The sequence below is a fragment of the Hydrogenophaga sp. genome, from assembly GCF_025699295.1.
GTDB lineage: Bacteria > Pseudomonadota > Gammaproteobacteria > Burkholderiales > Burkholderiaceae_C > Hydrogenophaga.
This window is the reverse complement of the sequence record NZ_JAILWB010000003.1, coordinates 56,598-168,714: the sequence shown is the minus strand read 5'-3', so window position 1 is coordinate 168,714 and position 112,117 is coordinate 56,598. Positions and strand designations below refer to the sequence as shown.

Genomic DNA, 112,117 nt, shown 5'->3' with positions numbered 1-112,117 from the left:
TCGGAGGACGGCTTGAGAACGGCGTTGACCATGGAGAGACCTTTTGACAGCGCTCGCATTCTGCCCGATATCGACGGAGTCGTCGATATCCCCACTGATAAGTATTGTTACAGACTAATCAGTCTACACAATTACCAATTGGTCTAGCATCCATTCCGAGGCTGCTCTTCGCGGACCCGCCTCACGACCCCTCCCCACCCCCTGACCGAAGGAACCTCCATGAAAAAGACCCTGATCGCCTCGCTCTTCGCCTTGAGCGCCCTGAGCTCCGCCCACGCCGCCGACATCGTGGACACGGCCGTCGCCGCCGGCTCGTTCAAGACCCTCGTGACCGCCGTGCAGGCAGCGGGGCTGGTCGATACGCTCAAGGGCCCGGGCCCGTTCACCGTGTTCGCGCCGACCGACGAAGCCTTCGCCAAGGTGCCCAAGGCCACACTGGACGCGCTCCTCAAGGACAAGGCCGCCCTGACCAAGGTACTGACCTACCACGTGGTCCCGGGCAAGGTGATGGCCAAGGACGTGAAGCCCGGCATGGTCAAAACCGTGCAGGGCAGCATGGTCACCCTTTCCACCGCTGGTGGCGTGAAGGTTGACGCTGCCAACGTGGTCAAGACCGACATCGCTGCGGACAACGGCGTGATCCACGTGATCGACACGGTGATCATGCCCAAGTAAGTCCCAGCCCCTCTTGCGCAAGCCCCGCCCTGGCGGGGCTTTTTTCGTTGTCACGCGGTGGCTTTTCCCACGGGCAGCAGGTTGTGCGCCGCAGCCGTGCGAAGGGCGCTGCTCAGGGCGTCCAGCACTTCGGAGTTGAGGTTCCAGCAGTGCCAGTGCAAGGCCACGCCCAGGCGGTGGCGCGGCGCCAGATTGACCAGATCACCGCTGGCCAGCAGATCGCGCACACGCAGTTCGGGCACCACGCTCACGCCCCATCCCGCGAGCACCGCGCGCACCTGGCCTTCGCTGGACGGCACGAACAGCTGCTTGAGCAGCACACGCTGCAAGCCAAACGCCTGGGCCACGAAGCCGTGCTGCAGGTTGTCCTTGCGGTTGAAAGCCACGAATGGAACCTTGTGGAAGTTGTGCGCGTTCAAGCCCTTCGGGAGATGCTCGGCGGCGTACGCCGCCTGCGCCACCACCACGTAGTCCATGGTGCCCAGCGCCTCCATCTTGCAGCCGCGCAAGGCCTGGCCCAGCGAAGTCACGCAGCCCAGCACCTGCCCCTCGCGCAACCACTCGTGGGTGAATTCCTGGTCGTCGGTGATGATCTCGATCGGCAGGCCGCCCTGCGCCAGCACGTCCAGCGCGGGCAGCGCCCAGGTGGCAATGCTGTCGGCGTTGATCGCCACCGAGATGCGCTCTTCGTCCCGGCCATGGCCGGTGGAGCTGGGCGCGAGCTCCTTGAGGTCCTTTTCCAGGTCGGCGCGCAGCAGCCGCATCATCTTCGCGTGCTTGAGCATGAGCTGGCCGGCAGCGGTGGGCTTGAGCGGGCGGCTGCGCACGATCAGCACCGTGCCCACCTGCGCCTCCAGCGCGCGCAGGCGCTGCGACACCGCCGACTGCGTGATGGACAGGCGCTGCGCGGCGCGCTCGAACCCACCCTCCTCGATGATGGCGGCCAGGCATTCCAGGGCGTCGGGATCAAAGGTGCTCACGGGAAACCTCCGGCAAGGCGCGCTGCGATGGCAGCCGGCCTCTACATTAGTCGTTCTGATAAAGCGAATTTTAGTTTAATTTCACTTCACTTGAACCCCGATCTTTCCCATACTGCGGCGCATCCACACACCCATTTTTTCTGGAGCGGGTCATGCAAGTCACGGTATTGGGCGCGGGCATCATCGGGGTCAGCACGGCGTGGCACTTGCTGCAACGCGGGCACGAGGTCACGCTGGTCGACCGCCAGCCCGACGCCGCGCTGGAAACCAGCTTCGCCAACGCCGCGCAGATTTCGGTGAGCTACTGCGAACCCTGGGCCAACAGGGACGCGCCACTGAAGACCCTGAAGTGGATGTTCTCCGACGAATCCCCACTGCTGTTCCGCCCGCAGCTCGACTGGGCCCAGTGGCGCTGGGGCCTGCAGTTCCTGGGGCAGTGCAACGACGCGGCCTTCGTGCGCAACGTGGCCCAACTCGTCGCGCTCGGCGCGTACAGCCACGCGGCGTTGAAGGACGTGGTGGCCGAGACCGGCATGGACTACCACCGCCTCGAACGCGGCATCGCGCACTACTACACCGACCAGAAGGCCTTCGACGGCGCAGCCGACGCCGCGGCCGTCATGCAGCGCTTCGGCGTGCAGCGCAGCGTGGTCTCGCGCGAGGAGCTGCTGAAGATCGAGCCAGCCCTGGGCGGCTTTGCCGAGCGCATCGTGGGAGGCACCTACACGCGCAGCGACGAATCGGGTGACGCGCGCGTGTTCACCCAGAAGCTGGCGGCCCTGTGCGCGCAGCGCGGCGCGCAACTGCTGTTCGGCCACGACATCGAACGGCTGGTGCGCGATGGCAACGAGGTGCGCGAGGTGCGCGTGCGCCACCGCGACACCGGCCTCACCCGCACACTCAAGGCCGACGCCTTTGTCGTGGCCTGCGGGTCCTACACCACGCCGCTGCTGAAATCGGTGGGCGTGCAAGTGCCGATCTACCCCGGCAAGGGCTACAGCGCCACGCTGCCGCTGTTGCAGCCTGACCGCGCACCGTCGGTGAGCATGATCGACGACCAGATGAAGTGCGCCATCTCGCGCCTGGGCAACCAGTTGCGCGTGGCAGGCACCATCGAACTCGGCGGCTTCGACCTGTCCCTGGACACACCGCTGGCGCGCAAGCGCTGCGAGATACTGGTGCGCCGCATCGAGCAGGTCTTCCCCGGCGTGGCCGACACGCGCACGCCCGAAGAAGGCGGTGACCCGCGCTTCTGGTGCGGCCTGCGTCCCGCGACCCCGACCAACATCCCGCTGATCGGCCGCACGAAGCTGCGCAGGCTCTGGATCAACGCCGGCCACGGCACGCTGGGCTGGACCCATGGCGCGGGCTCGGGCAAGGCGCTGGCCGAACTCATCCACGGCGAGCAGCCGGCCCTGGCCTTCGGCTTCCAGGGAGGACCGAGCCGCTATCCGACCACTACCGTCCGGACGGCGCCGCCATTGCGCACCACCACGCGCGCGACCAGCCAGGGCTGAAGCAGCGGCTTAGCCCCGCGCCTGCGCGAGCACTTCCTCGAACATCGCCTGGGCCGCGATCGAAAGCGCCCGGCCCTTGCGCCGGGCCAGCACGATCGGCCGGCGCAATGCCGTGTCGCGGATCGCCACGGCGCGCAATCGCTCGCGGCGGAAATGGAACAGCGTGAGTTCGGGCACGACGCTCACGCCCAGGCCCTGCGCGACCAGGGCCGAGAGCGTGGCGAGGTGCTCGACCTCGAGTCCCTCCGGATGGGTGCCCAGCAGCGCGGGCTGGGCTTGCAGGTGCTGGCGCACGCTGCTGCTGCGCGCCAGGTGCATCATGTCCGGCCCTGCAGCCTGTGCCAGGCTCACGGACTGTCGGCTCGCCAGCGGGTGATCGTCGCGACACACCAGGAAGTACCGTTCCCGGCGCAGCACCCGGCAATCGAACTCCTGCAGGTCTTCACCCGCGATGATGGCCATGTCCACCCGGCCATCGCGCAGCATGGACATGCCGGCGCTGGCCAGTGCATCGAACAGTTCCACCTTGATGCGCGGGTTGGCCGCGCGGTAGCGCGCGATGACCTGGGGCATCCACTCGGCCGCTACCGACGGCAGTGCGGCCACCGCCACCCGCCCCACACGCCGCTGGGCCAGATCCCGCAGGCCGGCGAAGGCCTGGTGCATGTCCGCCTGGATGCGCCGCATCTCTTCGGCGAACACCTCGCCCTCGGGGGTCAGTGTCACGTGGCGAGTGGAGCGCTCGAACAGCTTCACGCCCGCGCTGACCTCGATGCGGCCGATCTTCTGGCTGAACGCGCTTTGCGAGAGGTGGCAGCGTTCGGCCGCGCGTGTGAAGTGCTGGGTGTGCGCGAGCGCGAGGAAGGCTTCGACATCGCGCGTGGAGATATTCATTGATGACATCGATGAATCTAGCGTTATTTTCCATTTTACTTGTGAGTTTGGGACTTCGATCATGCGCCCCATGGTCAACCCACACACCACCACCTCCTCCTCCTCCGACGTGCTGCGCATTGGCTGCGGCGCCGGCTTCTCCGGGGACCGCTGGGACGCTGCGATCCCGGTGGTCGGTACGCTGGTCGCGCAAGGCGGTCCCAGCGCACTCATCTTCGAGACGCTCGCCGAGCGCACGCTCGCGCTAGCACAGCTGCAGCGGCGCAACGACCCGGCCACCGGCTTCGAACCCATGCTGGAACGCTTTGTAGCCCCCATCCTCGGCGACTGCGTGCGACACGGCATCCCGGTCATTGGCAACTTCGGCGCGGCCAACCCGCGCGGGGCGGCGGAGTGCCTGCAGCGGCTTGCATCGCGCCTGGGCCTGCCCGCCCCGCGCATCGCGGTGGTCGAGGGAGACGACCTGTTGAGCGGGCTGGACAACGCGCGACTGCGCGGCCTGCTGCCCACCCACCTGGCAGGCAAGGCACTTGTCAGCGCCAATGCCTACCTCGGAGCGGTCGAGATCGCTCAGGCCCTCAAGGCCGGCGCGCAGATCGTCGTCACCGGTCGGGTGGCCGACCCGTCGCTGGCGCTCGGGCCCATGCTGGCCCACTTCGGCTGGGCCGAAGACGACTGGGACCGACTGGCCTGCGGGACCATCGCAGGGCATCTTCTTGAGTGCGGCGCGCAGGTGTGCGGTGGCTATTTCGCAGACCCAGGCGTCAAGGACGTTCCGCAGCTGGAGCGCGTTGGCTTTCCCATCGTCGAGATGCGAGCAGACGGGCGGTTCACCGTCACCAAGGCGCGGGGCACGGGCGGTTGTGTGGACACCCGTACCGTGAAGGAGCAACTGCTCTACGAGATTCACGACCCTGCGCAATACGTCACCCCCGACGTGATCGCCGACATCTCCGAGGTTGAGGTGCGCAGGCTGCGCGCGGATCGTGTGGAAGTCGTCGGTGTGCGCGGCCATCCCCTGCCGCAGACGCTCAAGGCCACGGTCTGCTTCGACGCCGGATGGCTGGCGGAGGGCGAGATTTCGTATGCCGGCGCCAATGCGGCTGGCCGGGGCCGCCTGGCCGGCGGCATCGTGCGCGACCGCCTGCGACAGGTGGGCCTGCGTCATCTGCCAGTGCGGATCGACCTGATTGGGCAATCCAGCGTCTTCGCCGACGACGCCGGTCTCTGGCCGGCTCCATTCACGGACGATGTCCTGGCGGTTCACGACATCCGTTTGCGCGTGGCCGCCAGCACCAGCAGCCGCACCGACGCCGAGGCTGTCACCCGCGAGGTGATGGCGCTGTACACCTGCGGCCCGGCAGGCGGCGGTGGTGTGCGTACCCAGGTCACCAGTCGCCTGTCCAGCGACTCCTGCCATGTGCCCCGTGACTGGATCAGGACGGGCTGGAGTTTCGTGCCATGACCCCCTCTTCACTCATCACCATTTCGCTGCGCGCTCTGGCGCATTGCCGCAGCGGCGACAAGGGCAACCGCTCCAACATCAGCGTGATCGCCTATGACGAGAAGGCATGGGACATGCTGCTCGAACAAGTGACCGAGGAGCGGGTACGCACCTTGTTCGCGGCGCGACGGCCATCGCGGGTCACGCGCCACGTCCTGCCCAGGCTGCACGCCATGAACTTCGTCCTCGACGACATCCTGGATGGCGGCGTCAACGGTTCGCTCAACCTCGACGCCCACGGCAAGACGCTGTCGTCGCTGATGCTCACCCTCCCCCTGCAGATCGACGTCGCGAGAGCGCGCGAATTGCAGATTCACCTCTGACCTAACCACAGAAGGACTGCCATGAAACCGAACCGTCGCGCTGCGCTCACGCGCCTTTCCCTCCTTGCATGCGCCAGCGCAGCACTGCTTTCGCCAACCGTGGCGATGGCACAGGACTATCCCAAACGACCGATCACCGCAGTGGTTCCCGTGGCCGCGGGCGGGGCATTCGACGCACTGGCACGCACCTGGGCGGACTATCTCAGCAAATCGATGGGCTCACCCGTCGTGGTCGACAACAAGACCGGCGCCAATGGCAGCGTGGCGGCAGCCTACGTCGCCAAGCAGCCCGCCGACGGCTACACGCTGCTATTCGGCAGCACGTCCAACATGTCACTCAATCCGTTCTCGTACAAGTCGCTGCCCTACAACCCGACGCGCGACTTCGACCCGGTGCTGATGCTCGCGAACTCCAGCCAGGTCCTGGTGGCCAACCCCGACTCCGGCATCAAGTCGCTGGACGACCTCGTGCGCCTGGCCAAGGCCAAGCCGGGTACCATCAACTTCGGATCGGCAGGCAAGGGCAATTCCACGCATCTTTATGTCGAATACGTTGCGCAGCACTTCGGTCTGGACCTTGTCCACGTGCCCTACCGCGGCGCGGCACCTTCGCTGCAGGGGGTGATGGCCGGTGACACGCAGTTCATGTCGGACGCCATCGTCACTGCGGCGGCCCAGTCCAAGGCGGGCAAGGTGGTACCGATCGCGGTCTTCGGTGCCAAGCGCTCGCCGGCACTGCCCCAGGTGCCCACCATCCTGGAGCTCGGCGTGAAGGACTTTCCCATCGGTGGCTGGTACGGCGTGATGGCGCCCAAGGGAACGCCCAGGGCGGTGATCGATCGCCTCAACGCCGAGACCCGCAAGTTCTGGGCAGACCCCGCCGTCAAGGCGCGCATGGATTCGCTGTACATGGAGCCGCTGGAGGATTCCGGGCCTGAGGCCGTCGCGCGCATGATGAAGCGCGAAGGCGAAGTGTGGGGCCCCATCATCACCAGACTGGGCATCCAGAACGAGTGACCCCGGACATGGACGCACCATCCAAGCTCCCGCTCGCCGCCGGCACCGCACTGCCCCGGCAGCACCTGCCCGACGGCGACGACTTCCTGATGTGGCCGCCTTGCCTTCAGGCGTACGGATACCGCATCGTGGACCGCCTGTTTGCCACGCGCACCATCGCCCATGGCGCTCCCCGGGCCTTGCCGCGGGGCCCGGAGATCGACGTCCGGGTGCCCGCCAACGGCCGCGCGCTGACGCTGGCACAGTTCATGGACAGCAACAACGTGGCGGGCCTGCTCGTCATGCGTGACGACACCGTGGTGCTGGAGCGCTATGGCCTGGGGCTGCAGGAAGGCGAGCGCTGGAGCACGATGTCGACCGTGAAGTCCATGACGTCGATGCTGGTGGGCGCAGCGGTCGGCGAAGGCGCGATCACCAGCATCGATGATCCTGTGGCGCGCTACCTGCCCGCGTTGAAGGGCTCGGCCTACGAACAGGTGACCGTGCGGCACCTCATGACCATGTCGTCCGGTCTGAACTGGTCCGAGGACTATGGGGACCGGGATTCGCACGTGAACCGGTACAGCCGCTCTCTCGTGGCAAGGACCCGGGGCGGCGTGCTCCAGCTCATGCACGGGCTGGAGCGCGCGGAGCCCCCCGGCACCACGTGGCGCTACAACACCGGGGACACCTACCTGCTCGGTGCCCTCGTCTGCGCGGCCACCGGGCAGACACTCGCGAACTACATGTCGGAGCGCATCTGGCAGCCCTGCGGCATGGAATTCGACGGCTACTACACGCTGGAATGCGAGGACGGCACCGAGATCGGTGGCAGCCGTGCCGGCATGGCATTGCGCGACATCGGGCGCTTCGCGCGTCTGGTCATGAACGATGGCATCACCGAGCAGGGCCGGGCGGTTCTGCCGCCCGGCTGGGTCGAGGCGGCCGCCTCGCGCGCCTTTGCCCTGCCCGACGACCCCAGCCTCAGCCGGCACCGGGGGGCGCTGGGCCTCGTGGCTTATGGCTACAGCTGGTGGCTCGACGCCGATGGTGGCATGTGGGCACTGGGCCATTGTGGACAGCGCATCTACGTTCACCGCCGGGATCGGCTGGCCGTCGTGCAGCTGGCGGTCTATCCCGAGCCGCAGCACGCCAGTCCGCGCGAACCCGACCGCGACGCCCAGCTCGCCAGCCTGGTCCGCGCCTTGCGCCGCGGCGGCTGAGGAAGCAGGCGCGTTGCTCACAGCTTGCCGGGCTGTTTGCCGGGCAGGGTCACCACCTTGCCCTGACCCGTCTTCTGCGGCGAGAGCGGCAGCGGCTTGAAGCCCCAGTCGCCATAGATCGACAGCTGGTTCTGGTAATGCGGGCTGCGCGGATCGGCCGATTCGCCCGGCGGATTCGCGTCCATGCTCTGCACCTGTTTGCCGTCGCTCACGGCCAGACGCTGCATGGCGCCCCGGTTGGCCGAGAGCTTGAGCGCGGGCGGCGCGGTCTGGGCCGCCGTGGGAACCGCCTCGAAATTCTCCGGGAAGAAGGTCTGCCTCACCATCGGTAGACGCCAGGTGTCCACCGCACCAGGCGTTGCCTTCTTGAGCCTGGCCACCGCCGTCTGCAGGGCCTGGAGCATCAGCTTGCGTGGCTCCTCGCCATGCAGCACGTCGAACGGGGGCACATCGTCAGGACGCAGACCGAGGCGGGCCTGCAGCCCACGCAAGGCAATCTTGGTGCCCATCGACAGGTTCACACTGTTCTTCATGTAGTTGAACTGCAGGGTGCCGGTGTACATCGGCATGCCACCGAACTCCTCGCGGCTCAGCAAGGTACCCACGGTCATGCCGACAAAGGCGTCCAGCCAGTTCTGGAAGATCGGCAACGCTGCCCCCGCATAAAAATCGCCGCTGGCATCCGGCACTCGGGAGCCGTCCCACTGGCGCAGCAAGGCCAGCGCGCGTTGCGTGTCCGCGTCCACGGTGTTTACCAGGCTGGCGTCGATGCGGCGCAACAGTGGGCCGAAGTGATGGAAGTTGACGTCGACCTGGGTGGCATGCCGGTAGATGCGCTGGACGTCGTCCGGCGTGATCGGCTCTGGCTGCTGCGCGCGCTGCTGCATCAGCTCGGCGAGGATGTTGGCCCGGTCGCCCTGAGACCAGCGCGGCGTATGCAGATCGCGGTTGGCGTAGGTCTTGACCGGCTTGTTGTTCCAGTTCACCAGATAGCCTGAGGGCGGGTTGTACAGAAAGATCTCGTTGGCGTAGCTGCGTCCGGTCATGTCGCCCTTGTCGCCCGGCAGGGGCAGGCGTGGATCGCCGCTGTGCCCCGCCAGATCGGTCGGGAAAAACCCGCCGAACAGCCAGCCGATGTTGCCCGCCTTGTCGGAGTAGTACCAGTTGTAGCCCATGGCCATGTGCTGGCCTTCGGCGTGGAATGTGTCCCAGTCCCTGGCCTGGGTCGCCCGCTGCCAGGCCATGACGGAGGTGAGTTCGTGTCCCTTCCAGAGGTTCTGCTTGCTGTAGACCACGGGCGCGTCCAGCGGCGTGGTGAAGGGTCCCCGGTGCGTTCGCAGGATCGTCGTCTTCACCGGTTCGGCGCCCTTGACCTGGATCACTACAGGCTCGGCGCGCACGTCCAGAAACTTGTCCTGGAACGCGTACTGGCGTTTGTCGCTGCTCAGCCGCTCCGCGTAGATCACGGTGTGGTCGCCTCCTGCGGACGTGCTGCCCCATGCGATGTGTCCGTTGTCGCCGGTGGTGATCGCCAGCAGGCCGCCGGGTGCATGGCCCACCACGTCGTAGCCCGGCGCGTGCAGGCCGACGGTGTAGAAGTACGAGGGCAGCGACCAGCCGGGCTGGGGGCCATTGAGCTGTATGGACGGACCACCGGTCTTGCCCCGCCCCACCAGCAGCGCCATGCTGGTGGTGGCGGCCTCGGGCAACCCGGCCCGATCACCCAAAGGCGGCACCACATTGACCGGCGTCTCGGCGGGGAGCGAGGCGATGCGGATGCCGGCGTCGAGCGGCTGCGACCGTGCCGCCTGGATCACCGGGTTGTCCTGCGCCGTCGTGGGTGCGTAGGGGTCGTTGGTCCAGAGCATCGTGTCAAACCGCTTCTGGAAATCGGTCGGGTACTTCTTCTTCAGAGCCGCCAGCAGCGCCGCGTTCTGCTGGGCGGTGGTGAAGGAGGAAAATGATGTGAGGGCATTGGTCGCCGTGGCCAGCATGTCGTCCAGCGTCCAGGGACGCAGCGCCTTGAGCGCCACGCCATTACCCCATACCTCACCGAACTGCGGCGGCAACAGCTTGCCGTTGTCGGCCAGCACCTCGTTGATGCGCCGGTTCACGCCCGCCAGGTAACCATCGATCAGCGCTCTCTCGACCTCGGCCAGGCCCTCGTACTGCCGTCGAAGACTGGCCGGGTCGTACTCCGCGCGCGCCTGGCGATCCAGATCGACCAGCTTCACCGCACCCCCGGTGGCCGTGGATTTGCCAGTGGCCCCCAGCACGGCCGCGAGCTGGCCAGTGGCCTGGCGGCGGCGCATTTCCAGTTGAAACAGGCGGTCCTCGGCCACGGCGTAGCCGTATCCGAAGAACGCATCGGGCACGTCGACACCGTACACGTGGGGAACGCCGTACTTGTCGCGCACGATCTCGGCGGCATCGGTGGGTTGGGCCAGGGCAATGGCCAGCACAAGGCCTGTCAGGCCAGCGGATTTCAGGAACATGGAGGACTCCTTTCAACAGGACGTCCAGTTTTGCGGCGAACCCGATCGTGAGGAATACGCCCGTCACACGATGCCGCGATGGCGCGGTGCGCCGAAGGTTCAGCCCCGTCCAGGCCGCAACCGCTCGCCCATCCAGCGCTGCAGGTCGAGCCACATCTGGCGCATTTCGGCGTCCAGCGGTGTGCGAAAGGCGTTGGGCAGCTCGATCGTCACCACCGGCATGCCCTGGTGCACGCCACCGTAGTGGCCCAAGCTGCCCGGAAAGATGCCGACCTGGTCCAGGTAGAGGCGCCCGAGTTGCGGTGGCGGCACGCCCGGGCCGTCGAAATCCAGCACGCCGTAGGGTGCGTGGATGCTCACGATCAGGTGCGGCTGGAAGCGCGCCATCTCCTCGTGCAGGTAACGCGACTCGGGCTCCGACAGCGGCGTCGGGCCGGGCCAGCGGCGCGGGTCCTTGCGCGTGCGCTGCTCCCAGTACACCCTGGCGTCGCGCTCCCAGTTGGGCGTGGGGAAGTTGCGGTTGAGGTCCACGCCGCGGGCGTTGGTGCGCCGCGCCGGGCGGGTCAGCAATCCATCGGGGTTGAGGACAGGGATGAAGCGCCAGTGCGCGTTGGCCGGCGTCTGCACCGCGTGCTGGATCCAGTGCAGCGCGACCGACGCCGACGACAGCTCGTCGCCGTGCATGGCGCCGACCACGAGCACGCGCAGCTTCGCGTCGGGCGCAATGACGTCGCGCGCATACAGCATGCGCCCCTGCACCGAGCGGCCCTCCGTGATGCGCAGCGCCGCCGCGTCGCACAGTGGCCGCTTCAGGTTCGGCAGCCGCGCCACCCACGCCACGCACGGGTTGAACGGCGCCACCGTGCGATGGTGCGCCGGGCCACGCAAAGGCTGCACCGCCATCGCGTTCGTGGCCAACAGCGTCAGAAACAGGACAAAGAGCGGGACCAGGCGAAACAGAGGGGCGCAGTGCATCGGCGCATTCTAGGCAAGCCCCTCTCCAGAGACACCGAGGGTCCGGCTCCGCCGGCCCAAGGCGTCGCCCCCTCCCAGCGCCGAAGGCGCACCAGAGAGGAGGGAGCCACGCAGCGGCGCGGGGGGTGCTCCCCTACTCCTCGCGCTCACCCGCTTCGTACAGCGTCTCGCGGCCCATGCGGTCAAGGATCAGCTCGGCCGTCCAGGGCAGCATGAGCGCGCCGCAGCGGCTGTCGCGGTACAGGCGCTCCAGCGGCAGGTGTTTCATCATGCTCTGGCCACCGCAGGTGCGGAGGCCTAAGCGCGCGATGTCGTTGGCGCCTTCCATCACGCTGTAGTGCGCCGCATAGAGGCGCAGCTTCTCGTCCTTGGTCGGGTTCGGCTTCGCCTCCGTGATCGCGCGCGCGAAGATGCTCTTCATGTTTTCGAGCTGGATGCGCATCTGCGCCACCGCGATCTGCTTGGTCGGGTACTGGCGGCGCTTGACCGGTGGCTCCCCGGGCACTTCGCCGCGCAGGTACTGCACGGTGAAGTCGTAGGCCGCGTTCGCCAGCCCGAGGTAGGTGGGCGAGAGCGTGAAGAACATGGCCGGCCAGGTCTGCGCGCCCTTGAAGTAGATGCCGCGCGGCATGAGCTGCTCGGCGTCGCTCACGAACACGTCCTTGAACGCGAGGTTGCGGCTGACGGTACCGCGCATGCCCAGCGGGTCCCAGTCGCCGCTGATGGTGAAGCCCGCGCTGGTGGCGGGCACGCTGATGTAGAGCGTGTCGCGCGCGTCCGGGTGCTCGTCGCCCTTGTCCTCGGTGCACAGGATGCCGTAGTAGTCGGCCGCGCCTGAGAGGCTGGCGAAGATCTTGCGGCCGTTGACCAGCCAGCCGCCGTCGACCTTCTTCGCCGTGGTGCCGAAGGGTGCGCGGCCGGCGGCGGCGGCGCTGCCTTCGCTGAAGGGCTGCGCATAGACCGCGCCGTCGTTGACGATGCGCCGGAAGTGCAGCTCGCGCCGCGCCAGGTGCTCGGCGCGCTGCGCATCGGTCATGGCGATGCCGTCGGCCAGCACACCCGTCCACATGGTGCTGCAGATGTGCATGTTCCAGGTGAGCGCGGTGGCGCCGCAGAAGCGGCCGATCTCGGCCGCCACCATCATGTAGGTGGTGTAGTCCGCGCCCAGGCCGCCGTGGGCGGTGGGCACGCAGAGCCTGAGGAAACCGGCCTCGCGCAGGTCCTCGTAGTTGGCGAACGGGAAGCTGGCCTCGCGGTCCCACTGCGCGGCGCGCGCGGCGAAACGGTCGCGGCCCAGCGCGTGCGCCCGGGCCAGCAGTTCGCGCTGCAGTGGCGTGAAGGGCATGTCGCCCACGGCAGGGGTGAAGTCCAGCGCCTGGGTGGCGGGCATCGGCATGTTCATCGGTGTCTCCTCGCGGTTCAGTGCGTCTCGCGCGCGCGGTCCGGCGCGGGCTGGTTCAGGAAGTCGAGCAGCAGCCCGTCGAACGCCTCGGGCGCCTCCAGATTCATCAGGTGGCCGATGCCGGGCAGCTCGGCGTAGCGCGCCTGAGGGATGGTCGCGGCCATCTGCTTCATCACGGCGGGCGCGGCCACGCGGTCGAACTCGCCGCCGATGAGCAGCGTGGGCACGCCGATGCCGGCGAGGTCGGCCTGGCGGTCGAATGTCACCAGGCAATCGAGCGCGCGCCGGTAGGTGGCGGCGGGCACGCTGGCCATGCAGTGCTCGGCCAGCTTCAGGCCTTCGGGCAGCGAGCCGGGGCCGATCATCTGCGGCACCAGCCGGCTGGCCACGTCGGCCATGCTCTGGCCCGCGTCCAGCGGCGCGGTGCGCTGGCTCACGAACTGCTTCGCCCAGGCCTCGGCGTCGCGCCCGTCGGAGCGCTTGCCGAACGCGGCCGAGGTGCCGCACAGCACCAGCCGGCTCACGCGCTCGGGCCGGCGCGCCACCACTTCCTGTGCCACCATGCCGCCCATGCTGTGGCCGACCAGCACCACGTGCTCGCACTGAAGTGCGTCGATGAGGTCGATGCAGCTCTGCGCCAGGCCCTTGAAGGTGTAGGGCTCGATGGGGGGACTGTGGCCATAACCCGGCATGTCCCAGGCCACGGCGCGGTAGCCCGCGGCCGCCAGCGTTTCCACCTGCGGCGCGAACGCCAGGTGGCCGCCACCAATGCCGTGCAACATCAGCACCGTGGTCGATCCGCCGCCCAGTGTGGTGAAGGTGGGGATCATGCGGCCACCACCCGGCCGGCGTCGATCACGGTCGCGCCATCGAGCTGCACCGTGCAACCGCGCAGGGGAAAGTCGAAATGGCCGCGCGTGTGGCGCCCCGCGACCTCGTTGGCGCCGGTGCTGTAGAGAAAGTTGCCAGCAAAGGCGCGCAGCTCTGTGCCGTTGAAGTCGCGCTTGTCGTACAGCGCCATGCTGTCCCAGCGCGCCTGCGCATTCAGGCCGTAGCCCACGTGGCTCACCGCATAGGCTGGAGCCCCCACGCTCCGCCGCTGCGCGGGTCGCTGCCCCCCAGGGGGGCTTGTTTCGCCTTGGGGCGGCCCGGCGGCGAAACCCTCCTGCTCGGCCCACGCCGCGTAGTGGCTGCGCAGCAGGTCCGCGTCCACGCCCGCACCGTCGATGCGTGTGACGTGGTCGTTCTCGATGGTGAGCGTGATCGCGCGCTCGATATAGCGCTTGAAGGTCAGGTTCACGTCGCCCTCGGCCAGCACCAGCGTGCCGTTGACGCTGCCGGCCGCGGGAAAGGCCAGCACCAGGCCTCCGGGCCAGTGCGTGAGCGTGCCCGGTCGCGTGGTGCTGCCCCAGTTGCCCCCCACCACGGCGCCCTGCAGCGAGATGGCGAGATCGGTGCCGGCGGGCGAGGTCACGCGCAGGGCCTTCGCGCCGCGCACGCGCTTCACATGCTCCTTCACGCGCGCCTCGGTCGCATCGTCTGGCAGCAGGCGCGCCAGCGCCTCGGGGTGTTCGTTGCTCACGTAGACGATGCGCGGCTGTGTGGTGCCGTTGCCCTTGAGGATGGCGGGCAGCTCGGGCGCGTGCATCAGGCCTTCGACCGTGCAGTCCACCACCAGCGTGCAACCGGCCAGCGCCGCGACCACGGGCGCGAGCTGCTGGATCGCGGGAGAAGCGCCGGTGGAGCGCGACACGGGCTCGCCCGCGCTGAACACCGAAGGCAGGGTGAGCATGAACGCACGCGCACCCAACCGCGCCGCCGCCAGGCGGGCCAGTTCGACCAGAACGGGGCGGCTTTGCGTTTCACCGAGAATGGCCACGGTATCTCCGGGTTGCAAGGCGCAACGGCGCAGCACGGTCTCGAAGGTGTCGATCCAGGCGGGTTCGATCCGCTCCTGCAGCATGTGTGGGTCTCCTTGTGTTGTCGCACGCCATCAGGTTTCAGGCGTCGGCCTTGCCATTATTCATGAATTTTCATATAAATTCCAACCATGTCCCCCGTCCGCTCCACCGGCCACCAGGCCCGCCCCCCCGATTTTTCGGCGCATGATTTCCGCGCCTCGCTGGGCATGTTCGCCACGGGTGTGACCATCGTGACCGCGCGCACCGACAGCGGCGAACTGGTGGGCCTGACGGCCAATTCGTTCAACTCGGTCTCGCTGTCGCCACCGCTGGTGCTCTGGAGCCTGGCCCGCCTGGCCGGCTCCATGGCGGTGTTTTCCAACGGCCTGCACTACGCGATCAACGTGCTGGCAGCCGACCAGCAGGCGCTGGCCGAGCGCTTTGCCACGCGAGACACCGACCGCTGGGCCGGCGTGGGCTTCATTGAAGGTGCGAGCGGTGCGCCGCTGCTCGACGGCGCGGCGGCGCACTTCGAGTGCTTCAACCGCAGCCAGTACGCCGAGGGCGACCATGTGATCTTCGTCGGCGAGGTCGAGCGCTGCCGCCACCGCGCCGACGCATCGCCGCTGCTGTTCCACGGCGGGCGGTTCTATGCCGAGCATCCCCTGTGAGCGGCCGCGCCCCCTCTATGGAGAAACCGCCCTCCCGCGTCGCGGTGCCGCCGGCAAGCCAGCGGTTCGTGGACGACTACCTGGGCTACCTGCTCGGCCAGGCCAATCACGCGCTGTTCAAGAACTTCGACGAAGCGGTGCGCGCGGCCGGCCTGGGCTCGCTGGAGTGGCGCGTGCTCGCCGTTCTGAACCAGCAGCCCCCGATGTCCATGGGCCAGCTCGCGCACGAGGTGCTGAGCCAGCAGCCCACGGTGACCAAGCTGGTGCAGCGCCTGGCGGCGCAGGACTGGGTGGCGCTGCGCGACGACCCCACGGACCAGCGCCGTACCCTGGTGGCCATCACACCGATGGGGCAGAAAAAGGTGACACCGCTCATCCGCCAGGCGCGCGCGCACGAAGCCCGGGCCCTGGCGGGCATGAGCGAGGCGGAGGTCCAACGCCTGAAGCACCAGCTGCGGCAACTGGCGGCGGACAGCCCGGCACGGCGTCGCTGATCCCCCGCGACAGCCGGGCCATTGCCAAGCCAGCACAATCGCGCGCATGACCTCACTGGCCGAACGCAAGACGCACCTCGATTCCCTCGCCATCACCCTGCTCGTGGTGTGCTGTGCTTTCTGGGGCTTTCAGCAGATCCTGATCAAGGACACGGTGGACGAAGTGCCCCCGCTGTGGCAGGCCTCGCTGCGCTTCTGGGGTGCGGCGGCGCTGATCTGGCTGTGGTGCATGGCACGCGGTGTGCCACTGTTCGCGCGCGACGGCACCTTCAAGGCCGGGCTGCTCGCGGGCACGCTGTTCGCCGGCGAGTTCGCCTTCATCTACCTTGGTCTGCTGCACACCAGCGCCTCGCGCCTCACGGTGTTCCTGTACACCAGCCCTTTCGTGGTGGCGCTGCTGCTGCCGCGCGTGGTACCTGGTGAACGTTTGCGACGCATACAGTGGACCGGCCTGGTGATCGCGTTCGCCGCCGTCGCGCTGGCCTTCAGCGAGGGCTTCATGCACAGCTCGCCCGTGGCCGGGCAATGGCTGGGCGATGCGATGGCGCTGGCAGCCGGCACGCTCTGGGGCCTGACCACGCTGACGATCCGCTCCACCGTGTTGTCCACCGCCAGCGCCGAGAAGACGCTGTTCTACCAGGTAGCGGTCACTGCGGCGGTCGCGCCACTGGTTTCGCTCGCGCTGGGCGAGGCCTGGTCGCTCGACTACTCGGCGCGCGCCTGGACCTCCATCGGCCTGCAGACGGTGGTGGGCGCGTTCGCGAGTTACCTCACCTGGATGTGGATGCTGCGCCACTACCCGGCCACGCAGATGTCCACCTTCACCTTCCTCACCCCCGTGTTCGCGCTGGTCTTCGGCGTGGTGCTGCTGGGCGAGCCGCTCACGCCGCAGCTGGTGGTGGCCCTGGCCGGCGTGGCAGTGGGCATCGTGCTGGTGAGCCGTCGCTGACCTGCAGCGGCGGAGCGTGGGGGCTCAACGATCCGGCGCCGGGCCGCCCCAAGCCGGATCAACCCGCTCGGGGGGGCAGCGACCCGTGCAGCGGTGGAGCGTGGGAGCTCAACTCTTCTTGCTCAGTCCCAGCCGCTCGATCGTCTTTTTCTCCGCCGCAAAGGTGCGCGCTGCATACGCCGTGTAGTCGGCGGTGCTCATGTAGATCGTTGGCTGGTAGAACTTGTCCAGCGCGGCCTTGAGTTCCGGGTCGTCCAGCGTGGACTTGAAGGCATCGTGCAGGACCTTCACCACGGCCGGGTCCATGTTCTTCGGGCCACCAATGCCGAACGGCGATTCGCTGATCGTGTCCCAACCGCTTTCCTTCACCGTGGGCACGTCGGCAAACGCCTTGTTGCGCTGGCTGCCGAGCGTGGCGAGCAGGCGCAGCTTGCCGCTCTGCACGTGCGGCGCGAACTCGGTGGTGCCGCTCATCATGCGGATGTGGCCCCCGAGGATGGCCTGCATGATCTCGGCCGAGCCCTTGTAGGGAATCGGGTTGAGCTGGATGCCCGCCTTCTCGCTGAACTCCTCGACGGCCAGGTGCGGCGTGGTGCCGGTGCCGGTGTGGCCGTACTCCAGCTTGCCGGGGTTGGCCTTGGCATAAGCCACCATGTCCTTGAGGGTCTTGAACGGCGCGTCGGCGGTGCAGGCGATGCCGAAGGTGTAGCCGGTCAGGCAGACGATGTGCGTGAGGTCCTTCACCGGGTCGAACGGCATGGTCTGCATGTGCGGCAGGCGGTAGATGCCCAGCGGCAACTGCGTAAGGGTGTAGCCGTCGGGCTTGGCCTGCACCATCGCGCTGGCACCCAGCGTGCCGCCCACGCCGGGCTTGTTCTCCACGATCACCGGCACGCCCAGCGCCGTGCTGGCGCTCTTGGCGATGGCGCGCATCACGCCGTCGCTGCTGCCACCGGCGGGCCAGGGCGCGATCAGCGTGATCGGACGCGACGGGAACTTGTCCTGCGCCCAGGCGCCCGCGGGCAGCAGCACCGGTGCCGCAACTGTGGCGGCGGCGGCGCTCAGCAGTTGGCGGCGTTTCGTGGAGGTCGGGGTGGCGCGCATGGTCTGTCTCCTGATGGGATGAAGCTGCGCAACTTAGCGCAAGCGCATGCCGCATGAAAGCGGGTTGGCCCCGGTGCGGGCCCCGTTCCAGTCCCCTGCGAGACTGCACGTGACGTGTCAGCCCGAGCCTGCCGCGAAATGGTCCTGCAGTGCCTGCAGCGCGTGCCGCACCTTGGCGGGCTGGTCGTCGCGCCGGGGCGTGACGGCGAACACCGCCGCCGGCTCCAGCCGCCAGTCCGGCAGCACCGGCACCAGGTGGCCCGCCGCCATGGGCGCGCGCACGTCATCGGCCATGCCCGCGTACAGGCCCCAGCCCGCCACCGCCATGGCCTGCAGCGCCGTCACCTGCGTGGCCAGCACGCGCGCCTGCACCCGCACCTCTTCGCGCTCGCCCTGCGGCCCCTGCAGCAGCAGGCTGTCGGTCAGGCCGCCGCGTGGTGGCAGCCCCAGCCACTCGTGCCCCTCCAGCTCGTCCGGCCGGCGCGGCCAGCCGCGTTCGGCCAGGTAGCGCGGCGCGGCGCACAGCTGGCGTTGCAACTCACCGAGCCGGCGCGCCACCAGTGACGAGTCGGTGAAGCGGCCCACGCGCAGGGCCAGGTCGACGCGCTCGGCGATCAGGTCGATCGGCGTGTCGTCCAGCAACAGGTGCAGGTGCAGGCGCGGGTGGCGACGCAGCGGCTCCAGCGCCGTCGCCAGCAGCTCGCCGAAGCCGATCGGCGCGGCCAGACGCAGCTCGCCCTCGGGCTCGTCGCGCAGGCGCTCCAGCGCCTGGTCGGCGCTGCGGGCCTGGGCCACCATCGCGGCGCAGGCCGGGTAGTAGCGCGCGCCCGCCTCGGTGAGCGTGATGCGGCGCGTGGATCGGTGCAGCAGCACCAGGCCCAGCGCCTCTTCCAGCAGGCGCAGTTGCTGGCTCACGGCCGAAGGCGTGCTGCCCACGCGCCGCGCCGCGGCGCTGATCGAGCCGCTGTCGACGATCTCGGCGAACAGGGCCATGCGCTTGAGCTTGTCCGTCCAGGCGGCGGTCTCGTTCATTTGTTAGTTTTTCTACAAAAAGAAAGCTGAATTCGCGGTCTACCGCCGATCTTATGTAGGTATGACACTCAATGTCATCTGCAAACCCTTTCTTTTCACAGGAGTCATGTCATGAAGATCGCCCTCATTGGTGCCACCGGTTTCGTCGGCAGCGCCGTGCTCACCGAACTGCTCTCGCGCGGCCACGCCGTGACCGCGCTGGCGCGCGACCCCGGGAAACTGCCGCCGCAAACCGGTCTGCAGGTGGTGAAGGCGGACGTGCAGGACGCCGCCCAGGTGGCCGCCGCGCTCGCGGGCCAGGACGCGCTGGTGAGCGCTTTCAACCCCGGCTGGGGCGAGGCCGAGATCCACCGCCTGTTCGGCCAGGGCTACGACGCCATCCTCGCTGGTGCGAAACGGGCCGGCTTGCAACGCGTGCTGGCCGTGGGCGGCGCGGGCAGCCTGGAGGTGGCGCCCGGCCTGCAGCTGGTGGACACGCCCGAGTTCCCCGCCGAGTGGAAACAGGGCGCCCTGGCCGCGCGCGACCTGCTCACGCGGCTGCGCGGCGAATCCGGCCTGGCATGGAGCTTCATCTCGCCCCCGATCGCGCTGGCGCCGGGCGCGCGCACCGGTACGTACCGCGTGGGCGGCGACCAGTTGCTGCCGGGTAAGGGCGATGCACCGGCCGGCATCTCGGTGGCCGACCTGGCGGTGGCGATCGTCGACGAAATGGAACGGCCAAAGCACATCCGCCGGCGCTTCACCGTCGCGCACTGAGGGGGCCGCGCCCCGCCGCCCCGCGGCTCGCTGCGGGGCCCTGCGCGGCCCTGGCCGCCGCCACGGGCTCCCGCATGCGGGACACGAGCACATGGACGTTGGGTGGCTCCATGATGTCCATGTGTTTGCCGGGCACCCGCTCCACCGTCAACCCAGGCACCAGCGACCGCCAGCCATAGGCGGGTGCGGTGGAAGCGTCGTCACCCGCCTGCAGGAACAAAACCGGCATGTCGCTGGGCACGGCTTGGTAGTCGCGAATGGCCTTCGCATAGGCGCCGTTTCGCCGCATTCCGGGCTCCTGGCGGGCCACGAACTGGCCCCGATACACGCGGCAGATATGCAGCAGGTGGCGCAGGCCCTGGAGCCGGAAAAGGCGCAGGCGCCGGCGCACGCCCGCCCACAGGTGCTTGAGGCCGCGCCCTGGCAGCATGGTGTCGAGCAGGACGATCAAACCGATGTCCTCGCCGGCCTGCCGCAGCCGCCGGGCGACTTCATAGGCCAGCGCGCCACCGATGGAGAAGCCCCCGAGGAAGTACGGGCCGTGGGGCTGAACGCCGCGGATCAGGTCGAGGTACTCGAGTGCCAGCGTCTCGATCGACACCCTGGGCGGCGCGGCGTCCACCGGCCAATGCAACAGGTCGATCTCGGTTTTCGAGAACACGCCATACACCGGCATCTGCGGGCCCAGCTGCTGCGCCAGGTGGCGGTACTGTTCCGCGCCAGCCAGCAGGAACAGGCCGGGGCCGTCGCCATGGGGCTGAAGCACGGCAACCGGCGCGCCTTCCGTGTCTGCCGGCCGGTTCTGCGCCAGCGCGGTGGCCAGGTCCGCCACCGTCGGGTGCTCGAACAGAAGGCCCAGCGGGCAGGGGCGTTCCAGTGCCGCCTCGATGCGACTCACCACGCCTACAACCTGCATCGAATGCCCCCCCAGATCGAAGAAGTTGTCGTGGATGCCGAGGTTGTCGACCCGCAAAGCCTCCTGCCAGATCGTGAAGATGGTCGCTTCGGTGGCGTTGCGAGGAGCCTCCGCTGCAGCTCCTGCGCCCGTCTGGTTGCGCGATGGAGCGGGCAAGGCCCGGCGGTTCGTTTTGCCGTTGGGCAGCGTGGGCAAGGAGGCCAGTTCGACGAAAAAACCGGGCACCATGTGATCTGGCAAAAACTGGCGCAGGTGCTGGCGCAAGCGTTCGCGCGAGGGCATGGGCCCATCGGGCACCACGTAGGCAACCAGCATGGGCTGGCCCGGCAGGTCTTCCCGAAGCACCACGACCGCACGCGACACCCCCGCGTGACCCAGCAGATTCGTTTCGATCTCGCCGAGCTCCACCCGAAACCCGCGCACCTTGACCTGGTCGTCCAGCCGGCCGGCATGCTCCAGCGATCCATCGTGTCGCCAGCGTCCGCGGTCGCCCGTGCGGTAGATGCGCCTGTTTTCAGGGGTCTGGGCATCGGGTTGATCAATGAAGCTCTCTGCGGTCAACGCCTGGCGCTTGTAGTAACCCAGCGCCACGCCGGTACCGCCGATGCAGATCTCGCCAGGAACGCCGATCGGGCACAGCTGACCGCGCTCGTCGAGGACCTGGATCGAGGTGTTTGCCACCGGACGCCCCAGCGCAATGGCCTGCGTGGCGTCTGAGGACACCCTCCAGCAGCTCGACCACACCGTGGTTTCGGTAGGTCCGTACATGTTCCAGACCTCGGCACAGCGGTCCCGCAATTGCGAGGCCAGGCTGGGGGGCAGGGGCTCGCCCCCCACAAGGGCCTTGAGGTGCGGGCTTCCATTCCATCCGGAGTCGATCAGCAGGTGCCACCGCGAAGGCGTGGCCTGCAGAACCGTGATGTTCTCGCGGACCATCAACTGTGCCAGTGCCCGACCGTCGGTGGCCTGCGCTTCGCTGGCGACAACCACCGTCCCGCCCACGCCCAGCGGCAGCAGCAGTTCGAGCACCGCAATGTCGAAGCTGGGGGTGGTCACCGCCAGCAGGCGGTCTTGCGGGGTGAAGCCGGGCGTGCGCGCCATGCTGGCGAGGAGGTTGACCACGGCCCGGTGCGGCACCACGACGCCCTTGGGTTGGCCTGTGGATCCCGAGGTGTAGATCAGGTAGGCAGGGTCTTCCGGCCCCGGGTCGAGACCGGGGTCGGCATCCAGTGGATCGGCTGGCGTGGCCGCGACCAGCGAGCGGTCCACGTCCAGCAGCAGGCTCGGCGGGTGCTCGAGCGCTGGCGCCACCGATCTCTGCGTGACCAGCAGCGCCAGATCGGCATCGTCAATCTGGGCATGCAGCCGCTGACTCGGGTAAGCGGGGTCCAGAGGAACAAAAGCCGCCCCGGCTTTCAGGATGGCCAGCATCGTGATGACGAGATCGGGGCCACGGGGCAGGCAGAGTCCGACGCGGGAGCCGCGAGCGATCCCGCGCTGGCGCATCCATCGGGCCAGGCGGTTCGAGGCCTCGTCAAGTTCGTGGTGCGTCAGTTGCACGGCGCCGAAGACCAGCGCGACCTGCTGCGCGGAATGCCGGATGCCGTGTGCAACCCACTCGACCACCGATCGGGCCGCTGGCGGCTCGGCCGGTCCAAGCGACCAGTTGTGCAGCGTGGCACGTTCGTCCTCGCCCAGCAACGGGATTGTGGACACGCAGGTTTCGGATGCGCGGACGGCAGCGCGCAGGATGTTCTGAAGATGCTCACCCATGCGCTGGACCGTCTCGCGCGCGAACAAGTCGGTGGCGTACTCCAGCACGATGGAGTGGTCGTACAGCATGTCGGCGATGACGGTCAGGTCGAACTGTGTCGATGTCCGGTCGAAATCGAGCCGGGACCATGTCAACCCCTCGAAACGGCAATCGCGAACCTGCGAATTCACCTGGTTGAACATCACGTTGAACAGGGGCTGGCGGCTGGCGTCAGGCCGCCCGCCCAGTTCGCGGACCAACAGTTCGAACGGCATGTCCTGGTGCGCAAAGGCCTCCAGGGAAACATCGCGCACGCGCGACAACACCGTTCGAAAATCCGGGTCACCGCTCAAATCCGTGCGAAACACCAGCGTGTTCACCAGGGTGCCGATGAGGTTCTCGGCGGCAAGCTGGTGGCGGTTGGCAATAGGCACACCGACTGCGATGTCCGTCCTGCCCGTGTGCCGGCACAGCATCACGTTGAGCGCGGAGATCAGCACCATGGACAAGCTGGCGCCGTGGGCGGTGCCGAGGCGGCGCAGCGCGGCAATGTCGTCCAGAGCCAGGGGAAAGCGCAGGGCAGCGCCCCGGAAGCTCTGTTGCCGAGGCCGCGGAAAGTCCTCGTTCAGTGGCAGGGGCTCCAGACCGTTCAGGCGACGGGACCAGAAGGCCAGTTCGTGTGCCCGCCGCTCGCCTTCAAACCAGCCGCGGTGCCAGTTCGCGTAGTCGGCGTACTGCAACGGAAAGATCGGCAAGGATGCTTCCATGCCGGTCAGCGTGGCACTGTAGTGCGCAGCCAGTTCCCCGCCCAACTGGGCGAACGACCATTGGTCGCTGATGATGTGGTGCATCACGATCAGCAGCACGGCCTCCCGCTCGGCGATGTGGACCACCTGGACGCGAATCAGCGGGCACTCGTCCAGCTGGAAGGGCACGGAAGCGACCTTTGCGAGGTGGCGGTGCAACACCTCTTCGGATGCGGTCCATCCGTTGGAGGCAAGCCGCACTTCCTCAACAGGCACTAGCGGTGCCGACACGACTTCACCATGCACGCCGTCCGCCGCCTTGACGAAGCGGGTTCGCAGGATTTCATGCCGCTCGATCACACGCGCCAGCGCGGTCCGCATGGCGGCGACATCGAGCACGCCATGCAGGCGAAGCGCCAGTGGCACGTTGTAGGCACTGCTCGCAGGTGCGAGTTCGTGCATGAACCACATGCGCTCCTGGGAGAACGACAGCGCGACATGCGTTCCCGGTGCGCGCGAGCTCGGAGGGCTCGCCATCTTCCCCATCCGGAGGTAGGGCGATTCGACCGGTGCCGCCTGTGCATCGGCCAGCGCGCGTGCGAGCCCCCGCACCGTAGGACTCTCGAACAGCGCCCGGATCGACAGCTCGACCCCCAGCCGGGTTCGCAGACGCGATACCAGCTGCGTGGCGAGCAGGGAGTCACCGCCGAGGTCGAAGAAGTTCGCATCGGGCTCGATCACCTCGTGCCCCAGGACATCGGACCACATCTGGCACAGCGTCTCGATGAGCGCCGCGTCAGGCTCGTCTGTCGGCGACAACGCAGGATGCGATGGTGCCTGCGCTGCCAGTCGCAGCGGCTCCAGCGCCCCTTGCAGATAAAGGCGCTGCGCGACGCCGCGCTGGGGCTTGCCGCTGGACGTGCGAGGCAGGGTGCCCGCGCGCAACGGCACGATGTCGTACAGATCAAGCTGGTGCTCGATGGCCACCTGCCTCTGAATCCCGTTGATCAGTTCACGCACGACGCCAGGAGAGGGGCGCCGGCTGCATTCCACCAGCACGACCACGGCTTCCTTGAGCCCTGTGTCCACCGAGAAAGCGATGCAGCCGCCGACACGGATGTTTGCGTTGGCCATCTCGGCGGTTCGCTCCAGGTCTTGCGGATACAGGTTGCGCCCGTTCACCACGATCAGGTCCTTGCGGCGACCCGACACGAACAGTTCGCCACCGTGCATGAAGCCCAGATCGCCGGTTCGCAGGTAGCGCACCGCGTCGGCACCCTCATCCGCCAGCGTCGCTCCAAAACACGCGGCCGACACCTCGGGCTGCCCCCAGTATCCCTGCCCGACGCTCGGTCCGGTCACCCAGATTTCGCCGATGCGACCGGGGGCGCACGCCACAGCGGTATCGGGGTCCACGATGCGCAGCTGAAAGCCCGGCAACGCCGGACCACACCCCACCAGGGTTCGGGTCCGGGGCGTTTCCGCCAGTGCGGTCTGCACCTCGTGGCGTTCGATGGCCTGCGCATCGAAGGCGATCTGCAGCAAAGGCATGCGGGTGTCTCGCACAGTGACCGCCAGAACCGCTTCGGCCAGGCCATAGGACGGCGCCAGCGCAGCGTGGTTGAACCCGAAAGGTGCGAAGGCAGAGGCGAAAGCGTCCAGCGTGGCAGCGCGGACAGGCTCCGCGCCGCAGGTGGCCAGCTGCCAGCAGTCCAGCCGGGCACTCCACCCGGGCTTGCGGGCCAGGGCCTGCACGCAGGCGGCGTAAGCAAAGTTGGGGGCGCCACTGTGCGTCACACGATGCTTCTCGATGGCTTCGAGCCACCTCAAGGGCCGCAGCATGAACTGCGCGGTGGACATCAGAAACGCGGTACCGCCCGAGTAGAGGGGCTGGACCACGCCATGCACCAGCCCGTAGTCGTGGAACCAGGGCAGCCAGATCAGCCCCCTGCCGCGGCAGGTATCCAGACCGATCATCAGTGCATGGCATTGCGCCAGCAGGTTGGCGTGGGTGATCTGGACCCCTCGCGGGGCACTGGTGGATCCCGACGTGTACTGCAGGTAAACAACGTCCGTCAGACCATCGATGGCGGGTGCGGCCGCAGGAGCCGACACTTGAGGCGCAACCATCAAAGTCTGCAGCGAGTGCCACGGCAACTCAGGGATCTGTGTGCGACCTGCTTCCAGGTGGCTTTCATGGGTCACGGCCAGCGCCACGGCCGCATCGGTGGTGATGCCACGCAATCGCGAATCATTGCCCTGCGCATGCTTGATATCGGGTGCAGGCGCCGGGATGGGAATCACACCGGCCAGAACACAGCCCCAGAACAGCTGTACCGCTTCAAGGTCATTGTTGAACGCGAGCAGCACCCGGTCACCCGGATGGGTGTTCACGCGCAGCCTCAGGGCTATGGCTTCGGCGGCACGCCCGAGCGCTTCGTAGCTCAGGACATCGACGGCCTCCAGATCGTCGCCCAGAAACATGTAGGCCGGGTGGTCGCCACACTCCGCAATCCGCGCGAGCAGCAGTTCTCGAAGGTCGGTGCTTTCAGGCATCGGTGTCTGATCGGTGACCCGCTTCATTGAAGGCATGCCTTCAATGCCCGACGCATGAGCTTGTGAGGGTCTTGGGACCGGGCTCTCCCGCACCGTGAGGCGCCTGCCGGTATCGATTGCTCACATCCATTCTCTCGTTTGCCGTGTCGGCGCGCTTGTGCGCTTGTGATCTCTCGCCTGCTGCCCCCCATGGCGCAGGGCCCCCTTCGCCAGGGCGTCTATCGCGGCCGCCTTCTGAGCGACACGATTTTATGACGAGACAAGCGGGCCACTTCATCGGCTGCCCGCTGCGACTGCGCCAATGTTCACGGGAATGGCTGCTCCAGGCCTGAACCCCGGGGTCCGGCCAGGATTCAGGGACGCCTAGACCCGGGGCCTCGTTGCAGCGAACTTCACGTACCAGTCCAGGCAACCCGGATTGGCCATGGCCTCGCGGTTGATGACCTTCTCCAGCGGCTGGCCGAGCAGCAGCTTCTTGATTGGCAGTTCCTGCTTCTTGCCCGAGAGCGTGCGCGGAATCTCGGGCACCTGGAACACGTCGTTGGGCACGAAGCGGGGTGAGAGCGCGGTCTTGATGCTGTCGGTGATGCGTCGGCGCAGCGCCTCGTCCAACGGCACACCCTCGCGCAGCACGACGAACAGCGGCATGTAGCTCTCGCGGCCCAGGTACTCGAGGTCCACCACCATCGAGTCCATCACCTCGGGCAGGGCTTCTACCGCGCTGTAGAGCTCGCTCGTGCCCATGCGCAGGCCGTGGCGGTTGATGGTGGCGTCGGAGCGGCCGTAGATCACGCAGGAGCCGTCGGGGTGCACACGCAACCAGTCGCCGTGGCGCCAGACCGCGCCTGCGCCGGCATCCAGGTCACCACCGCCGGGCTTGCGGCCCTGGCCGGGCGGGTAGCTGTCGAAGTAGCTGCCGAGCAGGCGCTGGTTGTCCACGTCGCCGACGAAGTACAGCGGCATCGACGGAATGGGCTGCGCGCACACCAGCTCGCCCACCTCGTCCATCACCGGCTGGCCCTGCTCGTTCCACGCCTCGACCGCGCAGCCGAGCAGGCGGCACTGCATGCGGCCGGGGGTCTGCGGCAGCTCGCGGTTGCCGCCAATGAACGCACCCGCGAAATCCGTACCACCGCTGATGTTGCACCACCAGATGTCCTCTCCTGCTCCCTCTCCCTTTGGGAGAGGGAGCAAAGCACGCCGCACGCGCCGGAACTGCTCGGTGCCCCAGTTCTGCGCGTCTTCCGACAGCGGCGAACCCGTGGTGCCGAGCGCGCGCACGGCTGAGAGATCGCCGCAGGTGGTCAGGTCCACGCCGGCCTTGAGGCAATTGGCAAAGAAGGCCGCGCCGGCGCCGAAGAAGGTCACGCCCTCCCTGGCCGCGAAGCGCCAGAGCGTGGTCCAGTCGGGCTTGTCCTTGCTGCCACCGGGGTTGCCGTCGTAGATCACGCAGGTGGTGCCGTTGAGCAGGCCGCTGGTCTGTGCGTTCCACATCACCCAGCCGGTGGAGCTGTACCAGTGGTAGCGCTCGCCCCAGCTGTTGGATTCGTAGCTGCAGCCGATGTCGTTGTGCAGGATCTTCAGCGCCAGCCCGACGATGAGCGTGCCCCCGTGGCCGTGCACGATGGGCTTGGGCAGGCCGGTGGTGCCACTGGAGTAGACGATCCACAGCGGGTGGTCGAACGGCAGCCACACGGGTTCGAAGGCGGTGGTGGCGGCGTCGTCGCGCGCGGTGGCTGCGGCGAAGGCGGTGCATGGCGCCGCCGCCTGCAGGGCGGCGGTCTGCGCGGCCTCGCCTTCGGCCAGGTTGGTGTGCAGCACCACGTGGCGCACCGTCGGCAGCGCCGCGCGCAGCTCGGCCACCACGCCCAGGCGGTCGTGGTCGCGCCCGCCGTAGCTCACGCCGTCGCAGGCGATCAGCACCACGGGTTCGATCTGGCGGAAGCGGTCGAGCACCGCGTTCGTACCCATGTCGGGCGCGCAGATGCTCCACACACCGCCAATGGACACCGTGGCCAGGAAGGCCACCATGGCCTCGGGAATGTTGGGCAGGTAGGCGGCCACGCGGTCACCCGGCTGCACGCCCTGTTCGCGCAGGTGCAGCGCGAGCGCGGCGACCTGGCGGCGCAGCTCGGGCCAGTCCAGCTCCACACGCCGGCCCTTTTCGTTGCAGGCAATCACCGCCGGAAACCCCGCCGCGTGGGCCGCCTGCACGTGGCGGAACACCTGCTGCGTGTAATTCACGCGCGCCCCCGGGAACCACGGCGCGCCGGGCATCACGTTCTTCGCCAGCACCGCGGTGTGTGGCGTGGGCGACTGCAGGTCGAAGTAGTCCCAGATGCTCTGCCAGAACGCGTCGAGCTCGGTAATGGACCAGCGCCAGAGCGCGTCGTAGTCGTCGAACCGCAGGCCGCGGTGTTCCGCGAGCCATTGCTGGTACAGGCGAATCTGCGGGATGTAGGGCGGGGTGTCTTGTGATGTCTCCATGGGCGCCAAGCGTAATGCGCGAAACCCCGATTGCAAGTCGCGTGTGCTCAGGGTTTGTACGAGTGTGCAATTTTTTGTACGCCCGTACAGTCCCGCCCATGCCCAGTCGCGCCAGAACCCCCGCCCAGGCCGCCCGCAGCCACGCGCGGGGCGGGGCTGCCGCGCCGCGGCCCGACCGCAAGCAGGCGATCCTGCTCGCGGCCGAACGCCTGTTCGCGCAGTTCGGCTACCACGGCGTGACCATCCGCCAGATCGCCGAGGAGGCGGGCGTTCCGCTGGCACTGGTGGGCTACTACTACGGCCCCAAGCACGAGCTGTTTCACGCCATCTTCGTGCACTGGCAGGCCACGGCCGAGCAGCGCCTGGCGTTGCTGGACGAAGTCACCCATGCGCCGCCGCGCAAGGGCGATCAGCTGCGCCCGGTGGTGGAGGCCTTCGTGCGCCCGGTGCTGGCCCAGCGGGCGAGCCCGGAAGGCGAGTACTACGCGCAGCTGGTGGCGCGCGAGCTGGCGCGCCAGACACCCGAAACCCAGCGCGTGCTGGTCGAGTTCTTCGATCCGCTGGCGCACCGCTTCATCGACGCGCTGCACGCCACGCGCCCCGGCTTTGACCGTACCCTGGTTGCCTGGGCCTACCAGTTCGCCCTGGGCGCGCTGCTGCACCACATCAGCGACCACCGCATGCCCACGCTCTCGCACGGCCATGCCCAGGCCCACGACCCGGCCGCCGGCGAGCTGCTGGTCGACTTCATCACGGCAGGCATTGCTGCGCTGCTGCCCGTTTCCCCCACCACGCGCCGCAGAGCGCCCTCTTCATCCACCACCAGGAGACAAGCATGAACCGTCGAATCTTCCAGACCACGCTGCTGGCAGCAGCCCTGACACTGGGCGGCCTGTCCGGCGCGCAGGCCCAGCAGGTGATCAAGCTCACGGCAGCCGGCGGCCACCCGCCGGTGTTCCTGTGGGTCAAGCTGCTCGACGAGTTCTACATCCCGGAGGTGGACAAGCGCCTGGCCGCCGCGGGCAACACGCACAAGGTGGAGTGGACCAAAGCCTGGGGCGGCACGCTGATCAAGATCGGCAGCGAGTCCAGGGGCATTGCCGATGGCGTGGCCGACTTCGGTTTCGTCGGCACGATCTTCGAGGCCGCCCGCTTCCCGATGCAGAACGTGAGCTACGTGACGCCCTTCGGCACCGAGAACCTGGGCGCTGTGGGCGCCATCGTGTCCGACATGCAGAAGAGCATCCCGGCCATGGGCGACGCCTGGACGAAGAACGGCCTGGTGTACCTGGGCGGCACCGCGCTGGACACATACCACCTGTGGACCAATTTCCCGGTGAAGTCGATCGACGACCTCAAGGGCAAGAAGATCAGCGCGCCCGGCCCCTCGGCCAACTGGATCCGCAACACCGGCGCGGTGGCGGTGGCCGGCTCGCTGCCCACGTACTACGAGGACATCAAGTCCGGCGTGTCCAACGGTGCCATCACCTTCAGCACCGGCGCCTGGGGCGCCAAGCTGCACGAGGTCGCGCCCTACATCACCAAGGTCAACTTTGGCTCCATGTACGCCGGTGCCGTCGTGATGAACAAGCGCCGCTTCGACGGCCTTCCGCCCGCCGTGCAGCAGGTGTTCCGCGAGGTCGGCATGGAGTACGACAAGCGCTTCGCGGATGCGCAGAACGCCACCGCCACCGCGCTGCTGCAGAAGATGGGCGAGGCCGGCGCCACCATCAGCGAACTGCCCGCTGCCGAGCGCACGCGCTGGGCCGAGACCATTCCCAACGTCGCGCAGACCTGGGCCGCCGACCTGCAAGGCAAGGGCGCGCCCGGCCAGGAAGTGCTCAAGGCCTACATGGACGGCCTGAAGAAGAGCGGCGCCAGCCTGCCGCGCGACTGGTCGGTCAAGTAAGCAAGAAGCCGGAGCCCGCATGACCCTGCCCACGCCGATGCCCGGCGAGGCCGCGCCCACCCCGGACGCGGCCTCGCCGGACGCCTACAACCAGCCGCTGCCCTTCGGGCTGCACCGCCTGACCCAGGGGCTCAATGCCCTGGGCACGCTGATCATCATCGGGCTGATGCTGCTCATCAACACCGACATCGTGGGCCGCACCGGGTTCGACGCGCCGGTGCGTGGCGTGACCGAGCTGGTGTCGCTGTCCATCGTGGGCATCGTGTTCCTGCAACTCGCCGACACCTTGCGCAGCGGGCGCTTCACCCGCGCCGACATGCTGCTGGACCGGCTCAAGCGCACCCGCCCGCCGCTGGCCGCGGCCCTGCAGGCGCTCTACCACCTGCTGGGTGCGGCGCTGATGCTGGTCATCCTCTGGGCCGCCTGGCCTTCGCTGATGGAGTCCATCCGCATGCGCGAGTACGTGGGCGCGCTCGGCGACTTCACCGCGCCGGTGTGGCCGGTGCGCCTGATGATGCTGGTGGGCCTGAGCGTGACCGCCCTGACCTTCCTGCTGCTGGCCGCGATGGACATGAAGCGCGCCGCCCGGCTCGCGGCACAAACCAGGGGAATCCGTTCATGAGCGCGACCACCGTGGCCGTGCTCTCGCTGGGCCTGATGCTGCTGCTGATCTGGGGTGGTCTGCACGTGGCCGTGGTGCTGGGCCTGGTGTCCTTCGTCGGCATCTGGATCATCCGCGAGGACGTGGGCGTGGCCGCCAACCTGCTGGCCCAGGCCTCCAGCGACGCCATCGCAAGCCACATCTTCGGCGTGGTGCCGCTGTTCGTGCTGACCGGTTTCCTGGTCGCCAAGGCCGACATCGGCAAGGACGCCTTCGAGGTCGCCAACCAGCTGCTGCGCCGCCTGCGCGGCGGCCTGGGCGTGGCCACCGTGGCGTCCAACGCGGTGTTCGCCGCCATCACCGGCATCTCGATCGCATCGGCCGCGGTGTTTACCCGCGTGGCCGTGCCGCAGATGATGCGCTTCGGCTACCAGCCGCGCTTCGCGGTGGGCGTGGTGGCGGGCTCCTCGGTGCTGGGCATGCTGATCCCGCCCAGCCTGCTGATGATCCTCTACGGCTTCCTCGCCAACCAGTCGGTGGGCGACCTGTTCACCGCCGGCATCGTGCCCGGCCTGCTGCTGGCGTTTGCGTTCGCGGCCGGCATCGTGCTCGCGGCGATCTTCAAACCGTCCCTGGTGTACGCCGGTGGCGACATGCCGGTGCCCGACGGCGCCGACATGGGGCCCGGCACGATGCTGCTCAAGCTGGTGCCCATCGTGGTGATGATCGGCGGCGTGCTCGGCGGCCTCTACGGCGGGCTGTTCACCGCCACCGAAGCCGGGGCCGTGGGTGCCGCGCTGGCCTTGCTGATCGCCGTGCTGCGGCGCAAGCTGACCGCGCGCACCTTCTGGGAAGTGCTGACCGAAACCGGGCACGTCACCGTGGCGGTGAGCTTCCTCATCATCTGCGCCAGCATCTACACCCGCATGCTGGCCATGTCGGGCATGCCGCAGTTCCTCATGGAGATGATCGGCCAGGCCGGGTTCGGGCCGCTGGCCTTCCTGCTGGTCTACGTGGCCATCGTCATCCTGCTGGGTACCGTCATCGATTCCTCGTCCATCCTGCTGATCGTGTTGCCGCTGATGCTGCCCATCGCGGAGCAGTTCGGCATGAACCTGATCTGGTTCGGCGTGGTCACTGTGGTGGCGGTGGAGATCGGCCTGCTCACGCCGCCCTTCGGCCTCTCGGCCTATGTGGTCAAGAGTTCGCTCAACGACCCGCGCATTTCGCTCGGCGACATCTTCCGCGGCACCGCGCCGTTCACGCTGATCATGGTGGGCGTGCTGCTGCTGCTCATGGTCTTCCCGCAACTCAGCCTGGTGTTGCTGAAATGAGCCTGCCCAATCCCCTCGACGGCTTCACGGTCGACCGCGCCGCCATCCGCTACGTGGGCCAGGACCTGCAGCGCCCCGAGTGCATCCTGGCCGAACGCGACGGCACGCTGTGGGCGGCCGATGCGCGCGGTGGCGTCACGCGCATCGCGCCCGACGGCTCGCAGCAGTTCGTGGGCCAGCGCGCGGACGAGCGCTTTGCCAGCGCGGCCACCACCACCGCCGACGCCTTCGAAGCCAAGTTCACCCAGGGCACGCTGCCCAACGGCATGGCCTTCGATGCCGGGGGCAACTTCCTGATTGCCAATTTCGGCACCGACTGCCTGGAGCTGATGGCGCGCGACGGCCGCACGCGCACGCTGCACGACCGCATCGACGGCCTGCCCATCGGCAAGGTCAACTTCGTGCTGCGCGACAGCAGGAACCGCATCTGGCTCACCATCTCCACGCGCGTGAACCCCTGGACGGCCGCCGCCGCGCGGCGCGTGAAGGACGGCTACATCGCGGTGCTCGACGAGCACGGCCTGCGCGTGGTGGCCGACGGTTTTCATTTCACCAACGAGGTGCGGATGGACGCGCGCGAGGAGTGGCTCTACATCGTGGAGACCACCGGCCCGCACATCACGCGCATGCGGCTGGACGAAACCGGCACGGCCGGCGTGCGACTGACCGGGCGCGAGGTGTTCGGCCCCACGCACCTGGGCGGCCCACCCGACGGCATCGCCTTCGACAGCTTCGGCAACCTCTGGTGCACGCTGGTGATGGTCGACCAGCTGATCGCGCTCACGCCGCAAGGTGACAAGCGCATGCTGCTCGACGACAGCAACGGCGAGCCGGCGCGCGCGCTCGTGCAACGCATGACAGATGGCACCGCCACCGCCGAAGACATGCAGCGCGCGCGCGGCGGCATCGCGCCCTGGATGGCCAGCCTCACCTTCGGTGGGCCCGACCTGCGCACGGTGTACCTCGGCAGCCTGCTGGGCACGCGCATCCCGTACTTCCAGTCCCCGGTGGCGGGGCTGCCCATGGTGCACTGGTAGCACCCCACGCACCGATCATTTCCGTTACTGAAGGAGGCCCCCATGCCACGCCAATTCGTCGACCTGTCCATCTACCTTGAGAACGACGTGCTGAGCGATCCACCGGCCTTCGCGCCCAAGATCCAGTACTTCACGCACGAGCACACCTTCGAGCAGATCGAGCCCTTCTTCCCCGGTTTGAAAAAGGAAGACCTGCCCGACGGCGAAGGCTGGGCGGTGGAGCTGGTGCAGCTCTCCACGCACAACGGCACGCACCTGGACGCGCCCTACCACTTCCACTCCACCATGGACAAGGCGCTGGGCGAGAAGAAGCCTGCCATCGCCATCCACGACGTGCCGCTGGAGTGGTGCTTCCAGCCCGGCGTGAAGTTGGACTTTCGCCACTTTGCCGACGGCTACGTGGTGACCGCCGCCGACGTCGAGGCCGAGCTCAAGCGCATCCAGCACACCATCAAGCCGCTGGAGATCGTGGTGGTGAACACGCGCGCCGGTTCGCGCTACGGCCACAACGACTACGTGTCGGCCGGCTGCGGCATGGGCTACGAGGCCACCATGTATTTGCTGGAGCGCGGCGTGCGCCTGACCGGCACCGACGCCTGGAGCTGGGACGCGCCCTTCGTGCACACCGCGCAGAAATACGGCGAGACCAAGGACGCCAGCCTGATCTGGGAAGGCCACAAGGCCGGGCGCGACATCGGCTACTGCCACATCGAGAAGCTGCACAACCTGGAGGCCCTGCCGGCCGACGGCTTCTTCATCAGCTGCTTCCCGCACAAGATCCGTGGCGCGTCCGCCGGCTGGACGCGCGCGGTCGCCATCTTCGACGACGCATTGCAGGCCACGGCCGCTTGAACACCATGGAACTGAACCACACCCACGACGCGAACACACGCAGCTGGCTCGAATCGGCCAACGCGCCGGGCACCGACTTCCCGATCCAGAACCTGCCGTTCGGCGTGTTCCGCCGCAAGGGCTCCAGCGAGGCCTTCCGCGGTGGCGTGGCCATCGGCGACCAGGTGATCGACCTCGCGGCCATCGCCAAGGCCGGCGCCGTGTCGGGCGCGGCGGCGGTGAAGGCCGTCAACGCCTGCGCGGGCGACGCGCTCAACGACTTCCTGGCCATGGGCCCGACGGCCTGGCGCGCGCTGCGCCACGCCCTGTTCGACCTGCTCAAGACCGGCGCCAGCGGCCCGGGCGTGAACGCGCTGCGCGCCAGCCTGGTGCCGCTGACCGAGGTGGAACACCGCGTGCCCACGCGCATCGGCGACTACACCGACTTCTACACATCCATCCACCACGCGCGCAACGTCGGCCGCGTGATCCGGCCCGACGACCCGCTCACGCCCAACTTCCAGTGGCTGCCGATCGCGTACCACGGCCGCGCTTCCAGCGTCGTCGTCAGCGGCACCGCCTTCCGCCGCCCCATGGGCCAGGCCATGGCGCCGGGCGCGAGCGCGCCGGTGTACGGCGCCTGCAAGCGGCTGGACTACGAACTGGAGATGGGCTTCTACATCGGCCCCGGCAACGCCATGGGCGAGCCGATTCCGCTGGCCGAGGCCGAACAGCACATCTTCGGCATGTGCCTGCTCAACGACTGGTCGGCGCGCGACCACCAGTTCTGGGAAATGAACCCGCTCGGCCCCTTCCTGGGCAAGAACTTCTGCACCACCGTCTCGCCCTGGATCGTGACGATGGAAGCGCTCGCGCCCTACCGCGTGCCCTTCTCACACCCGGCCGACGAACCGCAGCCACTGGCCTACCTGGACAGCCCCGCCAACAACGCCGAAGGCAGCGTCGACGTGCAGCTGGAGGTGCGCCTGGAAGCACGCGAACACCGCGAACGCGGCATCGCGCCCGACCGCCTTTCGGCCACGAGCTTCCGCCACCAGTACTGGACCATCGCGCAGATGGTGGCGCAGCACAGCGTGGGCGGCTGCAACCTGCAGCCCGGCGACCTGCTGGGCACCGGCACCATCTCTGGCCCCACGCCGGATCAGGCCGGCGCCATCGTCGAACTCAGCGTGGGCGGCACCAAGGACGTACCCCTGCCCGGCATCGGCGCGCAGCGCCGCTTCCTGGAAGACGGCGACACCGTGATCCTGCGCGGCTGGTGTGAGAAGCCGGGCGCGGCGCGGATCGGGTTCGGGGAGAGTCGGGGTGAGGTGTTGCCGGCGGTGGGGTGAGGTGCTGAGCCTCTGGCTGCGCTTGAGGCGACGACGCGCGTGAGGAAGCCATGAGCGCTGGAGAGAGGTGGTCAACCTGCTCCTTCATCTCGGGTGAGTTTGCATGTCCGCACCTTCATGAGTTGAGCGCGCATCCGGGGCAGGGTCAGACAAGCTTGCAGCTGCTCGTTCTTGCCCGGCACGGCATTGATGTGAAGTTGCTGGGCTGCCCCAGATGGCCTGGGCATCACGGGCATTGGTCTTGTCACGCAGGACAAAGGGGCGGACATGCTTGGCGGGCAGCAGCTTCACTTCATGCCCCAACGCCTGCAGCGTTCTGGCCCAGTGCTGGGTGCCGCCACAGGCCTCCCGCGCTACGAGCGACCTCTGACGATTGACAAAGAAGGTAGTGACCCGATCGCGCCTGAGCTTGTATCGTTGGAGCTCGCCCGTCTTGGCATCCACAACGTGGAGCTGAAACACATTCTTGGCAACATCCATTCCGATGACTGGCAGCGTTGCGTCAGATTGCATGGTAGGGCCTCCAGCTCTCAAGTGGTTGCGACGAACTTCCACTTTGGCACTTGATGCCGTTACCGCGAGGCCCCACCCCGCATCGGGTCATGGGCCTGCGCCATCAACGGCGGTGTAGGTGGGGACGTCCTCGCAAGACCTTCCCTAGAGCAAGCGCGACATCCATCTGGAACGTGTCGATCCTGATCCAGGATTCATTCAGCCACGCCTCGAGCACGGGACGCAGCACCGACGAGAGCTCCACATCTCGCAGACCTCGAAAAATGTCGGCGTGAACGGTGTACAGCCGGAGGCGTGCCGAAATACTGCAGCATTTGAGCAGCTCTTGGTCAGCAGGTCGAATTTTTCCAAAGCGGCCGGCACCACGCCCATTGCGTACGCGGTGCCGCGTCCAAGTACCCACCGACTTCAAGCCGCAACGAGCGAAGGTGGTCATGACACGCCACGACACGCTCGCTTTCGCCTGCAAGCAGCTGTGTGAGCTGTGCGGCCTTGATGCGCGTCGACGTCGGAAGACATGCGGCCAGCGGGCCGAAGCCGCCGTAGACCGCATGGCACGTGGACCCGCTCGGAGCAGTGATGCTGCCTATTCGAACTCCTTGTGCAACAACCTGCCTCCTTGTATTCCTTATGCGGAAAGGTCGATGGCCGACCTTTCCGCGATGCCCGCGATTAGAAGCTGTGCGTGATGCCCACTTCGCTCATGGTTTGGCGGTGCGGCATGCCATTGATGCCTTCGGACGCGACGTTGAGATAGAGGTTGGTCCGCCTGCTCAGGTAGTGCTTGGCCCCGACGGTGAACTTGCTCGAGTCGGCGTTCGCCGGTCCCTTGTCGTCGTACTTGCCGTAGCCGACCATCAGCACGTTGGACGCGGTCACGGGGATGTTGGACGCAGCCAGCCAAGACGACCCGGAGGAGCCCGCGAGCTTGGACGCGGAGTAGTGGAGGCGAACGTCGAAAGCGCCGAAGTCATACGAGCCGTTCACCAGCCAGAAGCGGTTGTCGGCGTCGGCACGATCGAACGCGGTCGTGATGGTGATCGGACCGCTGCTGTACTTGAGCGACCCCGAGGTGCGACTCGAATTGACACCGGTCGTGGCGCCGCCCTCGCTCGGAGCGGCGGCCAGCCACAGCGTGAAGCCGCCCATCGTGGGCGACACGTACTGCACACTGTTAGACATGCGAACGCCGCCGAGATTGCCGTTTGCGAACGCGTTGGCATTGGTGTATTTGAAGTTGCCCGCGGGGCCTTCCACCCCCCAGGGATCGACCATCGCCGCTGCGACGTGTGCCGGCGAGTAGAACCGTCCGAGGAAGAACTCGCCGAAGCTGCCCGAAAGCCCCACCCGCGAATAGCGGTCGAACGCCAGGTTGCCGTTCAAGGTGCCGGTATCAGCACTGAAGCCCATCTCGAGCCCGAAAAAAGCCTTGAGCCCGCCACCCAAGTCCTCCGTTCCGGTGAACCCCAGGCGGTTGTCCCAGTTCTTCGATACTTCGGTCAGCGATCCGCCGGACGCGAGCGACGTGTGACGCACTCCCTGATCAACGACACCGTTGATCGAGAGGTTCGATTGCGCCATGGTGGGCGCCGACACTCCCGCCAGAAGAAGTAGAACCCATGCGTGCTTTGCGTGTTGCTTTGTCATCCTTGTCTCCATATGGTTTGCTTGGCTGCAAAAGTAAGAAAGTAAAAAAGGCGGCACACGAAAGCCCCTGCCCGGGGAGCAGGCAACATGGACCGCCGTCCAGCTGTCGAAATGGCTGGAATGTGTGCCTTCCGTCCACGCCTTTCGGCACCTCGGAGGCGAGCTGCACCTCAAACGCCCGCTGAACGGGGCATCTGATTCGCTGTCAGGTTGGGAAAGTTGAACTTTCCACGTGCGAGGCGCGCTACAGCGAGCGGGCCCCAGTCGACGCGAGGGTCATGAAGGGCCGTCGCGTATGGGTGGTTGTATGAAGGTGTTCAGCCTGCTGTCTCCACGTATATAGCTTGACCCATGCACGGTTGCACTCGTGACTGCGCAACGTTGCCGCGATGAATGCCATCCTTTTCTTATCGCCAAACGCCGCTGCCACCGCGTGGCAGATCGATCCGATACCAGCGTTGGCAATGGAACCGGGCTCTTTGCGCTTGCGGACATCCGCGAGAAATTCTTCAATGGTTCACCAAAGTGCGTTCGCACGAACTGTGATTGCCGCCGGATCGGCGTTCAATTGAGCTAGCGACTGGAGGTCCAACGCGGTACTTTGTGATGCCAATTTCAGTATGTGGCTCTTCCGCCGGACAAGTCAAAGACGGCACCCGTGGTGAAGGAGTTCTCTGGGGACACCAGCCAAGCCACCATCGATGCGACCTCATCGACTTCCAGGAATCGATTCCGGGGAATCTTGGACAGCATGTAGTCGATGTGCTGCTGCGACATCTGGTCGAAGATTTTGGTCCGCGCCGCCGCCGGCGTGATCGCGTTCACCGCTACGTCGCGGGCAGCCAGTTCCTTACCGAGACTCTTGGTGAGTGCAATCACTCCGGCCTTCGACGCGCTGTAGGCGCACGCGTTCGGGTTTCCCTCTTTTCCGGCGATTGACGCGACATTGACGATGCGGCCGTAGTTGCGTTCCGCCATGCCCGCGGCGATGCTGCGATTGACGTTGAAAGTACCGTCCAGATTCACGGACAACACCTTCTTCCATTCGTTCGGGTCGTACTCGATAAGCGGCGCATTGGCTCCGGCAATGCCCGCGCTGTGCACCAGGATTGCGATAGGCCCGACCTCGCTTTCAGTTTCCCGCGTGGCCGCCTGCACCTGCTCGAGTGAGGTGACGTCCACCGCTACCGTGGATACCGCATCCGACTGAAGCGCTTCCCTCGCCTCGTGAAGCGCCTGTTGGTTGGCGTCCCAGAGCGCGACCTTGGCGTCCCCGGCCAAGAGTCGCTTCGCGACCGCCAAGCCGATACCTTGCGCGCCGCCGGTGACAACGGCGACTTGACCCTTGATGCTGTTCATGATCATCCTCAATGAGCGAATACTGTTATCTGACATTGGTCGCCCAGACCCTGGATACCAAGACCGATCGTCTGGCCAGGACACAGGGAAACCGGGTTTAGTTGCCACGCGGCCTATATCTGATCAACTTCGTTCTGTGTCCTTTGTTTTGTCTCCCCTTTTGTGAAGGATTGTGTTTAGCGCCACTGCCGCTGCATAGTGAGATGTGCGCATCAGGTAATAGCCACAAGGAATCACGGAGATGCCGATGGCAATCACTTGACCGCTCGAGTCGCCAACGCTCGAGCCCGCATCGCACTCGCGCGTGTGCAGCGTAGTCACCGCTGGACGGTACAGCCGGCACGCGACACATCGCGGTCAGGGTCAAGCGGCCTGCAGCTTGCTCGCTTCTTCTTTCAATGCGACATGGTTTCTGCGAAAGAGGGGGTGGATTCAAGTCTGAAGTGCTCAAGGGGTACGAAGAGCAGCTCGTGGCAGCGATAGAGAGACTGGCGAAGCGTCCGCCTGCCAAACCCTACACAGTCGCGATGCAGTGGAACCTGTTCGCCAGGGATGGCCCGCTAACCTTCACGCAGGTCGCTGGCCATACGTTCGGATTCATGCTCTGGCCGCTCGGCGCCTACTACTTCGGCATACCGGCGGTCGCGGCGGGTCTTGTCGGCTGCGCCCTCGGGATCGGAGCGCGCCAGGCGTGGGCATATGCGCTGCAGATCGTCGGTGCGCCGTTGCAGGGCGTTTATCGCGAACTGCGCCAATGCTGTCGAAATGCGAAGGAGGAAGGCACAAAGGCGGGCAACAAGAAAGAAGACCAGGTTGTCCATGTTCTGCCTGCTTGGGGCATCGAATCACAGCTAGGGCCTGTTCACACTATTTTTCCAAGATGCGTTGCGGATCAAAAAGGCCATGCGCAAGGCGCGAAACGCAGCCGGGGTCGTCCCCCGGCAAGGCCTCGCAACGCCGCGCATGGCCTTTTTGGCCGCAACCCGAAGGGAATGGGGTGGAAACAGCGCCACTCGTCGTTGCACTCCTAGGCCAGACACCCAGTCCGGCCGTCGTCGCGCGCCTCGATTGGCGCTGTTTCCACCCCATTCGCACTTGGAAAAATAGTGTGAACAGGCCCTAGCGCGTTACCACGCTCCGGCACGTTGCGCCGAAGCGCCGGCGTGCATCTGCAGACGCCCGACGAGAAGGCCTCAAGGCACTGACCGGCGTGTTGGCACGCGCGCTGAAGGCGTACCGCCGCGAGGAGGTGCGCGACCTCATGGACGAGACGCACCAGGACGTCGATCGCCTCATCGACCGGCTGCAGCGTCTGGCGGCATGCGCTGACGCTCGATCGATCTGCGGTGGCGCCCGCGCTGCGCGAGATCGCGGACATCGCCAAGTCGCTCGCGGCGGCGCACGCGGCCCTCCGCTAGATCTGAGGGAATTCCATGCCCACGATCTACTACACGTCCGACTTCCAGAAGCTGGCCCGAGCATCCGGACTCGCAGCGCGGAGCCAGCCCAGACCTGGCAGGCGTCACCGCGAGGGCCTCCTCGTGCGCGTCGAAGATTTAGTTGCAGCCATAAATCCAGGGGATAACCGCGCATGCGCCTTGCCGGCGATCGACGCCACGTTCACGATGCGTCCATAGTCCAGGTGACGTCATTGCGGCCCGTGATGCCAGCGTTATCGACGAGGATGTCGATCGATCGGTGCGCCTCCAGCGTGGCCCGGATTGCCGCGTCGACCTGCGCCTCATCGGCCAAGTCGATTACAGCGGTCGTCACCCGGCCGCTGGCTTCCAGTCCGGTCTGAGCTGACTCATGCCACCGCCTCCGCGTCGGCAGCCACGAGTCGCTGACGCTGGCTGCCGAGACCGGCAATCCCGAGCGTCATCGTCTGACCGGCGTTGAGGTAGATCGGTTGCGGTTTGCAGCCCAGGCCGACGCCCGGCGGTGTGCCTGTCGAGATCACGTCGCCCGCTTGCAAGCTCATGAATTGGCTGATGTAGGAGACAAGTGTGGGCACGTCGAAGATCATCGTGCGCGTATTGCCGTTCTGGCGGCGCTGCCCGTCCACGTCGAGCCAAAGATCGAGTGTTTGCGCGTCAGGTACTTCGTCGCGGGTGACGAGCCACGGTCCGAGAGGGCCGAAAGTGTCGCAGCCCTTGCCCTTGTCCCATTGACCACCGCGCTCGGTTTGGTAGGCGCGCTCGGAGATGTCGTTGACGATGCAATAGCCTGCCACGTGCTCGAGTGCCCGCTGCTTGGGGATGTAGCGTCCAGGTCGACCGATCACGACGCCGAGTTCCACCTCCCAGTCCACCTTCCTGGCCCCCGGTGGAATTTCGACATCGTCGTTCGGACCACAGATCGCGCTCGTCGCCTTCATAAAGAGCACCGGCTCGGAAGGCACCGGCAGGTTCGATTCGGCCGCGTGGTCTGCGTAGTTGAGCCCGACACAGATCAGCTTACCGACCGCGCCGACACAAGGCCCGATACGCGGGTCGCCGCCGACCTCCGGCAAACTGGCCAGATCGAGCGCGCGCAGGCGGTCGAGCTCGGTCGGTGCGAGAGAGGTGCCGGCGATGTCGGGCACGTGGGCCGAGAGATCGCGCAAGCGTCCTTGAGGATCGAGCAGGCCCGGCCGCTCGCTGCCACGGGGGCCATAGCGAAGAAGTTTCATGGCAATCTTTCGAGGAACGGAAAAACCTGATGCGGTGTCGGTCAGGCGCGACCTTGCCGCTTTGTCATGTAGGCATCGAAGGCGAGGGCGAAGAGCAGAACCAGCCCTTTGATGACGAGTTGCAGGAAGGAACTGATGTTGAGGAGGCTCATACCGTTGTCGATTGTCGTCAGCAGGATGGCGCCGACGATGGCACCCGGGATCGTCCCGATGCCACCTTTCAGCGCGGTACCTCCGATCACTGCCCCGGCAATCGCGTCGAGCTCCATGTACATCCCCGTCGTTGGTGTCGAGGCACCGAGGCGTGCAGTGACCAGCGTGCCGGCTATGCCGTACAGCGCTCCCATCAGCAGGAAGCCGAGGTAGAGCTGTCGGGAGAGGGGAATGCCCGCCAGCACCGAGGCCTCGCGGTTCGATCCGGTCAGATACGCATTGCGCCCGAAGACCGTCTTCGTCATCAAGACCCAGAGCAATACGCCGATCACGGCGACCCACAGCAGGGCTGCGGGAAGACCGCGGAAGCCGCTAAAGATCCAAGCCAGGAAGGCGGCTGTCGCGAGGAGCGCGAACAGCTGTATCCCGAGTTGCAAGCGGCGCCCGCTACCGAGGCGCTGCTCGAGCAAGCGATGCCGGCGCAGGATGTAGGCCCCTGCGGCGACAAGGCCGACGAGCAGTAGCACCAGGGTCGCCGGAATCGGCAGGAAGGCTTCGCTCAGCGCTGAATAGTCCTCACTGACAGGAGCAATCGTTGCTGCGTCGGTCGCGTAGAAGCCGATCCCTCGGAATGCGAGCAGGCCGGCCAGCGTGACAATGAAAGAAGGGACGCCGATCGTTACGACCCAGAATCCCTGCCACAAACCCAGCACGATGCCCAGCACGATCGTCGCGACCACCGTCGGCAGGATGTCCCAGCCAAGACTGTGCTGCAGTGCTGCGGCCAGGACGCCGCAGAGGTATACGGCGCTGCCAATCGAGAGATCGATTTCGCCCATGATCATCAGGATCGACACGCCGGCAGCGACCAGGGCGACGATCGATGCCTGGCGCAACAGAAGCGAGAGATTGCGCGGCGTGAGGAAGAGGTCGCCGGAAGCGATGTTGAATACGATCGCCAGGACGACGAAAACAATCACCATCGTCAGCGTGCGCGGATCGACGAGCGGGCCGCGTGCCCCCGCCGGCGCTGCGCGGTTCGGCGCAGAAAAGCCTACCGAGGACGAGATCATGGATCTTGGTTTCATTGGAAGGTTTCTCCGGTTGCCGCAGCCATCAGCTGCTGGCGGCTGGCGCGCCGATCGAACTCGCCGGTGATGCGCCCCTTGTACATGACGAGGATGCGGTCGCTCTCCTCGAGGATCTCATTCATGTCGCTGGAGATCATCAGCACGCCGCTGCCTTCGGCCGCGATCTCGCGCAGCAGCCGATAGATCTCGTAGCGTGCGCCGATGTCCACACCATAGGTGGGCTCGTCGACAATCAGCACGCGCGGCTTCGTCGCGATCCAGCGCGCGAGCAAGACCTTCTGCTGATTGCCGCCGCTGAAGGCCTCAACCTTCGCATCCAGCCGCGGCGGGCGCAGGTCGAGTCGTTCGATCAGCGCCTGATTGCGGCTCGTCTCCTGCCTCTCGTTGATCAGCAGCGGCCCTGATACGTCACGGATGCTCGCAGCGCTGATGTTGTGGGATACGCTGTGGCCTTCGACGAGACCAGTCTGCTTGCGATCCTCTGTGAGCATTCCCAGGCCGAGCGAAATCGCCTCGCGAGGCGATCGGACGCGCCCTGCCCGGCCTCCGATGTGGATCTCGCCGTCGATATTGCCCCGCCATGCTCCGAAGACCGCCTTGGCGAGTTCGGTGCGGCCAGCGCCCACCAACCCAAAGAGTCCCAGGATTTCGCCTTGGCGCAACTCCAGGCTGACCTCGTTGACGCGGCAGCGCTGTGCTCCGAACGATTCGCGAACGCTGAGCTTGCGCACCGACAAAACTGGCACAGACGGCGGTACTGGCGGGCGCTCTTCCGGGGGCTCTGGATCGCGGCCAATCATGGCGCGCACCATCTCGGAGATCGGGCCCTGAGCACTGTCGAAATTCGCGACGACGCGACCGTTACGCATCACGACAACGCGATCGGCCACCAGCGCGATCTCATCCAGCCGGTGGGTGATGTAAATGCAGCCCACTTTTTGCGCGCGGATTTGGCGCATGCGCTCGAAGAGATGCACCGCCTCGCCATGCGTCAGCGAGGCCGTCGGCTCGTCGAGAATCAGGATCCGGGCCGCGGCCTTGGAAAGGGCCGCGGCGATCGTCACCAGTCGCTGCGCAGAGGGGCTTAGCTCGCGCACCGGCGCGAGGGGATCCGCCTCGACACCGAAGAACGCAAGCCGCTCCATCGCAGCAGCGTGCAGCTTCGCTTGGTCGACGAAGCCGAAGCGCGCCGGGAGCATGCCCATGAACATGTTCTCGGCAATGCTGAGGTTCGGCGCGATATGAAGCTCCTGCGGTACCAGCACGATGCCGGCCGCCTCGGCCTCGCGTATGCCGCGAAAGCGTGTGGCTCGTCCGTCGAGCAACAACTCGCCCTCGTCAGCAGCGTGCACTCCCGAGATGATCTTCATCAGCGTGGATTTGCCGGCGCCGTTCTCGCCGATCACCGCCACCACCTCGCCGGCGCGCACCTGCAGGTCAACGCCGCTGACCGCCGCCGTGCCGCCGAAGGACTTGCCTACGCCGCGAAGCTCCAGCGCTGCGGTGCTCACGAAGGGATCGGCGTGACCCACTGTCGATCCTCTCCGCTCAGCGGCAGGGCGACTTGCCGGCGCCAAACACATCGGCCTCGGTCACCCAGCCTTTCGGCGCATCCTTCGAGATGAAGCTGCAGAGCGAGTCCTTGGTGACCGGGATGACCTTTACCAGATGCGTCGGCACCTTGCCGGCGCCGAGGTCCACCTCCGTCATATGGCTCGGCTTCTGCTTGCGCGCAAAGGCGACGGCCGCTTTCACCGCGGAACTACCGGCGTCGTCGAGATCGGTCCAAACCGACATGGTCTGCACACCCTGGGCGATCAACTGCAGGTTGGCGGCATCCGCGTCGAGACCCGAGAGGTACACCTTGCCAGCCAGGCCGCGGGCCTTCAGCGCCTGCGAGATGCCAAGCGCCATGCCGTCGTTGGCAGTGACGAAGCCGTCCACTTTGTCGGCCTGCGCGCTCAACACGTTCTCCGCATTGGAGAGTGCGGCCTTCGGATCCCAACCGCGGATGAATTGATTGAACACCACCTTGACGTTGTTGTTGTTCAAGATGCGCGCGTCGTACTCCTTGGCGATTGCCTGCGCCACGTCGTTGCCCGGATCACCCTTGACGAGTGCGAAGGTACCCTTGGGCGCCATCTTCAGCGCGCCCTCCGCCTGCAACTCTCCCACACGCTTGTTATTGCGCATCAGGAAGTAGTCGAGCCTTGCGGTTGTGATGCCAACGTCGTAGCCGATGACCGGTACGCCTTGGTCGTGCGCCGAGCGCACGATGCGGCCAGCCGCCTGGCTGTCCACCGGCACGATGATCAGCGCGTCGGGCTTCTGGCTCAACAGGTTCTCTACCTGTGACGCCTGCAGCGCCGGATCGTCGTTGGCCCATTGCACGATCAGCTTGGCACCGTGTTTCTTCGCCTCGCGTTCCATCGCCGCGACATCAAAAGCCCAGCGACGTTGCACCTGCGTCTTCATCGCGACTGCGATCGTAGGGTTCTTCTCGTCGGCGCGCGCGATGTCAGTCGTCAGTGCTGCCGCGGCGGCGATCATCGAAGCGGCCGTGCAGAAGGCCATTGATCGAATTGCTTGCATCATCTGTCTCCTAGTTGAATGCCCATGTCAGGGCTTGTAGAACACGTTTTCGAGCCGAGCCCACCATTCACCGGGCCGGCGCGTCTCCAGTGGCAACTGCATCGGTTCGCAGATCTGCCACCAGTCCTTCATGCGCGGCTCTGTCGCAAGCCGCGCTTGATCCGCCGCGAAATCGCTGCCCACGTACTCCCAGTACGCGAACAACAGGTTTTCGGGCTCCTTCAGGAAGATCGAGTAGTTGCGAATGTTGGCCCGCGAGATGATCTCCAGGATCTCGGGCCACGTTTCGCGGTGCAGCCGCTTGTACTCCGGGATGGCTTCCGCCTTGATGCCGAGCACGAAGCCCATGCGTTCCATCGCGACCTCCAATCAATAGCGGTCGACGACGACCGCTTCGGCGGCTTTCCAGACGCGTGCGTCGTCGGGTATCGCCAGCGGATCGTCCACTGTCGGTGTAGCGCCTTCGATGTCGAGCAGGAAGCGTTCGGCGGGTCCGGCACGATCATGGAGCGCTTGCGTCAGGTGCTCCCGTTCGTTGAACTGCTGTGGAATGTCGCGCCGGCCGATCGCCAGATGCAGCACGCGTCTCGAAGCGCCGCTTTCGTTGCGCGTGCCGCCATGCCAGATACGGCCGTTGATCACCGCGATCGAGCCTGCTTTGCCGGTAACGAGGATCTCGCGCGGATGCCGAGCCAGGGGATCTTTCGGCACGATCGCTTCTTCTTCCGGGGTCAGCTGGACACGGTCGATCTCGGCCATGTTGACGTCGGGCACGTTGATTGGCACGAGCTTGTGCGAACCTGGAACGAGGCGTGTCGGACCGTTGTGCTCGGTCATGTCGTCGAGCATCACCATCGTGTTCACGACACGCCAGTCCTCTGGGTAGGCACGCGGCGCATCGCTGTGCAGCGGCTGCTGCCCCTGCCCCTTGGCGGGATTGCGGGCGTTGAGCGAATAGACACGGATCTCGCCCAACAGACGATGCGCGGCGGCCAGCGTCGGTGCGCAGCGCAGGCAGCGATCGAACGCCGGCGACTTGTTGAAGAGATTCGACAGGCGCAGCGCTCCCGGCTCGATATGCACTTCGTGGCCACCGTACTGTCCCTCGATCTTCTGCAGCCGGTCGATTTCCGCACACATGTCGGTGACCTCCTCCGCGCTGAAGACATCGGGAATGATCACGTAGCCTTGTTCGTCGAAATGGCGCAGCTGTTCGGGCGTCAACGCATCAGTCGAGACGCCCAGTTGCTGAAGGGCTTGGGTGGTGTTCATCGTCACTCTCCTTGAATCTGATAGAAGGCCAGCGCATTGGCGCCGAACACGCGCGCTCTGGCGTCCGGGTCGAGCGGAGCCATCCAGGTCTCGCAAGCCAGCAGCCATTCGCTATAGCCGATCGCCGTCGTGCAGACGGGCCAATCGGATCCCCACATCAGCCGGGAAGGGCCGAAGGTCTCGAGCAGAACGTCTGCATACCGCTGTAGGGATACGACCGGTGCCCCGTAAGCAGCTTCAGAGGCGAGACCGGAAAGCTTGCAGAACGCGCCGCTATTCCGCGCGAGATCGCGCATGTCGGCCGCCCACGGTTCGAACTCACCCCGCGCGATGGCGGGCTTCAAGCCATGGTCGATCACCACGCGCAGGTCGGGATGGGTTTCGCAGAGCTTCAGGAAGCGTCGGGCGTGGCGCGAATAGCCGAGAGCGTCGAAAGCCAGTCCACGCTCCTGCAGTGCGTCGAATGCCCAGGCGATGCCCGGGCCTGTTATCCAGTCGTCGTCGGCGATGTCCTGCACCATCGGCCGCACGCCAACCAGCTTCGGATGAGCCGCGAGCCGGTCGAGTGTTCCTCGCTCGTCGGGTCGCTCGAAATCGATCCAGCCCACCACGCCGGCCGTCCACGGTATGGCGTCGGCGATGCCAAGCAGATAGTCGGTTTCGGCAACGGTCGGAGCCGCCTGCACCAAGATCGTCGCCGTGATGCCGGCCTCGGCCAGCAACGGCGCGAGTTCGTCCGGCCCGTACCGCCGCTTGAGCACCGGCGGAGCGTCGAGCATCCATGGATAGTCGCCCCTTTCTGGGCGCCAGAAGTGCAGGTGCGAATCAACGCGCATCGATCGCACCTGACGCGGTCACTGGTGCCGTCACTGGAGCGTCAGCGCGAAGCAGCCCCTCCGCGGCGAGATTGCTCCACAGCGAACCGGGGATGCGGCGCGCCATTGATGCGGCGTTGCCGCGCACTTCATCGATGCTGACCGCGCCGGGGATCACGCTCACGACGGCCGGATGCAGCAGCGGGAACTGTAGCGCCGCATCTCGCAATCGAGTGTCGTGGGCCTCGCAAACCTTCTGGATCGCGGTGACGCGATCGAGGATTTGCTGCGATGCCGGTGCGTACTGGAACCAGGCGCCGGGCCGCGGACCGGTGGCCAGAATTCCCGAATTGAACGGGCCGCCGATGATGACACCCATACCCTTGTCGGTGCACAAAGGCAGAAACGAATCGAGAGCCTCCTGCTCCAACAGCGTATAGCGGCCGGCGAGCAGAAAAAGGTCGACATCGCTGTTGCGGGCCACCGTCTCGCAGACTTGCCACTCGTTGACGCCGATGCCGATCGCGGAGACGACGCCTTGGCTGCGAAGGTCGGATAGCGCGTGCATCCCACCGTCGAGGAACTCCCGCGTGCGCTGGACCGACGCCTCCGCACTGCCGTGCGTGAACGCATCGATATCGTGGCACAGCACGATATCGATGCGATCGTGGCCGAGCCGCTCGAAAGAAGCCTCGAAGGAGCGCATCACGCCGTCGTAGGAGTAGTCGTACACGACGCGGCGCGAGGGAACGTCGAAGAACTTTCCGATGCCGTCGCGCTCGCCGGCGGGGCAGCGTTCCAGCAGGCGGCCGACCTTGGTCGACAAGAGGTAGGAGTCGCGGGGCTTCTCGCGCAGAAAGGAGCCGACCCGCACTTCGGCGAGTCCGTATCCGTACAGCGGCGCCGTGTCGTAGTAGCGAATCCCTTGGGTCCAGGCTTCTTGCAAGGTTTGCAGCGCCTGAGCGTTGTCGATCGCTCGATAAAGATTGCCGATTGGGGCGCTGCCGAATCCGAGTGCGCTGAAGTCGAGTGGACGACCGGAGCGACCCACGAAACGTCGGGCGGGAGTGGTAGTCATGCGTCTTCCTTGCGGCCTTCAGGTCACAACGCTGATCTGCCACGGCACGAACTCGCTCTGCCCATAGCCGTGTGTTTCGCTGCGGGAACGCTCGCCCGAGGCGGTCCGCAGCATCATGTCGAAGAAGATTGCGCCGAGTTCGGGGATCGACTTCGTGCCGGCGAGGACCTCGCCGCAGTCGATGTCCATGTCGTCGGATTGGCGCTGCATCAGCGCGCTGTTGGTTGCAAGCTTGAGCGACGGCGAAGGTGCGCAGCCGTAGGCCGAGCCTCGCCCGGTGGTGAAGCAGATCAGGTTGGCGCCGCCGGCGACCTGGCCAGTGGCCGACACCGGGTCGTACCCCGGCGTGTCCATGAAGACGAGTCCGCTGGCGCGCACTGGCTCCGCGTACTCATAGACCTCGTTGAGATTGGTCGACCCGGCTTTGGCAATGCCACCCAGCGATTTTTCGAGGATGGTCGTCAGGCCACCTGCCTTGTTGCCGGCGGAAGGATTGTTGTTCATCTGCGCGCCGCCCCGTGCGCAGTGTTCCTCCCACCACTGAATTCTGCTCACCAGTTTGCGGCCGATTTCCGGCGTCCGCGCGCGGCGCGTCAACAGATGCTCGGCACCATAGATCTCAGGCGTCTCGGAGAGGATCGCGGTGCCACCGTTTGCCACCAACAGATCCACCGCCGCGCCGAGCACCGGGTTGGCTGAAATGCCCGAGTAGCCGTCGGATCCGCCACATTGCAATCCGACGACGAGGTGGCTCGCCGCCACCTCTTGCCGGCGCACATCGTTGGCCAGCGGCAGCATCTCTTCGATCATTTCGATGCCGCGAGCGATGGTCTTGGTGGTTCCACCGCTGTCTTGAATCGTGAAGGTCTTCAGCCGGGATGTTTCACTGAGTCCCTGTGCCTCGAGAAGTGTCGAGATCTGGTTGGCCTCGCATCCGAGGCCAACCATCAGCACCCCCCAAAAATTCGGATGGGTGGCGTAGCCGGCAAGCGTGCGTCGCAGGATGCGCATGCCTTCGCCCTGCGTGTCGACTCCGCAGCCGCTGCCGTGCGTCAGCGCGATCACCCCATCGACGTTCGGGAAGCGGTCGAGCGCTTCGGGATGGATGTCGCGCCGGAAATGGTCGGCAATCGCGCGGGCGACTGTGGCCGAGCAATTCACCGAAGTCAGGATGCCGATGTAGTTCCGCGTCGCGACACGGCCATCTTCACGCACGATGCCGCCGAATGTAGCCTGGCGCTCGACCAAGGACGTCGGCCGCACCTGTGCCGAGTGGGCATAGTCGCGCGCGAAATCGCCCATGGCCATGTTGTGCAGATGCACGTGCTGGCCAGGGCAAATCGGCTGGCTCGCGAACCCGATGATCTGGCCGTAGCGGTGGACCGGCGAGCCTTGAGCGATGGCCCGCGTTGCCATCTTGTGGCCCGGGGGAATCAGGCCGAGCGCGGTGACGCCTTCGGAGGCGATGTACGTCCCGGAGACCAGCTGATCGAGCGTGATGACCACGTCATCGTCAGGATGCAGGCGTAGCACTCGCGCCGTGCGTGCGGCCAGGGGTTGTTCGAGGGACATGTCGGCTGAAGGGTCTAAGCGATGCGTTGAGGGCAGTATATGATTGCTGCCGACAGTAGTCAATTTGCTAGGACGACGTTTGCAGACAATAGTCGTTATGGTTTTCCCTAACAGCCGATCGGCCTATGCTTGGTGATACAGCGCTCAATGCTCGAGAGGCGCAGAATGCAGATTTGCCATGATGCTTGATCGTTCTCAAGAAGGTCGCCGCCCCCGGGCCGCGGAAGCGGCAGAAGGCGCGCGGGCCGCCTCGCCGCCGCTGTACTCGATGATCGCCCAGGTGCTGAGGCGCGCCATCCTCGATGGTTCCATCGAAGAGGGGGCGGTCATCCTCGAAGGTCCGATTGCCGAGATCCTGCGATCGACGCGCACCCCCGTGCGCCAGGCGCTGCAAGAGCTGGAAGAGGACGGCGTCGTCAGCCGCTTCGATGGGCGCGGCTATGTCGCGGGCCCGCCGGGCACTCCTCCCAGACGGGTCAAGCTTGAGGCCGCGATGCTCGACGATGGCGCCGGACCCGTCCGCAAGACCCTCGGGTGGGAAGCAATCTATGACGAGGTCGAGCGCGATCTGGTGCATCTATCGGTGTTCGATGCCTACCGGGTAAACGAACTGGAGTTGGCGAGACACTACGGCGTCAGCCGGGCGGTGGCCCGTGACGTGCTTTTGCGCCTGGAGCGCCTCGGGTTGCTGGAAAAGGACGAGCGCCTGCGCTGGGTCGTTCAGCCCCTGGATGCGAATCGCATCAACCATCTCTACGAGCTTCGGTGGCTGCTCGAACCTGTGGCGCTCCGGGGTGCGATCGGTGCGACGCCGGCCGGTGACGTGGAACGAATGACCACCGATCTGCGCAGGGCCATCGACGCTTACCCGCAGATCTCGCGCACGCAGATGGACGATCTCGAGCACGACCTGCACGTGACCTTGCTTTCTCGCTGCCCGAACCGCGATTTACTCCAGAGCCTCGAACGCACGCATTGTCTGCTCACATTGAGCAAGCACGTGCTCGGCGTATCGGCACCGATGCCCAAGCATGATCCCTTTATGTCCGAGCACCGGTCTATCCTCGATTCGGTCGCACGTGGAGACGTCGGCGCGGCCGAGAACAAGCTGCGCAAGCATCTCGAAGATTCGTGCCTGAAGTTGATCCGTCGCATGGACTCCGTACGCACCAACTATGCGGCGCCGAAGCCGCCTTACATCAACGAACGCTCGGGATCGGATTAGGGCCCGTTTCGAAGCGGAAGAAACTCCGGCGGTAGCCCTCCAGTCGCGGAATCACCGGCTGACATGTTGGGCGGCGAAGGTTGCCGTGCAGATCGTTCACCGCGCCCGCGATCGGACCGGCCCAAAGGAATCTGGCCGAGTCGCGCAGAGTGAAGCCTGACCCTGCGAACTCGAACATCATCCGAACTAAGCCCACGGTACTTTTGCACTATGAATCGTGCGCATCAGGTACAAGCGCCAAGGAGTCCGTCGTGATCCCCACCCTCCCATCACTGCTGGCGCGGCTCCGGTTTCGCCAGCTGTCTGTACTGATCGCCCTTGAAGAGTGCGGAGGCCTCCACAAGGCAGCCGAGCGCCTGTCGATGACTCAGCCTGGGTTGTCCAGGGCGCTTCACGAGATCGAGTCGACGTTCGGAGTCCAACTTTTCGTGCGGTCGAAAAGCGGCGTGCAACCCACCGAGCTGGGTCGATGCCTCGTCCAGTATGCCCGCGTGTTCGAGGCCGATCTGGGCCACCTGAGAGAGCACATGAACGGCGTGCTGCAAGGCTGCGGCGGACGGGTGGCCGTTGGAGCCATCACGGGCGCACTGCATGGTCTGCTTGTCGATTCCATTTCGCAGTTGAGACGGAGTCAGCCCTCCGTGTCGGTCGAAGTACGCGAGGGGATCAGCTTGGACCTGCTCGGTTGGATTGCCGAAGGGCGACTGGACCTGGCCGTGTGTCGCACCTCGGTTTTGAGCAATACCGACCAGTTCGACTACGAGCCACTCATGGAAGAGATCCCTGCGGCGGCGGTGGGGCCCGGTCATCCGCTTGCGAAGGCCAAGCGAGTGACGCTTGCGGAGCTGGCGAAGTACCGGTGGATTGTCTATCCCGGGAACATGCCTCTTCGAAAACTTCTCGAGCAGGAGTTTCGTAACGCGGGACTGGACCTGCCGTCCTATCCGCTGGAGACAGGCTCGTCCCTGACAACGATGCTGATGCTCAAGGAGGATGACCAGCTGGTTGCTCTGATGGCGTCTCCGACCATGGACTTCTGTGTGGAGCACGGCATTGCGCGGCGCTTGCCCATCCGCTTCAAGACACGCCATGAAGCATTCGGGATCGCAACCCGCCGTGGCGCGAGGTTGTCCCCTGCCGCGAAATTATTGGTCGACTGCTTGCGAGAGGCTGCCGAGCGCCGCAGGCACGCGCAACCTTGACCGACAACAGGGCAGGATGGCCCCGCGGCTGAATCAGGCCGAGACGCGGATTTGCTCGAAAGCCTTCCTGTCGGAACCGGGACGCCGCCGAACATTTGGTTCGAAGGAAAGGGGTTCGAAAAAGAAACCGAATTGCCGGCCAACCGGCACCCAGTCACCCTCATCGGGTTTCTGTGGGGTCCGTCCGTCGGCGTGACCATCGACTGGCCGATGCATTTCGGCCGGTTCCGATATTTTTGCTGCCCGTGCGGAATGGATACGGCGACGTCCGTATGGATGCGGCGACGTCCCGTACGTAGATTGTGCGAATGCTCGACAGCGCCAATCTCACGAGATCGGAAGGGAGCCTTGCGCAACCCTACACCGAAGCCCTTTTCCGCGGGCTCATCGCCGACCACGGCCTTGCGCCGCGTTACTTCATCCTGAAGAAGGTGGGCAACGAAGCAGATGCGACCGAACCCGCGCAACAGACCTTCGCGGATGCACTGTCAAACCTGCATGGCTATCGAGGCGGGGCATCGTTCTCCACGCGGGTCTTCGGGATCGCGTCGAACATCGCGCGCGATCACGTCAACCTGACCGCGCGCTGGCGCTGGCGGCTGGAGACCTTCGACGCGCACGAGACGACGCTGCGGTGCCGGCACCCGAGCGGGGCCGAGGCGGCCCACGGGCGGCACTGGCGCTGGCGGCGGTGAACACGCCATGACGCGCGCACGCCGCAGGGCCTGCCAACGCCGGCCGCATCCGCTGGGATACGCCGCCATTCCCCTTGCCGTCACCCACGGCCAGCTCATCGTCCTGCGCCCTCTGCTGCAGCGAGATGCCCGCGCGTTGCACCGCCTGTACGCAGACCGCCGCGTCGCCGAGCCTTGCCGCATCCAGGCGCCCGCGACCCCGCAGGAGGCCGGTCGGCTGCTTGACACCTGGAGCGAGCGGGAGCGTGCGATGGACATGCGTCGCTGGGCCCTCGCGCTGCACCGCGGGCCGCTGGTCGGCATGTGCGGGCTGAAGGACATCTCGCGCGATAGCGACCCGAGCGCCTACCTCACCTATGCGCTCTCGCCGGCGCACTGGGGGCGGGGCCTCATGCGCCGCGCGCTCACACACGTCTTGCGGACAGCCTTCGAATCGATGCAGCTCCACCGGATCTGCGCGGAAGTAGAGACGACCAACGAGCGCTCGTCGGGACTGCTGGCCGGGCTCGGCTTCTCTTTCGTGGGCGAGTACGCTGCCGACTCAAAACGGGCTTTCGAACTCCGCCGCGCGCCGACCAGCCCGATGGACGCGGTGCCGACACCGGCGCATGCGCCGGGGAATTCTGGTCTCGAGGATCGGAATTTCGCACCTCCTACCGAAGCACACCATCCGCCCAGCCTGCTGATCAGCGGGGCCGGGTGCTCCGGCCTCACGCCATCCCTGACGCGCCCCGCGACGGGCGTCCTATGACCACCTAAACGACGAGGCGGTCGCGCGCCTCATTCAAGGATTCAATCATGGAAACCCAAGTCTCCCAGCCCACCATCGACATCTCGAAAGTCAGCTACCACAAAGACGTCAACACCATCCTCAAGGGCGTGCCTAGCGTCCTTTTCGTTGGCTTCTGTTCCACCGGCGGCGGGCACACGGATCGCGAATTCAATGTCGTGCGCTCCGTCATTGACCGCTCATTCAACAAGAAGGGTACTGACGAACAGCAAAAGAATGCCAGGAAGTGCCTCGACAAGGGAAGCGCCGTCATCGTCGTTCTGCCGCCGGAATGGCCCGTGTCAGAAGGCATGTATTTCGCAAATGCGCACGCATTTATCCAGGAGTTGCGGAAACCCGAATTGGGACTGCACGTCGTCGTGTACCGCGGAACAAAAAGCGCCACCTCACTCTATGAAAAGCAGGGGGGCCGGCCGGCGATCCTTCGGCGGCACGCGCGCTTCCCGTTCGACGACATGCCACCCCAGTGGATCGCCTTCGACACGGACGAGAAAACCCAGCGCACTTCGAATGAAAAACTGATCCAGAGTCTGGCGGGGAAGCAGGGAGACGATTTCAAAAAGGTGTTCAGGGAGTTTCTCAACACCTGCCAGAAGATTTCCATGATGGATCTCGTGCCCCAGGTCGCCGCTGCCTGCGGAGACGTGAAGAAGATCTGGTGTTCCACCGACATGGACTTCGCCTTGACGCGCGCCATGCACAAAATAGGAGCCTTGGCGAACCAAGTCGTGGATCACGAAAGCATTCTGAACCTGTTCGTCGAAAACCCCTACGCCGGTCAGTCGTTGCTGGAATACTGCTACATGGGAAAGGTTCTCCCAAGCGACGTCGCCTACAAAGACGGCCAACCCGTGAAGGACCCCAGCGATCCCAGCGGCAAGAAGCTCATATACCTGAGCAAAACGGCGCACATTTCGTTGTCGACCCCGGACATCGAAGGTCTTAAACAACCCAACACCTTGCTTCAGTTGCGTTCGATGGTGACGGCACTGGTCAACAAGCCGGGTGGAGACGTCTACACAAGGGCAAGGACGGTGGGAGGGAAGGGGCTAAAGGACGGGGGGGAAGAACTTCGTGATTTTGCTTGGAGCGTGATCCAGCAGGCGGGTGTACAACTGCCCGCGGAAACCCTCTTGAAACCAAACATAAGCACCATCGGCGGTTTTGTGTACGGCAAGGGAGGGCCCACGGATCCCAAGCTCAGCGGGCTCCATCTCGACCAAGTCAAGGGCTTCGTCTACCTGTACCTCAGCGACGCCACGTCTGTCGTCGCAAAGCACATTTACGACCAATTGCACAAAGGGAACACCGGCTACGAGAATATCGTGTTTGCAATTTGCGCCGGCGGGGCATTCAACGCAGCTCAGTTACCGGCGGCCGCAAGTGACATCCCACAAAAGACCAATACGATGATGTATTGCAATCTCATGGGCGCCGATGCCGTGATGCAGGCCGGGATGGGAACGTCGAGCGAATTCGCGTATTCGGTCGTCAACGGCTGCCGGGATGCGAAGCTCCTCGTTTGGCCCATGGAGGGACAAGACGAGCACGCGTCGAATGCGCGATTCGTGAACGGACTGTTTCCGGGCAACGTCACGCAGATCGGCGCATTGAATTTCGTCAAAGCGCTCGACGATCTGGTCAACTACCGCAACAAGCAGCCATTGCAGTCGTACGGCGTGGAATACGTCAGGGGGATCCTGAGCGACTACACCATCGCCGAGACGGCTGCCGACGTGCTGTTGGACGACAAGCCACTCATGGAGCAAGTCGAAGCGGCGCTGCTCAACGTGTCCGAGCCGCGTCTCAGGGTGACGTACCGACTCATGAAGATTTGCGTTCAGATGCTCGACCAGCTGGAGGGCCCAGACAAGGTCTTGAAAACCAACATCCCCGGCGCAAAGTCCGAAGATGGCGAATGGCCGTACACCACAGTTCTGGACAACGGCAAGAATGGCAAATTCGTCATCGCACTGAAGCGCGGCGACAAGGCGCGGCATTTCTTCAAAACTGCAGAAGAGGCGCACACTTTTTTCAGCACGCCCGCTCTCATCGCCTCTTTCCTGGAGGTCGATGAAGAAGTTCTTGCGCGCGTATATGCAGAAACGAAGGTCGCCGATCGGGTTCTTGAGGCGCTGCAGCCGGGAGACAAGCTCGTATCGGGGTTCGCAAGGTATGCCTTGAAGGACATCTCCGACATCGTCAAGAGCGGCGTCTGAATCCAGGAGCGACCTGACGGACGACGGGGACGGCGAAGGAACGCGGCAATGACGAACATTGCGGGGCTTGTGATGGCCGTCTCCCTCGCTGTCTCGGTCTGCACGCTTGCGCGATTCGGAGTCAGGCTGCGGGATTGGGTGCACTAACGAGGCCGCTACCCGCCGAAAGCGTGCTGAGCGGGAAGGTGTTCGTCTACCGGGCCGAGGTTTTGTTTGGGGGGCGGGCGGTCCGCGTTGCAGCGTCAGCCGACAGGCGCACACCGCCTTTGCCGTGCACAATCCCACCCGGCGCGAAGAGGCGCGCCCGCCCCCCTCAACAACACGGAGACAACCATGGGCCTGCTCAACTGGACGGAGAAACCGGCTTCCACACTCGACAACGGCGGCGTGATCGCGCCCGACGAGCGCCTGCCCTGGCCGCAGACGGGGGTGATGGGCGTGCAGCACGTCATCGCCATGTTCGGCGCCACGGTGCTGGCGCCGCTGCTGATGGGTTTCGACCCCAACGTCGCCATCCTCATGAGCGGCATCGGCACGCTGATCTTCTTCGTCATCACCGGCGGCAAGGTGCCGAGCTATCTGGGCTCGAGCTTTGCCTTCATCGGGGTGGTGATCGCCGCCAGCGGCTACGCGGGCCCGGGGCTGAATGCCAACCTGGGTGTGGCGCTGGGCGGCATCATTGCCTGCGGCGCACTCTACACCGTCATCGGCGTGATCGTGCACCTGACCAATGAGCGCCACACGCGCTCCAGCCCCATGAAGGGCATGGAGGTGGAGGAGGTGGAGAACGACGTGGCCGTGCACTGGATCGAGCGCCTGATGCCGCCGGTGGTGACGGGCGCGGTGGTGGCGGTGATCGGCCTGAATCTGGCGGCCATTCCGATCAAGAACATGGCGCCCACCGGCTTCGACGCCTGGATGCAGGCCGTCACCTTCGTCAGCGTGGGCCTGGTGGCGGTGTACACGCGTGGCATGACGCAGCGGCTGCTGATCCTGGTGGGCCTGATCGTGGCCAGCCTGATCTACGCGGTGCTCACCAACGGCCTGGGCCTGGGCAAGCCGATCGACCTCTCGGCGCTGTCGAGCGCGCCGCTGTTCGGCCTGCCGAAGTTCGCCGCGCCGGTGTTCGAGGCGCAGGCCATGCTGCTGATCGCGCCGGTGGCGCTGATCCTGGTGGCCGAGAACCTGGGCCACATCAAGGCCGTGAGCGCCATGACCGGGCGCGACCTGAACCCCTACCTGGGCAAGGCCTTCATCGGCGATGGCGTGGCCACCATGGTCAGTGGCGCCTCGGGCGGCACCGGCGTGACCACCTACGCGGAAAACATCGGCGTGATGGCCGCGACCAAGATCTACTCCACCGCCATGTTCGTGGTGGCCGCGTGCATCGCGATCCTGCTGGGTTTCAGCCCCAAGTTCGGCGCGCTGATCCAGGCGATTCCGCTGGCCGTGATGGGCGGCGTGTCCATCGTCGTCTTCGGCCTGATCGCCATCGCGGGCGCGCGCATCTGGGTCGAGAACAAGGTCGACTTCTCGGACAACAAGAACCTGCTGGTGGCCGCGATCACGCTGATCCTGGGCACGGGCGACTACACGCTGAAGTTCGGCGGCTTCGCGCTCGGCGGCATCGGTACCGCCACCTTCGGCGCGATCATCCTGTACGCCCTGCTCAACCGATCCAAAGCTTCTGCCTGAACACCATGACCGTCTGGACCCGCCCCATCTCCGTCGAGGAACTCACCGCCATCCACAAAGACACGGCCGTGCAGCACCTGGGCATCGAATTCCTCGAAGTCGGACCCGACTTCATCCGTGCGCGCGTGCCCGTGGACACCCGCACCAAGCAACCCTATGGCCTGCTGCACGGCGGCGTGAGCGTGGTGCTGGCCGAGACGCTGGGTTCCTGCGGCGCGGCCTACAGCTGCGCGCCAGGCCACCGCGCGGTCGGGCTGGACATCAACGCCAACCACCTCAAGGGCGCCACCAGCGGCTGGGTCACCGGCGTCACGCGGCCGGTGCACATCGGCCGCACCACGCAGGTGTGGCAGATCGACCTGAGCAACGACGCGGGCGAACTCACCTGCGTTTCGCGCATCACGATGGCGGTGCTGGCGCCGAGGTAAGTCCTCGGGCCGTTGCGGGCGCGTCACTGCATCGAATGCAGGCCGACCTTGTTGCCCTCGGTGTCGATGAAGTGCGCGAAGAAGCCGAAGCCATTGCCGATTTCGGTCTTGGGCACGGCCACGGAACCACCGGCGCCCTCGACCCGGGCCAGCATCACCGCCAGGTCGTCGCCGCCGTTGAGATAGACCAGGGTGCCCTGCCGCGCGGGCTCCGCGCCGTCGCCGTGCACGATGGCGCCACCCACGGCGCCCGGATCTGAAGACAGCATGCCCATGGTGCTGGGGCCCATGGACATTGGCTCGATGGTGCGGCCCAGCACGGTCTCATAGAAGACTTTGGCCCGGGCAAAGTCGGCCACGGGGATCTCGAACCAGTTCAGGGCATGGGGGCTGGCGGGCATGGCGTTCTCCTGGGAGAGGATGAGAGGGCGTCATGTTAGTCGCCCTTGCCCGCCAGAAGAAGAACCTCGCATCACACGCGCAGCAGCGCGCGAAAGCCCCGGGCCGCGTAGTACGACTGCACCCCGTTGTGGTACGTGAACACCTGGCCGTAGCGGCGGTCGCAGAACAGTGCCCCGCCCAGTGAGCGGATGGACTTGGGCGTGGCGACCCAGCTCGAGGTCTTGACGTCGAATTCGCCCAGCTCTTGCAGCGCGCGGTACTGCTCTTCGGACAGCAGCTCCACGCCCATGTCGGCGGCCATCTGGACCGCGCTGCCCTGGGGCTTGTTTTCCTTGCGGGCTTTCAGGGCCGCGTCGTCGTAGCAGAGGCTTCTGCGCCCCGTCGGGCTCTCGGCGGCGCAGTCGCAAAAGATGAACTGCCCCGTGTCGCTGGCCTGCCCGATCACGTCGGGTTCGCCCCCCGTGCTTTCCATGCGCGCCAGGGCTTCCAGTGCCGTGGCGGAGGCCTTGAGCCTGGCGAGCACGTCCGCCCAGGCGATGCCGGGGTGGCGCCGCGCGTGTTGCTCGAATCGGCGCTGGAGCTGCTCCAGCAGGGTGTCACGTTCCTGTGCCTTCATCGGGTGTGCCCTGTTCCGGGTCAGCGAGCGATCTTGCGTTCGATCGTGGAAACCACGCCGGCGCGCAGCGTCAGGATGGTCAGCGTCTGCCGGTCTTGCGGGTGCGGGAAGTACGTCCAGGTCTTCTCTTCGGCCTGTCCCTTGACGATCCGGACGAAGGCCTCGTGGTCCGGCTTGCCGATCCTGAAGAGGACCTCGCCCTCACCCATGCCCGCACGGATGAAGCGCCGCTCTGCGGCGTCGGCGGCCAGCGCGGATGCGCCTGCTGCCGCCAGTGAAAGGGCGATCACCGCCTTGATCAGATGCATGTGCTGCTCCCGCGAATGCCAAGCCGCACCATCATACAAAGCAGCCGTCCGCCGCGCGTTAACCCCGCTCGCAGCGCCCCATCGCCGTCGCCTGGCCGCGGAAATCGCTGGTCCAGGTCTGGGCCGCGGTGTCGATCTGGATGCGCTCGTTATCGATGGCGGTAAGGATGACCGTCTCGCGGATCGAGAAGGTGTAGACCGGCACGTCGTCGATCCGCACCGAGCGCACGCGCTGCTGGTCGTAGCCGATGCGCACGGTGCGCGTCCAGGTGGTGCGCGCGGGCAGGTAGACGGCCTCGCACACCAGCGTCACGTCGCCAGCAGCCTGTGGCGCGGCCGGCGAGGACTGTGCGCCCGCGCCGCCAGCCAGCGGCAACCACAACACACCCAGCGCCAGGGCACGGTGCGGTTTCATGCGCCCGCGCCCTGCTGCATGCGCTCGCTCTTCCAGTACACGTCGTCGCCGCCGTTCATGCGGTTGAGCACGCGCGCCAGCACGAACATCAGGTCGGAGAGGCGGTTGAGGTACTGGCGCGGCGTGTCCTTCAGGGTCTCGGCCTTGTCCAGCGCGACCACCGCGCGCTCGGCGCGGCGCGCCACGGTGCGGCAGACATGGGCCTGGCTGGCCGCGCGATTGCCCGCGGGCAGGATGAATTCCTGCAGGCGCGGCAAGGCCGCGTTGTGCGTGGCCAGGGCTTCGTCCAGCGCCAGCACGGCCTCGGGCTTGAGCAGTTCGAAACCCGGGATCGACAGCTCGCCGCCGAGGTTGAAGAGCTGGTGCTGGATCTCGACCAGCAGCGTGCGCACGTCGTCGCCCATGTCCTCGCAGAGCAGCAGGCCGATCTGCGAGTTGAGTTCGTCCACGTCGCCCATGGCGTGCACGCGCAAACTGTCCTTGGAGACGCGGGTGTTGTCGCCCAGGCCGGTGGTGCCGGCGTCGCCGGTGCGGGTGGCGATCTGGGTGAGTCGGTTGCCCATGAGGATCCTTCAAACGGGTTGGCTGCGGGCGCGGGCCCGGCAGGAAGAAGCACATTGTGCGGGATGCGCCGCAGTACACGGCCGAGTAACCGCATGCTGGGAAATGTGTCTCAGGCAAGGGCGCATGCATGCTGGCAACGAGCGGAAAAACCGCTGGCGCGCGTCGCCGGTTCAGTCCGTAATGGGCGCTCGTTTCCACTTCTGCCTTTCCAAGGAGTCACCGATGCCACGTTCCCGCCAGCGACTTGCCGATTTCGAAGCCCGCAGCGTCCAACTGATCGCCGCGTGCACCCTGGGACTGGCCGGCGTGGCGGCCGTGCACGGCACGCCGTCGGCGCGCGTCACAGGACAGGCCGGCACGGCCACCTCCCAGAGCAGTGGCAGCGACGTGCCGAACGCGCACCGCGGCACCTCCGCGCTGCGGAACTCTGGGCGTAAACTGGCCGGCTGATCACAGCCGACACCGGAGACAAGCCCATGAACGCGCCCGCCACCCTCAGCCACCTGGCCCCCGAAGTCCACCAGCGCGCCATCGCGCCCGAGTTTCTCGCCGCGCTGCAGTCGCGTTTCGGCGCGCAGTGCTCCACCGCCATGGTGGTGCGCGAGCAGCACGGGCGCGACGAGTCGGTGTACCAGGTGCCCCCACCGGCGGCGGTGGTGTTCGCACAGAGCACGCAGGACGTGGCCGACGCCGTGAAGCTGGCGGCACAGTTCCGCGTGCCGGTGATTCCGTTCGGCGTGGGCTCCTCGCTCGAAGGCCACCTGCTCGCGGTGCAGGGCGGCATCAGCATCGACGTGAGCCGCATGAACAACGTGCTCTCGATCAACGCCGAGGACCTCACGGTGACGGTGCAGCCCGGCGTGACGCGCAAGGCCGTCAACGAGGCGGTCAGGAGCGAGGGCCTGTTCTTCCCGATCGACCCGGGCGCCGACGCCTCCATCGGCGGCATGTGCGCCACGCGCGCGTCGGGCACGAACGCGGTGCGCTACGGCACCATGCGCGAGAACGTGCTCGCGCTCGAGGTCGTCACCGCCAGCGGCGAGGTCATCCGCACCGGCACGCGCGCGAAGAAGAGCAGCGCCGGCTACGACCTCACGCGCCTGATGGTGGGCAGCGAAGGCACGCTGGGCGTGATCACGGAAGTGACGCTCAAGCTCTACCCGCTGCCCGAGGCCATCTCGGCCGCCACCTGCTCCTTCCCGAGCATCGAGGCCGCGGTGCGCACCGTCATCCAGGTGATCCAGCTCGGCGTGCCGATCGCGCGCTGCGAACTGATCGACCACAACACCGTGCGCATGGTCAACACCCACAGCAAGCTCGGCCTGCGCGAGGAAAACATGCTGCTGATGGAGTTCCATGGCTCGCCCGCGAGCGTGAAGGAACAGGCCGAGACGGTGCAGGAAATCGCCAGCGAGTTCGGCGGCAATGCCTTCGAATGGGCCGTCACGCCCGAGGAGCGCACGCGCCTGTGGACAGCGCGGCACAACGCGTACTTCGCCGCCATCCAGAGCAAGCCCGGATGCCGCGCGATCAGCACCGACACCTGCGTGCCCATCAGCCGTCTGGCCGACTGCCTGCTCGACTCGGTGGCCGAGGCGGACGCCGCCGGGCTGCCCTACTTCCTGGTCGGCCACGTGGGCGACGGCAACTTCCACTTCGGCTACCTGATCGATCCCAACAAGCCCGAGGAGCACACGCTGGCCGAGGAGCTGAACCACAAGCTGGTGGCGCGCGCGCTCAGCCTGGAAGGCACCTGCACCGGCGAGCACGGCGTGGGTCTGCACAAGATGGAGTTCCTGCTCACCGAGGCCGGTGCCGGCGCGGTCGACATGATGCGCACCATCAAGCGCGCGCTCGACCCGGACAACATCCTGAACCCGGGCAAGATCTTCTCGCTCTGACCACCGGGTGGGTGGCCGCCTGGGGCGTCGAGCCCACGGGAAGACCCGCTTTCGCGCCGCGCGGGTGTGCATAAGATGAAGGTCCTGTCCACTCACCCCTTCATGGAGGTCACATGTCCGGCTGGTACGAATTGCATCAGAACGAAAAAGGCAAGTTTTCCTTTGTCCTGAAAGCCGCCAATGGCGAGGTCATCCTGCGCAGCGAAGGCTACGAGACGCGGGCCTCGGCGGAGAACGGCATCGCCTCGGTACAGAAGAACAGCCCGAACGCCGCGAGCTACGAACGCAGCGACGCCACGGACGGGCGCTTCTACTTCAACCTCAAGGCGGCCAACCACCAGGTCATCGGCACCAGCCAGATGTACAAGTCGGCGGCCAGCCGCGACGCCGGCATCGAGTCGGTGCGCAGCAACGGCCACAGCCAGGTGGTCAAGGGCGGCGGCTCCTGAACTGAGCCGCATTCAGGCGGCGGGCAACACCCCGCTGCCTGCGCTCAGTGCCCGCCGCGCAGGCGGTCGATCAGGCCATTGAGCGCGTCCAGCGAGCCGAACTGGATCGCGACCTCGCCCATGTCCTCGAAGCGGCCGTGCCGCTTCACGCGCTTCTTCACGCGCACCTCGACCTCGGCGGTCAGCAGGTCGGCCAGTTCCTCTTCGACGCGGCGGATGTCGCGCGACTTCTCTTTCTTGAGCTTCTGCGGCGACAACGCGAACTCGGCGCCCAGCCGCTTGACCAGACTCTCGGCCTCGCGCACCGACATCTTCTTCGCCGCGATCTGGTTGCCCGCCGTGATCTGGCTGGCCTTGTCCAGCGCGAGCAGGGCACGCGCGTGACCCATGTCGAGGTCGCCGGCCATGAGCATGGTCTGCACCGGTTCGGCCAGTTGCAGCAGGCGCAGCAGGTTGCTGGCGGCGCTGCGCGAACGCCCCACGGCCTGCGCCGCCTGTTCGTGAGTGAGTCCAAACTCCTTCACCAGCCTTTGCAGCCCGTGGGCCTCTTCCAGCGGGTTGAGGTCTTCGCGCTGGATGTTCTCGATCAGGGCCATCGCCGCCGCGGCCTCGTCGGGTACGTCGCGCACCAGCACCGGCACGCTGTCCAGACCGGCCAGCTTCGAGGCGCGAAAGCGCCGTTCGCCGGCAATGATTTCGTACTTGCCGGCGTTCGGGCCGCCCGCGAGCTGCCGCACCAGGATCGGCTGCATGACGCCCTGGGCCTTGATGCTCTCGGCCAGCTCGTACAAGGCGCCTTCGTCCATGCGGGTGCGCGGCTGGTAGATGCCGGCCACCAGCTGGTCCAGCGCCAGGGTGGATGGCAGCCCGTCGCGCTCGGTCGTGGTGGCGACAACGCCCTCCACCACCTTGGGGCCCAGAAGGGCCTCGAGTCCGCGGCCGAGGCCCTTGGGTTTTTTGGTGACCATGGATCGTCTTGCTTTCGAAAAGTCAGAGATTGAGGAGTTCGGCGAGCACTGCGTGGCCGGCGGGCCAGTCCCCCAGGCCGGACTCGGCGTTGATATGCCCCGCCTGACCCAGGTCGACGAAGCGTGCGCCCCAGGCCATGGCAAACGCCTGCGCGCGCTCGAAGCTGCAATACGGATCGTTGCGGCTGCCTACCAGCACGCTCGGGAAGGGCAGGCGCTGCAGCGGAATGGGCGACCAGCTCGGCAGCACCGGGCGCATCTCCTCGCGCTCGGCATCGCCCGGGGCCACCAGCAGCGCGGCCTTCACCCGGTCGGTATTCTGCGAGTGCGAGGCCCAGGCCGCCACGTGCAGGCAGCCCAGGCTGTGCGCCACCAGCACGGCGGGCTCGTCGCAGCCGAGCAGCACCTCTTCGAGCCGGGCGATCCAGTCGCCGCGCTTCGGGCGCAGCCAGTCGTGCTGGTCCACGCGGCGGTAGCCATGGGTGGCTTCCCAACGGCTCTGCCAGTGGTCCGGGCCGCTGCTCTGCCAGCCCGGAAGGACGAGAACGTTGTGTGGTTTCACGTGAAACAGTCGGATCGGGTTCAGAGTTTGTGGATGCGCTCGACCATCTCTTGCGCGAATGCCACGAAGGCCTGGCTGCCGCGCGCCGCCGGGTCGAACACCACGCCGGGCAGGCCATAGCTGGGGGCTTCGGCCAGGCGCACATTGCGCGGGATCACGGTGTCGAACACCTTGTCGGCGAAATGCGCCTTGAGCTGGTCGCTGACCTGCTGCTGCAGGGTGATGCGCGGGTCGAACATGACGCGCAGCAGCCCAATGATGGCGAGGTCGGGGTTGAGATTGGCGTGCACCTGCTTGATGGTGTTGACCAGATCGGTCAGGCCCTCAAGCGCAAAGTACTCGCACTGCATGGGCACGATCACGCCATGCGCCGCGCACAGGCCGTTGAGGGTGAGCATGCTCAGGGACGGCGGGCAGTCGATCAGCACGAAGTCGTAGTCGTCGGCCACCTCGGCCAGCGCGGTCTTCAGGCGCTTCTCGCGCCGCTCCACCTCGACCAGCTCGACCTCGGCGCCCGCCAGTTCGCGGTTGGCGCCCAGCACGTGGTAGCCGCACTTGTCCGAAAACACCGCCGCCTCCGCCACCGAGGCGGATTCGAGCAGCACGTCGTAGATCGACAGCGCCATCTGGCGCTTGTCCACGCCCGAGCCCATGGTGGCGTTGCCCTGCGGGTCCAGGTCCACCATCAGCACCCGCTGGCCCACCTTGGCCAGGCCGGCGGCCAGGTTGACGGTGGTGGTGGTCTTGCCGACGCCGCCCTTCTGGTTGGCCACGCAGAAAATTTTCGCCATGGTGCCGCTTCTTATTTGGAGATGGCCAGCTTGATGCCGAAGCCGATGAGGAACACGCCCGCGACCTTTTCCAGCGCGCGCCCGATGACCGGGTTGGCGCGCATGCGCTCGGCCAGGAAGTGGGTCAGCAGCGTGACGCCCAGCCCATAGGCGAAGGTCAGCACCGCGATGGTGGCGGCCATGGCGCCGAAAGTGACCAGACCCTGGTGGCGGGCCGGGTCCACGAACAGCGGAAAGAAGGCCATGTAGAAAACGATGGCCTTTGGGTTGAGCAGCGTGATGGTGAACGCCTGCTGGAAGTACTGGCGCGGGCGGATGTTGAGCACCGGTGCGTCGCCGGGTCGGGCGGTCAGCATCTTCCAGCCCAGCCAGGCCAGGTAGGCGGCGCCCAGCCACTGCACCGCGCTGAAGGCTGCGGGGTAGGCCGCGAGCAGGGCCGCGACACCGGCCACCGCCAGCCACATCAGCACCTGGTCGCCCGCGATCAGGCCCATGGTGGCGGCCAGTCCGCCGCGCAGGCCGCCCTTGCCGGTGGAGGTGATCAGCGCCAGGTTGCCCGGCCCCGGGATGAGCAAAAAGACGACGATGGCGGCCGCAAAAGCGCCGTAATCTGCGATGCCGAACATGGAGGATCCCCGGAAGTGGAGGGTCGAGTTTACGTGAAGGGTTTCAGCGCCCTGCCCTCATCGCGCCGAGGAGGCGCCGGCTGTGATGCTCAGGCAACAGCGGTGGGTGCCGGCCGCATCCAGACGATGCAGCGCTCGGCATCCAGCCCGGGCACCTGGAGTTGTTCCACGTGAAACACATCCACGGAAGGTGCGGCCGCTTTCAGGGCCTCGAGTTCGTCGGCAGGGTGCTTGCCTTTCATGGCCATCCACATACCACCAGGACTGAGCGCGGCGCCCGACCAGGTGGTGAAGTCCCCCAGCGAGGCAAAGGCGCGCGAGCAGACCAGGTCGTAACCCGGGCCCGACAAGGCATTGAGGGTTTCGACCCGGGCGTGCAGACCATGCAGGTTCGGCAGCACCAGCGACGCCGCCGCCTGCTGGATGAAGGCCGCCTTCTTGGCCACCGTGTCCACGCAGGTCACGTCGATCTGCGGGCAGGCGATCGCCACCACCACACCGGGAAGGCCACCCCCCGAGCCCACATCGAGCAGGCGCACAGGCCGCCCCTGCGTCTGCCGCAGCAGCGGGCCAACCGCCGCCAGGCTGTCCAGCAGGTGGTGGGTCATCATTTCTTCGGGCTGGCGCACGGCCGTCAGGTTATAGACCTTGTTCCACTTCTGGAGCAGGCCCAGGTAGTCGAGCAGCAGGTTGGCCTGGCGCGCATCCAGGTCCAGCGACAGCGCCCGCAGCCCGGACTGCAGCGTGGTGCGCAGGTCGCTCATGCCTCGGCGGCGTCCGCAGCGGCCGGCACCGTGGCAAAGCCCTTGAAGCCACCCTTCTTCAGATGGATCAGCAGCAGCGAAATGCTCGCGGGCGTGATGCCCGAGATGCGCGAGGCCTGCCCCAGGGTTTCGGGGCGGTGCTGGGCCAGCTTCTGCCGTGCCTCGAAAGACAGCGCCGCAACCTGCAGGTAGTCCAGGTCGGCCGGCAACTTCAGGCCCTCGTAGTGGGCGGCGCGCTCCACTTCGTTCTTCTGCCGGTCGATGTAGCCCGAGTACTTGGCCGCGATCTCCAGCTGCTCCACCACCGGCTCCAGCAGGTCGGCCAATGTTTCACGTGAAACCTCGGCCGCCGCGTACTTGCCGCCGTCCATGCCGACCAGATCCGCGTAGGCCACGCCCGGGCGGCGCAGCAGGTCGAACAGGTTGTGCTCGTGCTCGATGGCCTTGCCCAGCACGCGCTCGCCCTCTTGCGCCGGCAGGTTGCGCGGGTTCACCCAGGTCGCCTTCAGGCGTTCGGTTTCGCGGGCCACCGCGTCGCGCTTGCGGCAGAACGCGTCCCAGCGCGCGTCGTCGACCAGGCCCAGGTGGCGGCCGGCCTCGGTCAGGCGCATGTCGGCGTTGTCCTCGCGCAGCTGCAGCCTGAACTCGGCGCGGCTGGTGAACATGCGGTAGGGCTCGGTCACGCCCTGGGTCACGAGGTCGTCGACCAGCACGCCCAGGTAGGCCTCGTCGCGGCGCGGCAGCCAGGCTGCTTCGCCACGGCACTGCAGCGCGGCGTTGATGCCGGCGAACAGGCCCTGGGCCGCCGCCTCTTCGTAGCCGGTGGTGCCGTTGATCTGCCCCGCGAAGAACAGGCCCTGGATCTGCTTCGTCTCGAAGCTGCTCTTGAGCGAGCGCGGGTCGAAGTAGTCGTACTCGATGGCGTAGCCCGGGCGCAGGATATGCGCGTTCTCCAGCCCGGCCATGCTGCGCACCAGCTGGTACTGGATGTCGAACGGCAGGCTGGTCGAGATGCCGTTGGGGTAGACCTCGTGCGTCGTCAGACCCTCGGGCTCCAGGAAGATCTGGTGGCTGTCCTTGTCGGCGAAGCGGTTGATCTTGTCCTCCACGCTCGGGCAGTAGCGCGGGCCCACGCCCTCGATCTTGCCGGTGAACATGGGGCTGCGGTCGAAGCCGGAGCGGATGATCTCGTGCGTGCGTTCATTGGTGTGGGTGATCCAGCACGGCACCTGGCGCGGGTGCATGGCCGTTTGCCCCAAGAAGCTGAACACCGGCACCGGCTTGTCCGGGTTCATGCCGCCGGGCACGCCGTCGCCGGGCTGCTCGGTGCACTTCGAATAGTCGATGCTGCGGCCGTCCAGGCGCGGCGGCGTGCCGGTCTTCAGGCGGCCCTGGGGCAGTTTCAGTTCCTTCAGGCGCGCCGAGAGCGACACCGCCGGCGGATCCCCCGCGCGGCCGGCGGCGTAGTTGTTCAGGCCGACGTGGATCTTGCCGTCCAGGAAGGTGCCGGCGGTCAGCACCACCGTGCGACCGCGAAAGCGAATGCCCACTTGCGTCACAGCGCCCACCACACGGTCACCTTCGATCATCAGATCGTCCACCGCCTGCTGGAACAGCCAGAGGTTCGGCTGGTTTTCCAGCGTGCGGCGGACCGCGGCCTTGTAGAGCACGCGGTCGGCCTGGGCGCGGGTGGCGCGCACGGCCGGGCCCTTGGAACTGTTGAGGATGCGGAACTGGATGCCGCCTTCGTCGGTGGCCAGCGCCATCGCGCCGCCGAGTGCGTCCACCTCTTTCACCAGGTGGCCCTTGCCGATGCCGCCGATCGACGGGTTGCAGCTCATCTGGCCCAGGGTCTCGATGTTGTGCGTGAGCAGCAGCGTGGCGCAGCCCATGCGCGCGGCGGCCAGCGCGGCTTCGGTGCCGGCGTGCCCGCCGCCGACGACGATGACATCGAATTCCTGTGGGTACAACATGGTGGTGATCGCTTCAAGGGTGCGGCGGGCCCGCCTGGCCCCGCGCAACCCGCAATTGTCCCACCGATGCGTGTTTTCTGCCTCGTGCGCCATCCGCCCGCCACCCTGGCGCGCCGCGCCTCGCGCCCCGCGCGGATGGGCACGGCATGCCTGCCTTCCTAAGCTGAACCGGCCCAACCTTCGGGCGGTTTCCCCGGGAAGGACTCCCCATGAAAACACCCTGGCTCGTGGCCGGTTCCACCGCACTGGCCTGCCTCAACGCCCACGCGGGCGCGGCCTTCATGTTCGGCATCAGCCACAACTTCGGCGGCGACACCGGCGTCACCTTCAAGATCCTGTCCTCGGACAAACGCGACAAGCCCGTGCTGGCGGCCGGTGTGAGCTTCTTCCCCAAGGGGGTCGGGTTCGACGTCGGCGTGGGCTACAACTTCACACGCACCACGGTGACCTTCGGTCGCGACCTGCTGCGCGAGCGCTACCAGGTGGCCTGGGGTGTCTCCAGCACCCGCTGCCCGCCGGCTCCGCCTGCGCCCGCCCCGATGGCCGCACCGCCCCCGGACTTCGAGGATTCCGGCTTCTTCGACAGCTCGTTCTGAAGCCTGCCGCGACAATGGAGGGCATGAGCAACATCCCCCTTCCCCTGCTGATCTTCGCGGGCAGCACACGCACCCAGTCCCACAACCGTAAGCTCGCGCGCGTCGCCGCCGACATGGCGCGCGCCCAGGGCGCCGCCGTCACGCACATCGAACTGGCCGACTACGAACTGCCGCTGTACAACGCCGACCTGGAAGCGCGCGGCACGCCCGATGCCGCCATCCGCCTCAAGGAACTCTTCCACGCCCACCCGGCCTGGGTGATCTGCTCGCCCGAGTACAACGGCAGCTACACCGGCCTGCTCAAGAACACCATCGACTGGGTCTCCAGCCCCGTCCGGTCCGATCCGGCGTGGGGCGATGGCCTCAAGCCCTTCGAGGGCAAGGTCGTGGGCCTGCTCAGCGCCTCGCCCGGCGCCCTGGGCGGCCTGCGCAGCCTCTCCCATCTGTCCCCGATGCTCCTGAACCTGCAATGCTGGCTGACACCGAAGCAGTTCGCGCTGTCCCGCGCGGCCGACGCCTTCGATGCCGACGGCCAGTTGATCGCCGAGCCCGCCCGCCAGGCCGTGCGGGGCGTGGTCGAACAAACCCTGTGGGCCGCCCGCAGGCTCACGAACCCATAGAGACAACCCCTTGGAATGCCGTCCAGGCTGTGGTGCCTGCTGCACCGCGCCGTCCATCAGCAGCCCCCTGCCCGGCCTGCCCCATGGCAAGCCGGCGGGCATGCCCTGCCCGCACCTGGACGCCGCCTTGCGCTGCCAGCTCTTCGGCCGGCCCGAGCGCCCGGCGGTGTGCGCCAGCCTCCAGCCCCATGCCGACATGTGCGGCGGCGATCGCGCCCACGCCCTGCGGTGGCTGGCCCGGCTGGAACACGCCACCGCGCCGACCTGATCTGGATCAAACCGGCGCCCGCGTGCCGGGCGTCCAATGGTGGTGAGCAAGATCGCTCGCGAACGGAGACCCACCATGACACGCAACGTTGGCGGCATTGACCGCACCCTTCGCATCGCCATCGGCCTGGCCCTCATCGCCGCCGCCGCCACCGGCACCGTCGGCCTGTGGGGCTACCTCGGCGTGGTGCCCCTGCTCACCGGCCTGGCAGGCTGGTGCCCACCGTATGCCATGCTGGGCTTCAACACCTGCTCGATGAAGAAGCCGTAGCGCTTCCCACGCTGTCCTCGCAGCGACAAGACAGGCGCGCCGCTTGCGCCTACAGTGGCGGCACGCGCGTGCCATCCTGGCCCCGAGCGCGGTACAGGAGACATTCACCATGCACATCCCCTCCCTGCGGGAAGTCGTCAGCGCCGAAGAATGGGCGCTGCGCTGCGACCTCGCCGCCTGCTACCGCCTGGTGGCGGCCTATGGCTGGAGCGATCTGGTCTTCACCCACATCAGCGCCAAGCTGCCCGACAGCGTCACCGGCGGCGAGCACCAGTTCCTCATCAACCCTTATGGCCTGATGTTCGACGAGATCACGGCCAGCAGCCTGGTCAAGGTCGACATGGCCTGCAACAAGCTGCACGAGTCGCCCTTCCCGGTGAACCCGGCCGGCTTCGTGATCCACAGCGCCGTGCACGAGGCGCGGCCCGAAGCGGGCTGCGTGCTGCACACCCACACCCGTGCCGGCGTGGGCGTGAGCGCGCAGAAGGCCGGCATCCTGCCGATCAGCCAGCAGAGCACCTTCGTGCTGTCTTCGCTCGCGTACCACGACTACGAAGGCGTGGCCCTGCGGGACGAGGAAAAGTCGCGCCTGCAGGCCGACCTGGGCAAGGCCAACTACCTGGTGCTGCGCAACCACGGCCTGCTCACCGTGGGCCGCACCATCGCCGACGCCTTCCTCTCGATGTACACCTTCGAGAACACCTGCCGCATCCAGATCGACGCCCTGGCCGGCGGCAGCGAACTCACCCAGGTCGACCCGAAGATCCTCGCCGGCATGGCCGACGTGATGCGCATCGCCACCGCGGGCCAGGGCGCGCAGCTGGCGTGGCCGGCGTTGTTGCGCAAGGTGGAGAAGCTGGATGCGGGGTACAGGACCTGAGCCATCAGACGCGCGAGGCTTGTGCGACAAACGCCGCCATCCCCTCCAGCACGGTGCGCAGGCGCATCAGCTCGCGCGACGTGTCCAGCCGCTTCGACCACGCCGCGATGCGTGAGACGCGCTGCAGGCGCGGCAGCAGGTGTTCGATGAAGCTGCGCAGGGCGGGCCCGCCGGGGCCAGCGGCGTCGTAGGCCTGCAGCACGGCCAGCACCGCACCCGGCCCGAGTGGCTGCAGGAAGCGCGCGAGCGACAGCAGCATCTGCAGCACGTCGTACACCTGCACCGTGCCCAGCGCCATGCCGGGCTGCAGCTGTTCCTCGAAATCCAGCCGGGCGAAGCGCTCACCGTCCCAGGTGGTATTGCGCAGTTGCGCGCCGCCGTGCCAGTGGCCGCGCGCATGGAAAGCGGCCAGATCGGCGCTGGCCGCGCACATCAGCGGCAGGCGTTCGCCTTCGGGCATGCGGTGCAGCTGGTGGTCCACCGTGTCGCCGACGTCGCCGGTGGTGAGCGAGAAGCCGTCGAAGGACAGCACCGGTGGCACCTGCTCCCCCGCCGCGGCCAGGGCCTGCAGGCGCTCGTGTTCGTAGGCCAGCAGGGCACGGCCATCGGTCTGGCGCACCGCGCGCCAGGGCACGGGCACACCGACGAAATGCGCGAACACCCAGATGCCCACCGACTTGCCGAGGCTGCGCAAGGGCCGGTCGGCGGTCTTGGTCCAGGTCTTGAAGGACGACGGGGGTGGGGCGGGTGTGCTCACAAGGGCGCGATTATCCCGAAAAGCCCCCGGGGCAGATCTGCCAGACTCACGGCGCGGCGGCGTAACGCTGCAGCTCCCAGTCGCTCACCTGCTGGCTCCAGGCCGCCCACTCCTCGTGCTTGAGCGCGAGGAACTGCGTGCAGAAGGCCGGTCCCACGGCCTCGCGCAGGGTCGTGTCTTCGGCCAGCGCGTCGAGCGCGGCCAGCAGGTCGCGCGGCAGGCGCGCGGGCAGGCTTTCGCCGCGCGCGTGGCGTTCGTAGAGATCGTCCGCACACGGCTCGGCGGCGGGCAGGGCCAGGTCGATGCCGTCCAGGCCGGCCGCGAGCGTGGCGGCCAGGGCGGCGTAGACGTTGCACGACGGGTCGGGCAGGCGCCATTCGATGCGCCCGGCCACGCCGCGCACGAGGCAGGTGCGGTTGTTGTCGCCGATGGCCTTCCACACGGGTGACCAGGTGGTGCCCGAGGCGCTGCGGCTGGCGGCCAGGCGCTTGTAGCTGTTGACCGTGGGCGCGCACAGCGCGGCCAGTGCGTCGGCGTGGTGCAGCAGGCCGGCGGCGAAACGGTGGCCGGTCTCGCTCAGGCCCAGCGCACCGGCGGGTTCGGCCATCAGGGCGCGGCCCTGCCCGTCTGTCAGGCTCAGGTGAAAGTGCAGGCCGCTGCCCGGGGCCTGCGACAGCGGCTTGGGCATGGTGGAGAACACCATGCCGTGCTGCTGTGCCAGCGCCTGCGCGGCGAGCTTGAACAGCTGGTAGCGGTCGGCCGCGGCCAGCGCTTCGTCGTGCCGGTAGTTGATCTCGTACTGGCCGCTCGCGTCCTCGTGGTCGATCTGCTCGAGCTGGAAACCGAGCGCGTCCAGCGTCTGGCGCATGCCGTCGAGAAAGCCGAAGTTGCGGCCCATGGCCTGCAGGTCGTAAGACGGCTTGGCGAGGCGGTCGTCGCCATCGGCCACCGCCCAGCGGCCCTGCGCGTCGCGCCGCAGCAGGAAGAACTCGGGCTCGATGCCGACCCACAGCGTCCAGCCGCGCTCGCGCAGGCGTGCCAGCTGGCGCTGCAGCAGCTGGCGCGAACAGGTGTCCAGCGGCTCGCCGCCGGCAAAGCCGTCGCACACCGCGTGCGCCACGCCGGGCATGAAGGGCAGCGCGCGCAGGCTCTCGGGGCGCACGCGGCCCATGTACTCGCTGCGCGCGCCCATGCGCGGCAGGCCGGTGCCGGCGATGCTCGGGCCCGAGAACCCGGCGCCCACCTCGACCGCGTTCGCCAGCCGATCGAGCGGCACCAGCTTGCCCTTGGGCGCGCCCAGCAGGTCGGTGAAGGTGGCCAGCACCGAGTGGATGCCCTGGGCGCGCAGGGCCGCGATGCGGCCTTCCAGCGCCAGGTCCATCGGTGTGTTCAAACCAGCACCTCGGCCAGCGCCGCGTCGAACGCCGCCAGGCCTTCGGCGAACACGCTGTCCTCAATGGTGAGCGGGAACAGGAAGCGGATCACGTTGCCATAGATGCCACAGGTCAGCAGCAGCAAGCCGCGCTGGAGGGCCGCCATCTGCACCCGCTTCGTGGTCTCGGCGTCGGGCGCGCCGGTGGCCGGGTGAACGAACTCGCAGGCCACCATGGCGCCCAGGCCGCGCACCTCGCCCATGCGTTTCGTGTAGACCGCGCGCTGCGCCACCAGGTGGCCGATGAGCTGGTCGCCCAGCTTCTGCGCGCGCTCGGGCAGCTTCTCCTCGGCCATCACGTCCAGCACCGCGTGCGAGGCCGCGATGGCCAGCGGGTTGCCCGCGTAGGTGCCGCCCAGGCCTCCCGGCGCGGGGCCGTCCATCACCGCCGCCTTGCCGCACACGGCCGACAGCGTGGTGCCGCCGGCCATGCTCTTGGCCAGCGTCATGAGGTCGGGGCTCACGCCGTAGTGCTCCATGGCAAACATGCGGCCGGTGCGCGCGAAGCCGGTCTGCACCTCGTCGGCAATCAGCAGGATGCCGTGCGCGTCGCACAGCTCGCGCAGCCACTTCACCGCCGCGGGCAGGATGGGGTTGAAACCACCCTCGCCCTGCACCGGCTCGAACACGATGGCCGCCACGCGGGCGGGCTCGATGTCGGCCTTGAACAGGTGCTCCATCGCCTTCTTCGCGTCCTCGAAGCTCGCGCCCGTCATCGGGAAGGGCACGTGGTAGATCTCGGGCGGGAACGGGCCGAAGCCGGCCTTGTACGGCTGCACCTTGCCGGTGAGCGCCACCGAGAACAGGCTGCGGCCGTGGAACGCGCCGCCGAAGGCGATGATGCCGCTGCGCCCGGTGGCCGCGCGCGCGATCTTCATCGCGTTCTCGATCGCCTCGGCGCCGGTGGAGAAAAAGGCCGTCTTCACCGGGCCGTCGATGGGCACCATGGCATTGATGCGCTCGGCCAGCGCCACGTACTCGGTGTAGGGCACGACCTGGTAGCAGCTGTGCGTGAAGCGTTCGAGCTGCGCCGCAATGGCCGCCTGCACCCTGGGATGCACGTGGCCGGTGTTGAGCACCGCGATGCCGCCCGCGAAGTCGATGAAGCGCCGGCCCTCGATGTCCCAGAACTCCGCGTTCTTCGCGCGCTGGATGAAGAAGTCGCCATGCACCCCAACGCCACGCGGCGTGGCCGCCAGCCGGCGTTCATGCCAGGCGGCGTTGGTGTGCGGCGCGTTCAGGTTCTCCGGTTTCTGCGGTGCGTTCATGCTGGTCTCCTGAAAATGCGCTCACAGTGGCGCGAAGTGTCTGATCCAGGGGCACCGCGGAACCGGCTTTGCCGGGCCGCCAGTGCCGTCCCCCTCAGGGGGAAACCGCGTCAGCGGTGCAGGGGGGAGTCAATTCTTATCCAGGTCGTCTTCGTCTCGGTGTACTTGTCGAACGCGTGCAGCGACTTGTCGCGGCCCACACCGCTTTGTTTGAAGCCACCGAACGGCACGGTGATGTCGTCCTCGTCGTACTGGTTCACATGCACGGTGCCGGCGCGCAGCGCGCGCGCCACGCCGTGCGCCTTGTTGATGTCGCGCGTCCACACCGCGGCCTGCAGGCCGTAGACGCTGCTGTTGGCCTGCTTCACCACGTCGGCCGCGTCGGTGAAGGACAGCACCGACAGCACGGGGCCGAAGATCTCCTCGCGCGCGATCGTCATCTGCGGCGTCACGCCGTCGAAGATGGTCGGCAGCACGTAGTGGCCGCCCTTGACCGGCTCGGCCGCCGCGCCGCCGGCCAGCAGCTTTGCGCCCTCGCTCTGGCCCAGGCCGATGTAGCGCATCACGTTGTCCATCTGCACCTGGTCGACGATGGCGCCCATCACGGTGGCCTTCTCCAGCGGGTTGCCCGGCTGGTACTGCGGCACCAGCTTGAGTGCCTTTTCCAGAAACGCGTCCTTGATGGACGCCTCGACAAACAGGCGCGAGGGCGCGTTGCAGCTCTCGCCCTGGTTGAAGAAGATGCTGCCCACCGCCGCCTCCACCGCCTTGTCCAGGTCCGGGCAGTCGGCGAACACAATGTTGGGCGACTTGCCGCCCAGCTCCGTCCAGGCGCGCTTCAGGTTGCTCTGCCCGGCCATCACGTGGATCTGCTTGCCCACGCGCGTGCTGCCGGTGAAGGCAATGCAATCCACGTCCATGTGAAGCGCCAGCGGTGAGCCGGCCTCGGGGCCGTAGCCCGGCACCACGTTGAACACGCCGGGCGGAATGCCGGCGGCCAGCGCCAGTTCGGCCAGTCGGAGGGCGGTGAGCGGGCTTTTCTCCGAAGGCTTCAACACCACCGAGTTGCCCGCCGCGAGCGCCGGCGCGATCTTCCAGGCCGCCATGATCATGGGGTAGTTCCAGGGCACGATCACGCCCACCACGCCCACCGGCTCGCGCGTGATCAGGGCCAGCGCAGTGCTGGCCGTGGGCGCGATCTCGTCGTAGACCTTGTCCACCGCCTCGCCGTACCAGCGGATGCAGTTGGCCGCGCTGTTCACGTCCACGCTTTTGGCGTACCGGATGGGTTTGCCCATGTCCAGCGTCTCGGTCAGCGCCAGTTCGTCGGCGTGCGCGATCAGCTGCTCGGCAAACTTGATCATCACGCGCTTGCGCTGCGCCGGCGCCATGCCGCTCCAGCGCCGGTCCTCGAACGCCGCGCGGCCGGCGGCCACGGCGGCGTCGATGTCGGCCTCGCCGCAGCGCGCCACGGCCGTCAGCAGGCGGCCGTCCACCGGCGAGATGCAGTCAAAGGTCTGGCCGTCGCGCGCGGCGATGCGTTCGCCGTTGATGAAGGCGCGGCCGTCGAAAGAAAGAGAGGCGGCCTGGGGCGAGGTGGTGGTCATGTTGGACAGCGGAAAAGTCCCGTTCGCCCTGAGCCTGTCGAAGGGCTCACCACCATGCTGGCCAGGGCTTCGACCGGCTCAGCCCGAACGGAGTGGGATGAACAAGTGGCCCCATGCTACGCCCGAAACGCAGCAGACTGCGTATCCACTTTCCCGGACAGGCATCGATCCAGTCCGGGGGGGCTTCCCCATGCATGCGCGGGTGCAATGCAGGGCGACAAACGGCGATACTCCGAAGCCAGCATGTTCATGACAGCACCGCAATGACCCGCCGCCACCCAACCATCGGGGCCACGAAAGGAGCCCAGCCGGTTTTGTACCGTCGGCGTCAGCGGGCCAGCCTGATATGCGGAAAGCGCACCACGGGGCGCCGCAATTGCCGCTCCAGATCGGCCACCCGGCGACCCGTTTCGATGGCCGTGGAACTGGCCACCGCACGCAGCACGGCTTTGCGACTGGGCTTCTTGCGCCTGGGTGCGGTCTCTTGGATCGTGGGCATTCAGAGCTGCCCGACAGCCTGACGCCGGAGCAGATCCGTACCGGCGTTTCCAACCGCCGCAATCGGGTGCTGGCCGAACACGCGGCGCACATCCTGCCGTACCGGGGGCTGGGCACCGGGGTACCTCGGGCGCTGGGCGCCTGGCCGAAGATCGATCTGGTGGACGAGCGCGAGGCCAACCAGCTCCGGACGGTGTGGCGGGTGGCGGCGCCGCAAGTCACCCCCGAAGTTCTGAGTCTGCTGGTCGTCATGCAGGGCGAGATGCAGCGCGCCGACATCCAGTCGGCGCTGGGACTGAAAGACAGAGAGCACTTCCGCGCGGCCTATCTGGTTCCGGCCATCACAGGCGGATTCGTCGAGATGACGGTACCCGACAAACCCCAGAGCAGCCTTCAGCGGTACCGCCTGACCGCCGCCGGGCAAGCCTGCCTGCATTCTCACGCGTCCAGGGAATAAGCCACGCTATCAGCACAGGCGCCGCGGAACTCAGCTCTTCAACGCCGCCGCAATCTCCCGCTCGCGCCGGCGCGTGGAGCGCGCCACCCAGACCGCGTAGCTCACGATGACGATGGTCACGGTCACGATCAGCAGCGTGGCCGCGGCGTAGATGGTCGGGTTGATGCCGCGCCGCGCGTAGCCGAAGATCACCTGCGGCAGCGTGTTCACGCCCGGGCCGGAGAGGAATTCGGCGATCACCACGTCGTCGAACGAGAGCGTGAACGCCAGCAGGAAGGCCGCCAGCAAGGCCTGGAAGATGTTGGGCAGCGTGATCAGGAAGAACACCTGGTGCGGCCGCGCGCCCAGGTCCATGGCGGCTTCCTCGATCGAGCGGTCCATCTCCAGCAGGCGCGACTGGATCACCACCATGCCATAGGCCATGCCCAGCAGCGTGTGGCCCACGATGATGGTGAGCATGCCGCGCTGCGGCCAGCCGAACAGGTTCTGCACGCCCACCGCGAGCAGCAGCAGCGACAGGCCGATGATCACCTCGGGCATGACCAGCGGCGCGTTGACCATGCCCGAGAAGATGGTGCGGCCCAGGAAGCGCCGGTAGCGCACCAGCACGAAGGCCGCGAAGGTGGCGAGCACGGCAGAGAGCAGGCCCGTGATGGTCGCCACCTTGAGCGAGAGCCAGAAGCCCTCGACGATTCTGTTGTCGCGCGTGAGCGCCTCGTACCACCGCAGCGAGAAGCCGGTGAAGCGCGCGTCCTGCCGGGTGCTGTTGAACGAGAACACGATCATGAACACCAGCGGCATGTAGAGGAAGGCGAACACCAGCGCCAGCCAGGCCTTGCCGAAGTGTTTTTCAAGCAGTTGTTTCATGGTCTGGCCTTGTTCACTTGCGGGGCTCGGCCGCGTCCGCCGTGTAGTGGTAGTACAGCGCCAGCGGGATCACGATCAACGCGATCATGATCACGGCCAGCGCGGTCGCGCGCGGCCAGTCGTTGGCGGTGAACATCTCGTCCCACACCACGCGCCCGATCATCAGGTTCTCCGGCCCACCCAGCAACGAGGGGATCACGAACTCGCCCACGCAGGGGATGAAAACCAGCATGAAGCCGGCCACGATGCCGGCCTTGGACAGTGGCACGGTCACCAGCCAGAAGGCCTTGAACGGCGTCGTGCCCAGGTCGTAGGCGGCCTCGAGCAGGCGGAAGTCCATCTTCACCAGGTTGGCGTACAGCGGCAGCACCATGAAGGGCAGGTACACATAGGTCATGCCGATCAGCATCGACACGTTCGTGTAGAGCATCTGGATCGGCTGGTCGATGATGCCCAGCGTCATCATCAGCCGGTTGAGCACGCCCTGGTCGGTGAGGATGCCCTTCCAGGCGTACACGCGCAGCAGGAACGAGGTCCAGAACGGCAGCATCACCATCAGCAGCAGCGCCGGGCGGATGCTCGCAGGCGAGCGCGCGATGAAATAGGCGAAGGGGTAGCCAATCACCAGGCACAGCACAGCGGTGCACAGGGCATACCAGATCGAGCGCAGGTAGGCGTCGATGTAAAGCGTCTTGAACAGCGGCGCGCCCTCCTCCGCCCGGAAGATGGAGAGGTAGTTCTCGTACTTCAGGCTCAGGATGCCGGTGACGGGGTCCCAGATCGGCTTGAACGGGCTGATGTCGCCGCCCATGTCCACGAAGCTGATGTACAGCAGGATCAGGAACGGCAGGAAGAAGAACAGGATCAGCCATGCATAGGGCACGCCGATGACGAAGCGCTTGCCGGGGATGGGTAGTGAGGCCATGTTCAGTCCCTCAGCACGATGCCGGCGACGTCATCCCACCAGAAGAACACCTCGTCCTCCCAGGTGATGTCCGAGAGGTCGTGGCGCGAGGTGTTGGCCTCGGTGATCTTGACCTTCGAGCCGTCCGACGCCACCACGATGTAGGTGTTGTACGAGCCGAAGTAGGCGATCTCCTTGACCCGACCGCTGAACACGTTGGGCCCGGCCTCGGCGCCCGGGCGCTGCTTGCCGATCTCCATCTTCTCCGGCCGCACCGCGATCGCCACCGGCATGTTGAGCGTGCCGCTCACGCCATGGCCGACGTGGATCTCGCCGATGCCGGTGGTGGCCGCGCAGCGGTCGGCCTCGTCCACGCTGAGCTTGCCCTCGAACAGGTTGACGTTGCCGATGAAGTCGGCCACGAAGCGGTTGGTGGGGTGCTCGTAGATTTCCTCGGGCGTGCCCACCTGCAGCACCCGCCCCTTGCTCATGATGGCGATGCGGCTGGCCATGGTCATGGCTTCTTCCTGGTCGTGCGTGACCATCACCACCGTCACGCCCACCTTCTCGATGATGTTCACCAGCTCGAACTGGGTCTGCTCGCGCAGCTTCTTGTCCAGCGCGCCCAGGGGTTCGTCCAGCAGCAGCATCTTGGGCCGTTTGGCCAGGCTGCGCGCCAGCGCCACGCGCTGCTGCTGCCCGCCCGAGAGCTGGTGTGGCTTGCGCCTGGCGAACGGCGTGAGCTGCACAAGGCCCAGCATTTCGTCGGTGCGCTGCTGGATTTCCGCCTTGGGCAGGCCTTCGCGCTTGAGGCCGAAGGCGACGTTCTCCCAGATGTTGAGGTGCGGGAACAGCGCGTAGGACTGGAACATCATGTTCACCGGCCGGTCGTAGGGCGGCATGGCCGCCACGTCCTGCCCGCCGAGCAGGATGCGCCCCGAGGTCGGCTTCTCGAAGCCCGCGAGCATGCGCAGCAGGGTGGACTTGCCACAGCCCGAGCTGCCGAGCAGGGCAAAGATCTCGCCCTTGCCGATGGAGAGCGAGACCTCGTCCACCGCCACCGCCTCGTCGAACCGTTTGACCAGCTTCTCGGTCACCAGATAACCGGGTTCATACGTCATGTCACATTCGGGCGCGGCCATGGTCTCTCCTGTCTTTGCGTTGGCGGAAATGAAAAGGGCTGTTCAACCCGGCAGGATGAACAGCCCTTTGAGCCCGTGAGGCGGTGTGTTACTTGCCGCGCTTGAAGGCGTTGTAGGTGTCGTTGAGGACGCCCGAAATGTCGTTGGAGAAGCCGCCGGTGGGGATCAGGCGGGCGGTGTCTTCGGGGCTCAGGAAGATGGTCTTGTTGTTCTTGACCTCGTCCTTGATGTCGGCCAGCGCGGCCTTGTTGCCGGTCGGGTAGTTCATTTCATTGGCCATGGCCGCGCCGTTGGCCGCGCGCAGGTAGAAGTCCATGAACAGGTGGGCGTTGAGCACGTGCTTGGCGTCCTTCGGGATCGCCATGGTGTCGATGAACACCAGGCCGCCACCGGTGGGCAGCAGCGGGACGATCTCGTCCTTGCCACCGGTTTCCTTCACGCGATCGGCCGCGATGTTGATGTCACCCGACCAGCCGATGAAGGCACAGGCCTTGCCGCCGGCGATGTCGTCGATCATGGTGCTGGAGAACAGGCGCACGTCCTTGCGCACCTTCATCAGCATCTCGCCCGCGGCCTTGAAGTCCTCGGGGTTCTCGCTGTAAGGCGGCTTGCCGACGTAGTGCAGGGCCACCGGCAGGATCTCGCTGGGCGAATCCAGGTAGGCGATGCCGCAGGACTTGAGCTTGCTGGAGTACTTGGGGTCAAACACCAGGTCCCAGGCGTTCTCGGGCATGGCCATGCCGCCCAGCGCCTTCTCGACCTTCTGCTTGTTGATGCCCACGGTGGTGAAGCCCCAGGCCCACGGCACCAGGTGCTTGTTCTCCGGGTCCACGCCAGCGATCTTGGACATGAAGTCGGCGTCGAGGTTGGCGTAGTTCGGGATCTTGCTCTTGTCGATCGGCTGGTACAGGCCACCGTCGATCTGCTTCTTGGCGAAGCCGGCGGTGGGGATCACGATGTCGTAGCCCGAGTTGCCGGCCACCAGCTTGGCGTGCAGCGCCTCGTTGTTCTCGAAGGTGTCGTAGTTCACCTTGATGCCGTACTCCTTCTCGAAGTCGGCCACCAGGGTCTCGGTGATGTAGTCGGGCCAGTTGTAGACATTGAGGATCTTCTCTTCGTCCATCGCGGGGCCGGCGGGCGCCGCAGGCGCGGCCGCCACCGTTGCGGGCTCGGCGGGCGCGGCCACCGGCTCCTCTTTTTTGCCGCAGGCGGCCAGCAGGATCGCTGACATTGCGAGAACCAGAACGTGCTTTTTCATGGTGTTGCTCTCTCCAAGGAGGTTGTTGACCGAAAGAACCCAACCGGCTGACGAGGCTGAAGGCGTGCAAAAGCCGCTAGCAATTTCCAGACCCGGCGCCGGTACGCGTGACCCGCACCCCGCAGGCGGGATGTCCGGAAAACATTCTAGTCACCCCAGCTGGCCCACAGCCCGCAACTCGTCCACCGTCGCGTCCAGGCAGCGCCGGATCAGCGCCACCATCTCGTCGATCTGGGCGCGCGTCATCACCAGCGGCGGCGCGATGATCATGCGGTCGCCCACCGCGCGCATGATCAGCCCGTTGCGGAAGCAATGGGCGCGGCACATCATGCCCACGCCCAGGTCCGGGTCGAACAGCTCGCGCGTGGCCTTGTTCTTCACCAGCAACAGACCGGCCACGAAGCCGCAGGCTTCGGCCGTACCCACCAGCGGGTGGTGGCGCAGTTCCTCGAAGCGCTCGGCCAGGTAGGGGCCGGTGTCGTCGCGCACCTGGACCACCAGGTTCTCGCGCTCCATCAGCTCGATGTTGGCCAGCGCCACCGCGCAGGCCACCGGGTGGCCGCTGTACGTGTAGCCATGGTTGAATTCGCCGCCCTTGTCGACCAGCACCTGCGCCACGCGGTCACCCACCATCACGCCGCCCAGCGGGATGTAGCCGCTGGTCACGCCCTTGGCGAAGGTCACCAGGTCGGGGCGCATGCCGAATTTCTCGTAGGCGAACCAGTGGCCCAGGCGCCCGAACGCGCAGATCACCTCGTCGGAGATCAGCAGGATGCCGTGCTTGTCGACAATGCGCTGGATCTCGGGCCAGTAGGTGGAAGGCGGGATGATCACGCCGCCGGCGCCCTGCACCGGCTCGGCGATGAAGGCCGCGACCTTGTCGGCGCCGATGGAGAGGATCTTCTCGTCCAGCCAGCGCGCCGCGCGCAGACCGAAGTCGGCCTCGCTTTCTCCGGGCAGCGCGTTCTCGAAGAAATAGGGCTGCTCGATATGGGTGATGTTGGGAATCGGCAGGTCGCCCTGGGCGTGCATGCCGCTCATGCCGCCCAGCGAGGCGCCTGCCATGGTGCTGCCGTGGTAGGCGTTGTTGCGGCTGATGATGACCTTGCGCTGCGGCTGGCCCAGCAGGTCCCAGTAGCGTCGCACCATGCGCACGTTGGTGTCGTTGCTCTCGGAGCCGCTGCTGGAAAAGAACACGTGCTCGAAACGCCTGCCGCCGACCTTGGGCGCGAGCGCCGCCAGCTTGGTGGCCAGCTGCACCGCCGGCACGTTGGTGGTCTGGAAGAACGTGTTGTAGAACGGCAGCGTCATCATCTGCTGGTACGCCGCGTCGGCCAGCTCCTTGCGGCCGTAGCCGGCGTTGACGCACCACAGACCGCTCATGGCGTCGAGGATCTTGTGGTCCTCGGAATCCCACACATAGATGTTGTCGGCGTGCGTGATCACGCGCGAGCCGCGAGTGGCCAGGTCGCCGTGGTCGGTGAACGGGTGGATGAAGTGCGCGCTGTCCAGCGCCTGGATGGCCTGGGTGTCCTGTTGCTCGGCGCGGCGGACCAGGGCGGGCGGGGCGATGAGGATGGAGGTGTTCATGGTCGGTCCTTGGTTCGCGTGATCAGACGTGAAGAAGAAGATGCTCGCGTTCCCAGGGCGAGATCACCTTCATGAACTCGTCGAACTCCAGCTCCTTGATCTCGGTGTAGATGGTGATGAACTCCTTGCCCAGCACCTCGTGCAGGTCGGGTTCACGGCGCAGCCAGTCCAGCGCTTCGCCCAGGCTGCGCGGCAGCGAGTACGGCGCCAGGTAGGCGTCGCCCTTCATTTCCGGCTTGGGCTTGATCTTGTTCTTCAGGCCCAGGTAGCCGCAGGCCAGCGTCATCGCCATGGCCACATAGGGGTTGGCGTCGGCGCCGATCACGCGGTTTTCCACCCGGCGCGCCTGTGGCGAGGAAATCGGCGAGCGGATGCCCACCGTGCGGTTGTCGTGGCCCCATTCGATGTTGATGGGGGCTGCCGTGTGGCGCGAGAGCCGGCGGTAGCTGTTCACGTAGGGCGCCACCAGCACCATGGCCGCGGGAATGTAGCGCTGCATGCCGCCGATGTAGTGGTAGAAGGCCTCGGACGCGGAGCCATCCTCGTTGCTGAAGATGTTCTTGCCGGTCGCCTTGTCCAGGATGCTCTGGTGCACGTGCATGGCCGAGCCGGGCTCGCCGGCAATGGGCTTGGCCATGAAGGTGGCGTACATGTCGTGGCGCAGCGCGGCCTCTCGCACCGTGCGCTTGAAGAAGAACACCTCGTCGGCCAGGCCCAGCGGGTGGGCGTGGAAGAAGTTGATCTCCATCTGGCCGGCACCGATCTCGTGGATCAGCGTGTCCACGTTGAGCTCCATCTTGTCGCAGTAGTCGTAGATCTCCTCGAACAGCGGGTCGAACTCGTTGACCGCGTCGATGCTGTAGGCCTGGCGCGAGGTCTCGGCGCGTCCGCTGCGCCCGATCGGGGGCTTGAGCAGCGTGTTCGGGTCGGTGTTGCGCGCCGTCAGGTAGAACTCCAGCTCGGGCGCCACCACGGGCTCCAGGCCCTCGGCGTCGAACAGCTCGCACACATGGCGCAGCACGCTGCGCGGCGCAAAGGGAACGAGCTTGCCGGCGTGGTCGAAGCAGTCGTGGATCACCTGCGCCGTGGGGTCGGTGGCCCAGGGCACGATGCGCACCGTGGTCGGGTCCGGGCGCAGCTGCATGTCGCGGTCGGTCGGCTCGATCACGTCGAAATACGGGCCGCTCTGCGGAAACTCCCCCGTCACCCCCATGGCCACGATGCCCTGCGGCAGCCGCATGCCGCGGTCCTCGGTGAACTTCTCACGCGGCAGGATCTTGCCGCGGGCCACGCCGGTCAGGTCGGGCACAAGGCACTCGACCTCGGTCACGCGGTGCTGGTTGAGCCAGTTCTCCAGGTCATTGAAGTTCATCTTCTTGGGGGGGGCTGTCATGTGCCGTCTCCGTTATGGATATGGGTATGGGGGTGTCAGGCGCTGGTGCTGGCCGCGCTGCGAGCGAGATCCATGGCCTGCAGGCGCTGGCTGGTGCGCTGGCGGCAGGCACGGCCGAAGGCCTCGAAGATGGCGGCATAGAAGGGCGTTTCCCAGCAACGCCATTCCGGGTGGAACTGCACCGCATAGGCAAAGGTGCGCGCGCCGCGCACGCCAAAGGCCTCGACCACGCCATCGGGCGCGTGTGCCAGCGGCTCCAGCTCGGCGGCCAGGCGGTTGATGCCCTGGCCGTGCAGGGAATTCACCTGTGCGACCGGGCCCCCGGCCCAGGTCTCGAACACACTGCCCGGAGCAAGGCGCACCTCGTGGCGCGACGCGTACTGCTCGTCGGGTGGCGCGGTCTTGGGCTCGCGGTGGTCCATCAGGCCCGGCACCTCGTGCACGCGCTGGTGCAGCGTGCCACCCAGGGCGACGTTGATCTCCTGGAAGCCGCGGCAGATGCCCAGCAGCGGCACACCCTCGCGCACGCAGGCCCTGACCAGCGCCAGCGTGAGCAGGTCGCGCTCGGCGTCCAGCGGCAGGCTCGGGTCGGCCACGTCCTCGTCGAAATGCGAAGGGTGCACGTTGGACGGCGAGCCGGTCAGCATCACGCCGTCCACCAGCGCGAGCAGCTCGCTGATCTGGCCGGTGTCGGCCAGCGGAAACATCACCGGCTGGGCCTGCGCCCCGACCTTGACGGCCCGCGCGTACTTGTCGCCCAGCAGCAGAAAGGGCATCTGGTGCCCGTGATCGCCCATCAGGCGGTGGTCGGCAGGCAGCCAGACCATGCACGGCGGCGGCTTGTTCATGATGACTCCAGACAGTGGATGCCATTGTGGGGGGCCAATTGGATCACAATGAGGGCCAGTTGCACCCATTGTGTGGTGCCACTTGCCCCATCCCTACCCATGCTGTCCGAATACCTGCTGGCCGAAATGAGCCGCCTGGGCGCGCGCGACGCCCTGCCCCTGCACCGCCAGCTCTACGAGGCGCTGCGCCGCGCCATGCTCGACGGCAAGCTCGGCGCGGGCGAGCGCCTGCCCTCCAGCCGGGACCTGGCGCAGGACCTCAAGCTCTCGCGCAACACCGTCGTGGCCGCGATCAACCAGCTCAGCGTCGAAGGCTACCTGGCCAGCCGGGTGGGCAGCGGCACCTATGTGAACGACAGCGTGCCACGCACCACGCCCGGCCGCGGCGCGCGCCAGGCTGGTGGCCAGCCCGCCACCGTGCAGGCTGGCCGGCTCTCGGCCCGCGGCAAGGCGCTCTCGGCCAGCTTCTGCGCCACCGAACTGGAGGTGCAGCCCTTCACCCCCGGCATCGCCGACTTCAGCGCCTTCCCGCTCACGCTCTGGCAGCGCCTGCAGAACAAGCACTGGCGCCTGACCTACCCGGACATGCTGGACTACAACGACTCGGGCGGCTACGCACCGCTGCGCCGCGCGGTGGCCGACTACCTGCGGGTCTTCCGCAGCGTGCAGCTCGACGCCGACCAGGTCGTCATCACCACCGGCACGCAGCAGTCGCTCGAACTCTGCGCGCGCCTGCTGGCCGACCACGGCGACACCGTGTGGGTGGAAGACCCGGCCTACTGGGGCGCGGTCAAGGCCTTCATGGCCACCGGCCTGTCGCTGCACCCGGTACCGGTGGACGAGGAAGGCATCAACCCGCGCAGCGCGGACAACGCGAAGCCGCCGCGCCTGGTCTACGTCACGCCCTCGCACCAGTACCCCACCGGCGCGGTGATGTCCCTGCCGCGGCGCCACCAGCTGCTGGCCACCGCGCGCGCCCACGACGCATGGGTGCTGGAGGACGACTACGACAGCGAATACCGCTTCAGCGGCCCGCCGATCTCCTGTCTGGAGGGGCTGGACACCGATGGCCGCGTGCTCTACATGGGCACCTTCTCCAAGGTGCTCTACCCCGGCCTGAAGATCGGCTACCTGGTGGTGCCCAGGCCGCTGGTGGCGGCCTTCAAGCAGGCCCACTACGACCTCAACCGCCCGGGCCAGATGCCGGTGCAGGCCGCGCTGGCCGAGTTCATCGAGATGGGCCACTTCGCCAGCGCCCTGCGGCGCGCGCGGCTGAACTACGGCGAGCGCCGCCAGTGCCTGCTGGAGGCCCTCAGGCCGGTGCTGCGCGACACCCAGGAAGGCCCCTACATCAGCGGTGCCGAACAGGGCCTGCACCTGTGCCTGCGCCTGCCCCAGTCGGTGGACGACCGCGCGCTGGCGCAACGCATCGCCACGCAGCACGGACTCACGGTGCGGCCACTCTCGGCCTACTGCCTGGCGCGCAAGGACCTGCGCGGTCTGGTGATCGGCTACGGCTACGCGCCACTGGCCGAAATCAAGCGCTGCGGGCCGCTGGTGGCGGCGGCGGTGCGGCAGGCCTTGGGAGGCGCAGCGGCATGATCGGCCTCGCACGCGCCGCTGGCGGCGAGCGGCCTCAGTCAATGCCCGCGAATTCACGCCAGCCCAGCACTTCGCAGCCCTGCCGCTCGTAGCGGCCCTTGCCACCGAACACAAGGCCCGGCGTGCGCAAGGGCGTCCCATCGCGTCGGGCAAATTCCTGCCACTGTCGCGGGCCATTTGTCCAGTCCGAAGCCAGCGTGCTGCCCGACTTCACCTCGATCGCCTGCAGCCCCTCGGGCGTCTCGAACACGATATCCATCTCGTGACCCAGGCTGTCGCGCCAGAAGTGGAGGCCGGCACTCCGGCCCGCGTTGTACCGTTGCTTGATCAGCTCGGTCACGACCCAGGTCTCGAACAGGGCCCCGCGCGCGGCGTGCGTGCTCAGGGTTCGCGCGTCGCGGATCCCGAGCAGCCAGGCCATCAGCCCCACGTCAAGAAAATACAGCTTGGGTGTCTTCACCAGCCGCTTGCCAAAGTTGCGGTGGTGCGGCAGCAGGCGTGTGACCAGGTAGCTGGTCTCCAGCACCGAAATCCAGTCACGCGCCGTGTTCGACGAAATGCCGCAATCCGCGCCCAGCGCCGAGAGGTTGAGCAGTTGCCCCGAACGTGCCGCGCACATGCGGATGAATCGCTGGAACTGACCAAGGTCGCGAACCGCAATGAGCTGGCGCACATCGCGTTCCACGTAGGTGGCAACGTAGTTGGCAAACCAGTCGGCGGGCACGAGCTCACGGTCGTACAAGGCCGGGTAACTGCCCTTCAGCAGCATGTCGTCCAGACTGGGTGGCGCGTGCGCCGGACCGAGTTCAGCCCCGGACAAAGGCAACAACTCGACCCGCCCCACCCGGCCAGCAAGCGATTGCGATATGCCGGCCATGAGGTCGAACTGCGCCGATCCCGTGAGCACGAAATCGCCCATGCGCCGACGCTCGTCCACCAGGCCCTGCAGCCAGGAGAACAGACCGGGGCATCGTTGAACCTCGTCCAGAACGGCGCCGTCCTCGAACCTGGAGAGAAAACGGCGCGGATCCTGTTCGGCGAACTCGCGCTCGTCCGGATTTTCCAGCGACACATAGGGCTTGTGCGCGAACAGCTGGCGCGCGAGCGTTGTCTTTCCAGACTGGCGCGGCCCCGTCACGGCAATGATGGGAAAGCCTTTCTCGAGCCTTTGCAGTGTGTCGGCGGCAAAGCGCGGGATCATGTGTTTACAAATTAGAAATTGAATTTCAGATTTGTAATTCTAACCTTTAGCCACGTCAAATCACATCCCGCATCCGGTGCCACAGCATCCCCAGCGCCAGGCTGGGCGTGCGCAGCAGCGGGCCGCCGGGGAAGCGGCGGTGTTTCAGGCGCGCGTACACGTCGAAGCGGCTGGCCTGGCCTTCGATGGCTTCGGCCACGAGCTGGCCGGCCAGGCCGGTGAGGGCCACGCCGTGGCCGCTGAAGCCCTGCAGGTAGTACAGGTTGTCGCCCAGGCGGCCGAAATCGGGCGCGCGGTTCATGCTGATGTCGACGAAGCCGCCCCACACGTGTTCGATGGGCGCCTCGCGCAGCGCGGGGAACACCTCGCCCATGCGCTGGCGCATCACGCCCTCCAGGTTGATCGGCGTGCGGGTGGTGTAGCTCACGCGGCCGCCGAACAGCAGCCGCGAGTCGGCACTGAAGCGGAAGTAGTCGAGCACGAAGTTGTTGTCGCACACCGCGGCGTTGCCGGGAATCAGGCGCGCGCAGAGTGCGGGATCGAGCGGCGCGGTGGCCACGATGTAGGTGCCCACCGGCATGATGCGCGGCGCCACCTCGGGCGCCACGCGCGGGCCGTATTCGGGCAGCATGCAGTTGCCCGCGAGCACGCCGAAACGCGACGTCACCTGGCCCTGCGCGGTGCGGGCCACCAGGTTGGTGCCGCGCTGCAGCGTCGTCACCGGTGAGTGTTCGAAGATGCGCACGCCCGCGGCCTGCGCGGCGCGCGCCAGGCCCAGCGCGTACTTCAGCGGGTGCAGGTGGCCCGAGCGCTGCTCGCGCGCGGCGGCCACGTAGCGCGGGCTGTCGATCAGGCGTGGCAGGTCGGCGCCCTCGGCCCAGTCCACCTGCAGGCCGCGCCGCTTCAGGCCTTCCATCTCTTCGTGCAGCTCCAGCGCCTTGCGCGCGGAGTCCGCCACGTACACATAACCGTTGACGCGGTCGCAGGCGATGCCGTGCGCGGCGATGCGCGCGTCCATCAGGTCGATGGCTTCGAGCGACATGTCCCAGGCGCGCTGCGCGTCGGCCGCGCCGAGCTGGCGCTCGAACGGGCCCAGGCCGCTGGCGTAGCCGACGATGGCCTGGCCGCCATTGCGACCGCTGGCGCCGCTGCCGATGCGATCGGCCTCCAGCACCACCACCGAGAGGCCGCGCTGCGCGAGTTCGAGCGCTGCGCTCAAGCCGGCAAATCCGGCGCCCACCACGACCGCGTCGGCTTCCAGCGCCTCCTGCAAGGGCGGCAGCGGTTCGGGCCGCTGCACGCTGGCTTCGTAGTAGCTCTTCTGGTTGAGCTGGGTATCCGAACCGATCAACGCGCGCGCCACGCGGGTCACCCGTTCAGGCGCTTCGCGACCTGCCCGCTCAGGTAGGTCCAGACGAAGGTGGCGGCGGCGTTGCTGGTCAGCTCGGCGTGGTCGTAGGCCGGGGCCACCTCGACACAGTCCATGGCTATCCAGTTCAGGTCGGCGAGCTCTTCGAGGAAGGTGAGCACCTGCGAGCTCGTCATGCCGCCGGGTTCGGGCGTGCCGGTGCCGGGCGCAAACGCCGGGTCCAGGCAGTCGATGTCGAGCGTGAGGTAACACGGGCGCTGGCCGATGCGCGCGCGGATCGCGTCGATGGCGGGCTGCAGGCCCGCGCCGTCGAGCCCGCGCAGCGCGCGCGCGGTGAAGATCTGCCCGCCCTGGTCGGCCACGTACTCGCGCGCGGCGCGCTCGCCGCTGGAGCGGATGCCGATCTGCACCGTGTGCGCCGCGCTCACCAGGCCCTCCTGCAGCGCCTCATACGTCCAGGTGCCGTGGCCCGAGGGCTCGCCGAAGTGGTCGCGCCAGGTATCGCAATGCGCGTCGAAATGCACCAACGCCAGCGGCTCGCCACCGTGCCTCGCTTTCGCCGCGCGCAGCAAAGACAGCGTCACCGAATGGTCGCCGCCGAGGAACACGCAGTGGTGTTTCGCCATCAGCGCGGCGGCCTGCGCCTCGATGTGGCGGCGCACCTCGGGCAGGGGCGAGGCGTTGGGCAGGCGCATGTCGAGCGCGTCGCCCAGCTGCGCCAGCGGCGAGACGTCGAACACCGGGTGGATGGCGTCGCACAGCATCAGGCTGGCCGCACGGATCGCCTGCGGGCCGAAGCGTGCGCCCGGCCGGTTGGTCACCACGCCGTCGCAGGGCACGCCCGCAATCGCGAATGGCTGCGCGTCCAGCGGCGCGCAAGCCATGAAACGGTTGCTGTTGTTGGCGTAGGCAAACTGACCCAGGGCCATGGGGACATCCTCAGGGAATGGTGCACAGGGAACACAAAGTGGTGCCAGAAGATACCGCCGCCATGCCCACCCCATGGGTCCAATCGCCCGGTGACACCGGCGTCCACCCCCGCGTCCGGCCGCCTATTTGCCGAACAGGTCCTTGAGGCCTTCGCCGAGGCGGTCGCCCAGGTTGGCACCTGCACCGGTGCCCACGCCCGGGGCAATCACCGTGCCGATGGCCGCGCCCAGCAGGGCCGCGCGGGTGAGCGTGACGCTGGGTTCGTCCAGCGTGCCGCCCACCGCCAGCGGCACACCCACCACCTGACCGCCGGCGCCGCGCGTCATGTCCACGCGCACGCGGCCCGAGAGGCTGCGTTCGGGGTTCACGGTCACCTCGCCCGTGGCGGCCAGCACGCCCGAGCTGGCCACCAGGTTCGTGAGCACGATGGTCTGGCCGCGCGTGGCCACCTGCCCGGCGAGCGTATCCAGCTCGGTGATGCCGCCGCGCTGCAAGCCCACGCTGAGCACCGCAGCCGCCAGGTCCAGCCCCTGCAGCACCGCGCCGTTGACCGTGAAGCGCGTCTGTGTGCGCAGCGCCTCGGTGATGGCACTTGCGCCGGCCTTCGGGTCGATGCGCGCCGACAGCGTGGTCTGCGCATCCAGCTCGCCGGTGAGCGGTCGGCTCGGCGCGGTCAGCGCGGCCACCTCCACACCGCGCGTCTGCAGCTCGCCCTCGAACACGATGTGCCGTGCCTTCGGGTCGCCGGCCGCAGGCAGTGCCACCTTCAGCGGCCCCTGCACCGTGCCACCGCCCACGTCCACCCGCAGGGTCCAGGCGGTCTGGCCGTCCGCGTCACGCTGCAGCCGCGCCGTGGCACCACTCAGCGCGCCGCCGGTGATCTGCACCTGCGCCGACGCGGGCCAGCCGTCTTCGTCCAGGTCCGATTGCGCGCTCACCGTCGTGCGGCGGCCCTGCTCACCCACCCAGGTCACATCGTCAAGCACCATGCGGCGCGGCAGCCAGCCCAGGTCCAGGCCCTCGTCGCCAGCGTTCGCCGGCGCGCGGGCCGCCGCTGTCTTGTCCGGCGCCTGCAGGCGCGCGGCCAGCAGCACCAGGGTGGCCTGCGGCAGCACCGCCTCGCGCACCACCAGGGTGGCCACCTGCAGCCGACCCGCCAGCAACGCCGCCCAGGCCGGGCGTGCCTCCACGCGTGCCAGGGTGAGTGCCGGCTTCGCCTGAATGTCCAGGCCTTCGAGCACCACGGCCGGCAGCGGCCACACGTCCACGTCGACCCGCGACAGCTTCACCGGCACGCCCAGCGCCGCGCTGGCCTCGCGTTCGACACGCTGGCGAAAGCCGTCGCTGCCGGTCCACTGGTGCAGGGCGAACACCACCGCCGCACCCAGCAGCAGGGCCAGGGCTGCGGCGACCGCCAGAAATCGGAGCAAACGATGCATGCCCGCATTGTGCCGGCCAGGGCCGCGGCATGCCCCTGGCCCGGCAGAAAACCACCGCCGCCGCTAGCATCCGTTTCCTGCGCCCCGCCCCGGGGCGCGATCCCGAGGAAGACCCGTCCCATGAAGCTCTATTACTCCCCCGGCGCCTGCTCGCTGTCCCCGCACATCGCCCTGCACGAAGCCGGCCTGGCCTTCGAGGCCGTGCCCGCGCCCACCAAAACGCACCAGCTGCCCGACGGCACCGACTACTACACCATCAACCCGCTGGGCTACGTGCCGCTGCTCGAACTCGACAGCGGCGAGCGTCTGCGCGAAGGCCCGGCCATCGTGCAGTACGTCGCCGACCAGGTGCCGCAGAAGAAGCTGGCGCCGGCCAATGGCACGCTGGAGCGCTACCGCCTGCAGGAATGGCTGACCTTCATCGGCACCGAACTGCACAAGACCTTCTCGCCGCTGTTCAACCCCGCGACACCCGAAGAATTCAAGACCACCACCAAGGAGAAGCTCGCGGGGCGCCTGAAGTGGGTGGACAGCCAGCTCGCCGGCAAGCAGTACCTCATGGGCGACACCTTCAGCGTGGCCGACGGCTACCTCTTCACCGTGACCAACTGGGCGCCGCGCGTGGGCGTGGACATCACCGGCCTGGCGAACCTGAACGCCTACCGCGCCCGCGTGGGTGCGCGGCCGGCCGTGCAGGCCGCGATGAAGGCCGAAGGCTTGATCTGACGCCCCGCGCCGCCTGCGGCGTCACCCGCATCGCATGAAACGGCCCGGCCCAGGGACACCGAGGGTCCGGCTTCGCCGGCCCCAGGTGTCGCCTCCCTTCCAGGGGAGAGCGCCGCAGGCGCGCAGGGGGTGTTTCATGCCAGCGCTTTCTGTCGGGTTGCAAGCGCCGCGCCCACCCAGAGCGCGATAGCGGAGAACACCAGGCCGCGCGCCAGGCCGCCCGGGCCGTCGGCGATGAAGCCCACCACCGTGGGGCCGACGATCTGGCCGGCGGCGAACACGATGGTGAAGGCGCTGATGCCCGCGGCCCACTGGGCCGGCGGCAGGTTGTGCCGCACCAGCGCCGTGGTCGACGCCACCACCGACAGGAACACACCGCCGAACACCAGGCCCGAGGCCAGCACCAGCGGCCAGCTCGCGGTGAGCGCGGGCACGATGGCGGCCACACCCAGCAAAGCGTTGAGCCGCGCCAGCGCCTGGCCATCGCGGTGTCGGTCCAGCAGGCCGGCCCAGATGCGCGAGGACGCGATCACCGCCAGCCCGAGCAGGGCGTAGAACGTGGTGATGGCCGCCGCCGGGCTGCCCTGCTCGCGCAGCAGCGCGATCACGAACGTCATGTAGCCGATGTAGCCCACCCCGAAGCCCGCGTAACCGGCGAGCGCCGGCAGGAAGTCGCGCACGCGGAACACGGGCCCGCGGGCGCCTTGCGCAGCCGACGACGGTCCCTCCATGCGCGACAGCACCCGCGCCGGCCAGGCCATGAGCGCGGTGGCCAGCAGGCACACCAGCGCCAGCGCCCACCAGGCCCAGGCCCAGGCGTGCGCTTGCTGAGCGGCGGCCGCCAGCACCGGCGGCACCCCCAGCGCCGAGACCACGATGCCCAGCCCCGTGCCGCCGTAGTACAGACCCAGCAGGAACCCGCTGCGCCGGGGCTGGCGCGCACCCAGCCGCGCCGCCAGCAAGCCACCGGCGATGAACACCAGCGCGCTGGCCACGCCAGCCAGCAGGCGCTGCGCGAGCAGTGGGGCGGCGGCGGTGAAGAAGCCGCTCAGGCCCATGAACAGCGAGGCCAGCAGCGAGCCCGCGAGCAGCAGGCCGGTGGGCGAAAAACGCCGCATCAGCCAGGGCGTGGCCAGCGCGCCGACCAGGTAGCCCAGCGCGTTGAAGGTGTTCATTGCCCCGGCCAGCGTGTAGCTCCAGCCCAGGTCCTCGCGCATCGGCGGCAGCAGCAGGCCGTAGGCAAAGCGCGTGATGCCCAGCGACACCGCCGCACCGAGAGAAAGCGCCAGCGCCAGGCGCACGTAGGGGGTGGTATCGGGCGTGTCACCCGGTGGCGTCGGCAGGCTGTGGCGCGGGGCCGTCGGGCGTTGGTCGTGCATGGCCGGGCCATTGTGGTGGATTCGGGGCCTTGCCGCGCCGGTGCCATTTCGTTGCAGGCCGAAATGTCCACCGGCGTGGGCCACGCCCACGAAGCCCACGCGCCTTTAAGCTGGCGCCATGCCAACGCCTTTCATCGCCCCCGAGCGCATCGCTGCGCTGCAGCGCGCCGAGCGCGAACGCTTCCTCGCCACGCACCCGGCCTCCCTGGCTCTCGGCGAGGCCGCGCACCGGCACTACCTGTTCGGCGTGCCGCTGCACTGGATGCGCGACTGGCCCGGCCCGGCCAGCCTGTTCGTGCGGCAGGCCCGGGGCGCCACGCTCACCTGCGCCGACGGCCTCGATTACGCCGACTTCTGCCTGGGCGACACGGGCGCCATGTTCGGCCACAGCCCGGATGCCGTCGCGCAGGCCATCGCGCGCCAGGCCACCCAGGGCCTTACCTGCATGCTGCCCACCGACCGCGCACCCGCCGTGGGCGCTGGCCTGCAGCGTGTGTTCGGCCTGCCCATGTGGCAGCTGGCCCTGAGCGCGAGCGACGCCAACCGCTTCGTGCTGCGCTGGGCGCGCGCCGTCACCGCGCGGCCGACCCTGCTGGTGTTCGACGGCTGCTACCACGGCGCGGTGGACGACACGCTGGTCGACCTCGATACCGCCTCGGTCCGCACGCTGCCGCGTCCCTCGGTGCTGGGCCAGGTGCACAACCACGCCGACTTCACCCGCGTCGTGCCCTTCAACGACCTGCCCGCGCTCGAAGCCGCACTGGGCCAGGGCGACGTGGCCTGCCTGCTCGCCGAGCCCGCGCTCACCAACTTCGGTCTGGTGCCGCCCGCACCCGGCTTCTGGGACGCGGCGCGCGCGCTGTGCCGTGAACACGGCGCCGTGTTCGTCTGCGACGAAACCCACACGGTCTCCACCGCGCTGGGTGGCTATGCGAAGGCGCATGCGCTCGACCCCGACGTCCTCGTGATCGGCAAGGCGGTGGCCGGCGGCCTGCCCTGCGCGGTCTATGGCTTCACGCGCGAGATGGCCGAACGCATGACCGCGGCCAAGAACGCCGCGCCCGAGGGCCACAGCGGCATCGGCACCACACTGTCGGGCAATGCGCTCACGCTGGCCGCGCTCGACGCGGCGCTGCAACACCTGCACACGCAGGCGAGCTACGACCACATGCTCGCGCTGGCCGGGCAGCTCGAACGGGGTCTGGTGGAGCGCATCGCCCGCACCGGCCTGCCCTGGACGGTCACGCGTCTGGGCGCGCGCATGGAACTGCAGTTCATGCCCCACACACCGCGCCATGCGCAGGACGTGCGCGAGCAGGCGCGGAGCGACCTGGAGGCACTGCTGCACCTCTTCATGCTCAACCGGGGTGTCGTTCTCACGCCGTTCCACAGCATGGTGCTGGTGTCGCCCGCGACGCAGGCGGCGGACGTGGAACGTCTGCTCGCGGTGTTCGACGAATGGCTGGCTGCGCTCGCAGCGGCTTGAGCCCGCGCCTCAGGATTCGCCCAGCCCCACGGGCTCGGGTGCGAGCATCACGATGCGGGTGAACAGGCGGTCGAACTGCGGTTCGCGCGGTTGCTCCGGATTCAGGGGATCGCGATTGGCCGCGAAGGCCGCATCGAGCACACGCCAGTCATCGTCCGTCAGGCAGCGTTCGGCCTCGGGAAGCAGCACACTTTCCTCCAGCCGCATGTGCTCCAGGTAGAAGTCCACATAGCGCCTGGTCTCGCTCTCGAAAGCGGGTCGGTGTTGCTCCCCCAGGTATTCCCAGGCCAGCAGCAGGTGCAGGAGTTCGCGCACCCGCGTCTCGCCACCCATGTGGTCGCGCTCGAGCCGGTCGATTGTGTGCATCACCTGCGGTGCGGCCCTTGCCAGGCGCGGGAACAGCAGGTTGGATTCCTTGGGGTGGTGGTGCTTCTCGGGAAACTCGCCGATGTAGAACAGCATCGCGCGCAGCACGTCGAAGAAGCGCTCGTGCTCATCACGGCCCTGCGGCTCGGGGCCTCGCCGGAGCATCTGCAGCAGCGACTGCAGCATCGCGCTCAGGCTGGCGTGTTCGTTGCGGATGACGCGCAGGGTGTCGTGCTTCATGTCGGTCTCCTCGGCAGGCATGAAGCATCGCGCAGGCGCGTGGCGCGCGCCTTGACCTGCATCAATCCGGACGCACGGGCGGCTTCCAGCGCTTGAGCAGCAGCGCGTTGCTGACCACGCTCACCGAACTCAGCGCCATGGCCGCACCAGCCACCACCGGGCTCAGATAACCGAGCGCCGCCAGCGGTATGCCGGCCACGTTGTAGGCAAAGGCCCAGAACAGGTTCTGCCGGATCTTGCGCACCGTGCGGCGCGAGATGTCGAGCGCGGCGGCCACCAGCATCGGGTCGCCGCGCATGAGCGTGATGGCCGCGGCGTGCATCGCCACGTCGGCACTCGCGCCTTCGCTGTGGCTCATGGCCATGCCCACGTCGGCAGCGGCCAGCGCCGGCGCGTCGTTCACGCCGTCGCCCACCATGGCCACTGTGTGCAGGCCACCACGCTCGCCGCCCGCGTCGTGCGTGCGCGACTTCAGGCGGCGCACCACCGCCGCCTTGTCACCCGGCAACACCTCGGCAATCACCTCGTCACCAGGGGCATTCATGCCCAGGCGCGCGGCCATCGCCTGGGCCGCGCCCCGGTTGTCGCCCGAGACCATGACCAGCCGCAGGCCCTGAGCGCGCAGGCCGGCAATGGCCTCGGCCGCGCCGGCCTTGGGTTCGTCACCGAACGCCAGCAGCGCCAGCGGCGACCACTGGGCCGCAGCGGCCGCATCGCCCGGCGTCTGGCTGGCCAGCACCGACACCGTGGCGCCTGCGGCCTGCAAGGCCCTGGCCCGCGCGTCCAGCGGGCCCAGCGATGTGCCCAGTTCCTGCATCCAGCGCAGGCTGCCCAGTGCCAGCAGGGCACCGTTCACCCGGCCCTGGGTGCCCCGGCCCGACACCGCCTGCACGTCCTGTGCGGCATCGGTCGCCACCCCGATGGCGCGCGAAGCCGCGGCTTCCAGCACAGCGCGCGCCAGCGGGTGCGCGCTCTGCGCCTGCAGGGCCGCAGCCGCCTGCAGCACCGCCATTTCGTCCACGCCTTCGGCGGCCTCGACCACCTGCAGGCGCGGGTGGCCTTCGGTCAAGGTACCGGTCTTGTCGAAGGCCACGGTGTCGACCTTGTGCGCGATCTCCAGCGCCTGCGCATCCTTGATCAGGATGCCGTGGCGCGCGGCCACACCGGTGCCCGCCATGATGGCCGCGGGTGTGGCCAGCCCCAGCGCGCAGGGGCATGCGATCACCAGCACCGCCACCGCGTGCAGCAGGGCCTCTTCAAGCGAAGCCCCCACCCACCACCAGCCGAGCAAGGTGAACAGCGCAATCACCAGCACCACCGGCACGAACACCGCGGCCACCTGGTCCACCAGGCGCTGCACCGGTGCCTTGGCCGCCTGGGCGTCCTGTACCAGACCGATGATCCGCGCCAGCACGCTCTGCGCGCCGATCGCGCGAACCCGCACGTCCACCGCACCTTCGCCGTTGAGCGATCCGCCCGTCACGCCATCGCCCACGTCCTTCGGCACCGGCATCGCCTCGCCCGTGAGCATCGATTCGTCGGCCTGTGTGTGACCCTGCACCACCGTGCCATCGGCGGCGAAGCGCTCGCCCGGCAGCACCCGCACCACATCGCCGGGCAGCAATTCATCCACCGCCACGTCGATGGCTTCGGTGCGCCGCACGCCATCGGGCAGCAGGTGCGCGTTTTCGGGCCGCAACGCGTGCAGCGCGCGGATCGCTGTGGTGGTCTGGCGCTTGGCGCGCGCCTCCAGCCATTTGCCCAGCAGCACCAGCGTGATCACCACCGCCGAGGCTTCGTAGTACAGGTGCACCATCTCACCCGCTTCGGCGCGCCACCAGAGCCAGGTGGACAGGGTCCAGGCCGCCGTGGTGCCGATGGCGACCAGCAGTTCCATGTTGCCGGTGAAGGCCTTGAGCGCATGCCATCCCGCCCTGTAGAAGCGCGCGCCAAGCACGAACTGCACCGGCGTGGCCAGCATGAACTGGATCCAAGCCGGCAACATCCAGTGCCGGCCGAACAGGTCGCCCACCATGGGCAGCACCAGGGGGGCCGAGAGCAGTACACCCGCCAGCACCGGCAGCAGATCGCGTGGCAGGCCCATCCAGCGTGCCTCCGCATCGGCATCCATCGAGTCCAGGGCACGGGGTTCGTAGCCGGCATCGCGCACCGCCCGTTTGATGCGCGCCAGCGACTCGGCAGTGTCCCCGCCGCCCAGCACCACCTGCGCCGATTCCGTGGCCAGGTTGACCGTGGCATCGCTCACACCCGGCTGCTTCTTCAGCGCTTTCTCCACCCGCGTCACGCAGGACGCGCAGGTCATTCCACCAATGCCCAGATCGATGCGAATGGGTGGAACGGACGAAAACAGGCCGCCGGATTCGGAGGGAACGGTGGTGAGTGTGTTCATGCCGGCAGCATAAGGTTTGTCACCATGGGAAGGTCAAGCGGTTGTTGCCAACTGTGACCGTCCACCCATCTGCCCTTGACCTTGACACCATGTCAGGGATCAGAATGGCCGCACATTCTCGATCTACAAGGAGTTTTTCATGAACCAGATGCTCAACGTCACCGGCATGACCTGTGGCCACTGCGAAAAGGCCGTGACCGGCGCCATCAAACAGGTCGATCCCCAGGCGCAGGTGCGCATCGACCGCAGCCAGAACCGGGTCGAGGTCGACACCACCCAGCCACGCGAGGCGCTGATCGCGGCGATTCGCGAAGAAGGCTACGACGTGGCCGCCTGAACATGGACGACGACGACAACAACACGGCCAGCGACGCGCTCATCCGCTGGCCGGTGAACATCGGCAGGGCGGCGCAACTCAGCGGCATTTCGCCCAAGATGCTGCGCCACTACGAGTCGCTGGGCCTGCTCGCCGAGGTACCGCGCACCGACAGCAACTACCGCCAGTACGGTCTGGCCGACGTGCACACGCTGCGCTTCATCCGGCGCGCGCGCGACATGGGCTTCGGCCTGGACGCCATCACCGAGCTCGTGAGCCTGTGGCACAACCGCAAGCGCAGCAGCGCGAGTGTCAAGCGCATCACCCAGAAACACCTGGACGACCTGGCCCAGCGCATCGAAGCCCTGCAGGCCATGCAGCGCACCCTGGGTCACCTGCTGCACCTGTGCCCCGGTGATGGTCGGCCCGATTGCCCGATCCTGGACGACCTGAGCCACCCCGCGTCCACATTTGCTGCACGAAGTGGGACAAAAATTTACAAGCCCGCCACACCGGCGGCACGGAGCGGAAACACCCGCACCCGACACTGAAACCACTCCGCAGCCAACACCAGGTCCTGTGGAGATTCTTCTTCAACAACCACAGGAGTCCTCCATGACAACGCTTCCGAAACGCGCCCTTCTCGCCACGGCACTGGCCACCGCACTGGCCGGACTCAGCGCCACTGCAATCGTGCAGGCCACGACCCTGCACCCGGCCCAGGTCACCGCCGGCTCCAGCCTGCTGGCCCAGGCCACCACCCCTGCCCAGACGGCCCAGCCCGCGGCACCCGACGCCGCACAGCGCGACGCCAAGCGCGAGCAGCGCCGTGCCGAACGCGTGGCCCGCATGCAGCAGAAGCTGGCCGAGCGCCAGGCCGCCTTCAAGGCCGAACTGAAGATCACCCCGGCACAGGAACCGGCCTGGAACGCCTTCGTGGCACGTACCCAGCCGCAAGCCCGTACCGCCATGCGCCAGGACAAGCGCGAAGACTGGTCCGGACTGACCACGCCCGAGCGCCTGGACCGGATGAAGGCCCGCGAGACGGCGCGCAGCGCCGCCATGGACCAGCGCGCCGACGCCATTCGCAGCTTCTACGCCGCGCTCGACGCCGAACAGCAGAAGGTCTTCGATTCGAAACGTCTGCCGGGCTTCCAGCGTGCCGGCATGCAGCGACAGCATGGCGGAAAACACCACCACTTCCATCGGCATGGTGCTCACGAGGGCGCGAAGCAGCCGGCGTGACCGGGGTCGTTTCCGCTTTCCTCTCTCCTATATGAATACTGTTAATTAAAGATAGCAGTAGTAGTAGAGGGCGCTGTCCGGTGTGGACAAGCGCCCTTTTTCCTTTCATGACAAGCACTTGGGGAACACGAAACGCTGTGTGAAGTGCCCTGTCGACGGTGGTCGCGAACGGGGACAACTCTGGCTTTGGAACGAGGTCTGTGGACAACCTGTCACTTGTTCAAAAGTTACACACAGCTTTGTGCGCGCGACGCTTCGGGTGGCCCTGAAACATGCCCTGACACCTGCGCACAGACGCTTGCGAAACCGCTATGGAACGGCTGTTAAGATGCGCCGCTGTCACAGACAGACCTGCACCACCGGCGTTCCTGCCGCCGGCCCGTTATTGGATCCGTTTCGCCCATGTCCGTTGCCCTCGCAGGAACCGCGCCCGCCACCTTCGAAATCAAGAGCGCCCAACTGCCCCTGGTGGCGCTCATGCTCAAGTCGTCCGATCTGAACCGCCTGGCCGAAGAGTTCGCCCAACGCTTCGGCGACATGCCCGACTTCTTCGACCACGACCCGCTGGTCATCGACCTGCACCCGCTCAATGTGGCCGAGGCCAACGCCCTGCCCGACTTCGGCGCCCTGCAGACACTGCTGCGCCAGTACCGCCTGACACCGCTGGCCGTGCGCGGCGGGACCGTCGAGCAGACCGCGCTGGCCATGGCGGCCGGTCTCACTCCCACGCCGGACGCGAGCGTGCAGCGTACCGCGCCTGTGCTTGCACCCACCGAGATCGCCACTTCACCCGAGCCCGTGCCGATGCCGGCGCAGCCCGAACCCATCCCGGGCGCGCTGGTGATCGACAAGCCCCTGCGTTCGGGCCAGCAGGTGTATGCGCGTGGTCGCGACCTGGTGGTGATGGCCATGGTCAACCCGGGCGCCGAGGTTATCGCCGACGGCCACATCCATGTGTACGCGCCGCTTCGCGGCAAGGCCATCGCGGGTGCACGCGGCAATGCCGACGCGCGCATCTTCGCGCTCTCCATGGCACCCGAACTCATTTCCATCGCGGGCATCTACCGCACCAGCGAAGTCGCCCTGCCCGAGTCGGTGCAGGGCAAGACCGCCCAGGTGCGGCTGGTGCCCGGCACCGACGGCGGTGACGACAAGCTCGTGATCGACGCCATCGGTCACTGAACCGCAGCTCCCATTTTTCGCACAGAAGGACCGTCACCATGACCAAGATCGTCGTCGTCACCTCCGGCAAGGGCGGTGTGGGCAAGACCACCACCAGCGCCAGCTTTGCTTCCGGCCTGGCCCTGCGTGGCCACAAGACCGCCGTGATCGACTTCGACGTGGGACTGCGCAACCTCGACCTCATCATGGGCTGCGAGCGCCGCGTGGTCTACGACCTGATCAACGTGATCCAGGGCGAAGCCAACCTGAACCAGGCGCTGATCAAGGACAAGCAGTGCGACAACCTGTTCGTGCTGGCCGCCAGCCAGACACGCGACAAGGACGCGCTGAGCCAGGAGGGCGTGCACAAGGTGCTGACCGACCTCTCCGCCATGGGCTTCGAGTACATCGTCTGCGACTCGCCCGCGGGTATCGAGACCGGTGCGCTCATGGCCATGCACTACGCCGACGAGGCCCTCATCGTCACCAACCCCGAAGTCTCCAGCGTGCGCGATTCCGACCGCATTCTGGGCATGCTGGGCAGCAAGACGCAGCGTGCGATCGACGGCAAGGACCCGGTCAAGGAACACCTGCTGATCACGCGCTACAACCCCGGGCGCGTGGCCGACGGGCAGATGCTGTCGCTGGAAGACATCCAGGACATCCTGCGCATCAAGCTGATCGGCGTGATCCCGGAAAGTGAAAACGTGCTCACCGCGTCCAACCAGGGCACGCCGGCCATCCACCTCAAGGGGACCGATGTGGCCGAGGCCTACAGCGATGTGATCGACCGTTTCCTTGGCGCCGACAAGCCGCTGCGCTTCATCGAAGCCGAAAAAGCCGGCTTCTTCAAGCGCCTGTTCGGGGGGAAGTAAGGCATGTCTCTTCTGTCCTTCCTGCTCGGCGAGAAGAAAAAAACCGCCAGCGTCGCCAAGGAGCGGCTGCAGATCATCCTGGCGCACGAGCGCAGCGGCCGCAGCGCCTCCGAGCCCGACTACCTGCCCGCGCTGCAGCGCGAACTGGTCGCGGTGATCGGCAAGTACATCAAGATCAACCCGGACGACATCAAGGTCCAGCTCGACCGCCAGGACAACCTGGACGTGCTCGAGGTGAAGATCGAACTGCCCGACCGCAAATGAGCCGGCGGCCCCGGACTGGCGCTTTCGAGTCAGCCGGGCTATAATGCGCGGTCGCCTTGAGCGACCAGCCGCGTCAAAGCCTCACCGCCACGATGCAGGTGCCCCTGGCAGAGGGGCTGTGCTGGTCCAGCCCCTGCAAGGCGCCGCGCCACACCGCCTTCTCACGGCAACGTGGCTCACCCTTTCCTCCCTGCTGTTGCCGATGCCTCTGCCGTGGCTCGTGCGCTGGCCCTGGCCTGATGCGTGTTGCACCGGGCAGATGCCGGATGACGTGGCGGGGAACCCCGGCGCTGGGGCTGCCAGCTGTTTTTTGACACGTTCCGGGCCTGACAGGCGCGCTCATCGTGAGTGCGCACGGGTCCACCGATGATTTTGATGATTCACACAACAAGCACAACACATACGAGACCGACACCTCTCACCCTGGGCAAGTACCGCATTGCGGCCTTCCCGCGCCCCTTGCCGGGTGGCCTGTTTGCCGCGCAGGTGTCCATCGCCAGTGGCCAGGGCAGCGCCTCGACCGCGCGCGTGATGCGATTCGACAGCGCGTTTCCCACGCACGACGAAGCGGCGGACTACGCCCTCGCGCAGGGTATTCACTGGGTGCACGACACCGCCCGCCAGGCCGCCCGTCCCAACTGACCGATACACTTCACGCAAAGGAAACACCATGGCCAAGGAAGAACTGATCGACATGATGGGCATCGTCAACGAGGTGCTGCCCGACACGCGCTTTCGCGTGACGCTGGACAACGGACACCAGTTGATTGCCTATTCGGCGGGCAAGATGAAGAAGAACCACATCCGCATCCTCGCGGGCGACCGCGTGTCGCTGGAACTCTCGCCCTACGACCTGACCAAGGGCCGCATCAACTTCCGCCACATCGAAGGCCGCGGCCCGATGGTGCCGCGCAAGCCGCGCTGATCCTTCCGGTTCCGCCCTAGTAGAACAGGGCTCCCAGGTCGGCGCTGCTGCGCCGTCCCACGTCGGCGTGGTGCGCCGACAGCCACGCGCTGCCGTGCTCACGGCCCAGCGCAAACAGCATCTCGAAGAAGCGCATGTTGGCCGCGACCTTGCTCTCGGTACTCAACGCGCCCATGACCTCTCCGGCCTCGATCACGTGGAAGTGCGTGCCCGCCAGGCGCCGGTCGAGCTCACCGCGCCGCCACCAGGTGCTGCGCGCCGCGCGTTCGCGCAGGTGGGCGAACATGCGCATCTCTCGCAGGAACGTGGCGTTGAACGCCAGTTCCATCATCCGGCTCTTGATGTCCGCCGCTGACTGCGGTGTGGCGCTGTGCTTGAGCGGCGCGAGCATCACCAGCAGGATGTCGCGCGCGCTGCACTCGTGGAACAGCGGGAACACCGCCGGATTCGCCGCGTAACCCCCATCCCAGTACGGTTCGCCCTCGATCACCACGCTGCGGTGCATGGTGGGCAGGCAGGCGGAGGCCAGAACCGCGTCGGGCGTGAGCTCGGGTGCGCGGAACAGTCGCAGCTTGCCGGTGTTGACGTTGGTGGCCGCCACGAACAGCTTGATGGGGCAGTGCGCGCGCAAGCGCTCGAAGTCCACCTGCGCCGACAGGATCTTGCGCAGCGGATTGAGGTCGAACGGGTTGAGCTGCTCGGGTGAAAAGTAGTGCGTCCACTGCAGCATCAGCTGCATCGCCGGTGCCAGCCGCATGTTCTTGCCGTCGGCCGTGGGCACCGCGACCTCGAAAGGCAGGCTGCCGGCCACCGCGCTCCAGAAGCCGCGCAATGCGTCGCGCGCACCCTGCGTTCCACCCGCCATCAGGCCCTGCGCCAGCAGCACGGCGTTCATCGCGCCCGCGCTGGTGCCGCTCACGCCGTCGTAGCGCAGGCGCCCGTCTTCCAGCAAGGCGTCGAGCACGCCCCAGGTGAAGGCGCCGTGCGCACCACCGCCCTGCAGGGCGAGGTTGATGGCCGGCGGGCCGCGCCACGTCAGGGCCATGGCGCCTCAGCCCTGCGCGCGCCGCGCACGCACGGCTGCGGCCAGGCCCTGCAGCACGGGCACGGTCTGTTCGAACGAGATGCAGGCGTCCGTCACGCTCACGCCCGGCTGCAGCGGCTGGCCGGGCACGATGTCCTGCCGGCCTTCATGCAGGTGGCTCTCGATCATCACGCCGACGATGCGCGTGTCGCCCGCGGCCACCTGCGCGGCCACGTCGGCCGCCACCTCGATCTGCCTGCGGTGCTGCTTGCTGCTGTTGGCGTGCGACACGTCCACCATGACCTGCTCGCGCAACCCGGCTTTCTTCAACAGCGCGCAGGTGGCATCGACATCGGCCGCGCTGTAGTTGGGCCGCGCGCCGCCGCGCAGGATCACGTGGCAGTCCTCGTTGCCGCGGGTCTCGAAGATTGCGGCCTGGCCCATCTTGGTCATGCCCATGAAGGCGTGCGCCGCACGCGCAGCCTGGATCGCGTCGGCGGCCACCTTCACGCCGCCGTCGGTGCCGTTCTTGAAGCCCACCGGGCAGGAAAGGCCGCTGGCGAGCTGGCGGTGGCTCTGGCTCTCGGTGGTGCGCGCGCCGATCGCGCCCCAGCTCACCAGGTCGCTGATGAACTGCGGGCTGAGCAGATCCAGGAACTCGGTGCCCACGGGCAGGCCCAGCGCGAGCACCTCCAGCAGCAGCGCACGCGCCATCTCCAGGCCCTCGTTGATCGCGAAGCTGCCATCGAGGTGGGGATCGTTGATATAGCCCTTCCAGCCTACGGTGGTGCGCGGCTTCTCGAAATACACGCGCATGACCACCATGAGGTCCTCCTGCAACGCGTCGGCCTGGGCCTTGAGCTGGCGGGCGTAGTCGATGGCCTGGGCGTGGTCGTGGATGGAACACGGGCCGACGACCACCACGAGGCGGTCGTCCTGCCCCTGCAGCACGCGCGATATGGCCGCGCGGCTGCTTTCCACCAGTGCCTGCGCGGCATCGCCAGCGGGCTGCCATTCCTGCAGCAATGCGGGGGTGATGAGCGGGCGCACGGCGCCGATGCGCAGGTCGTCGATGCGGGTGGTGTCGTGGGTGGAGAGCACGGCCTGGGGGGTGTGGGTTTTCATGTTGGGGCGTTGGCGGGGTATCCCCGCGCACGGTCAAAAGTCGCACTGCGGCCGATTCTGGGGCATGGCCGGCGTCAAGTTCGGGACATGGCGGCCGAAACATGAGGTTACGTATCCACAGCGGTGGATGGCAAACGAGGCACGCATGAATACTTTCCGCATCACTCTGGCCGCACTGTGCATGAGCGCAGTTCCCGCGTTCGCACAGTCGGTGCCGGCGCCATCCCCCTCCCCCTCATTCGAAGACCGCTCTTCCGAGGTCTGGCTCAACGTCGGCGGCTTCTCGCGCCACTTCTCGCGCAACAAGGGCTACAACGAAAGCAACCTGGGCCTGGGCGTCGAATACCGCACCAGCCCGGAGATCTCGTACATGGCCGGGGCGTACTACAACAGCGTGCGAAAGACCACTTCGTACGCGGCAGTGAACTGGCAGCCGCTTTCGATCGGCCTGCTGAAGCTGGGCGCTGCCATCGGCGTCATGGACGGCTATCCCTCGATGGCCAGCGGCGGCACCTTCTTCGCGGCCATGCCCCTGGCGACCTGGGAAGGCAAACGTTATGGCATCAACTTCGGCGTCATTCCTTCCATCGGCAAGGTCGATGGTGCGGTGATCGTGCAGTTCAAGCTGCGCGTGTACTGAGCGCCAGCGGTAGCGGGCGCCGCGTGTGCGCCTCGATGAAGCGCGGCAGCGCGGTGCGCGCGCAGCGTTGCAGCGCCATCAGGAAGCCGTGGTCGGGCGTGGCCACGCCATGCTGCGTGCGCAGGTCGTGCTGGATGCGCCCCAGCAGCTCGGCGGCCATCTCGGCGTCGGCCAGCGCCCGGTGCGCCTGGCCGGTGCGCGGCAGCCGGAAAAAATCCACCAGCGTCCCCAGCTTGTGGCTCGGCGCCTGCGGGTACAACCGGCGCGAGAGCAGCACCGTGCACGCGAACGGCTGCGGCGCCTCCACGCCAACGCGCGCGAGTTCGGCCGTCCAGTAGCGGCGGTCGAAGGCGGCGTTGTGCGCCACCATGGGCACATCACCCACGAACTGCGCGGCCTCGCGCATCACCCGCTCGGCCGGCGGAGCCGCCTCGACCATGGCGTTGGTGATGCCCGTGAGCTGCGTGATGAAGGCCGGGATGCGCACGCCCGCGTTCATCAGGCTCTGGTAGCGGTCCACCACCCGGCCTGCTTCGGTGATCACGATCGCCACTTCGGTGGCACGGTCGCCCAGGCCGGGCGATGTGCCAGTGGTCTCGAAGTCAATGACGGCGATGCGGTTCATGGACACGCACTGTAGCGCGATGTCTGCCGCGCTTCGCGCGAAGAAGCCCCCGGTGCCGCGGGGGCACGGGGGGCTGGTCGGGCTGGGACGGATCAGCGGACGGTGGTGGTCATGTGGCCCTGGCCCACCTGCATCGGGCGGGCGCTGCCGGTCTGCATCTCGAAGCGGTGCGGCGCCAGATCACGGAAGGTGGCGCCGGTCTGGCCATCGGCCACCAGCTCACCACGCACCCAGGCGTCGCGCAACTCGGCCCGCACCTCGGCGCGGGACTTCGTCGAGGTCATCGCCATCGCGCCGTAGCGGCCCGGGTTCAGATCGCGGTAGGTGGCGCCGGTCTGGCCATCGGCGATCAGCGTGCCGTTGCGCTGGGCTTCGGCCAGTTCGGCGCGTACCTGGTCGCGCGTCTTGGGCGCCGATGCGTCGGCAGCGAATGTGGTGCCGACAGACGCGGCGGTGAGGGCCAGGGCGATGAGGGAGAGGCGTGCGGATTTCATGAGGGTTTCCTTTCGGTTGTGCCGGCTGTGCCAGCGTTGGGTTGCCCACTGAATACGTGCTCACGCCGTCACTGGATTCAATTCTTTTCGCACCGCATCCAGCGGCCGCGCAATCCCTCAACCCCCGGCCTTGGAATACAACACCATCTGCGTGCAGCGGAACAGCGCGATCGTCCTGCCCGTCTCGCGGTGGGTGACGGTCGCGTCCCACACCTGCGTCGTGCGGCCCAGGTGCACGGGCCGGGCCACGCACTCGATCGTGCCTTCGCGCGCCGTGCCCAGGTGGTTGCTCTTGAGCTCGATGGTGGTGAATCCGCTGGCCTCCTTCGGCAGGTTGGCCACACAGCCATAGCCGCAGGAGGTGTCGGCCAGCGTGACCACGCTGCCCGCGTGCAGGAAGCCGTTGGGCGCCATGGTGTGGGGCTTCACGGTGAGTTCGGCACGCACTTCATCGGGACTCGCGTGCGTGACGATCAGGCCCAGGTGGCCCGGCAGCGCGCCGGCGCCGCGCTGGTTGAACTGTTCGGCAAGGGTGTTCATCGGGGTCTCCTTGGTTCGGTTGGGGTGAAGGTCTTCAGCGCGTCCAGCTGCCCAGCCGGATCGCGATGGCAAGCGTGGAACCATAGACGACGAGGCTCATCGCCACGATCGCGAAAAAGACAGCGGGCGGCGCCTGGAACACGCGCACGCACAGCCAGCCACCGACCAGCAGGATCGCCAGCCGGCCCACGCTGCCAGCCAGTGGCCAGAACATGCGGCCCGCGCCCTGCGAGGCGAAGAACAGCGCCAGGCCCAGGCCGAAGAAGGCGTAGCAGCCGCCGACGATGCGCAGGTAGGTGGCGCCGAAGCCCCGCACGGTGGCGTCGGTGGTGAAGAGATCCATCCACAGCGAGGGCGCGATCGCGGTGGTGACGCCGATGGCGCCGGTGATGGCCGCCACCAGCGCGCTGCCCACCCAGGTCGCGCGCAACGCACGCGCCGACTGGCCCGCGCCCATGTTGGTCGCCACCATCGCGGTCAGCGCGGTGCCGAAGCCGAAAGCGATCGGCACCAGGATGTACTCGAGCCGCGCGGCCACGCCATAGCCCGCGAGCGCGGCCGTGCCGTAGCTGCCCACGAAGGCCGTGGCCACGGCGATGGAGGCGTTGCTGATCACCGGGCTCATCGAGGCCGGCAGGCCCACGCGCAGGATGTCGCGCAGCAGCGGCAGGTGCAGGCGCCAGCGCGTGCGCTGCAGCTGCACCGCGCCGTCGCGGCGCAGCAGGTAGACCACCATCACCAGCGCCGACAGCGCGTTGACGCCGAGCGTGCTCAGTGCTGCGCCGGCCACGCCCAGGCCCGGCACGGGCCCCCAGCCGAATACGAGCAGCGGGCACAGCACCAGGTGCAGCAGCGCCGTGGCCAGCAGCAGCACCGAAGGCAGCAGCATGTTGCCCGCGCCGCGCACGATGCCGGCCAGCACGTTGGTGAACCAGATCACCGCCGCGCCACCGAACAGCACGTTCGAATAGCTCAGCGCCGCGTCCAGCGCGGCGCCCTGCCCGCCCATGCCGCCGTAGATGCCCCGCCCGAAGCCGAGCAGCGCCACCATGAACAGCAGCGCCAGCAGCGCCGAGATGAACAGCGCCTGCTGCGCCAGCCGGCTGGCGTCCTCGCCGCGGCCGCCACCCAGCGCGCGCGCCACGGCGGCGGTGGTCGCGCCGCCGATGCCGCCGGCCGACATCTGCAGCATCAGCATCGAGAGCGGCAACACCAGCGCGATGCCGGCCAGCGCGTCGGCCCCCACGCGCCCGAGGATGTAGCCGTCGTAGCCGATCACGATGGTCATCGCGAACAGGCCCAGCACATTGGGCGTGGCCAGGCGCAGCAGCGTGGGCAGCAGGGGCGCGTGCAGCATCTGCTGCAGGCGTGTCTGGGCCGGGCTGGTCGCGGGTGTGTGGATGGGCAAGACGGCGCTCATGGTCAGGTTCCGATCAGGCGCGCGGATCGCGCAGGTAGATGCCCGGCTCGGCGGAGAGCCCGCCTTTGACCTGGCGCGTCAGTTCGTCGGCCAGCACCTCTTCGGCACCCGCCTCCAGCGCGTCCAGGGCGCGGCGCACCACGTCCTCGGGTGTCGACTTCGGCATCTCGATGCCCTGCGTGAGGTCGGTGTCGACAAAACCCATGTGCATGCCCAGCACCTGCGTGCCCTGCGCGCGCAACTCGTTGCGCAGCCCGTTCGTGAGCGCCCAGGCGGCCGACTTGCTCGCGCCGTAGACCGCCAGCATCGGCGAGCTGATCCAGCTCGCGACCGACAGCACGTTCAGGACCGCGCCGCCGCCGTTGGCCGCGAGCACCGGCGCAAAGGCCTGGCTCACGCGCAGCGGGCCGAAGAAGTTGGTCTCCATCTGCGTGCGCGCCGACCCGACGCCGCCCTCGGCCAGAAAGCCGCCGAAGTGCGCGATGCCGGCGTTGTTGATCACCAGCGTCACGTCGCTGGCGCGCCGCGCGGCGGCGGCCACCTGCTCGTCGACAGTGACGTCCAGAGCAAGGGGTTCGACGCCGGGCAGCGTCAAGCTGGCGGGGTCGCGCGCGCCGGCGTAGACCTTGCGCGCGCCGCGTGCCAGCACCTCGCGCGCAAAAACCAGCCCGATGCCGCGGTTGGCGCCGGTGACGAGAACGGTGGCGTTGTGGAGTTTCATGGTTCGTTTCCTGGACAGGTGATGGAAAGGCTGGGGAAAGTAATATGACGATCGTCATATTCAAGGGCGATCGAAACAACGGGCAGGGCGCAAGGGCACATGGCTCAGCCCTGGGTGGAAACGTCGTGCTGCGCCAGCAGGGCGGCGCGGTTGTCGGCCAGCAGGGCCCTGCCTTCGGCGTTGTCGCCCAGCGTGCGCGCGAGCTGCAGCGCGCCCACCATCTGGCTGGCGATGGCGGCCGCGGCCTGGGGCGGCGCGCCGGCCGGCAGCGCACGCGCCACCACGGCCACCAGGGCGCGCACGCGCTGCGCGGCGGCTTCGCGCACGTCGGCCGACTGGCGCGGCATCTCCGAGGCCAGCGCCGCGACCGCGCAACCGTTCTCGGTGCCGCTGAGGTGGCGCTCCGACAGATAGCCCTCGATCAGCGCGCGCAACGGGCTCGCGCCGCGCGCCTGGCGTGTGGCGTTGCCCCGGGCGATGCGTTCGGCGCTCTGTTGCCCGGCGTGCTGCAGGGCCTCGGCCAGCAGCGCGTCGCGCGAGGCGAAGTGCGCATAGAAGCCGCCATGGGTCAGGCCCGCTTCCTTCATGATGTCGGCCACGCCCACGCCCTGGAAACCCGCGCGGCGGATCGCGCGCGCCGCCGTGTCGAGGATGCGTTCGTGGGTGAGGGCCTTGCGGCCAGGGGCGGTGTCCATGGGGCCGGATTGTAGCCGTCAATATGACGTTCGTCATATTTCCCGCCCGGCGGCATGGGCATCGCAAGCCCGTGCGATCATCCCTGGCATCACGACGTGTGATGGGAAACGCCGGAGGCCATTCGATGGAACTGCGACAGCTGCGCTACTTCGTGCGCGTGGTGGAGCTGGGCTCCATGGGCCGCGCCGCGCTCGACCTGGACCTGGTGCAGTCGGCCCTGAGCCAGCAGATCAGCCGGCTGGAGGGCGAACTCAGCACCCGCCTGCTGCAGCGCACGCCGCGCGGCGTGGTGCCCACCGACGCGGGGGCCGCCTTCTTCCGCGAGGCCCAGCTCACCCTGCGCCATGCCGCGCAGGCGGTGCGGGCCGCCCAGCACGCCCGCCTGTCGGGCACGGTGAGCGTGGGGTTGGCGCCCACTACCGCCGCCATGCTCGGCCTGCCTTTGATGCAGGCCATGAAGGCCCGCTACCCGGACGTGCGTCTGCACATGGTCGAGAGCATGTCCGGCCACCTCGCGACCCTGCTCAATGCGCGCGAACTCGACCTCGCCGTGCTGTTCGACGCGCGCCTGCAGACCCAGCCGGAGAGCCCCGCCAGCCGGCTCTGGCAGGTGCAGCCCCTGCTCTCGGAAGACCTGTTCCTGATCGCCGCGCGCCGGGACGCCCGGCCCCGACCTGCCACCATGACCCTGGCCGAACTCGGCGACGAACCGCTGATCCTGCCCACCGGGCCGCACGGCCTGCGCAGCGCGCTGGACGCCGCCTTCGCCCGCGCCGGCGTGGTGCCGCAGGTGGTGCTGGAGGTGGATTCGCTGCCCATGCTGATGGCCGCGGTGGACGCCGGGTTGGGCACCACGGTGCAGCCGCACGCCGCCGTGGGCCGGTTTCCGGACGCGCAGACGCGCTTCAGCATGGTGCCCATCGACGACGCGCAGGCGCGCCGCGTCAACCTGCTGTGCAGCCTGTCGGAAGACGAACTCTCGCCTGCCGCGCTGGCCACACGGGTGGTGATCCGCGACACGGTCCGGGGCATGGTGGAAGGCGGTCACTGGCCCGGCACACGGCTCTGGCATCACGAATCGTGATGCCCCCATGACCGGACCGGGCTGCACCGCCGGGGTCTGAGTCCCTACAGTCGTGGCCATGCCGGGGCGGTCCCGGCCGCTGTGAGGAGCGACTTTGGAACCCGATGTGCTGGTGATCGGTGGCGGCAACGCCGCCCTGTGCGCCGCCCTGATGGCGCGCGAAGCCGGCGCCAGCGTGCTGCTGCTGGAAGCCGCGCCGCGCGCCTGGCGTGGCGGCAATTCCGGCCACACGCGCAACCTGCGCTGCATGCACGACGCGCCGCAGGACGTGCTGGTCGAGGCCTACCCCGAAGAGGAGTACTGGCAGGACCTGCTCAAGGTCACCGGTGGCCAGACCAACGAAGACCTGGCGCGCCTGACCATCCGCGCCTCCGCCACCTGCCGCGACTG

111 protein-coding genes (2 of these 111 only partly in view) are annotated in these 112,117 nt (G+C 67.3%); 47 read left to right on the top strand and 64 right to left on the bottom strand.

What is annotated here, in order from left to right; translation table 11 throughout:
* Nucleotides 1–32, bottom strand: the beginning of a protein-coding gene (locus K5880_RS03915) for a TetR/AcrR family transcriptional regulator (RefSeq protein WP_297648945.1). Its footprint begins 619 nt before the window's first position; the window shows 32 of its 651 coding nt (coding positions 1–32); it begins with the start codon at nt 30–32; the stop codon falls past the left edge of the window.
* Between the two features lie 187 nt (nt 33–219).
* Here K5880_RS03915 and K5880_RS03910 point away from each other — a divergent pair, with 187 nt between their 5' ends.
* The gene (locus tag K5880_RS03910) at nt 220–675 is read left to right on the top strand and encodes a fasciclin domain-containing protein (RefSeq protein ID WP_297648942.1); all 456 of its coding nucleotides are present in this window, start codon (nt 220–222) and stop codon (nt 673–675) included.
* Between the two features lie 50 nt (nt 676–725).
* On the opposite strand, the gene K5880_RS03905 is transcribed toward K5880_RS03910, so the two are convergent.
* The gene (locus tag K5880_RS03905) at nt 726–1,655 is read right to left on the bottom strand and encodes a LysR family transcriptional regulator ArgP (protein ID WP_297648939.1); all 930 of its coding nucleotides are present in this window, start codon (nt 1,653–1,655) and stop codon (nt 726–728) included.
* Nucleotides 1,656–1,807: 152 nt separating this feature from the next.
* Between K5880_RS03905 and K5880_RS03900 the strand changes: the two genes are divergently transcribed.
* The gene (locus tag K5880_RS03900) at nt 1,808–3,172 is read left to right on the top strand and encodes a D-amino acid dehydrogenase (protein ID WP_297648936.1); all 1,365 of its coding nucleotides are present in this window, start codon (nt 1,808–1,810) and stop codon (nt 3,170–3,172) included.
* Nucleotides 3,173–3,181: 9 nt separating this feature from the next.
* Here K5880_RS03900 and K5880_RS03895 read toward each other — a convergent pair whose 3' ends face one another.
* Nucleotides 3,182–4,066, bottom strand: coding sequence for a LysR family transcriptional regulator (locus tag K5880_RS03895; protein WP_297648933.1), 885 nt, complete (start codon nt 4,064–4,066; stop codon nt 3,182–3,184).
* A gap of 70 nt (nt 4,067–4,136) precedes the next feature.
* Between K5880_RS03895 and K5880_RS03890 the strand changes: the two genes are divergently transcribed.
* From K5880_RS03890 to K5880_RS03875, 4 genes are read left to right on the top strand one after another with little or no spacing between them, the layout of a single operon-like run.
* A complete protein-coding gene (locus K5880_RS03890; RefSeq protein WP_297648930.1) occupies nt 4,137–5,531 on the top strand; it encodes an acyclic terpene utilization AtuA family protein in 1,395 nt (464 codons plus the stop codon).
* Complete coding sequence (locus K5880_RS03885) at nt 5,528–5,893, top strand: hypothetical protein (protein ID WP_297648927.1); 366 nt, start codon at nt 5,528–5,530, stop codon at nt 5,891–5,893. The genes K5880_RS03890 and K5880_RS03885 overlap by 4 nt, the downstream gene beginning before the upstream one ends.
* A 21-nt stretch (nt 5,894–5,914) precedes the next feature.
* Entirely contained in the window at nt 5,915–6,910 is a 996-nt protein-coding gene (locus K5880_RS03880) for a tripartite tricarboxylate transporter substrate binding protein (RefSeq protein ID WP_297648925.1), read from the top strand.
* A gap of 8 nt (nt 6,911–6,918) precedes the next feature.
* Complete coding sequence (locus tag K5880_RS03875; RefSeq protein ID WP_297648922.1) at nt 6,919–8,112, top strand: serine hydrolase; 1,194 nt, start codon at nt 6,919–6,921, stop codon at nt 8,110–8,112.
* A 17-nt stretch (nt 8,113–8,129) separates the two neighbouring features.
* Here K5880_RS03875 and K5880_RS03870 read toward each other — a convergent pair whose 3' ends face one another.
* From K5880_RS03870 to K5880_RS03850, 5 genes are all read right to left on the bottom strand, one after another.
* On the bottom strand, nt 8,130–10,607 hold the full coding sequence (locus tag K5880_RS03870) for a penicillin acylase family protein (protein ID WP_297648919.1): 2,478 nt from the start codon (nt 10,605–10,607) through the stop codon (nt 8,130–8,132).
* A gap of 99 nt (nt 10,608–10,706) precedes the next feature.
* Nucleotides 10,707–11,582 (bottom strand): M14 family zinc carboxypeptidase, encoded by an 876-nt coding sequence (locus tag K5880_RS03865; protein WP_297648916.1) that lies wholly within the window; start codon nt 11,580–11,582, stop codon nt 10,707–10,709.
* A 133-nt stretch (nt 11,583–11,715) separates the two neighbouring features.
* The gene (locus tag K5880_RS03860) at nt 11,716–12,972 is read right to left on the bottom strand and encodes an acyl-CoA dehydrogenase family protein (protein WP_297649245.1); all 1,257 of its coding nucleotides are present in this window, start codon (nt 12,970–12,972) and stop codon (nt 11,716–11,718) included.
* A 29-nt stretch (nt 12,973–13,001) separates the two neighbouring features.
* On the bottom strand, nt 13,002–13,814 hold the full coding sequence (locus K5880_RS03855; RefSeq protein WP_297648913.1) for an alpha/beta hydrolase: 813 nt from the start codon (nt 13,812–13,814) through the stop codon (nt 13,002–13,004).
* Complete coding sequence (locus K5880_RS03850; protein WP_297648910.1) at nt 13,811–14,947, bottom strand: peptidase M29; 1,137 nt, start codon at nt 14,945–14,947, stop codon at nt 13,811–13,813. The genes K5880_RS03855 and K5880_RS03850 overlap by 4 nt, the downstream gene beginning before the upstream one ends.
* An 87-nt stretch (nt 14,948–15,034) precedes the next feature.
* Here K5880_RS03850 and K5880_RS03845 point away from each other — a divergent pair, with 87 nt between their 5' ends.
* The 3 genes from K5880_RS03845 to K5880_RS03835 are packed head-to-tail and all read left to right on the top strand — an operon-like array spanning nt 15,035 to nt 16,999.
* Nucleotides 15,035–15,556: a flavin reductase family protein gene (locus tag K5880_RS03845; RefSeq protein ID WP_297648908.1), complete on the top strand. Its 522-nt coding sequence runs from the start codon at nt 15,035–15,037 to the stop codon at nt 15,554–15,556.
* Nucleotides 15,557–15,573: 17 nt separating this feature from the next.
* Nucleotides 15,574–16,050, top strand: coding sequence for a MarR family transcriptional regulator (locus tag K5880_RS03840; protein WP_297648905.1), 477 nt, complete (start codon nt 15,574–15,576; stop codon nt 16,048–16,050).
* A gap of 55 nt (nt 16,051–16,105) precedes the next feature.
* Nucleotides 16,106–16,999 (top strand): DMT family transporter, encoded by an 894-nt coding sequence (locus tag K5880_RS03835; RefSeq protein WP_297649243.1) that lies wholly within the window; start codon nt 16,106–16,108, stop codon nt 16,997–16,999.
* A 108-nt stretch (nt 17,000–17,107) separates the two neighbouring features.
* On the opposite strand, the gene K5880_RS03830 is transcribed toward K5880_RS03835, so the two are convergent.
* Nucleotides 17,108–18,103: a tripartite tricarboxylate transporter substrate binding protein gene (locus tag K5880_RS03830; RefSeq protein WP_297648902.1), complete on the bottom strand. Its 996-nt coding sequence runs from the start codon at nt 18,101–18,103 to the stop codon at nt 17,108–17,110.
* A gap of 117 nt (nt 18,104–18,220) precedes the next feature.
* Nucleotides 18,221–19,135 carry a LysR substrate-binding domain-containing protein gene (locus tag K5880_RS03825; RefSeq protein ID WP_297648899.1) on the bottom strand — a complete coding sequence of 305 codons (915 nt, stop codon included), beginning with the start codon at nt 19,133–19,135 and terminating at the stop codon, nt 18,221–18,223.
* Between the two features lie 111 nt (nt 19,136–19,246).
* Between K5880_RS03825 and K5880_RS03820 the strand changes: the two genes are divergently transcribed.
* Nucleotides 19,247–19,891 carry an NAD(P)H-binding protein gene (locus K5880_RS03820; RefSeq protein WP_297648894.1) on the top strand — a complete coding sequence of 215 codons (645 nt, stop codon included), beginning with the start codon at nt 19,247–19,249 and terminating at the stop codon, nt 19,889–19,891.
* On the opposite strand, the gene K5880_RS03815 is transcribed toward K5880_RS03820, so the two are convergent.
* Both K5880_RS03815 and K5880_RS03810 read right to left on the bottom strand, forming a co-directional pair.
* Nucleotides 19,875–25,862, bottom strand: a complete 5,988-nt coding sequence (locus K5880_RS03815) for a non-ribosomal peptide synthetase (protein ID WP_297648891.1) — start codon at nt 25,860–25,862, stop codon at nt 19,875–19,877. The genes K5880_RS03820 and K5880_RS03815 overlap by 17 nt on opposite strands.
* Nucleotides 25,863–26,225: 363 nt before the next feature.
* On the bottom strand, nt 26,226–28,349 hold the full coding sequence (locus tag K5880_RS03810; protein WP_297648889.1) for an acetoacetate--CoA ligase: 2,124 nt from the start codon (nt 28,347–28,349) through the stop codon (nt 26,226–26,228).
* Nucleotides 28,350–28,447: 98 nt separating this feature from the next.
* Here K5880_RS03810 and K5880_RS03805 point away from each other — a divergent pair, with 98 nt between their 5' ends.
* Genes K5880_RS03805 through fahA form a run of 7 tightly spaced genes read left to right on the top strand, consistent with a single transcriptional unit; the run spans nt 28,448 to nt 35,413 of the window.
* Nucleotides 28,448–29,188 carry a TetR/AcrR family transcriptional regulator gene (locus tag K5880_RS03805; RefSeq protein WP_297648887.1) on the top strand — a complete coding sequence of 247 codons (741 nt, stop codon included), beginning with the start codon at nt 28,448–28,450 and terminating at the stop codon, nt 29,186–29,188.
* Nucleotides 29,185–30,258, top strand: coding sequence for a C4-dicarboxylate TRAP transporter substrate-binding protein (locus K5880_RS03800; protein WP_297648884.1), 1,074 nt, complete (start codon nt 29,185–29,187; stop codon nt 30,256–30,258). The genes K5880_RS03805 and K5880_RS03800 overlap by 4 nt, the downstream gene beginning before the upstream one ends.
* Nucleotides 30,259–30,277: 19 nt before the next feature.
* The gene (locus tag K5880_RS03795) at nt 30,278–30,880 is read left to right on the top strand and encodes a TRAP transporter small permease (RefSeq protein ID WP_297648881.1); all 603 of its coding nucleotides are present in this window, start codon (nt 30,278–30,280) and stop codon (nt 30,878–30,880) included.
* A complete protein-coding gene (locus K5880_RS03790) occupies nt 30,877–32,193 on the top strand; it encodes a TRAP transporter large permease subunit (protein ID WP_297648878.1) in 1,317 nt (438 codons plus the stop codon). Before K5880_RS03795 ends, K5880_RS03790 begins: the two co-directional genes overlap by 4 nt.
* On the top strand, nt 32,190–33,230 hold the full coding sequence (locus tag K5880_RS03785; RefSeq protein ID WP_297648876.1) for an SMP-30/gluconolactonase/LRE family protein: 1,041 nt from the start codon (nt 32,190–32,192) through the stop codon (nt 33,228–33,230). Before K5880_RS03790 ends, K5880_RS03785 begins: the two co-directional genes overlap by 4 nt.
* Before the next feature lie 42 nt (nt 33,231–33,272).
* Nucleotides 33,273–34,082 carry a cyclase family protein gene (locus K5880_RS03780; protein ID WP_297648874.1) on the top strand — a complete coding sequence of 270 codons (810 nt, stop codon included), beginning with the start codon at nt 33,273–33,275 and terminating at the stop codon, nt 34,080–34,082.
* Between the two features lie 5 nt (nt 34,083–34,087).
* A complete protein-coding gene (gene fahA, locus K5880_RS03775; RefSeq protein ID WP_297648871.1) occupies nt 34,088–35,413 on the top strand; it encodes a fumarylacetoacetase in 1,326 nt (441 codons plus the stop codon).
* 84 nt (nt 35,414–35,497) lie between these two features.
* Here fahA and K5880_RS03770 read toward each other — a convergent pair whose 3' ends face one another.
* The 14 genes from K5880_RS03770 to K5880_RS03705 form a co-directional block, all read right to left on the bottom strand.
* Entirely contained in the window at nt 35,498–35,926 is a 429-nt protein-coding gene (locus tag K5880_RS03770; protein WP_297648868.1) for a hypothetical protein, read from the bottom strand.
* Nucleotides 35,927–36,598: 672 nt separating this feature from the next.
* Nucleotides 36,599–37,573, bottom strand: coding sequence for a porin (locus tag K5880_RS03765; RefSeq protein WP_297648865.1), 975 nt, complete (start codon nt 37,571–37,573; stop codon nt 36,599–36,601).
* Nucleotides 37,574–38,188: 615 nt separating this feature from the next.
* Nucleotides 38,189–38,932: an SDR family NAD(P)-dependent oxidoreductase gene (locus tag K5880_RS03760; RefSeq protein WP_297648862.1), complete on the bottom strand. Its 744-nt coding sequence runs from the start codon at nt 38,930–38,932 to the stop codon at nt 38,189–38,191.
* A 560-nt stretch (nt 38,933–39,492) separates the two neighbouring features.
* The gene (locus K5880_RS03755) at nt 39,493–39,753 is read right to left on the bottom strand and encodes a hypothetical protein (protein ID WP_297648860.1); all 261 of its coding nucleotides are present in this window, start codon (nt 39,751–39,753) and stop codon (nt 39,493–39,495) included.
* 799 nt (nt 39,754–40,552) lie between these two features.
* The gene (locus tag K5880_RS03750) at nt 40,553–40,801 is read right to left on the bottom strand and encodes an SDR family NAD(P)-dependent oxidoreductase (protein WP_297648857.1); all 249 of its coding nucleotides are present in this window, start codon (nt 40,799–40,801) and stop codon (nt 40,553–40,555) included.
* The gene (locus tag K5880_RS03745) at nt 40,740–41,603 is read right to left on the bottom strand and encodes a fumarylacetoacetate hydrolase family protein (RefSeq protein ID WP_297648854.1); all 864 of its coding nucleotides are present in this window, start codon (nt 41,601–41,603) and stop codon (nt 40,740–40,742) included. The genes K5880_RS03750 and K5880_RS03745 overlap by 62 nt, the downstream gene beginning before the upstream one ends.
* A gap of 41 nt (nt 41,604–41,644) precedes the next feature.
* The gene (locus K5880_RS03740; RefSeq protein ID WP_297648851.1) at nt 41,645–42,829 is read right to left on the bottom strand and encodes a sugar ABC transporter permease; all 1,185 of its coding nucleotides are present in this window, start codon (nt 42,827–42,829) and stop codon (nt 41,645–41,647) included.
* Nucleotides 42,830–42,840: 11 nt separating this feature from the next.
* Entirely contained in the window at nt 42,841–44,358 is a 1,518-nt protein-coding gene (locus tag K5880_RS03735) for a sugar ABC transporter ATP-binding protein (RefSeq protein ID WP_297648848.1), read from the bottom strand.
* 37 nt (nt 44,359–44,395) lie between these two features.
* Complete coding sequence (locus K5880_RS03730) at nt 44,396–45,442, bottom strand: substrate-binding domain-containing protein (protein ID WP_297648847.1); 1,047 nt, start codon at nt 45,440–45,442, stop codon at nt 44,396–44,398.
* Between the two features lie 24 nt (nt 45,443–45,466).
* Nucleotides 45,467–45,796 carry an L-rhamnose mutarotase gene (locus tag K5880_RS03725; protein WP_297648844.1) on the bottom strand — a complete coding sequence of 110 codons (330 nt, stop codon included), beginning with the start codon at nt 45,794–45,796 and terminating at the stop codon, nt 45,467–45,469.
* A gap of 12 nt (nt 45,797–45,808) precedes the next feature.
* The gene (locus tag K5880_RS03720) at nt 45,809–46,711 is read right to left on the bottom strand and encodes a phytanoyl-CoA dioxygenase family protein (RefSeq protein ID WP_297648843.1); all 903 of its coding nucleotides are present in this window, start codon (nt 46,709–46,711) and stop codon (nt 45,809–45,811) included.
* A 2-nt stretch (nt 46,712–46,713) separates the two neighbouring features.
* Nucleotides 46,714–47,547, bottom strand: a complete 834-nt coding sequence (locus K5880_RS03715) for an amidohydrolase family protein (RefSeq protein WP_297648841.1) — start codon at nt 47,545–47,547, stop codon at nt 46,714–46,716.
* Entirely contained in the window at nt 47,537–48,604 is a 1,068-nt protein-coding gene (locus K5880_RS03710; RefSeq protein ID WP_297648839.1) for an aldo/keto reductase, read from the bottom strand. The genes K5880_RS03715 and K5880_RS03710 overlap by 11 nt, the downstream gene beginning before the upstream one ends.
* 18 nt (nt 48,605–48,622) lie before the next feature.
* The gene (locus K5880_RS03705; RefSeq protein ID WP_297648837.1) at nt 48,623–50,176 is read right to left on the bottom strand and encodes a UxaA family hydrolase; all 1,554 of its coding nucleotides are present in this window, start codon (nt 50,174–50,176) and stop codon (nt 48,623–48,625) included.
* A 178-nt stretch (nt 50,177–50,354) separates the two neighbouring features.
* Between K5880_RS03705 and K5880_RS03700 the strand changes: the two genes are divergently transcribed.
* The 7 genes from K5880_RS03700 to K5880_RS03670 all read left to right on the top strand — a co-directional run bounded on the left by K5880_RS03700 (nt 50,355) and on the right by K5880_RS03670 (nt 58,430).
* Nucleotides 50,355–51,401: a GntR family transcriptional regulator gene (locus K5880_RS03700; RefSeq protein WP_297648834.1), complete on the top strand. Its 1,047-nt coding sequence runs from the start codon at nt 50,355–50,357 to the stop codon at nt 51,399–51,401.
* Between the two features lie 251 nt (nt 51,402–51,652).
* Nucleotides 51,653–52,603: a LysR family transcriptional regulator gene (locus tag K5880_RS03695; RefSeq protein WP_297648831.1), complete on the top strand. Its 951-nt coding sequence runs from the start codon at nt 51,653–51,655 to the stop codon at nt 52,601–52,603.
* A gap of 308 nt (nt 52,604–52,911) precedes the next feature.
* On the top strand, nt 52,912–53,298 hold the full coding sequence (locus K5880_RS03690) for a hypothetical protein (protein ID WP_297648828.1): 387 nt from the start codon (nt 52,912–52,914) through the stop codon (nt 53,296–53,298).
* A gap of 7 nt (nt 53,299–53,305) precedes the next feature.
* Nucleotides 53,306–54,049: a GNAT family N-acetyltransferase gene (locus tag K5880_RS03685; protein ID WP_297648825.1), complete on the top strand. Its 744-nt coding sequence runs from the start codon at nt 53,306–53,308 to the stop codon at nt 54,047–54,049.
* A 47-nt stretch (nt 54,050–54,096) separates the two neighbouring features.
* On the top strand, nt 54,097–56,307 hold the full coding sequence (locus tag K5880_RS03680) for a hypothetical protein (protein ID WP_297648823.1): 2,211 nt from the start codon (nt 54,097–54,099) through the stop codon (nt 56,305–56,307).
* Nucleotides 56,308–56,640: 333 nt separating this feature from the next.
* The gene (locus K5880_RS03675) at nt 56,641–58,002 is read left to right on the top strand and encodes a solute carrier family 23 protein (RefSeq protein ID WP_297648820.1); all 1,362 of its coding nucleotides are present in this window, start codon (nt 56,641–56,643) and stop codon (nt 58,000–58,002) included.
* A gap of 5 nt (nt 58,003–58,007) precedes the next feature.
* Nucleotides 58,008–58,430, top strand: coding sequence for a hotdog fold thioesterase (locus tag K5880_RS03670; protein WP_297648817.1), 423 nt, complete (start codon nt 58,008–58,010; stop codon nt 58,428–58,430).
* Between the two features lie 23 nt (nt 58,431–58,453).
* Here the strand turns inward: K5880_RS03670 and K5880_RS03665 are convergent, their stop codons facing one another.
* The 5 genes from K5880_RS03665 to K5880_RS03645 all read right to left on the bottom strand — a co-directional run bounded on the left by K5880_RS03665 (nt 58,454) and on the right by K5880_RS03645 (nt 60,734).
* Entirely contained in the window at nt 58,454–58,831 is a 378-nt protein-coding gene (locus K5880_RS03665; protein ID WP_297648815.1) for a VOC family protein, read from the bottom strand.
* 71 nt (nt 58,832–58,902) lie between these two features.
* Nucleotides 58,903–59,448 carry a DUF4256 domain-containing protein gene (locus tag K5880_RS03660; RefSeq protein ID WP_297648813.1) on the bottom strand — a complete coding sequence of 182 codons (546 nt, stop codon included), beginning with the start codon at nt 59,446–59,448 and terminating at the stop codon, nt 58,903–58,905.
* Between the two features lie 20 nt (nt 59,449–59,468).
* The gene (locus K5880_RS03655; RefSeq protein ID WP_297648811.1) at nt 59,469–59,756 is read right to left on the bottom strand and encodes a hypothetical protein; all 288 of its coding nucleotides are present in this window, start codon (nt 59,754–59,756) and stop codon (nt 59,469–59,471) included.
* 58 nt (nt 59,757–59,814) lie between these two features.
* Nucleotides 59,815–60,171, bottom strand: coding sequence for a hypothetical protein (locus K5880_RS03650; RefSeq protein WP_297648809.1), 357 nt, complete (start codon nt 60,169–60,171; stop codon nt 59,815–59,817).
* Nucleotides 60,168–60,734 carry a cob(I)yrinic acid a,c-diamide adenosyltransferase gene (locus K5880_RS03645; protein ID WP_297648806.1) on the bottom strand — a complete coding sequence of 189 codons (567 nt, stop codon included), beginning with the start codon at nt 60,732–60,734 and terminating at the stop codon, nt 60,168–60,170. Before K5880_RS03645 ends, K5880_RS03650 begins: the two co-directional genes overlap by 4 nt.
* Before the next feature lie 223 nt (nt 60,735–60,957).
* Here K5880_RS03645 and K5880_RS03640 point away from each other — a divergent pair, with 223 nt between their 5' ends.
* The 3 genes from K5880_RS03640 (at nt 60,958) to K5880_RS03630 (ending at nt 63,085) form a co-directional block, all read left to right on the top strand.
* Nucleotides 60,958–61,185, top strand: coding sequence for a hypothetical protein (locus K5880_RS03640; protein ID WP_297648803.1), 228 nt, complete (start codon nt 60,958–60,960; stop codon nt 61,183–61,185).
* A gap of 26 nt (nt 61,186–61,211) precedes the next feature.
* On the top strand, nt 61,212–62,636 hold the full coding sequence (locus tag K5880_RS03635; RefSeq protein ID WP_297648800.1) for an FAD-linked oxidase C-terminal domain-containing protein: 1,425 nt from the start codon (nt 61,212–61,214) through the stop codon (nt 62,634–62,636).
* A 113-nt stretch (nt 62,637–62,749) separates the two neighbouring features.
* A complete protein-coding gene (locus tag K5880_RS03630) occupies nt 62,750–63,085 on the top strand; it encodes a YegP family protein (protein WP_297648797.1) in 336 nt (111 codons plus the stop codon).
* A gap of 44 nt (nt 63,086–63,129) precedes the next feature.
* Here K5880_RS03630 and K5880_RS03625 read toward each other — a convergent pair whose 3' ends face one another.
* From K5880_RS03625 to mnmG, 6 genes are all read right to left on the bottom strand, one after another.
* Nucleotides 63,130–64,053 carry a ParB/RepB/Spo0J family partition protein gene (locus K5880_RS03625; protein ID WP_297648794.1) on the bottom strand — a complete coding sequence of 308 codons (924 nt, stop codon included), beginning with the start codon at nt 64,051–64,053 and terminating at the stop codon, nt 63,130–63,132.
* 22 nt (nt 64,054–64,075) lie between these two features.
* A complete protein-coding gene (locus K5880_RS03620; protein WP_297648792.1) occupies nt 64,076–64,615 on the bottom strand; it encodes an alpha/beta hydrolase in 540 nt (179 codons plus the stop codon).
* 20 nt (nt 64,616–64,635) lie between these two features.
* Nucleotides 64,636–65,406 (bottom strand): AAA family ATPase, encoded by a 771-nt coding sequence (locus K5880_RS03615; protein ID WP_297648790.1) that lies wholly within the window; start codon nt 65,404–65,406, stop codon nt 64,636–64,638.
* A gap of 11 nt (nt 65,407–65,417) precedes the next feature.
* Nucleotides 65,418–66,032, bottom strand: coding sequence for a LysE family translocator (locus K5880_RS03610; protein ID WP_297648788.1), 615 nt, complete (start codon nt 66,030–66,032; stop codon nt 65,418–65,420).
* Between the two features lie 89 nt (nt 66,033–66,121).
* Complete coding sequence (gene rsmG / locus K5880_RS03605) at nt 66,122–66,796, bottom strand: 16S rRNA (guanine(527)-N(7))-methyltransferase RsmG (protein WP_297648785.1); 675 nt, start codon at nt 66,794–66,796, stop codon at nt 66,122–66,124.
* Nucleotides 66,793–68,769, bottom strand: a complete 1,977-nt coding sequence (gene mnmG / locus K5880_RS03600; RefSeq protein ID WP_297648782.1) for a tRNA uridine-5-carboxymethylaminomethyl(34) synthesis enzyme MnmG — start codon at nt 68,767–68,769, stop codon at nt 66,793–66,795. The genes rsmG and mnmG overlap by 4 nt, the downstream gene beginning before the upstream one ends.
* 209 nt (nt 68,770–68,978) lie before the next feature.
* Here mnmG and K5880_RS03595 point away from each other — a divergent pair, with 209 nt between their 5' ends.
* From K5880_RS03595 to K5880_RS03575, 5 genes are all read left to right on the top strand, one after another.
* A complete protein-coding gene (locus K5880_RS03595; protein WP_297648780.1) occupies nt 68,979–69,365 on the top strand; it encodes a hypothetical protein in 387 nt (128 codons plus the stop codon).
* Between the two features lie 23 nt (nt 69,366–69,388).
* A complete protein-coding gene (locus tag K5880_RS03590) occupies nt 69,389–69,985 on the top strand; it encodes an NAD(P)H-dependent oxidoreductase (protein WP_297648777.1) in 597 nt (198 codons plus the stop codon).
* 10 nt (nt 69,986–69,995) lie between these two features.
* Entirely contained in the window at nt 69,996–70,253 is a 258-nt protein-coding gene (locus K5880_RS03585) for a YkgJ family cysteine cluster protein (protein ID WP_297648774.1), read from the top strand.
* 75 nt (nt 70,254–70,328) lie between these two features.
* Nucleotides 70,329–70,523, top strand: a complete 195-nt coding sequence (locus K5880_RS03580; protein WP_297648771.1) for a DUF2892 domain-containing protein — start codon at nt 70,329–70,331, stop codon at nt 70,521–70,523.
* Between the two features lie 109 nt (nt 70,524–70,632).
* Nucleotides 70,633–71,403 (top strand): class II aldolase/adducin family protein, encoded by a 771-nt coding sequence (locus K5880_RS03575; protein WP_297648768.1) that lies wholly within the window; start codon nt 70,633–70,635, stop codon nt 71,401–71,403.
* A 4-nt stretch (nt 71,404–71,407) separates the two neighbouring features.
* On the opposite strand, the gene K5880_RS03570 is transcribed toward K5880_RS03575, so the two are convergent.
* From K5880_RS03570 to K5880_RS03550, 5 genes are all read right to left on the bottom strand, one after another.
* Nucleotides 71,408–72,160: a hypothetical protein gene (locus tag K5880_RS03570; RefSeq protein WP_297648765.1), complete on the bottom strand. Its 753-nt coding sequence runs from the start codon at nt 72,158–72,160 to the stop codon at nt 71,408–71,410.
* 46 nt (nt 72,161–72,206) lie between these two features.
* Nucleotides 72,207–73,553, bottom strand: a complete 1,347-nt coding sequence (locus K5880_RS03565; RefSeq protein WP_366882446.1) for a type III glutamate--ammonia ligase — start codon at nt 73,551–73,553, stop codon at nt 72,207–72,209.
* A complete protein-coding gene (gabT, locus tag K5880_RS03560) occupies nt 73,550–74,860 on the bottom strand; it encodes a 4-aminobutyrate--2-oxoglutarate transaminase (RefSeq protein WP_297648762.1) in 1,311 nt (436 codons plus the stop codon). Before gabT ends, K5880_RS03565 begins: the two co-directional genes overlap by 4 nt.
* Before the next feature lie 110 nt (nt 74,861–74,970).
* Complete coding sequence (locus K5880_RS03555) at nt 74,971–76,467, bottom strand: aldehyde dehydrogenase (RefSeq protein ID WP_297648759.1); 1,497 nt, start codon at nt 76,465–76,467, stop codon at nt 74,971–74,973.
* 328 nt (nt 76,468–76,795) lie between these two features.
* A complete protein-coding gene (locus K5880_RS03550) occupies nt 76,796–76,966 on the bottom strand; it encodes a hypothetical protein (protein ID WP_297648757.1) in 171 nt (56 codons plus the stop codon).
* On the opposite strand from K5880_RS03550, the gene K5880_RS03545 reads away from it, so the two are divergent.
* Complete coding sequence (locus tag K5880_RS03545; protein ID WP_297648754.1) at nt 76,952–77,422, top strand: Fic family protein; 471 nt, start codon at nt 76,952–76,954, stop codon at nt 77,420–77,422. The genes K5880_RS03550 and K5880_RS03545 overlap by 15 nt on opposite strands.
* Before the next feature lie 30 nt (nt 77,423–77,452).
* Here the strand turns inward: K5880_RS03545 and K5880_RS03540 are convergent, their stop codons facing one another.
* The 7 genes from K5880_RS03540 to K5880_RS03510 all read right to left on the bottom strand — a co-directional run bounded on the left by K5880_RS03540 (nt 77,453) and on the right by K5880_RS03510 (nt 85,424).
* The gene (locus K5880_RS03540; protein WP_297648752.1) at nt 77,453–78,289 is read right to left on the bottom strand and encodes an ABC transporter permease subunit; all 837 of its coding nucleotides are present in this window, start codon (nt 78,287–78,289) and stop codon (nt 77,453–77,455) included.
* Between the two features lie 13 nt (nt 78,290–78,302).
* On the bottom strand, nt 78,303–79,214 hold the full coding sequence (locus K5880_RS03535; protein ID WP_297648750.1) for an ABC transporter permease subunit: 912 nt from the start codon (nt 79,212–79,214) through the stop codon (nt 78,303–78,305).
* Between the two features lie 2 nt (nt 79,215–79,216).
* A complete protein-coding gene (potA, locus tag K5880_RS03530) occupies nt 79,217–80,335 on the bottom strand; it encodes a polyamine ABC transporter ATP-binding protein (protein WP_297648748.1) in 1,119 nt (372 codons plus the stop codon).
* A gap of 88 nt (nt 80,336–80,423) precedes the next feature.
* On the bottom strand, nt 80,424–81,593 hold the full coding sequence (locus tag K5880_RS03525; protein ID WP_297648744.1) for an extracellular solute-binding protein: 1,170 nt from the start codon (nt 81,591–81,593) through the stop codon (nt 80,424–80,426).
* Between the two features lie 150 nt (nt 81,594–81,743).
* Nucleotides 81,744–83,183, bottom strand: a complete 1,440-nt coding sequence (locus tag K5880_RS03520; protein ID WP_297648742.1) for an aspartate aminotransferase family protein — start codon at nt 83,181–83,183, stop codon at nt 81,744–81,746.
* 22 nt (nt 83,184–83,205) lie between these two features.
* On the bottom strand, nt 83,206–84,576 hold the full coding sequence (locus K5880_RS03515; protein ID WP_297648739.1) for a glutamine synthetase family protein: 1,371 nt from the start codon (nt 84,574–84,576) through the stop codon (nt 83,206–83,208).
* Nucleotides 84,577–84,611: 35 nt separating this feature from the next.
* Complete coding sequence (locus K5880_RS03510) at nt 84,612–85,424, bottom strand: gamma-glutamyl-gamma-aminobutyrate hydrolase family protein (RefSeq protein WP_297648736.1); 813 nt, start codon at nt 85,422–85,424, stop codon at nt 84,612–84,614.
* Between the two features lie 99 nt (nt 85,425–85,523).
* On the opposite strand from K5880_RS03510, the gene K5880_RS03505 reads away from it, so the two are divergent.
* Nucleotides 85,524–87,026 carry a PLP-dependent aminotransferase family protein gene (locus K5880_RS03505; protein WP_297648734.1) on the top strand — a complete coding sequence of 501 codons (1,503 nt, stop codon included), beginning with the start codon at nt 85,524–85,526 and terminating at the stop codon, nt 87,024–87,026.
* A gap of 34 nt (nt 87,027–87,060) precedes the next feature.
* On the opposite strand, the gene K5880_RS03500 is transcribed toward K5880_RS03505, so the two are convergent.
* The 4 genes from K5880_RS03500 to K5880_RS03485 form a co-directional block, all read right to left on the bottom strand.
* A complete protein-coding gene (locus tag K5880_RS03500) occupies nt 87,061–88,227 on the bottom strand; it encodes an ATP-binding protein (protein WP_297648732.1) in 1,167 nt (388 codons plus the stop codon).
* Between the two features lie 55 nt (nt 88,228–88,282).
* Nucleotides 88,283–89,590: an FAD-binding oxidoreductase gene (locus K5880_RS03495; protein ID WP_297648729.1), complete on the bottom strand. Its 1,308-nt coding sequence runs from the start codon at nt 89,588–89,590 to the stop codon at nt 88,283–88,285.
* A gap of 5 nt (nt 89,591–89,595) precedes the next feature.
* Nucleotides 89,596–90,525 carry an agmatinase gene (gene speB / locus K5880_RS03490; protein ID WP_297648727.1) on the bottom strand — a complete coding sequence of 310 codons (930 nt, stop codon included), beginning with the start codon at nt 90,523–90,525 and terminating at the stop codon, nt 89,596–89,598.
* A gap of 123 nt (nt 90,526–90,648) precedes the next feature.
* On the bottom strand, nt 90,649–91,965 hold the full coding sequence (locus K5880_RS03485; RefSeq protein WP_297648724.1) for a hypothetical protein: 1,317 nt from the start codon (nt 91,963–91,965) through the stop codon (nt 90,649–90,651).
* Nucleotides 91,966–92,085: 120 nt separating this feature from the next.
* Here K5880_RS03485 and gstA point away from each other — a divergent pair, with 120 nt between their 5' ends.
* On the top strand, nt 92,086–92,691 hold the full coding sequence (gene gstA / locus K5880_RS03480; protein WP_297648721.1) for a glutathione transferase GstA: 606 nt from the start codon (nt 92,086–92,088) through the stop codon (nt 92,689–92,691).
* Nucleotides 92,692–92,825: 134 nt separating this feature from the next.
* Here the strand turns inward: gstA and K5880_RS03475 are convergent, their stop codons facing one another.
* A complete protein-coding gene (locus K5880_RS03475) occupies nt 92,826–94,070 on the bottom strand; it encodes a YbfB/YjiJ family MFS transporter (RefSeq protein ID WP_297648718.1) in 1,245 nt (414 codons plus the stop codon).
* A 118-nt stretch (nt 94,071–94,188) separates the two neighbouring features.
* On the opposite strand from K5880_RS03475, the gene K5880_RS03470 reads away from it, so the two are divergent.
* Nucleotides 94,189–95,556, top strand: coding sequence for an aspartate aminotransferase family protein (locus K5880_RS03470; protein ID WP_297648715.1), 1,368 nt, complete (start codon nt 94,189–94,191; stop codon nt 95,554–95,556).
* Between the two features lie 9 nt (nt 95,557–95,565).
* Here the strand turns inward: K5880_RS03470 and K5880_RS03465 are convergent, their stop codons facing one another.
* Together K5880_RS03465 and K5880_RS03460 are read right to left on the bottom strand one after the other, a co-directional pair.
* On the bottom strand, nt 95,566–96,162 hold the full coding sequence (locus K5880_RS03465) for a hemerythrin domain-containing protein (protein ID WP_297648712.1): 597 nt from the start codon (nt 96,160–96,162) through the stop codon (nt 95,566–95,568).
* Nucleotides 96,163–96,223: 61 nt separating this feature from the next.
* Complete coding sequence (locus K5880_RS03460; protein ID WP_297648710.1) at nt 96,224–98,572, bottom strand: heavy metal translocating P-type ATPase; 2,349 nt, start codon at nt 98,570–98,572, stop codon at nt 96,224–96,226.
* 139 nt (nt 98,573–98,711) lie between these two features.
* Here K5880_RS03460 and K5880_RS03455 point away from each other — a divergent pair, with 139 nt between their 5' ends.
* The 8 genes from K5880_RS03455 to infA all read left to right on the top strand — a co-directional run bounded on the left by K5880_RS03455 (nt 98,712) and on the right by infA (nt 103,358).
* Nucleotides 98,712–98,909 carry a cation transporter gene (locus tag K5880_RS03455; RefSeq protein ID WP_297648709.1) on the top strand — a complete coding sequence of 66 codons (198 nt, stop codon included), beginning with the start codon at nt 98,712–98,714 and terminating at the stop codon, nt 98,907–98,909.
* Nucleotides 98,910–98,911: 2 nt separating this feature from the next.
* The gene (gene cueR, locus K5880_RS03450; protein ID WP_297648706.1) at nt 98,912–99,439 is read left to right on the top strand and encodes a Cu(I)-responsive transcriptional regulator; all 528 of its coding nucleotides are present in this window, start codon (nt 98,912–98,914) and stop codon (nt 99,437–99,439) included.
* 64 nt (nt 99,440–99,503) lie between these two features.
* Nucleotides 99,504–100,133, top strand: a complete 630-nt coding sequence (locus tag K5880_RS03445) for a Spy/CpxP family protein refolding chaperone (protein WP_297648704.1) — start codon at nt 99,504–99,506, stop codon at nt 100,131–100,133.
* Between the two features lie 402 nt (nt 100,134–100,535).
* Nucleotides 100,536–101,315 (top strand): septum site-determining protein MinC, encoded by a 780-nt coding sequence (gene minC, locus K5880_RS03440; RefSeq protein ID WP_297648701.1) that lies wholly within the window; start codon nt 100,536–100,538, stop codon nt 101,313–101,315.
* Between the two features lie 38 nt (nt 101,316–101,353).
* Nucleotides 101,354–102,169: a septum site-determining protein MinD gene (gene minD / locus K5880_RS03435; protein WP_297648698.1), complete on the top strand. Its 816-nt coding sequence runs from the start codon at nt 101,354–101,356 to the stop codon at nt 102,167–102,169.
* Between the two features lie 3 nt (nt 102,170–102,172).
* Nucleotides 102,173–102,433 (top strand): cell division topological specificity factor MinE, encoded by a 261-nt coding sequence (minE, locus tag K5880_RS03430; protein WP_297648695.1) that lies wholly within the window; start codon nt 102,173–102,175, stop codon nt 102,431–102,433.
* 375 nt (nt 102,434–102,808) lie between these two features.
* On the top strand, nt 102,809–103,075 hold the full coding sequence (locus K5880_RS03425; protein ID WP_297648692.1) for a hypothetical protein: 267 nt from the start codon (nt 102,809–102,811) through the stop codon (nt 103,073–103,075).
* Between the two features lie 28 nt (nt 103,076–103,103).
* Nucleotides 103,104–103,358, top strand: a complete 255-nt coding sequence (infA, locus tag K5880_RS03420) for a translation initiation factor IF-1 (RefSeq protein ID WP_056265133.1) — start codon at nt 103,104–103,106, stop codon at nt 103,356–103,358.
* Between the two features lie 16 nt (nt 103,359–103,374).
* Here the strand turns inward: infA and K5880_RS03415 are convergent, their stop codons facing one another.
* A complete protein-coding gene (locus tag K5880_RS03415) occupies nt 103,375–104,403 on the bottom strand; it encodes a patatin-like phospholipase family protein (RefSeq protein ID WP_297648689.1) in 1,029 nt (342 codons plus the stop codon).
* A 6-nt stretch (nt 104,404–104,409) separates the two neighbouring features.
* On the bottom strand, nt 104,410–105,507 hold the full coding sequence (locus K5880_RS03410; RefSeq protein WP_297648686.1) for a 3-deoxy-7-phosphoheptulonate synthase: 1,098 nt from the start codon (nt 105,505–105,507) through the stop codon (nt 104,410–104,412).
* A 145-nt stretch (nt 105,508–105,652) separates the two neighbouring features.
* Here K5880_RS03410 and K5880_RS03405 point away from each other — a divergent pair, with 145 nt between their 5' ends.
* The gene (locus tag K5880_RS03405) at nt 105,653–106,147 is read left to right on the top strand and encodes a hypothetical protein (protein WP_297648684.1); all 495 of its coding nucleotides are present in this window, start codon (nt 105,653–105,655) and stop codon (nt 106,145–106,147) included.
* Here the strand turns inward: K5880_RS03405 and K5880_RS03400 are convergent.
* From K5880_RS03400 to K5880_RS03375, 6 genes are all read right to left on the bottom strand, one after another.
* Nucleotides 106,128–106,772 carry a 3'-5' exonuclease gene (locus tag K5880_RS03400; RefSeq protein ID WP_297648682.1) on the bottom strand — a complete coding sequence of 215 codons (645 nt, stop codon included), beginning with the start codon at nt 106,770–106,772 and terminating at the stop codon, nt 106,128–106,130. The two genes, K5880_RS03405 and K5880_RS03400, sit on opposite strands and share 20 nt — an antisense overlap.
* A gap of 92 nt (nt 106,773–106,864) precedes the next feature.
* Entirely contained in the window at nt 106,865–107,266 is a 402-nt protein-coding gene (locus tag K5880_RS03395; RefSeq protein WP_297648679.1) for a DUF4148 domain-containing protein, read from the bottom strand.
* 117 nt (nt 107,267–107,383) lie between these two features.
* Nucleotides 107,384–107,806: a PaaI family thioesterase gene (locus K5880_RS03390; protein WP_297648676.1), complete on the bottom strand. Its 423-nt coding sequence runs from the start codon at nt 107,804–107,806 to the stop codon at nt 107,384–107,386.
* Between the two features lie 34 nt (nt 107,807–107,840).
* Nucleotides 107,841–109,226, bottom strand: coding sequence for an MATE family efflux transporter (locus K5880_RS03385; RefSeq protein WP_297648673.1), 1,386 nt, complete (start codon nt 109,224–109,226; stop codon nt 107,841–107,843).
* Between the two features lie 13 nt (nt 109,227–109,239).
* Nucleotides 109,240–109,947 (bottom strand): SDR family oxidoreductase, encoded by a 708-nt coding sequence (locus K5880_RS03380; protein WP_297648670.1) that lies wholly within the window; start codon nt 109,945–109,947, stop codon nt 109,240–109,242.
* Nucleotides 109,948–110,051: 104 nt separating this feature from the next.
* On the bottom strand, nt 110,052–110,642 hold the full coding sequence (locus K5880_RS03375) for a TetR/AcrR family transcriptional regulator (RefSeq protein ID WP_297648667.1): 591 nt from the start codon (nt 110,640–110,642) through the stop codon (nt 110,052–110,054).
* A gap of 125 nt (nt 110,643–110,767) precedes the next feature.
* On the opposite strand from K5880_RS03375, the gene K5880_RS03370 reads away from it, so the two are divergent.
* Both K5880_RS03370 and tcuA read left to right on the top strand, forming a co-directional pair.
* Nucleotides 110,768–111,727 (top strand): LysR substrate-binding domain-containing protein, encoded by a 960-nt coding sequence (locus K5880_RS03370; protein WP_297648665.1) that lies wholly within the window; start codon nt 110,768–110,770, stop codon nt 111,725–111,727.
* A 94-nt stretch (nt 111,728–111,821) separates the two neighbouring features.
* Nucleotides 111,822–112,117: the 5' end (the start) of an FAD-dependent tricarballylate dehydrogenase TcuA gene (gene tcuA, locus K5880_RS03365; RefSeq protein WP_297648662.1), read on the top strand. Its footprint extends 1,120 nt past the window's final position; the window shows 296 of its 1,416 coding nt (coding positions 1–296); it begins with the start codon at nt 111,822–111,824; the stop codon falls past the right edge of the window.

Coding starts and splice junctions, on each gene's coding strand:
- K5880_RS03520 (WP_297648742.1), bottom strand. CDS start 83,183: ATGAACACCTCCATCCTCATCGCCCCGCCCGCCCTGGTCCGCCGCGCC.
- K5880_RS03755 (WP_297648860.1), bottom strand. CDS start 39,753: ATGGACAACCTGGTCTTCTTTCTTGTTGCCCGCCTTTGTGCCTTCCTC.
- K5880_RS03650 (WP_297648809.1), bottom strand. CDS start 60,171: ATGAAACCGCACCGTGCCCTGGCGCTGGGTGTGTTGTGGTTGCCGCTG.
- K5880_RS03465 (WP_297648712.1), bottom strand. CDS start 96,162: ATGAAGCACGACACCCTGCGCGTCATCCGCAACGAACACGCCAGCCTG.
- infA (WP_056265133.1), top strand. CDS start 103,104: ATGGCCAAGGAAGAACTGATCGACATGATGGGCATCGTCAACGAGGTG.
- K5880_RS03740 (WP_297648851.1), bottom strand. CDS start 42,829: ATGATCTCGTCCTCGGTAGGCTTTTCTGCGCCGAACCGCGCAGCGCCG.
- K5880_RS03660 (WP_297648813.1), bottom strand. CDS start 59,448: ATGAAGGCACAGGAACGTGACACCCTGCTGGAGCAGCTCCAGCGCCGA.
- K5880_RS03400 (WP_297648682.1), bottom strand. CDS start 106,772: ATGAACCGCATCGCCGTCATTGACTTCGAGACCACTGGCACATCGCCC.
- K5880_RS03625 (WP_297648794.1), bottom strand. CDS start 64,053: ATGGTCACCAAAAAACCCAAGGGCCTCGGCCGCGGACTCGAGGCCCTT.
- K5880_RS03500 (WP_297648732.1), bottom strand. CDS start 88,227: ATGATCCCGCGCTTTGCCGCCGACACACTGCAAAGGCTCGAGAAAGGC.
- K5880_RS03700 (WP_297648834.1), top strand. CDS start 50,355: ATGATGCTTGATCGTTCTCAAGAAGGTCGCCGCCCCCGGGCCGCGGAA.
- K5880_RS03395 (WP_297648679.1), bottom strand. CDS start 107,266: ATGAAATCCGCACGCCTCTCCCTCATCGCCCTGGCCCTCACCGCCGCG.
- K5880_RS03635 (WP_297648800.1), top strand. CDS start 61,212: ATGAACGCGCCCGCCACCCTCAGCCACCTGGCCCCCGAAGTCCACCAG.
- K5880_RS03675 (WP_297648820.1), top strand. CDS start 56,641: ATGGGCCTGCTCAACTGGACGGAGAAACCGGCTTCCACACTCGACAAC.
- K5880_RS03645 (WP_297648806.1), bottom strand. CDS start 60,734: ATGGGCAACCGACTCACCCAGATCGCCACCCGCACCGGCGACGCCGGC.
- K5880_RS03640 (WP_297648803.1), top strand. CDS start 60,958: ATGCCACGTTCCCGCCAGCGACTTGCCGATTTCGAAGCCCGCAGCGTC.
- K5880_RS03865 (WP_297648916.1), bottom strand. CDS start 11,582: ATGCACTGCGCCCCTCTGTTTCGCCTGGTCCCGCTCTTTGTCCTGTTT.
- K5880_RS03670 (WP_297648817.1), top strand. CDS start 58,008: ATGACCGTCTGGACCCGCCCCATCTCCGTCGAGGAACTCACCGCCATC.
- K5880_RS03540 (WP_297648752.1), bottom strand. CDS start 78,289: ATGAAACAACTGCTTGAAAAACACTTCGGCAAGGCCTGGCTGGCGCTG.
- fahA (WP_297648871.1), top strand. CDS start 34,088: ATGGAACTGAACCACACCCACGACGCGAACACACGCAGCTGGCTCGAA.
- K5880_RS03760 (WP_297648862.1), bottom strand. CDS start 38,932: ATGAACAGCATCAAGGGTCAAGTCGCCGTTGTCACCGGCGGCGCGCAA.
- K5880_RS03810 (WP_297648889.1), bottom strand. CDS start 28,349: ATGGAGACATCACAAGACACCCCGCCCTACATCCCGCAGATTCGCCTG.
- K5880_RS03855 (WP_297648913.1), bottom strand. CDS start 13,814: ATGATCCCCACCTTCACCACACTGGGCGGCGGATCGACCACGGTGCTG.
- K5880_RS03710 (WP_297648839.1), bottom strand. CDS start 48,604: ATGACTACCACTCCCGCCCGACGTTTCGTGGGTCGCTCCGGTCGTCCA.
- K5880_RS03870 (WP_297648919.1), bottom strand. CDS start 10,607: ATGTTCCTGAAATCCGCTGGCCTGACAGGCCTTGTGCTGGCCATTGCC.
- K5880_RS03785 (WP_297648876.1), top strand. CDS start 32,190: ATGAGCCTGCCCAATCCCCTCGACGGCTTCACGGTCGACCGCGCCGCC.
- K5880_RS03830 (WP_297648902.1), bottom strand. CDS start 18,103: ATGCGCGCCACCCCGACCTCCACGAAACGCCGCCAACTGCTGAGCGCC.
- rsmG (WP_297648785.1), bottom strand. CDS start 66,796: ATGAGCGACCTGCGCACCACGCTGCAGTCCGGGCTGCGGGCGCTGTCG.
- K5880_RS03705 (WP_297648837.1), bottom strand. CDS start 50,176: ATGTCCCTCGAACAACCCCTGGCCGCACGCACGGCGCGAGTGCTACGC.
- K5880_RS03680 (WP_297648823.1), top strand. CDS start 54,097: ATGGAAACCCAAGTCTCCCAGCCCACCATCGACATCTCGAAAGTCAGC.
- K5880_RS03725 (WP_297648844.1), bottom strand. CDS start 45,796: ATGGAACGCATGGGCTTCGTGCTCGGCATCAAGGCGGAAGCCATCCCG.
- K5880_RS03665 (WP_297648815.1), bottom strand. CDS start 58,831: ATGCCCGCCAGCCCCCATGCCCTGAACTGGTTCGAGATCCCCGTGGCC.
- potA (WP_297648748.1), bottom strand. CDS start 80,335: ATGGCCGCGCCCGAATGTGACATGACGTATGAACCCGGTTATCTGGTG.
- minD (WP_297648698.1), top strand. CDS start 101,354: ATGACCAAGATCGTCGTCGTCACCTCCGGCAAGGGCGGTGTGGGCAAG.
- K5880_RS03805 (WP_297648887.1), top strand. CDS start 28,448: ATGCCCAGTCGCGCCAGAACCCCCGCCCAGGCCGCCCGCAGCCACGCG.
- K5880_RS03690 (WP_297648828.1), top strand. CDS start 52,912: ATGCTCGACAGCGCCAATCTCACGAGATCGGAAGGGAGCCTTGCGCAA.
- K5880_RS03610 (WP_297648788.1), bottom strand. CDS start 66,032: ATGTTCGGCATCGCAGATTACGGCGCTTTTGCGGCCGCCATCGTCGTC.
- K5880_RS03765 (WP_297648865.1), bottom strand. CDS start 37,573: ATGACAAAGCAACACGCAAAGCACGCATGGGTTCTACTTCTTCTGGCG.
- K5880_RS03385 (WP_297648673.1), bottom strand. CDS start 109,226: ATGAGCGCCGTCTTGCCCATCCACACACCCGCGACCAGCCCGGCCCAG.
- cueR (WP_297648706.1), top strand. CDS start 98,912: ATGGACGACGACGACAACAACACGGCCAGCGACGCGCTCATCCGCTGG.
- minC (WP_297648701.1), top strand. CDS start 100,536: ATGTCCGTTGCCCTCGCAGGAACCGCGCCCGCCACCTTCGAAATCAAG.
- K5880_RS03580 (WP_297648771.1), top strand. CDS start 70,329: ATGACACGCAACGTTGGCGGCATTGACCGCACCCTTCGCATCGCCATC.
- K5880_RS03505 (WP_297648734.1), top strand. CDS start 85,524: ATGCTGTCCGAATACCTGCTGGCCGAAATGAGCCGCCTGGGCGCGCGC.
- K5880_RS03410 (WP_297648686.1), bottom strand. CDS start 105,507: ATGAAAACCCACACCCCCCAGGCCGTGCTCTCCACCCACGACACCACC.
- K5880_RS03910 (WP_297648942.1), top strand. CDS start 220: ATGAAAAAGACCCTGATCGCCTCGCTCTTCGCCTTGAGCGCCCTGAGC.
- K5880_RS03655 (WP_297648811.1), bottom strand. CDS start 59,756: ATGCATCTGATCAAGGCGGTGATCGCCCTTTCACTGGCGGCAGCAGGC.
- K5880_RS03445 (WP_297648704.1), top strand. CDS start 99,504: ATGACAACGCTTCCGAAACGCGCCCTTCTCGCCACGGCACTGGCCACC.
- K5880_RS03485 (WP_297648724.1), bottom strand. CDS start 91,965: ATGCATCGTTTGCTCCGATTTCTGGCGGTCGCCGCAGCCCTGGCCCTG.
- K5880_RS03455 (WP_297648709.1), top strand. CDS start 98,712: ATGAACCAGATGCTCAACGTCACCGGCATGACCTGTGGCCACTGCGAA.
- K5880_RS03890 (WP_297648930.1), top strand. CDS start 4,137: ATGGTCAACCCACACACCACCACCTCCTCCTCCTCCGACGTGCTGCGC.
- K5880_RS03885 (WP_297648927.1), top strand. CDS start 5,528: ATGACCCCCTCTTCACTCATCACCATTTCGCTGCGCGCTCTGGCGCAT.
- gstA (WP_297648721.1), top strand. CDS start 92,086: ATGAAGCTCTATTACTCCCCCGGCGCCTGCTCGCTGTCCCCGCACATC.
- K5880_RS03715 (WP_297648841.1), bottom strand. CDS start 47,547: ATGCGCGTTGATTCGCACCTGCACTTCTGGCGCCCAGAAAGGGGCGAC.
- mnmG (WP_297648782.1), bottom strand. CDS start 68,769: ATGTTGTACCCACAGGAATTCGATGTCATCGTCGTCGGCGGCGGGCAC.
- K5880_RS03525 (WP_297648744.1), bottom strand. CDS start 81,593: ATGAAAAAGCACGTTCTGGTTCTCGCAATGTCAGCGATCCTGCTGGCC.
- K5880_RS03415 (WP_297648689.1), bottom strand. CDS start 104,403: ATGGCCCTGACGTGGCGCGGCCCGCCGGCCATCAACCTCGCCCTGCAG.
- K5880_RS03405 (WP_297648684.1), top strand. CDS start 105,653: ATGAATACTTTCCGCATCACTCTGGCCGCACTGTGCATGAGCGCAGTT.
- K5880_RS03875 (WP_297648922.1), top strand. CDS start 6,919: ATGGACGCACCATCCAAGCTCCCGCTCGCCGCCGGCACCGCACTGCCC.
- K5880_RS03845 (WP_297648908.1), top strand. CDS start 15,035: ATGTCCCCCGTCCGCTCCACCGGCCACCAGGCCCGCCCCCCCGATTTT.
- K5880_RS03815 (WP_297648891.1), bottom strand. CDS start 25,862: ATGCCTGAAAGCACCGACCTTCGAGAACTGCTGCTCGCGCGGATTGCG.
- K5880_RS03390 (WP_297648676.1), bottom strand. CDS start 107,806: ATGAACACCCTTGCCGAACAGTTCAACCAGCGCGGCGCCGGCGCGCTG.
- K5880_RS03555 (WP_297648759.1), bottom strand. CDS start 76,467: ATGACCACCACCTCGCCCCAGGCCGCCTCTCTTTCTTTCGACGGCCGC.
- K5880_RS03575 (WP_297648768.1), top strand. CDS start 70,633: ATGCACATCCCCTCCCTGCGGGAAGTCGTCAGCGCCGAAGAATGGGCG.
- K5880_RS03800 (WP_297648884.1), top strand. CDS start 29,185: ATGAACCGTCGAATCTTCCAGACCACGCTGCTGGCAGCAGCCCTGACA.
- speB (WP_297648727.1), bottom strand. CDS start 90,525: ATGGCCCTGGGTCAGTTTGCCTACGCCAACAACAGCAACCGTTTCATG.
- K5880_RS03720 (WP_297648843.1), bottom strand. CDS start 46,711: ATGAACACCACCCAAGCCCTTCAGCAACTGGGCGTCTCGACTGATGCG.
- K5880_RS03370 (WP_297648665.1), top strand. CDS start 110,768: ATGGAACTGCGACAGCTGCGCTACTTCGTGCGCGTGGTGGAGCTGGGC.
- K5880_RS03685 (WP_297648825.1), top strand. CDS start 53,306: ATGACGCGCGCACGCCGCAGGGCCTGCCAACGCCGGCCGCATCCGCTG.
- K5880_RS03375 (WP_297648667.1), bottom strand. CDS start 110,642: ATGGACACCGCCCCTGGCCGCAAGGCCCTCACCCACGAACGCATCCTC.
- K5880_RS03850 (WP_297648910.1), bottom strand. CDS start 14,947: ATGCTGCAGGAGCGGATCGAACCCGCCTGGATCGACACCTTCGAGACC.
- K5880_RS03880 (WP_297648925.1), top strand. CDS start 5,915: ATGAAACCGAACCGTCGCGCTGCGCTCACGCGCCTTTCCCTCCTTGCA.
- K5880_RS03590 (WP_297648777.1), top strand. CDS start 69,389: ATGAGCAACATCCCCCTTCCCCTGCTGATCTTCGCGGGCAGCACACGC.
- K5880_RS03615 (WP_297648790.1), bottom strand. CDS start 65,406: ATGGCGAAAATTTTCTGCGTGGCCAACCAGAAGGGCGGCGTCGGCAAG.
- K5880_RS03470 (WP_297648715.1), top strand. CDS start 94,189: ATGCCAACGCCTTTCATCGCCCCCGAGCGCATCGCTGCGCTGCAGCGC.
- K5880_RS03780 (WP_297648874.1), top strand. CDS start 33,273: ATGCCACGCCAATTCGTCGACCTGTCCATCTACCTTGAGAACGACGTG.
- K5880_RS03900 (WP_297648936.1), top strand. CDS start 1,808: ATGCAAGTCACGGTATTGGGCGCGGGCATCATCGGGGTCAGCACGGCG.
- K5880_RS03515 (WP_297648739.1), bottom strand. CDS start 84,576: ATGACAGCCCCCCCCAAGAAGATGAACTTCAATGACCTGGAGAACTGG.
- K5880_RS03860 (WP_297649245.1), bottom strand. CDS start 12,972: ATGCCCGCCACCCAGGCGCTGGACTTCACCCCTGCCGTGGGCGACATG.
- K5880_RS03840 (WP_297648905.1), top strand. CDS start 15,574: ATGGAGAAACCGCCCTCCCGCGTCGCGGTGCCGCCGGCAAGCCAGCGG.
- K5880_RS03770 (WP_297648868.1), bottom strand. CDS start 35,926: ATGCAATCTGACGCAACGCTGCCAGTCATCGGAATGGATGTTGCCAAG.
- K5880_RS03730 (WP_297648847.1), bottom strand. CDS start 45,442: ATGATGCAAGCAATTCGATCAATGGCCTTCTGCACGGCCGCTTCGATG.
- K5880_RS03745 (WP_297648854.1), bottom strand. CDS start 41,603: ATGAAACTTCTTCGCTATGGCCCCCGTGGCAGCGAGCGGCCGGGCCTG.
- K5880_RS03475 (WP_297648718.1), bottom strand. CDS start 94,070: ATGCACGACCAACGCCCGACGGCCCCGCGCCACAGCCTGCCGACGCCA.
- K5880_RS03425 (WP_297648692.1), top strand. CDS start 102,809: ATGATTCACACAACAAGCACAACACATACGAGACCGACACCTCTCACC.
- K5880_RS03790 (WP_297648878.1), top strand. CDS start 30,877: ATGAGCGCGACCACCGTGGCCGTGCTCTCGCTGGGCCTGATGCTGCTG.
- K5880_RS03535 (WP_297648750.1), bottom strand. CDS start 79,214: ATGGCCTCACTACCCATCCCCGGCAAGCGCTTCGTCATCGGCGTGCCC.
- K5880_RS03510 (WP_297648736.1), bottom strand. CDS start 85,424: ATGAACAAGCCGCCGCCGTGCATGGTCTGGCTGCCTGCCGACCACCGC.
- K5880_RS03595 (WP_297648780.1), top strand. CDS start 68,979: ATGAAAACACCCTGGCTCGTGGCCGGTTCCACCGCACTGGCCTGCCTC.
- K5880_RS03820 (WP_297648894.1), top strand. CDS start 19,247: ATGAAGATCGCCCTCATTGGTGCCACCGGTTTCGTCGGCAGCGCCGTG.
- K5880_RS03795 (WP_297648881.1), top strand. CDS start 30,278: ATGACCCTGCCCACGCCGATGCCCGGCGAGGCCGCGCCCACCCCGGAC.
- K5880_RS03550 (WP_297648757.1), bottom strand. CDS start 76,966: ATGCCCACGATCCAAGAGACCGCACCCAGGCGCAAGAAGCCCAGTCGC.
- K5880_RS03630 (WP_297648797.1), top strand. CDS start 62,750: ATGTCCGGCTGGTACGAATTGCATCAGAACGAAAAAGGCAAGTTTTCC.
- minE (WP_297648695.1), top strand. CDS start 102,173: ATGTCTCTTCTGTCCTTCCTGCTCGGCGAGAAGAAAAAAACCGCCAGC.
- K5880_RS03825 (WP_297648899.1), bottom strand. CDS start 19,135: ATGAACGAGACCGCCGCCTGGACGGACAAGCTCAAGCGCATGGCCCTG.
- gabT (WP_297648762.1), bottom strand. CDS start 74,860: ATGAACGCACCGCAGAAACCGGAGAACCTGAACGCGCCGCACACCAAC.
- K5880_RS03895 (WP_297648933.1), bottom strand. CDS start 4,066: ATGAATATCTCCACGCGCGATGTCGAAGCCTTCCTCGCGCTCGCGCAC.
- K5880_RS03380 (WP_297648670.1), bottom strand. CDS start 109,947: ATGAAACTCCACAACGCCACCGTTCTCGTCACCGGCGCCAACCGCGGC.
- K5880_RS03460 (WP_297648710.1), bottom strand. CDS start 98,572: ATGAACACACTCACCACCGTTCCCTCCGAATCCGGCGGCCTGTTTTCG.